The organism is Streptomyces sp. NPDC049627, assembly GCF_044465645.1.
In the GTDB taxonomy this organism is placed as follows: Bacteria; Actinomycetota; Actinomycetes; order Streptomycetales; family Streptomycetaceae; genus Streptomyces.
Window position 1 is genome coordinate 1 of record NZ_JBITLW010000017.1, and the last position, 113,668, is coordinate 113,668.

Sequence of the window (113,668 nt, forward strand, 5' to 3'; positions counted from 1 at the left end):
GGCGTTGACTTTTGGCACGCTGTTGAGTTCTCAAGGAACGGTCGCTTCCTTTGTACTCACCCTCTCGGGCTTTCCTCCGGGCGCTTCCCTTCGGTGTTTCCAACTCTATCAGTGTTTTTCCGTCTCTCTGACCACCGTCTGCAGGCATGCAGAAAGTGACCCCGAGATAGGATCTGACAAGTTGGGTGCTGGCAGGCAAGGACGCTTGGTCGCGTCACTCGGCCCCACGCAGGAGTACGACTGTACACGCGGCCGCAGAGCAGGGGCAAATCGAGATGGGGTATGGTCTAGACCACTTCGCAAGGCGGAGCGGAACCGGCACTTCACGTGACATACGCTGCTGAACAGTGCGCCGTCCGGCACAGGCAGCGACGGCCCATATCGATCTCCACCCCTGGGAGGCTTCCCATGACCACCGTGACGTCCCCGCTGGCAGGACGCGCCGTCGGACTGGCATCCGTACCAGATCCTGTCTTCTCCGGGGCCATGGTCGGCCCGGGCACCGCGATCGACCCCGTGCGTGAGCCCTCCGAGGCTGTGTCGCCCGTTGACGGAGTCATCGTCTCTCTCCATCCGCACGCCTTCGTCGTCGTCGACGAGGAGGGTCATGGTGTGCTCACTCATCTTGGTATCGACACCGTGCAGCTCAACGGCGAGGGCTTCGAGCTGCTCGTGAACAAGGGCGACACCGTGGCGCGCGGCCAGAGCATCGTGCGCTGGAACCCGGCGGCGGTCGAAGAAGCCGGCAAGTCCCCGGTGTGCCCGATCGTGGCGCTCGAGGCCACGGCCGAGGCCCTCTCCGATCTGCGTGATGACGGCGATGTGAAGTCCGGCGACAGTCTCTTCGTCTGGAAGTGACACCGGCGCCGTCCTACGACGGCAAGTAGGGACGACAACCACCGCGGCGGCGGGACCCGCCGCACTATCGGAGACGGGTGAGATGGAGACAACGCTGCGAGGCGTCGGCGTGAGCCACGGTGTGGCGATCGGCGAGGTTCGGCACATGGGAACGGCGGTCCTCGAGCCGCCTGCCAAGCAGATTCCGGCCGAGGATGCGGAGCGTGAACAGGGGCGCGCTCGCAAGGCCGTGGAAGCTGTGGCAGCAGACCTGATGGCACGCGGCAATCTGGCGGGGGGCGAAGCCCAGGCCGTACTCGAGGCCCAGGCGATGATGGCCCAGGACCCCGAGCTGATGGCGGACGTGGACCGCCGTATCGCCGTCGGCAGCACGGCCGAGCGTGCCGTGTACGACGCCTTCGCCGCGTACCGCGAGCTGCTGGCGGGTGCCGGTGAGTACCTTGCCGGCCGTGTGGCCGACCTCGATGACGTGCGGAATCGTATCGTCGCTCGTTTGCTCGGGGTTCCGATGCCGGGTGTCCCGGACAGCGACGAGCCCTATGTCCTGGTCGCGCGGGACCTCGCCCCGGCCGACACGGCGCTGCTGGACCCGGCCCTCGTCCTCGGCTTCGTCACCGAGGAGGGTGGGCCCACCAGCCACAGCGCGATTCTGGCCCGGGCGCTCGGGGTCCCGGCCGTGGTCGCGCTGCCGGGTGCCGGTGAGCTCGCCGAGGGCACGGTCATCGCCGTGGACGGCAGCACCGGTGACATCTTCGTGAACCCCAGCGAAGAGAAGAAGGCCGAGTTGGAAGCGGCTGCCGCCGCGCGCAAGGCCGCGCTCGCGGCGTCCACGGGTCCGGGTGCCACGGCCGACGGCCACAAGGTGCCGTTGCTGGCCAACGTCGGCGGGCCGTCCGACGTGGCGGCCGCAGTCGAGGCGGGTGCTGAGGGCGTCGGTCTGTTCCGCACCGAGTTCCTCTTCCTCGACGACAGCAAGAAGGCGCCGTCGGAGGAGAAGCAGGTCGAGGCCTACCGGCAGGTTCTCGAAGCCTTCCCCGAGGGCCGGGTCGTCGTACGCGTCCTGGACGCGGGTGCGGACAAGCCGCTCGACTTCCTGACGCCGGCCGACGAGCCGAACCCCGCCCTGGGTGTGCGCGGTCTGAGGACGCTGCTGGACCACCCCGAGGTGCTGCGCACGCAGCTGACGGCACTCGCGAAGGCTGCGGAGGGGCTGCCCGTCTACCTCGAGGTCATGGCCCCGATGGTGGCGGACCGCACCGATGCGAAGGCGTTCGCGGACGCGTGCCGTGCGGCCGGGCTGCAGGCGAAGTTCGGAGCGATGGTGGAGATTCCGTCGGCCGCACTGCGGGCGCGTTCGATCCTGCAGGAGGTCGAATTCCTGTCGCTGGGCACGAACGACCTCGCGCAGTACACCTTTGCCGCGGACCGGCAGGTGGGTGCGGTGTCCCGTCTGCAGGATCCATGGCAGCCCGCGCTGCTCGACCTGGTCGCGCTGTCGGCCGAGGCGGCGAAGGCCGAGGGCAAGAGCTGCGGTGTCTGTGGTGAGGCGGCGTCCGACCCGCTGCTGGCATGTGTGCTGACCGGTCTGGGTGTCACCTCCCTGTCCATGGGCTCGGCTTCGATTCCTTATGTCCGCGCGACGCTGGCGAAGTTCACGCTGGCCCAGTGTGAGCGTGCCGCTGCAGCGGCACGGGCGGCGGACAGTGCCGAAGAGGCGCGCAACGCGGCTCAGGCGGTGCTGTCCGGCGAATAGCGGAGCCGGCGGGCTGCGTGGCGATCTTGTGGGGCGCTCCACCTACGGGTGGGGCGCCCCCTTGCGCTCAGTGGTCGTGACCCCGAGTCGCCTCCTCATCGCCGAGATGCGGTGGCACGCAGTAGTCGACGCCCGATTCCGGGCCGATGATGTCTCCGGATTCGATGTCGGTGCAGTAGGCGTCGAAGACCTCGCCTGCCGTGAGAGGTTCCAGACCGTCTGCACGCAGGCGCCATCCGTAGATGCGGTCGGACGTGCCGGGGGCGCTGGTGCGCATGACGAGTCCGCCGGGGCTCTTGGTGGCGAGGCCGAGGGCGAGAACCGTCGTGAACTCCAGGGCTTCCGCCTCGTCGAGGTGTGTGGCGCCCGGGGTGCTTTCGTCGGCGTGCAGGACGGCGACGAGTGTTTCCGGCGTCCCCGTCACGCTGCACACGAGGTGTCGGCTTCCCGGCTGGGCCGTGTCGAGGATCCGGACGAGGAGGCTCGAGGCACGGACGAAGGCCGCGCGGCCGATGTCCTCGCCGCAGGTGGCGCAGGTGCCGAGTCGCGCCAGGAGTGTGGATGCGTACTCCCAGGTGGCTTGTCGGACGGCTTCGTCGACGAGCGCCGGCACGAGCTCTGCCAGGGGCTGCCCCTCGTAGGGGACGGTGGGTCCGGTGCTCGCGAGTTCGGCGGTGAAGCGGGTGCGGCTCGACGGGACGTCGGGGTCGAGGCCCGTTTCCGCGCAGAACTCTGCGTATTCCTGTGGATCGAAGAGAGCGATCGTCGTATGGCTGCCCTGGGAGGCCCGCGTCCTGAGGAGGGCTTCCACCTGTTCCAGATACTTCTTGTGGTCGTCGAAGGTGAAGCTGCGGTAGCACCGCATGGCACGGAAGTCGTGCTCGTCGGTCAGCAGGCCGATCGTGCCGGCGATTTCGCGGCGCAGGACGCGTCGCATCGTCTGGTGGTCGGTGTGCGCCATCTTTCCCCCTGTGCGCAGTCGATCAATGCTCACTCACAGTAACCGGGGGTACTGACAATGGCGTGGGGCTGAGGTCCCTGCGGACCCGAGCAGCCGGTATTCGCGCAGGTCGGACAGGTGGGGTCCGTCGACCGGCCTCGAAGTTCGGCGTCGGTGAAGACTCCGAGGCCGGTGCGCGTCGGTCAGTCGCGCTTGCGGGCGAGTTCCTCGTAGAAGTGCAGCAGGTCGAGGTTGTCGATGGAACCCGGATTGACCGCCTTCTCAAGGGGTGTGCCCTGCAGGAGACGCTTGACCGGGACCTCGATGCGCTTTCCGGTGAGGGTGTGTGGGACGCCGGGGACCTCGATGATCTCGTCGGGGACGTGACGTGGTGAGAGCTGTTCGCGGATGGTCTGTTTGATGCGGTTCAAGAGAGTCTCGTCGAGCACGGCTCCTGGGACCAGGTGCACGAACAAGGGCATCCAGTAGCCGCCGTCGGGCTGCTCGATGCCGATGACGAGGGATTCCTTGATCTCGGGGAGTCGCTCCACGGCTTCGTAGATGTCGGCCGACCCCATGCGGACGCCCTGGCGGTTGAGTGTCGAGTCGGAGCGGCCGTGGATGACGACGGAGCCGCGTGAGGTCACGGTGATCCAGTCGCCGTGGCGCCACACGCCGGGATATGTGTCGAAGTAGCTGTCGTGGTACCGGCTGCCGTCCGGGTCGTTCCAGAAGTAGATCGGCATGGACGGCATGGGGTTGGTGACCACGAGCTCGCCCACCTCGTCGATGAGGGGCTTTCCGCTGGGGTCCCAGGACTGCAGGTCGGTGCCGAGGCTGGGGGCCTGGAGTTCGCCGATGTACACGGGCAGCGTGGGCACGGCTCCCGCGAAGCAGGAGCACACGTCGGTACCGCCGCTGACGGAGGCGATCCAGAGGTCGTCGCGGACCTTGTCGTGCAGCCAGCGGAAGCCGTCGGGTGGCAGCGGTGACCCTGTGGTGGCGACGCATTGCACCTTGGAGAGGTCGAAGTCGCGGGCGGGGCGCACCTCGGCCTTGCGGCAGGCCATGACGTACGCGGCCGAGGTTCCGTAGAGAGTGGCTCCCGTGCGTTCGGCGACTCGCCACTGGGCGCCCGTGTCGGGATAGCCCGGGCTGCCGTCGTAGAGGACGATCGTGGTGCCGGTGAGCAGGCCGGAGACGAGGAAGTTCCACATCATCCAGCCCGTCGAGGTGTACCAGAAGAAACGGTCCTCGGGGCCGAGGTCGCAGTGCAGACCGAGTTGTTTGAGGTGCTCGACGAGGATGCCGCCCTGGGACTGGACGATGGCCTTGGGCAGGCCGGTCGTGCCGGAGGAGTAGAGCACCCAGAGGGGGTGGTCGAAGGGCACTTGCTCGAAGACGGGTTCGATGTCGGCTGCGGTGAGGGCCGACCACTCCAGTGCGCCCTCGGGGGCCTCTGTGCCGAGGAGGGGAATGTGCACTACGGCGCGCAGGGTGGGCAGTTCGTGGCGGAGTTCGGCGACGATGTCGTGGCGGTCGTGCGCCTTGCCGCCGTAGCGGTAGCCGTCGACGGTGAACAGGACGACCGGTTCGACCTGCTGGAATCGGTCGAGGACGCTGCGGGCGCCGAAGTCGGGGGCGCAGGAGGTCCAGACGCCTCCGACGGCGGCCGTGGCGAGGAGGGCGACGACGGCCTGCGGGATGTTCGGGAGGTAGCCGCTGACGCGGTCTCCGGGGCGTACGCCGAGGGCGCGCAGCTCGGCAGCGAGGGAGCCGACCTGGCGGCGCAGCTCGGACCAGGTCACGGGGCGGGGTTCGTGGGATTCGTCGACGTACAGGAGCGCCGGGTCGTCGGCGCGGGTCGCCGCGGCGCGCAGGGCGTGCTCGGCGTAGTTCAGGGTGGCGCCGGGGAACCATTGGGCGCCGGGCATGGCGCGGTCGCCCAGCACGCGCGCGTACGGGGTGGAGAAGCGTACGTCGAACCACTCGGTGACGGCTTTCCAGAAGGTGTCCAGTTCGTCGACCGACCAGCGGTGCAGGGCCGCATATCCGCCCTCGGCGGGGGCACCGTGGTTCTCTGCGGCCCAGGCCTGGAACCTGGTGACTTGCGCCTGCGCGATGCGCTGCGCATCTGGCTGCCAGAGCGGCTGAGGATTCACGGTCGACATTGGGGCGGCTCCTGGACTGTGCGCGTCGTGTGCGTCTTCCACGCACGGCTGGGGTGTGCGCGTGACGCGGATGACACGGACGATGCCATGTGATCGACTTCTGCACCAGGGTGCGCTCCACATAGTCCGTGTCGTGAAGATGTGGTCCCGACACGGGTGAACGGAAGTTGAACGGCACGCGGGCGTGGGGCAGTGAATGGCAGGCTGAGCAGCATGGACGGTCGTGACCTGGTGCGTTCGATAATGGCGGTCGGTTCTGTGGGAGCGGCCCAGGGGTTGCGTACCGTACAAGCGGCGTGGCGCAGGAAGCGCGCCGACGCGGTGGGGCTGCCGCCTCGGGGGGCCGAGCGCGCTCGGGTTCCAGGGACCGTGCAGGAGGTGCAGCCCGGTCCGGGCGGGGGCGTCATACGGTTCGGCCGGTCCGAGTTGCGCGTCATCGTCACCGTGAACGGGGCCGTCTTCTGGGGCTGGGACGGTGCCGCTCCCGAGCCGTCGTACGCGCTCGCGGGCCGCTGTCCCGAACCGGATCCCAGGGCCGTGCTGGAGCCGGACAAGGACGGTGGCTGGCGGGTCGTGGCCGAGCGGGTGACGGTCGTGGTGTCACGGCACGGCGCGGTCGAGGTACAGACTCCGGGTGGTGTGACACTGCGCCGCGATCTGCCGCCGCGTTGGTGGGAGCCGGTCGGCGGTGGGCCGGCACGCTGGATGCAGCGGTCGGAGGTGGCCGCGGACGCACGGTTCTTCGGGCTGGGCGGCCGGGCGTCGGGGCCGCGGCTGAAGGACGGGACGTACAGGCTCTGGAACACCGACCCGGGCCATGCGTTCGGCCCTGACGACGACCCGCTGTACATCACCATGCCGGTACAGCTGGTGGTGGCCGACGCGGCCACGCACCTGGTGTTCCACGACACCTCGTGGGACGGCACGGTGACACTGCGCGAGGGCGAGGAGGGCGCCGGTTCCGGGCATGACCGCGCGGGGACCAGCGAGCTGAGGATGGACGGGGGTCCGCTGCGCTGCTGGGTGATGGTGGGCACTCCCGCGCGCGTGCTGCTCGTCTGGGCCTCCCTCACCGGCGCTGCCGCGCTGCCGCCCACGTGGGCGCTGGGCCATCATCACGCGCGGTGGGGCTTCGGCAGTGAGCAGGAGGTGCGGCGGATCGTTTCGGGTTACCAGGAGCGGGACCTGCCGCTGGACGCGGTCCATCTGGACATCGACCACTACGACGAACATCAGGTGTTCACGGTCGATCAGGAGCGCTTCCCGAAACTGCCGCAGCTGGCAGAGGACTTGCGGCGGGACGGGATCCGCCTGGTGTCGATCGTCGACCCGGCGGTCAAGGCCACGCCGGGCAATTCCGTGTACGACAGCGGGACCGCCGGGGACGTGTTCGTCCGGGACGCCTCGGGGCGACTCTTTCGCGGAGTGGTCTGGCCAGGCGAGGCGGTGTTCCCCGACTTCACGCACGGGCGCGTGCGGCAGTGGTGGGGCGGTCTGTACGAGGAGCGGCTGGGGCAGGGTTTCTCGGGTTTCTGGCATGACATGAACGAGCCGACGTCCTTCGCTGCCTTCGGGGAGTCGACTCTGCCTCGTTCGGCCCGGCATTCTCTGGAAGGGCGGGACGGGGATCATCAGGAGGCGCACAACGTCTACGGCCTGTGCATGGCCATGGCGGGATACGAGGGGCTGCGCGTACTCGTGCCCGGGGAGCGCCCTTTCGTGTTCTCCCGCTCGGGATGGGCCGGCATGCAGCGCTACGGGGGCACCTGGTCCGGTGATGTGGCCACGGGCTGGCCAGGGCTGCGGGCGGCGCTGTCGCTGGTCATGGGCCTCGGGCTGTGCGGGGTGCCCTACTCGGGGCCGGATGTGGGCGGGTTCGATGGGAGTCCTTCGCCGGAGCTGTATCTGCGGTGGTTCCAGTTGGCCGCGTATCTGCCGCTGTTCCGTACGCACGCGAGTCTGCGGGCGGGGCGCAGGGAACCTTGGGAGTTCGGTTCCGAGGTGCTGGAGCACGCGCGCGTGGCGCTCGTCGAGCGCCGGAGGCTGCTTCCGTACTTCGTGACACTGGCACACCTGGCCCGGCGGACAGGGGCACCGTATGTGCGTCCGCTGTGGTGGCCGGCACCTGAGGAGCGCGCTCTGCGCGACTGCGAGGATGCGTTTCTGCTGGGCGATTGTCTGCTGGTGGCTCCGGTACTGGATCCGGGCGCTCAGCGGCGCACGGTGCAGCTGCCGCGAGGGCGCTGGTACGACACGGTGACGGAGCGGGCGTATGAGGGACCGGGGCAGGTGCTCGTCGAGGCGCCCCTGTCCCGGATCCCGGTACTCGCGCGCGCGGGTGCCGTCGTCCCCGTACGTGGGGACGACGGCGGGCTGGAACTGGAGGTGTGGGCGCCCGCCCCGGGACGTACCGGGGGCGGGCTGGTCGTGCCGGATGCGGGTGACGGCTGGGACGAACCGGAGATCGAGCGCTACGTCACCCGTTGGGAGGGCGGAAAGCTGATCGTCGAGCGGGAGCACGAGGACGGCGTGATCACGTCACCCCGTCCGGTGCGTATACGAGGGCTCGGCGAGCGGTGAGCTCAGAGGTAACGGCCCTCGAAGAACGCCCGTACGGCCAGGGTGTGCAGCGGGAAGGCCAGCTCCTCCGGCCTGCGCAGGAGGTGCCAGCCTTCGGTCTCGTCCGTGGCGGCCGACGTCGGCAGACGGTCGGCGGGCCGTTCCGGAAGGAGGCCGAACAGCAGCAGGTGCCCGTCGGGAGAGCTCATGGCGTCGACGAGGCGTACATCGCGGCCGGCCGCGTCGATACCGGTCTCTTCCTTGAGTTCTCGGACGACGGCCTGCCGCCAGTCCTCGCGGTCGTCGATGTAGCCCCCGGGGAGGGCGATGCCTCCGCGCGCGGGGCCGACAGTGCGCGTGATGACGACCAGGGCGGTGCCCTTGGTGTCGTACACGGGCTGCAGCGCGATCGCTACCGGCAGCGGGTTGCGGTAGGCCACGGTGCCGCATGCCGGGCAGGTGCGGGGCCAGCCGGAGACGCCCTCTCCGTAGGGCGCGCCGCAGCTCGAACAGTGGGAGCCTGCTGCGGAGTTGGGGCCGGAGTGCTGAGTTTCGGACACGCGGCGGACTGTATCCGATCAGGGGAAGGGCGTCTTCCGGGGGCCGGTCACTACTGCCGGGCGAGGGATTTCCAGGACACGGGGAAGTCGAAGTAGGTGTCCGGGTAGGGCTCCGGCTTGTAGGTGTAGTGCCACCACTCTTCGGCGAGGTTCACGAATCCGAGGGCTTCAAGGGTGTTCTTGAGCAGCAGCCGGTTGGCACGCTGTTCGCCCTGAATGCGCGGGTCGAGGGTGTGCGAGAGGGTGTCGAAGCAGTCGAAGCCGGTGCCCATGTCGACGGAGTTGTCGGGGAAGCGCTCGCTTCTGGGTGCGTAGCAGGGCACGAGGGGCTCTCCCGGTACGTACGGCCGGGTGGGCTTCGCCGGCAGCCGGACGATCGTCAGATCCATGGTGGAGCCGCGGCTGTGGCCGGATTTCTCCGCGATGTAACCGTCCACGAACAGACGGGTCTTGTCGACGTTCGGGTAGAACTCGTCCTTCATGGCCTGGTCGTCGAGGTCCTCGGCCCAACGCACGAAGTGGTCGACGGCGCGCTGCGGCCGGTAACAGTCGTACACCTTGAGCGTGTAGCCCTGGCGCAGCAATTGCTTCTGGGCTTTGTGGAGCGCTTCGGCTGCGGGCCGGGTCAGGATGCAGAGGGGCTGCCGGTAGCCGTCGATGCGCTCGCCCACGAAGTTGTGCGGGGTGAAGTACCGCATCTCCTGGAGGATGGTTGGATCCATGGTTCTCAGCGCCACGAAGTCCTTGGGCGCTCTGGGCTCGGTCTTCGCCTGGGCGGTGGCGGGAGCTGCGGTCACGGCCAGCAAGGTGGCGAGCGTGGTGACCAGTCCCCGTACCGCGGTGGAGAGTCGTGTCATGTCTCCTGCATCTATCAGGAATGTGTTCCGCCGGGGAAGCGATCGGATGCAGTCCGGTGGTCGGGCCGCCCTGCCGCTTTCCGGTCGCACGTGGCACACTTCTGACATCCCGTCAGATCCTTGCCAGGAGGGGCTATGCCGCGCACGCGTACACCTGTGGTCGCCGGGTGGTTCGCCGGTGACGAGGGCGATTTCCGGCTCCTCGGCACCCGTTGCTCGATCTGCACGTCGGTCTTCTTTCCCCGCGAGGACACTCACTGCCGCAACCCGGGCTGCCCTGGCGGCGACTTGGAGGAGGTGCCGCTCTCACGGCGCGGACGCGTCTGGTCGTACACAGACAGCCGGTACCGGCCTCCGTCACCCTATGTGACCGACCCGGAACTTCCATGGGAGCCGTACACGTTGATCGCTGTGGAGCTGGCAGCCGAGCGCCTCGTGGTGCTCGGGCAGGCGGTTCCCGGGGTCACCGTCGCCGATCTGACGGTGGGCATGGAGGTGGAGGTCGTTCCGGGCGTCCTGCATGAGGACGCGGAGACGACCTGGACGACGTGGCAGTGGCGGCCGACGGGGGTGACGGCATGACGGAAGACGTGGCGGTACTCGGGGTGGGCATGCATCCCTGGGGGAAGTGGGGGCGCAGTTTCGTCGAGTACGGGGCGTTGGCGGCCCGCGCGGCACTTGCCGATGCGGGCCTGGAGTGGCGGGACATCGGGTCGATCGTCGGCGCGGACACCGTGCGGGGCGGTTATCCGGGGTATGTCGCCGGGGCGACGTTCGCAAAGGCGCTCGGCTGGCAGGGCGCACGGGTCACGAGCGTGTACGCGGCGTGCGCGTCCGGGGCGCAGGCCGTCAACACCGCGCGGGCTCAGATACTTTCGGGGCTGGCGGATGCGGTGCTGGTGGTAGGTGCGGATGCGGCACCCAAGGGGTTCTTCCGGCCGGCGGGCGGCGACCGGCCGGACGACCCGGACTGGCTGCGTTTCCGCGTCCTCGGCGCGACCAATCCGGCCTACTTCGGGCTGTACGCGCGCCGCCGGATGGCCGTGCACGGGGACACACCGGAGGACTTCGCCCAGGTCAAGGTGAAGAACGCCGCGATCGGCGCGCTGAATCCCTATGCGCGATACCGCAAACGGGTCACCGCCGACGAGGTCGCCGCGTCCGCCGTGGTCGCCGATCCCCTGCGCCTGCTCGACATCTGCGCGACCTCGGACGGAGGGGCGGCGATCGTGCTGGCCGGCATGGAGTTCGCACGTCGGTACGGCGCCAGGGATCCCGTACGGATCCGGGCAGTGTCGACAGTGACACCCCGTTACCCCACCACCGTCCTGGATCTGCCCGACATGGCGACGGACTCGGCGGTGGCGGTGCAACCGGCGGCCGAGACGTTCCGGGAGTCGATCGCGCACGCGGCCTACGACGAAGCGGGTATCGGTCCGGAGGAGCTCTCCTTCGCTGAGATCTACGACCTGTCCACCGCTCTGGAGTTGCAGTGGTACGAGGATCTGGGGCTGTGCGGCGAAGGAGAGGCCGCGAAGCTGCTGCGGGAGGGCGCGACGACACTGGGCGGACGCATACCCGTGAACGTGAGCGGCGGGCTGGCTTCCTTCGGGGAGGCGGTACCGGCCCAGGCGATCGCCCAGGTCTGCGAGCTCACCTGGCAGTTGAGAGGCGATGCGGGCGACCGGCAGGTCACCGGGGCTCGCGTGGGGATCGCGGCGAACCAGGGGCTGTTCGGGCACGGATCGGCGTTGATCGCGGTGCGGTGATGCGGCGACGGCGTCGGGCATGCGCGCGTGGACGTGCGAGCGACCTCACCGTCGTACAACCTAGGACGGCACGGCGGGTTGCTACGCACTGTGACCAACCCGGAAACCTGCGTGAACGTCTCATGAACTGGGCTCGGGCGTGCTCCGGCGGTCGCCATCATGCTCCCGTGGACTCCTGGACGGATACTCTCCGCTTCGCTTTCCAACCGGTGGTCAACCTGACGACCGGAGGAGTCGCAGGCCTGGAGATACTCGCCCGCCCGGAGACCGGCGACGTCCTGGCCGAGGCCCGCCGCGATCCTGAACTCGACGGGCGGCTCGCCACATTGGCTTTCCGCGCGGCGGCGCGCAAGGAGACGTTGCTGCCTCTGTACGTCAACGTGTTCGCCGGGACCCTTGCCGACCTCGGTGGGCTCACACCGCTGCACGACGCCGTGCGTGCCGCTGGGCGGCTGCCATGGGAGGTGACGATCGACATCGGCCCGCCGTACACGCATGTGCCTCAGCGTGCGTTGCTGGAGGCGATCGGCTCGCTGCGGGACCAGGGGTTCCGGATCAGCGCGGATGGCGTCGGCGACGGGGACGTGCCGCTGCGGCTGCTCACCGACATGGTGCCTGACCTGCTGAAACTCGACGCCTCCATGCTGACGCGCCCGGCTGCGGTGCGAGGCATGCGAACGCTGTGCGATGAGTTGGCAGCCCTGCTGTGTATCGAGGGCGTGGAGACGGAGCTGCAGTGCGCATCCGCCCAGTCGGCCGGTGCGCAGCTGGCTCAGGGGGAGCTGTTCGCTCCACCGGCTCGGCTGCCCGCGGCGGAGGTGTACGTTCCGCCGCGCTCCCCCGGACCCGCGGTGACGCCACGCTCGGGGCCGTCGGTGCTGGAGTTCGTGCGGCCGGCCGCCCTGCTGCCCGCCGCCGCGTCCGCAGGCCAGGTGCGGGCGCTGCTGACCGGCTCGCCGGACGTGTCCGGGGTGCTGCTGGTGGACGCGGGCGGCGTGCCGGTGCGGTCGGTGCACCGCTCGCGCTTCCTGCTGTCCATGTCGGGCCGCTACGGCCATGCCCTGTACGCCGACCGGCCCGCGGCCAAGCTCGGAGATCCGCCGCGCACGGTGGGCGTCGACGCCACCGCGTGGGAGGTACTGGACGTGGTCGCCGTCGGCGGGCGCGACCGCACGTCGGACGATGTGGCCGTGGTCGACCGGTACGGCCGGTGTGTGGGCGTCGTACGGCTCGCCGACCTCGTGCGTGCGCTCGCCGAGACGCGGGTCGAGGAGGCCGCGGGGCTCAATCCCCTGACCCGGCTGCCGGGGTCCGACGCGATCACCGGTGAGGTGGACCGGCGGATCGCGGACGGGCGGATGTTCGCGCTGAGCTGGCTGGACGTGGACGACTTCAAGCAGGTCAACGACGGTGCCGGCTTCGCCGCGGGCGACGAGCTGATCAGGTCGGTCGGACGGGCGCTGCAGCACGCGGCGTCCGGCAGCACCCGAGTGGGTCACATCGGCGGAGACGACTTTCTCGTGCTCGCTGATCCGGAAGGGCTGAGCCCGCTGGCCGCCTCCGTGCTGGACGCGCCCTGGTCCGCCGGCGGGCGTCCCGTCACGCTGTCCCTGGCCACGGTCCTGTGCGAGCCCGGGAGTGTGACGGACCACCGGCAGGCGGCCGCCTGTCTGGCTCCCCTGAAGAAGGCCGCGAAGTCGCTCAACGGGGCGAGCTGGGTGCTGGGCCGCGCGGGGCTGTCCGGGCACGAGGTCCTGCGCGGTGTGGCGGCGGAGCCGGCCCGGGCCGAGTGGGCGGTGGCGGACCCGGGTAAGGGGTGAGACTCTTTTCCTACCAGGTCGGCGGTGCCGAACGGCGTCCGTACGGCCTCAGCACAGCCATGGCCTTGGACCCCTGCCGGGTCCAGCAGGAACTGGCCTCTCCTGCCGGCCTCAGCAGGGCCTCGGTGTCCGTCCTCTACCCGAACGGGCGTGCCACGAGCCGCGTCGGCGACGGTCCGTGACCCGTCGGTGCGCCCCCAACCAGTGGCGTCGGCGACCTTGACGCCCCCTGGACACCGGTGAACACTTCCCGGTGTCGGTCGACATCGCCGTACATTCTCGGCGTATCCACGCACTGCGCCGCGCGGTTCCGCCTGCACCAAGGCGCCTTCCCCCACGGGCGAGTCGGCTGCGACGGCACGCTCGTCACGGACGCCGGGCGGGGCGCGGGACATCCCTGCCCCCGGCTGAAGTCGCCATGGGAAACGCACCCCGCACGGAGAACCGGGGCCGATCGTCCCGGCCAGGGCCTAGGAGCCGCCATGAGCAACGGAGACGTATTTCTCGGTGAGGTCATCGGTACTGCGATTCTGATCCTCTTCGGGGCCGGAGTGGTGGCCGCCGTCGTACTCAACTACTCAAAGGCGAAGGACGCGGGCTGGATCGTCATCACGTTCGGCTGGGGATTCGGCGTGATGGCCGGCGCCTACACCGCCGCGCCGCTGTCCGGAGGGCACCTCAACCCGGCCGTGACGCTCGGGATCGCCATCGACACCGGGGACTGGGACCAGGTCCCGGTCTACATCGCCGGGCAGATGGTCGGCGCGATGCTCGGCGCGGTCCTGTGCTGGCTGGTCTATTTCGCCCAGTTCCAGGCCAACGCCGACGACGACATCGCTCAGCCGACCCTCGGGATCTTCTCCACGGCGCCCGCGATCCGCAATCCCGTGGCGAACCTGATCACCGAGATCATCGCGACCGTCGCGCTGGTTCTGCCGATCCTAGCGTTCGGCCTGACCGAAGGACTGGGCGAGTCCGGCACCGCGATTCTGATCGTCTCGTTCCTGGTGGTCGGCATCGGTCTGTCGCTCGGCGGGCCCACGGGATACGCCATCAACCCGGCCCGTGACCTGGGCCCGCGCATCACCCACGCCTTGCTCCCGATCCCCAACAAGGGCACCTCGGACTGGGGTTACGCGTGGATCCCGGTGGTGGGACCGCTGATCGGCGGGGCACTGTCCGGGCTCATCTTCAACGCAGCCTTCTGAAGGAACCGACGAAGGGGACGTCATGACGGACAAGTTCGTCGCCGCTATCGACCAGGGCACCACCTCCAGCCGCTGCATCATCTTCAACCAGGACGGCGCCATCGTGGCCGTCGACCAGCGTGAGCACCGCCAGATCTTCCCCAAGCCGGGCTGGGTGGAGCACGACGCGACCGAGATCTGGTCCAAGGTGCAGGCGGTGGTCGCCGGTGCGATCGCCAAGGCCGGACTGCGTGCCGACCAGCTCAGCGCACTCGGCATCACCAACCAGCGCGAGACGACCGTCCTGTGGGACCGTGCGACGGGCAAGCCGGTGCACAACGCGATCGTGTGGCAGGACACACGTACCGCGGCGCTGTGCAACCAACTCGGCGGCCCGGACGGGCAGGATCGTTTCCGTGAGCAGACCGGGCTGCCACTGGCCAGCTACTTCTCCGGGCCCAAGGCTGCCTGGCTGCTGGACAACGTGCCGGGCCTCAGGAACCGCGCCGAGAACGGCGAGATCGCCTTCGGCACCATCGACTCCTGGCTGATCTGGAACCTCACCGGCGGCACCGACGGCGGACACCACGTCACCGACGTGACGAACGCCGGACGCACCATGCTGATGAACCTGGAGACCCTCCAGTGGGACTCCTCGATCCTGTCCGCCATGAACGTGCCCGAGGCGGTCCTGCCGGAGATCAGGTCCTCCGCCGAGGTGTACGGGACCGCCGTCGGCCAGCTGTCCGGCGTGCCCGTCGCCTCTGCGCTGGGCGACCAGCAGGCGGCCGTGTTCGGGCAGGCCTGCTACGACGTGGGCACGGCGAAGAACACCTACGGCACGGGCAGCTTCCTGCTGCTCAACACGGGCAACCGGCCGGTGCCGTCGAAGAGCGGACTGCTGACGACCATGGGCTACAAGATCGGCAGCGAGGCGCCCGTGTACTGCCTGGAGGGGGCGATAGCCATAACGGGCGCGCTGGTCCAATGGTTCCGCGACCAGCTCGGCATTATCCGCACCGCCGACGAGATCGAGCCCTTGGCGGCAAGCGTCGAGGACAACGGCGGCGCATACATCGTGCCGGCCTTCTCCGGACTGTTCGCGCCGTACTGGCGTTCCGACGCGCGCGGTGTCATCACCGGACTGACGCGGTACGTCACGAAGGCGCACCTCGCGCGCGCGGTGCTGGAGGCGACGAGCTGGCAGACCCGCGAGGTCGTGGAGGCCATGTACCAGGACTCCGGGGTGCAGATCACGACCCTGAAGGTCGACGGCGGCATGACGAAGAACAACCTGCTCATGCAGCATCAGGCGGACGTGCTCGATGTGCCGGTGATCAGGCCCAAGGTCTCCGAGACGACCTGCCTGGGTGCCGCGTACGCGGCGGGGCTGGCCACCGGGGTGTGGAACGACCTGGACGAGCTCAAGGCGCACTGGGCGAAGGACGCCGAGTGGACGCCCGCCATGCCCGCCGAGGTACGCGACCGCGAGTACCACAACTGGCGCAAGGCGGTGGAGAAGAGCTTCGGCTGGGAAGAGGACGGCGACAACTGACCGTGCCCCCATGAGCCACGGCCCGTACCCCGGTCGGCGGGGGTACGGGCCGTGCGGGTGGGGTGGAAGTCACGGTTGTGCGGTAGGCGTCAGGTGGTCACGGTCTGGCGGCGGTCCGCCTGATAGGCCATCGCGTGCTGGACGACGCCGATCAGGACTTCCTTGACGGACTCACGGTCGCGGGCGTCGCAGAGCAGCAGCGGGACGTCGTCGTCGAGGTCGAGGGCCTGCCGGACGTCTTCCGCCGGGTAGCGGGCCGCTCCCTCGAAACAGTTGACGCCGACGAGGAAGGGTATGGAGCGCCGTTCGAAGTAGTCGACGGCCGCGAAGCAGTCCTCGAGGCGGCGGGTGTCGGCGAGGACGACGGCACCGAGCGCGCCCTCGGAGAGCTCGTCCCACATGAACCAGAACCGCTCCTGGCCGGGCGTGCCGAAGAGGTACAGGACCAGGTCCTCGCGCAGGGTGATACGGCCGAAGTCCATGGCCACGGTGGTGGTGCGCTTGCCCTCGACACCGCTCGTGTCGTCGACCGGGCGTCCGGCCTCGGTGAGCAGTTCCTCGGTGCGCAGCGGCCTGATCTCGCTGACCGCGCCGACGAGGGTGGTCTTGCCCACGCCGAAGCCGCCGGCCACGAGGATCTTGAGCGTGACGGGCTCGACCGGAGGCTTCCCGCGCTCAGAACGCCCGAAGATCATCGATCTCTTCTCCTGCTTGATGGGGGTCGCGCGACGGTGGGCCGTAGCCTCCGCCGCCGGGGGTTTCGATGACGAGTACGTCGCCGGGTGCGACGTCCGTGGAGTCGCTGCCGCCGAGCGCGGTGACCGTGCCGTCCGCGCGTTCCACGCGGTTGGCTCCCAGCGCTCCGGTCGCACCGCCCGCCATGCCGTACGGCGGGACCCTGCGGTGCTGTGACAGCGTGGAGACGGTCATGGGCTCGTGGAACCGGATGCGGCGTACGGCGCCGTCGCCACCGCGCCACCGCCCCGCGCCACCGCTGCCGCGTCGTACGGCGAACTCGTCGAGCTGCACGGGCAGGCGCCACTCCAGCACTTCTGGATCGGTGAGCCGCGAGTTGGTCATGTGGGTCTGGACGACGGGCGCACCGGGGAACCCGTCGCCCGCGCCGGATCCGGAGGCGACGGTCTCGTAGTACTGGTGGCGCTCATTGCCGAAGGTGACGTTGTTCATGGTCCCGGAGCCCTCGGCCTGGACCCCGAGTGCGGCGTAGAGAGCGCCGGTGATCGCCTGGGAGGTCTCCACGTTGCCCGCGACGACCGCTGCCGGGGGTTCGGGCGCCAGCATGGAACCGGGCGGCACGATGATCCGCAGCGGTCGCAGACAGCCGTCGTTGAGCGGGATGTCGCCGGCTACGAGCGTGCGGAAGACGTAGAGCACTGCGGCGTTGACGACCGAGAAGGGGGCGTTGAAGTTCGTGGCCAGCTGCGGGGACGTGCCGGTGAAGTCGACGGTGGCGCTGCGCTTCTCGCGGTCCACGCGCACGCGTACCCGGATGACGGCGCCGGAGTCGGTCTCGTAGGCGTACTCACCGTCGTCGAGGGCGTCGATGACCCGGCGCACCGCTTCCTCGGCGTTGTCCTGGACGTGCTTCATGTACGCCTGGACGACGTCGAGGCCGAAGTTCTCGATCATGCGGGCGACTTCGTCCACGCCCTTCTGATTGGCGGCGATCTGGGCGCGCAGGTCGGCGAGGTTGGTCCTCGGGTTGCGGGAGGGGTAGGGCGCCTCGGTGAGCAGGCGGAGGGTCTCCTCCTCGCGGAAGCGGCCGTTCTCGGCGAGCAGCCAGTTGTCGAAGAGGATTCCCTCTTCTTCGAGCGTGCGGCTGTCGGCGGGCATGGAGCCGGGCGCGATGCCGCCGATCTCGGCGTGGTGGCCGCGTGAGGCGACGTAGAAGAGGATCTCCGGCTCACGCTCCGTGTCCACCGTGCCTCCCGTGCCGAAGACCGGGGTGATCACGGTGACGTCGGGCAGGTGGGTGCCGCCGTGGTAGGGGTCGTTGACGGCGTAGGTGTCGCCGGGGCTCATCCGAGCGCCTCGACGCCGGATGACCTCCTTGACGCTCGTGCCCATCGAGCCCAGGTGGACGGGGATGTGCGGGGCGTTGGCCACCAGGTTCCCGTCCGGGTCGAAGAGCGCGCAGGAGAAGTCCAGACGCTCCTTGATGTTGACGGACTGGGCCGTGGATTCCAGCCGGGCACCCATCTGTTCGGCAATGGACATGAAGAGGTTGTTGAAGACCTCAAGAAGAACCGGGTCGGCTTTCGTGTCGAGATCGGAACTCTGCGTAACCGCCACGCGTTCCATGACCAGATGCCCGTCGTCGGTCGTCGCCGCTTGCCAGCCGTCGTCGACGACGGTCGTCGCACTGGCCTCGGTGATGATCGCCGGGCCGGTGACGGTTTCGCCGGGAGGCAGATCCTCGCGGCGATAAAGGGGTACGTCGCGCCAGGTGCCGCCCGTGTGGAGGCGGACGGTCTCCGGGGCGGCGAGGCGGGCTTCAGGGGCTGCGTCGTAGAGGGCGAGAGCGGAGAGATCGGGGGGTTCGGTGATGCCGGTGGCTTCGACGGAGAGGGCTTCGACGACGATCGGGCGGTCGAGGGTGAAGGAGTACGTGGCGCGATGACGTTCTTCGAAGGCGCGCCTCATGATGTCGGGCTCGGTGAGCTCGACGGTGAGGGTGGTGTCGGTGCCGTCGTAGCGGAGCTGGGCGCGGCGGGTGACGGTGATGCGGTCCTCGGGGATGTCCTCGTCGAGGAGTTCGGCCCGGGCGGCGGCTTGCAGGTCGTCCGCCGTCTTGAGGACGCCGGGCATCGAGGCGGCCTGCAGGGGTGCCTCGACGGACTGTTCGCGCATGGCCGTGGTGTCGGCGAGGCCGATGCCGAGGGCGGAGAGAACACCGGCCATGGGCGGCACGAGGACGGTGCGGATGCCGAGGGAGTCGGCGACCATGCACGCGTGCTGACCGCCGGCGCCGCCGAAGGTGGTGAGGGCGTAGCGGGTGACGTCGTGGCCCTTCTGGACGGAGATCCGCTTCACGGCGTTGGCGATGTTGGCGACCGCGATCTGCAGGTAGCCCTCGGCGACCTGTTCGGGGGTGCGGTCGTCGCCGGTCTGCTCGCGGATCTCGCGCGTGAGCGCGGCGAAGCGGTCACGGACGAGTGCGGCGTCGAGGGGCTGGTCGCCGTCGGGGCCGAACACCCTGGGAAAGTGGGCGGGTTGGATGCGGCCGAGCATGACGTTGGCGTCGGTGACGGCGAGCGGGCCGCCGCCCCGGTAGCAGGCGGGTCCCGGGTCCGCGCCCGCCGAGTCCGGCCCTACGCGGTAGCGGGAGCCGTCGAAGTGGAGGACGGAGCCGCCTCCGGCCGCGACGGTGTGGATGTCCAGCATGGGCGCGCGCAGCCGGACGCCGGCGATCTGCGTGGTGAAGACCCGTTCGTACTCGCCCGCGAAGTGCGAGACGTCGGTGGACGTGCCGCCCATGTCGAAGCCGATGACGCGGTCGAAGCCGGCGATCTGGGACATGCGGGCCATGCCGACGATGCCGCCCGCGGGGCCGGACAGGATGGCGTCCTTGCCGCGGAACTGCCCGGCTTCGGCGAGACCGCCGTTGGACTGCATGAACATCAGCCGTACGCCTTCGAGCTCGTCGGCGACGTGCCGGACGTAGCGGCGCAGCACGGGCGAGAGGTAGGCGTCGACGACGGCGGTGTCCCCGCGCGGGACGAGTTTCATCAGAGGGCTGACCTCGCTGGACAGCGAGATCTGCGGGAAGCCGATGCGGGCGGCGAGCTCGCCGACGGCCTGTTCGTGCGCGGGGTGGAGGTGGCTGTGCATGCAGACCACGGCGACGGCGCGGATGCCGTCGTCGTACGCCTCCTGGAGCGGGCCGGCGAGCGCGTCCAGATCGGGCTCGTGCAGGACGGTGCCGTCGGCGGCGATGCGCTCATCGACCTCGAAGACGCGTTCGTACAGCAGCTCGGGGAGTTCGATCCGGCGGGCGAAGATGCGGGGTCGGTTCTGGTAGGCGATGCGCAGTGCGTCGCGGAAGCCGCGGGTGATGACCAGCAGCGTCCGCTCGCCCTTGCGCTCGAGGAGGGCGTTCGTGGCGACGGTCGTGCCCATGCGGACGGCCTCGATGGAGTCCTGGGAGCCCGCCAGGAGGTCGCGCACGCCCGCCACGGCCGCGTCGGAGTATCGCGCCGGGTTCTCCGACAGAAGCTTGTGCGTCAGCAGCCGGCCGTCCGGGCGTCGCGCGACGATGTCCGTGAACGTGCCGCCTCGGTCGACCCAGAACTGCCAGCCTGTCACGTCACTACCCCGCTTCCGCGCTGCTCACAGCGCCCGCAGGCCGTTGATCACGTCACGCAGAATACTCTCGTCGACCAGCTCCGCAGGTGGTACGGGCCGGTTCACATGGACGAATTCCCCGTCCACGAGGTCCCCGACGAGGACCCGTACGACTCCGATGGGCAGGTCGAGTTCGGCGGAGAGTTCGGCGACGGACTGGGGGGCGTCACGGCACAGATCGACGATGTCCACGTGTTCCGGGGACAGTGTCGAGTCCGCTTCCGGGTCGTCCGCGTGCGGCTCGGCCACGACCACCGCGATCAGGTCGAGGCGGTGCTGGGCCGCACTGGTGGTGCGGCCGCGCGTCATGGCGTACGGGCGGACGACCGGTCCGGCCTCGTCGTCGAACCAGTGGCTTCTTCCCTGACCCTCAGCGCTCATGCCATCCCACTACCCGCCCGAGGGCAGATCGGTGCGCGGAGCGGTGCCCAGATGCACGCCGACCCGCTTGACGAGGAGCGTCATCTCGTACGCGACCTGGCCGACGTCCGAGTCGGCGTTCGAGAGCACCGCGAGGCAGCTGCCGTCACCGGCGGCCGTCACGAACAGGAAGGCGTCGTCGAGCTCGACGACCGTCTGCCGGACACTGCCCGCCTCGAAATGGCGGCCCACACCCTTGGCGAGGCTGTGGAACCCGGACGCGACGGCAGCCAGGTGCTCGCTGTCCTCGCGGGTCAGGTCCTTGGACACCCCCGTCGGCAGGCCGTCGCCGGAGAGGACGACGGCCTTGCGGATGCTGGCGACGCGGTCCACCAGGTCGTCGAGGAGCCAGTTGAGCTCGCCGGCCTGGTTGGTCGCGGTGTGGCCGGTCGCCTTCGGTGCGGTCATCGACCGTCCCCCTTAGTTGTTCCTTGTGGTGCTGTGCCGCTCTGGGCGTCGTCGCCCGCGGCGTTCTCCTGGCGGCCGCGCTGCCAGCCGCGCTGGAGCGAGGCCATTCGGCTGCGTACCTCGCCCGCGTCCCGCTCGGCGAGCTCCGTCCCCTCCTCGGTGCGCCGAGCGGGGCCCTGTTTGAGCTGCGGAGCCAGGCTGGCCTGCCGTACGCGCCGGGGCAGCGGCGCCGTGCCGGATCCGGTCTCCCCCTGCGCGGCAGCCGTGCGCGGGACGGTGTCGTCGGGGCCGCCCGACGCGAGCGCGGGCCGTCGTGTGCGCCTGGGGAGAGCCGCGGGCTCCGGCCGCTCGGCGAGGTCGTTGCCGGTGGGCGAGGTGCCGGCGCGGTCACCGGTCCGGTTCGGGGCGCCGGGCAGGTCGCCGTGGGATCCGGTACCCCGCCGACGGGTCGGCAGCGGAGCGAGGCCGTCCGGCTCCGGGCGGTTCGGGCCTGTGGGGGGCGCCGTGTCCGCCTCCTCTCGCCGGGAGCGCTGCTCCGTGACCGGGCGTCCGTGCGAACTGACCAGCTTGGGTGTCCTGCGGCGGGGCAGCGGGACGGGGGCGCTCATGTCGGCGTCCGGGTCGGCGCGGTCCGGTCCGCGATGGATGCTGGGGACCGCGTGGGCGGCGTCGTGCGGGCCTTTCGCCTCCTTCTCCACCTCGGCGAGGCTGCGACGGGGGCGGAAGAGGCCGCCGCGTTCGCCGTCCTCTTCGTCGAGGGCATCCGGGAAATCGCTGAGGGCATCGAGATCGACGGGGGCCTCCAGCTCGACCGGGCCGTCCAGGAGCGAGGCGGGGAGGCCGGGCACGCGGGCCGGCACCTGGGCGAGGGCGGCGCGGCGCGACTCCTCCAGTTCGGCCTCTTTCGAGGGCGCGGGCCGGTCGAGACGGAATCCGATGCCGTTGGTGTCAGGGACGTCGTCGGTGAGCAGGGTGTCGGGGATGAAGACGACGGCGGTGGTGCCGCCGTACGGCGACGGCTGCAGCGAGACGCGGACGTTCTGCCGCTGGGCCAGCCGGCTGACCACGAACAGACCTAGCCGGTCGGTGTCGGACAGTTCGAACTCGGGCGTCTCGGCGAGTCGGAGGTTGGCGTCCAGCAGGGCGTCGGCCGCCATGCCGAGGCCGCGGTCGTGGATTTCGAGGGTGAAGCCGTTGGCGACCCGTTCGCCCAGGACCTGGACGGCGGTGTGCGGCGGGGAGAACACCGTGGCGTTCTCCAGGAGTTCGGCCACGAGGTGGGTGATGTCCGCGACCGCCGGTCCGGTGACGGCCACCCGGGGCAGCCGACGGACCTCGATGCGCTCGTAGTCCTCGACCTCGGCGACGGCGGCGCGCACGACGTCCATGAGCTGGACGGGCTTGCGCCACTGCCGGGAGGGGGCGGCGCCGGAGAGGATCACCAGGCCCTCGGCGTGCCGCCGCATGCGGGTGGTCAGGTGGTCGAGGCGGAACAGGTCGGCGAGTTCGTCGGTGTCCTCGGTCCGGCGTTCCATGGTGTCGAGGAGGGTGAGCTGCTTGTGGAGGAGGACCTGGCTGCGGCGGGCGAGGTTGACGAAGACCTCGGACACACCGGCGCGCAGTTCGGCCTGCTTGACGGCGGCTTCGACGGCGGCGCGCTGCAGGGTGTTGAGGGCCTGTCCGACTTCGCCGATCTCGTTCTTGTCGTACTCCAGGCGGGGGACCTCGGTCTCCACGTCGACCTGTTCGCCGGCGGAGAGGCGGCGCATCACGCTGGGCAGCCGTACACCGGACGCCTCGTGGGCCTCGAGTCGCAACTGCCGCAGGTCGCGGACGAGTCCGCGGCCGATGCGCACGGACAGGAAGAGCGAGAACAGCAGGGCGAGCAGACCGAGGACACCGGCGATCGCCGCCTTCAGGATGACGCCCATGGCGACGGGGCTGACGCGCTCCTGATAGCGCGCGCCGGCGTCGTCGTTGAGTTTGCTGAGTTCGTCGAGGACGCTGCCGGCGGCGGTGTCCCAGTGCTTGGCGTCGACCGTGCTGGGCTTGCCGGGCTGGGAGGCGATGACGGCCTGTTCGGCGGCGCGCAGCGGAGCGGTGGACGCGTTCTTCCAGAAGCGCTCGTAGCGTTCGCGTTCGGAGGAGGGCAGGTCCGTCAGGCTCATCTCGTACATGAGCGTGCGCTGCGCGATGAGATCGGAGACATGGCGTATCTCGTCCCGCGAGAGCTTCCCGACCACGAGGGCGGAACTGAGCAACGCGTCCTCGCGGGAGAGGAGTTCCCGGGCGCGGGTGACGTTGAGGAGGGCACGGGCCTGCTTGTCCATCGCCACGTTGTCGACGCCGTCGAGGGAGGCCAGGAGGGCGTAGCAGGGGTCCACGAGAAGGTTGTACTGGTTGAGGGCCTCGGCGCGGGTCACCGTGCCGTCCTCGACGCTGCGACGCAGGGGGTTGATGCCGTCGAAGGCGTCCAGTACGGCGGTGAGACGCTCGCTGTCGCCCTGGTCCAACCCGTCGCGGACGTCGGGGTCCTTGGCGTTCTTGCGGATCTCGGCGACGGCTGCGTCGGTGGCCTTCCGGGTGACCCGCAGCGCGGACAGCGCGTCCGAGGCCCGGCGGTCGGAGAGATAGACCAGCGCCTGACGGCGTTCCTGCTGCAGTACGCGGACCGCGTCCTCGGTGGAGTAGCCGATCTTCTCGACGAGGGACGACACCGTGAACAGCTGGGCCACACCTCGCCCCGTGAGTACCGTGGCGAAGCCCCAGATCGCGGTCAGGGACACCAGCGGCACGAGAAGCAGCGCCACCATCTTCCGGCGGATCGACTTCCCGCGAAAGTGCATGGCCTCCCCCAGCTCAAACCCCCATCGATCAGGGGGCACACATGTGCGTCAACAATGGGCGCGAGCCTACTACCGACGCACAAGTAACTCGAAGAGACATCCGGAATCTGAACTTCCGCGCTGGTGGCGAGACATGGGGAGTTGTCCGGCCATTGCGGGAGATTGCCTCCCGCAAACCCTGGGCACCCCGGAGGGCGGATCCGGCCGCATCTCCAGGTCAGTTGGCCGGAACTTTATCCTTCTCGGGAATCTTCGGCACGCGTCGATCGTCCTTCTCTACGGGAGATGGGGGCGGAATGGGCCACAGGAGCCGCATCCCGCCCCTGGGCGGCGTAAAACAGCGCAAGCCGGGCAGCCAACGGGGAGCAAAGTCTTCGGACACGGTGCGGGCGGTCTGCCGGTGGTGGGGAGTGACACGGTGATGGGCACGGCGGAGAGGTGCGACACGACCGAGGAAGGCGCGACGGCGCATGTGACGGCGCGGCGCGGCCCCGAAGCACTGGATCGCGACATTCCCGCGGGCGGACGCGAGGCGACGAGCGGCCGTGCCGACAGGCCGGCCCAAGAGCCGTCGGCCTACCGGCCGTTGTGGGTGACCGAGCCCGCCCGCCGGCGCCGGATGCCGGATCCGGTGCGCACGGCGGCAGTACGGGCGGTACTGATCATCGCGGTGACCCTGATCCAGGCGATGGTCGCCTTTCTGAGCACTCTGGCCGGGTCGTGGCTGGCGTTCCCGATGGTGATCAGCAGCGTGGTCAGCACAGTGGTGGCCACCTGGGGCGCTCTCGACGTCTGGGTGACCCGCCAGGTGTGGAACCAGCGCCATGGCGTGGTCTCGACACCCAGCAGCACAGCGCGCGCCCTGCGACGCGAGCGGCGCCGAGCGCGACGGCAGGCGCGGCAGGCCGAGCGCACGCAGAAGCGAATACGCCGCCGTGGTGGGGCCGGCCAGTTGTCGCACCCCTGAGCCCGATGGAACTCGAGGCGCGGCACAGCCGACGCAACACGAGCCGCTCACCGCAGGGTCGGTTCAACTCGTCGTCGGGGCCGGTCGTTTGAACATCCGGGTTGCCGTGATCTCGCTGCGCACCGCCTCTCCGGCCGAAGTCTGCTGAGGCAGTCCCGGCCGGAGGTGCTCCTCGACGCTGATGTACTTCAGCCCCGCCCTGAGGTCCGCGTCGTTGCGCAGTCGGATGACCAGCGGGAACTCCGCCAGCGCCGTCGTGTCGAACAGGCCGGTGGTGTAGAGGAGTTGGACACCCAGTGCGTCCGACACGGCACGCTGGAGCTCCAGCAGGTAGGTCGCGTTGGCGCGCCCGATCGGGTTGTCCAGGAACAGCGTGCCGGCATGCCGGTGCTTGTCCCGGCCCCGGTCGTTCGACCGCAGGGCGGCCATCGTGCAGTACAGAGCAATGGCCGCCGTGAGCAGCTGTCCACCGGAGAACACGTCGCCCATCTGACCGACGGGCACGCGCTCCGCGCGCAGCACGGCATCCGGCTTGAGGATCTCGACGGCGACGCCCTTCGGCTGGAGCGCGGCGGCAACACCGCGCAGCAGCAGGGACATACCGTCCCGCCGCAGGTCGGAGTTCTTCTTCACCGCCGCCCGGGTCGCCTCGTCGATGACCTCGCCCAGCCGTTCGGTGAGGGTGGCCATGTCGGGCTCCTCGAAGCGGATGCGCAGGAACTCCTGCCCGGACCACTCGCCGAGCCCCTCGGGCAGCCGGGAGAGCCGCTGGGCGGATCGCAGGGTTGCCAGCGCCGACTCGACCAGCCCGCGGAGCCGGTCGACGATCGAGTCGCGGTTGCGCTCCAGTTGCGCCAACTCGTCGGTGAGCACGCGCAGTCGGGGCGCGAAGGCGTCCGCCCACTTCTGCGCGTGCTCCGGCAGCGCGGAGGCGGGCAGTTCGCGGATCTGCTGGCGAGCGGGGGTGCGGACCTGTTCGTACCGCGTGGAGTTGGCGTGTCGTACGAGCACGTCGCTCGCCTCGCGCACGGCTGCCTCGGCGGCGGACAGGTCGGCGGCGCAGCCGCGCAGCGACCGCCGGGCCTCGGCGGCGGACTGCCGGGCCTCCTCCAGGCTGCCGGGGTAGGGCTCCGGCACCTCCTGGTCCTCGTCCGTGGCGTGCTCCCGCAGCAGGTCGCGCAGCATCGCGGCGATCTCGTCGAAGCCGCCGGCCGCGTCCTCGGCGGCGCGGTGCGCTTGGAGGAGTTCCGCGTGGGCTTCGCGGGCCTGGGCCAACGCCTCGGTGCGGGAGGCGAGTTCCGCGGTGGCGGTGCGCAGCAGCGCCTGTGCGTGCTCGGCGTCGCGCGGCTGGAGTTCCTCGGACAGCTCGGTGTGCGCCTCGCCGGCCTCGGGGGCGTGCCGCTCGGCCTCGCCGCGCAGCCGGCCGAGTTGTTCGCTGGCGCTGGACATCCGGGTTTCCAGGAGCTGGACCAGCTCCTCCGCGCGCGCGGCGGCTGCCTGCCGGGAGGGCCCGTCCGAGCCGTCGGGTGACTCAAGCAGTTGCTCGGCCCGGGTACGGACCTTGTTGCTCAGCCGGTCCAGCTCCGCGCGCGCCGCGCTCTCGTCGCTCTCCGCACGGGCCTGTTCTGCGCGCAGGTCGGCGCCGACGCCGACCTTCTCGTACACCTGGGAGGCAGCCCGGTACGCCTCGCGCAGTGCGGGCAGGGACGCCTTGGGGGCGTCCGCGTCGGTGTCCGGCACGTCGTCGGGGGCACCCGCGATCTCCGAGCGCTCGGCGCGCAGCGCGCGTGCCGTGCGGCGGGCGTCGTCGGCGGCGCGCTGGGCGGCGCGGCGGTCCTCGTCGGCGGCGCGGGCACGCTCCAGGCAGACCTGGGCCCGGGCCTCGGACTCCGTGGCCTCGTCGGCGAGTTCGCGCAGCTTGACCTGCCAGCCGGCCCGCTCGCGCAGCCGGAAGGCCAGCCCGGCCAGGGCGTCGGCGGCGCGCCGGGCCTTCTGCGCGGCCTCCTGCCGCTCGTCGCGGACCTGGGCGGCCTCGGCGGCGGCTTCGTCGGCCTCGGCCCGCACGGTCCGTGCCTCGGCCAGCTCGGCCTCGGACTCCTCGGCGAACGCGCGCGCGTCCCGGGCCGCCTGCGCCAGCTCGACCAGCCGGCCGGCCGGGCAGCCGGTACGCCACGAGGCGAGCCGGGCCGCCAGTTCCCGGTCCTTGCCGAGTCGTGCCGCCAGCGTGCGGATCTGCTCGTCCCGCTCGGTCGCCCGCGCGCGCAGTGCCTGCCGCTCCTCGTCGGCGGCGTGCTCGTCGTGCATGGCGGGGTTCGGCGGCACGAGGAAGACGTCGCCGCTCTGGGCATCCGGCGCGGGTGTCGGGGCCAGCAGGGCGGCGGCCGTACCGACGGCGACAGCCGACCGGGGCAGCAGGGCCGCGTCGCTCAGCACCTCGCGCGCCCGCGCGTGTGTGTCCGGGTCGGTGATGATCACACCGTCGACCAGTTCGGGCCGTGCGGCCAGCACGCGCGCGTGGTCGGCCGGGTCGACGGCCTGGGCGAGGTAGCGCCAGCCCGGCAGCGCGGGGATGCCCTGCTCGCCGAGGAACTCCACGGTGGCCAGCACGTCGGGGCCGGGCGGCAGCAGACCGCCGTCACCGAGCGCGCCGAGGATCCGGGAGTCGTCGGCAGCTGCCGTACGCAGCTCGAAGAGATGACGCTCGGCGCCGGAGACGGCGTCGTCGAGCAGTTCGCGCAGCTCGTCGGCGAACCGGTCCAGCTCCTGTGGCGTGAGGGAGCCCTCAGGGGAGGTGCTCGGTGCGAGCGCCTGGGCGTCGTCGCGCGCGGCCGTGCTCCCCTTGCCGTCGTCGCCCGTGCGCGGAGCAGGAACGGACCCGCGTTTCGTGCCGGGCTCCCCGGACAGGCCGAGCAGTTCCGCGAGCCGCTCCTCCGCCGCCAGACTCTCGGCGAGACGGCGCTCGGCCTCGTACGACCGCTCCGCCGCCGCGGCGGCGTCCGCCGCGCGAGCCGCCGTCAGCTCCGCGCGGGACTCGGCCGACGCCGCCTCGCGGGAATGTTCCGAGGCGCGCCGGGAGGCTTCACGGGCGGTGTCCCAGGCGGCGACGGCCGTCTTCTCGGCGTCGCTGGCAGCGAGGGCCGCCCGAGCCGGGTCGGCGTCCGGTGCACTGTCGTCGAGCCAGCCCGCGCGGACGGCCTCGGCGGTCTCCTGCTCGACCTCGGACAAGCGCTGCTTCAGGTGCCCGATCTCGCTGCGGGCGCGCTGCGCCTCGGTGGCGGCCGTGGTGGAGTCCCGGTACGCGGACTCGCTGACCTCCTGGAGGGCGGCGGACCGCTCCTCCTCCTCGTTGGCGAGGGTCTCGGCGCTCTCCGCCGCCGCGTGCAGGGCCCGTACGAGATCGACGGCGGCCTTGGCGCGGGCGGCGAGCGCGGGGGCCGCGTCCCGCTCGGCCTCCCGGATCGCGGCGGCCACGCGCGCGACGCGGTCGGCGGCGGCGCGGTGCCGCAGCACGGCCTCGGCGGCCTGCCAGGCGGAGTGCAGGGTGCGCGCGTCGGCGAGCTCGCGCTTCTGCGCGGCCGCGGACTTCTCGGCCGCCGCCAGCGCCAGCGAGGCGTGCCGGTAGGCGAGTTCGGCCGCGATCAGCGCGCTGCGCTCGCGCGCCGCCTCGGCGTGCGTGACGGCGTACGCGGCGGCGGTGACCCGCTGGGCGAGGTCGCCCGCGCGCACGCGCTCCTGGGCGCCCCGCGCGGACAGCCGCCGGGCCAGGGTCCGGGTCCGCCGCTCGGCACCGGCGTGGATGTCACGCGCGCGTGAGCGTGCCTCGGCGGCCTCGATGATCCGTCCGAGCAGGTCCACGGACCCGGCGGTGAAGTCCCGCTCGGCGATGAGCTCGGCGCGTCGGCCGAGCTTGTTGCCGAAGCCGCTGACCAGGTCGGCGAGTCCGTCGGTGTCGCGCGTGTCGGTCACGGCGCGCAGCAGCAGGTCGGTGAAGTCGGAGTCCTTCTTGACCGCGAAGAGGCCGGCCGCCTCACCCTCGTCGGCGTTCATCTCCCGCTGGTAGCGGAAGAGTTCGGGGTCGAGGCCGAGGTCACCGAGGTGCTCGATCCAGCGGTCGTGGATCTCCTCCCAGTGCACCTCCAGATGCGGATACGCCTTGCCGGCCTCCGTGATGGCGTCCCGGAAGCCCTTCATGGTGCGCCGGCGCCCCTGTGCCCCCGACTGGCCCTCGACGGGCGGCCGTACGGCGGTGGACTCGGCGACGGGCAGGTTGTCCAGGGACAGCCCGGGACCCGGCCGGAAGGAGTACCAGGCCTCGGCGAACTTCCGCGGGTCGTTGGAGACCTGGCGTCCGCGCCATTCACTCACCTTGCCGACCACGACGCACTCGCCGGTGAGCGTGTGCTGCCACTCCAGCGCGACATGCCCGCAGTCGTCGGCGAGCAGGAACTTCCGCAGCACACCGGAGCTGGCGCCGCCGAGGGTGTTGCGGTGGCCCGGCAGCATCACGGAGAAGATCAGCTTGAGCAGGACCGACTTACCGCCGCCGTTCTCCAGGAAGAGCACCCCGGCGGGCGCCGGCCGGCGCGGCGGGCCGACGGGCTCCTCCTCGAAGAACTCCGCCTGCGTCGGCGCGGGGTCGGGCACGGGTTCGCCCACACCGCGCAGGTCAAGCACGGTGTCGGCGTAGCGCGCACCGGCCGGTCCGATGGAGTAGAGGCGGACCCGGGACAGCTCGTACATGGCGGACTCTCGTAAGTCTTCGTCAGATCAGGGACGTTCGGAAGATCAGGGACGGGGTCGGGGCGTCAGGCGGAGTGGAACGGCAGGCCGGCTTCGGCCACCAGCTCCAGGTCGTCCGTGTCCTCGGCGGGCAGCAGGGTCGGCGTGCCGTCGGTGACCGGGACCACGCCCAGCTCCAGCAGTTCGGCCATGGCGGCGCTGCCCGCCATGTCGCGCACCTGGAGCTGGTAGCGGGCGGTCGTCCGGTAGGTGCCGCCGTTGTCGTCGCCCGTGCGCTGCAGGAACCCGGAGTCGGTGAGGAAGGCCACCGCCTTGCCGATGATGCCGGTCGTGGAGCCCGCGAGCCGGCGGGCGTCCTTGGTGGCGCCGGTGGCGCTGCGTCTGACCCAGATCCGCCAGGCGGCCTCCAGCCCGGGCGCGTCCGTGGCGGGGTCGGTGTTCTCCCCCTGTTCGGCCGCCCGCTCCTCCAGCCGGCGGCAGGCCTGCCGTACGAAGGCGTCCACGCCGTTGACCGTGACCCGGCCGATGTAGCCGTCGTCGGCGAGGTCCTCGGGCCGGGGGAACGCCATGGCGGCGACGGCGAGATGGGCCAGCCCGTGCAGGAACCGGTCGCTGCCGTCGGCGGACGTACGGCGCGCGTAGTCGCCCATCCGCACGGCGAACACCGAGTCCTCGGCGGCGGTCACCGCCATCCCCGCGCGCGGGGACACCTCCAGCACGACCAGTCCCAGCCCCGCGGCCACGGCGTCCGCGAGCCGCGCGAACGGGGGGTCCTCGCGATAGCGCCGCAGCAGCTCGGTGTACTCCTGGTCCCGGGCGGGCTGCAGCTTGGGCTGCAGGCCGAAGGCAACGAGCCGGGCCGCGTCGGCGGCGTCCGCGGGGGTGACGGCGGCGGTCGCCGACGGGGCGGGGGCCTCCGCGTCACTCCACTCGACGTGCTCGCTCACGGTTGGTGCTCCTTGCTCTGGTGTTGCTCACTCATGCTGCGCCCTGCCGGTGTTCGCTCATGCTGCTTCCGTCCTGTCGGCGGCCATCCCGGCCGCGTCCAGCAGGGCCGTCCCCACGATCAGGTCGGCCCCGCCGAACTCGGGATCGTCCAGCTCCGTCCCGTCGTCCACGGCGAACAGCAGCTTCTCCTCCCCCTGCCGGTAGGCGGTCCCGACCGGTGGACTGGCCGCGTGAACCGCCAGCAGGGCCACGAGATACGGGAGGTCGGGGTCCTGGCGACGGGCGTCCGCCAGCAGACCGGACAGCCGGCGCGGGGCGTCGGCCGGCAGGTCCAGCAGGTTCATCGCGGCGGCCAGCTGCTCCTCGCTGAACCGGCTGTCGTCCGGTGTGGCGATGAGATCCGGCTCGGGCATCTCGGCCCCCAGGTGTTCCCGCTCCACCGGTGGCGTCAGCAGGAGGTCGACGAGGTCGCCGACCCGGACCGACGCCGGTGTGCGCAACCCGGTCCCGCGCGCGAAGAAGGCATCCGTGACCCGGACCGCCTGCTCCAGCGGCAGGGGCAGCACGGGCGCGACGAGATGCCCGTACAGGTCTATCCCCGACGTCGTCATCGGTGTCGCGAAGGCCTGCCGGTCCTGCTCGGCGCGGAACAGGGGCCCGGCCTCCAGCAGGCGGGGCTGCAGCTGGGTGTGGCGCCGGATGCAGTCCTTGACGATGTCGACGAGCTCGGCCGCGCGGCGCTTGTGCTCCGGGTCCTCGGTCTCGTCCCGTGCCTTGCGGATGTTCGTGAGGATCGCGTTCTCGTGCCGGTACCGGTCGGCGACGTGGTCGAGCGCCTCGGCGATCATGTCCGGTACGGCGTTCAGCCAGTCCACCGCCCGGACGTTGCGCCGGGTCGCCTCCAGTGCCTTGCGGAGGGTCTCGGAGTACTGCACGGTCCGGTAGCGGGCCTGCTCGGCGGCCAGCTGCGCATCGGCGAGGCGGCCGCGGTTGATCAGGACCTCCAGCTTGACCTCGGCGGCGATCTGGGCGCTGGTGACATCGGTGTCGAGGGCGCCGACGAGGACGTTGACCGCCTCGTCCGTCGTCCGCAGGTACACCGTGCCGCCCGGGCCCGGAACCTCCTCGATCAGCTTGAAGTCGTAGTCACGGCGGACATAGCTGCCGTCCTGCGTGAAGGTGCCGTACACGGCCCGGAAGCCGCGGTCCACGCTGCCGACGTTGATCAGGTTCTCCAGGACCCAGCGGGCCACGCGCTCGTGCTCGGCGACGGGACGCCGAGGGGCCTGGGCGGCGATGCGCGGGATGAGCCGGGCGACGATCTGGTCGTGGTCGGCGCCCGTGTCGAAGTCCATGTTGAGCGTGACCAGGTCGATGGCGGCGAGCGCCACCTCCGCCATGCCGTACACCGAGTACTCGCCCGCGAGGTTGGCCTTGCGCGCGTCGAGGTCGTGCAGCGGCGCGGTGCAGGCGAGCGCGCGCAGCCGCCGCGCCAGTCCCTCGTCGGCGGCCGGGCCCGGAGCAGGGCGCGGCCCCGCGCTGAGCTGGGGCGGAACACGGTCCGTCGGTGCGGGTGAAGTCACGGTGCACAGACTAGGTCCTCGGTCTGACAACGACCCAAACGAGCGGGCTCCGCTGGGAGAGCCGAGGAACTGCGGGTTGCGTCTCGGCTGCGGGCCGCATGGGGCTGGTCGCGCAGTTCCCCGCGCCTCTTACGGGGCGCTTGTCACCCGCCGCCTATAGACCTCCACAACCCGCTCAAGCGAGTCCTCGAGGTACACCCGGAGGAGCTTCTCGGCCTCGGCCCTGTCCCCCGCCTCCAAGGCCTGGAGGATCTGCCGGTTGCGGGCCAGGTACGGCTCGTGCAGCCGCTTGGGGTCGTCCACCACGTGGAAGGCGAGCCGCAGCTCGGCGAAGACGCTGCGCATCAGTTCGTCGGTGCGGGCACTCCCGGCCAGGGCGACCAGTTCCCGGTGGAAGTGGATGTTGGCCGTACCCACACCGTTCCAGTCATCCTCGGCAGACGCCCGGCGGCCCTCCTCGACGGCCGCCGCGAGGCCGTCCAGACCGTACGGAGGCTCACCGAGCCCCCGTACGACGGCGCACTCGACGAGTCCGCGCGTCCGGTAGATGTCCTCCACGTCCTCCACGGTCAGGACCCGCACGAACACGCCTCGGTTGAGCTCGTGCACGAGGAGGCGTTCATGGGTGAGCAGCCGGAACGCCTCGCGCAGTGTGTTGCGGGAGACACCGAGCGCGCCACCGATGCTGTCCTCCGACAGCCGGGTGCCGGGCGGGAAGAACCCCTCGGCGATGCGGCTGCGGAGGATGTCCGCGACCCGCTCCGCGGTGCTGGTGCGGCCCAGGAGGGCGCGGTCCTCGGCGAGTGAGGTCAGCTGCTCTGCCATGCCGGAATTCAATCGCAGATGCCAAGAACGAACCAACATGGGTATTGAGGGATCGTTGAACAATCCTCTACGGTACTGCGAACCGGCACGGCTCAATCCACAGCACCCTCCGTCCCCTCTCTGCGAGGTGCCCATGAGCACGACCCCTCCACCGCAGGCCATGACGAACACCCACCCCACGACCGACGAACGCGCCGCCGATGACGGCGCGTTCGGCTGGCTGCGCGCCCTGGGGCCGCGCGGGCGCCGCGCCTTCGCGGGCGCTTTCGGCGGCTATGCCCTGGACTCGTACGACTACTTCACGCTGCCGCTGAGCATGGTGGCGCTGGCCGCGTACTTCGGCCTGGACAGCGGCCAGACCGGCCTGTTCACCACCGTCACGCTCGTGGTCTCCGCGATCGGCGGCGCCCTCGCGGGAGTGCTGGCCGACCGTATGGGCCGGGTCAGGGCGCTGATGATCACGGTGGTCACCTACGCGGTCTTCACCGTCGCCTGCGGCTTCGCGCCCAACTACGAGACGCTGCTGGTCTTCCGCGCCCTCCAGGGCCTCGGCTTCGGCGGCGAGTGGGCGGTCGGCGCGATCCTCGTCGCCGAGTACGCGAGCGCCAGGCACCGGGGGCGCACGCTCGGGGCGATCCAGAGCTCGTGGGCCGTCGGCTGGGCGCTGGCCGCGATCATGTACACGCTGGTCTTCTCGCTCGTCGACGACGACGTGGCGTGGCGCGTGATGTTCTGGACCGGCGCACTGCCCGCGCTGCTCGTCATCTGGATGCGGCGCCGCGTGCACGACGCCCCCGAGGCTGTGGCCGTGCGTGAACAGAGCGCGCAGAAGGGTTCCTTCGCGGCGATCTTCAAGCCCGGCCTGCTGCGTACGACGATCTTCGCCGGGCTGCTCTCCACCGGTGTCCAGGGCGGCTACTACACCCTCGCCACCTGGGTGCCGACCTATCTGAAGACCGAGCGCGAGCTGTCGGTCGTCGGTACCGGCGGCTATCTGACGTTCCTGATCTCGGGCGCCTTCATCGGGTACCTGACCGGCGGTTACCTCACCGACCGGCTGGGCCGGCGGCGCAACATCTGGCTGTTCGCCCTGCTGTCGGCGGTCTGCATCCTGGTGTACGCGAACATCCCGGGCGGCGCCAACACCCTGCTGCTCGTCCTCGGTTTCCCGCTCGGGTTCTGCATGTCGGCGATCTTCAGCGGCTTCGGGTCGTACCTGAGCGAGCTGTACCCGACGGCGGTGCGTGGCACGGGACAGGGCTTCACCTACAACACCGGCCGCGCGGTGGGCGCCGTCTTCCCCACCACGGTCGGCTTCCTGGCCGACAGCTGGGGCGTGGGCGGGGCGCTCGTCTTCGGCGCGATCGGCTACGGCATCGCGGCACTGGCCCTGCTCGGGCTGCCGGAGACGCGCGGGAAGGAGCTGGTGTGAAGCCTACAGAAGACCACCCGCTCACCCTCATGGCCGAAGACCGCCCCCTCATCACGACCGAAGACCGCCCCCTCACCGCCATGACCGAAGACCGCCCGCTCACCCTCGTCGACGAGCACGCGCACGCGTGGAGCCCGAAAACGGCACGCGCCCGCTTCCGGGAGGGCCTCACGGGCCCCACGGCAGGGGTCGCGGCCGGCCACACCCAGGTCAACCTGATCTCGGTGCCCGCCGACTGGGCGTACGACATGCTGCTGTTCTGCCAGCGCAATCCCAAGCCCTGTCCGATCCTGGACGTCACGGACGCCGGTTCCTGGACGACCGTCCTCGCCGACGGCGCGGATCTGCGCACCGATCTGCCCCGCTACCGGGTATGGCGGGACGGCGAGTTGGTGGACGAGCCGACGGACGTGCGCGCGCACTGGCGCGGTGACCTGGTGTCGTTCCTGATCGGCTGCAGCTTCACCTTCGAGTGGACCCTGGCTTCGGCGGGCGTCCCGATCCGCCACATCGAGCAGGGCCGCAATGTGCCGATGTACGTGACCGACCGCCAGTGCCGTCCGGCGGGGCGGTTGCGCGGCCCGATGGTGGTCTCCATGCGCCCGGTGCCGCCGGAGCATCTGGCGGCGGCGCTCCGGGAGACCAGCCTCCTGCCGGCGGTGCACGGCGACCCCGTGCACTGCGGGGACCCGTGGGCGCTGGGCATCGCCGATCTCGGCCGACCCGATTTCGGTGATCCGGTGGACGCCGAGCCGGACGACATCCCGGTGTTCTGGGCCTGCGGAGTCACCCCGCAGGCAGCGGTGATGGCCTCCCGCCCGCCGTTCGCCATCACCCACGCACCGGGCCAGATGTTCCTGACCGACGCCCGCGACGAGCAGTTCCGCATCGGCGCGGTCGCCTGACGGGAGGGGTGGCAAGGCCCCGGCATGAAGGCCCCTGACAAGCCCCGGCACACAGTCCCGTGACAAGCCCCGACGAAGCGTCCCGTGACAAGCCCCGACACCAAGTCCCCGACAAGACCCCGTCCCGAGAGCCTGAAGGACTCATGACCTCGATCGATCTCAACGCCGACCTCGGCGAGGGCTTCGGCCGCTGGCAGCTCACCGACGACGAACGGCTGCTGTCCGTCGTCACCAGCGCCAACGTGGCCTGCGGCTTCCACGCCGGGGACGCGGCCACCATGCGGCGGGTGTGCGAGCAGGCGGCCGAACGCGGGGTGCGGATCGGCGCCCAGGTCTCCTACCGGGACCTGGCGGGGTTCGGGCGGCGCGCGATGGACGTACCGCCCACCGAGCTGGCGGCCGAAGTCGCCTACCAGATCGGCGCCCTGGAGGTCTTCGCGCGGGCGGCGGGCACGCGCGTGTCGTACGTCAAGCCGCACGGCGCGCTCTACAACCGCGTCGTGCACGACGAGGAGCAGGCCGGTGCAGTCGTCGACGGTGTGCTCCTCGCGGACGCCTCCCTGCCCGTGCTCGGCCTGCCCGGCTCGCGGCTGTTGGAGCTGGCCGCCAAGGCCGGTCTCCCGGCCGTCACGGAGGCGTTCGCGGACCGCGCGTACACCGAGCAGGGCACGCTGGTGCCGCGTGGCCACGACGGCGCCGTGGTCGCCGACCCGGAGGCCGTCGTGGAGCGCTCGGTCGGCCTGGCCCGCTCCGGCGTGGTCACCTCCCACTCGGGCTCCCGGGTCGAGGTACGCGCGCGTTCCCTGTGCCTGCACGGGGACACGCCCGGCGCCGTCGAGCTGGCCCGGCGGGTGCGGGCGCGGCTGGAGGAGTCGGGTGTCCGGGTGGAGGCCTTCGTATGAGGGCGCTGCCCGTCGGCGACGACGCCCTGCTCGTCGAGGTGTCCTCGGGGGCGGAGGCCCAGGCGCTGCACGCCGAGTTGCTGAGGCGCCGCGCCGCGGGCTCGCTCTCGGTCCGCGAAATCGTCCCGGCGGCCCGCACGGTGCTGCTCGACGGCCTCGCCGACCCGGCCCGCCTGGCCTCCGAACTGTCCACGTCCGACGTGCCGCCCGCTCCCCCACGCGCGCGTGACGTCGTCGAACTGCCAGTGCGTTACGACGGCCCGGACCTGGCGGAGGTCGCCGCGCACTGGGGCGTCTCCCCGCGCGAGGTGGCCCGCATCCACGCGGACACCGAATTCGGCGTCGCCTTCTGCGGTTTCTCCCCCGGATTCGGCTACCTCACCGGCCTGCCCCCGCGCTACGACGTCCCCCGGCGGGCCACTCCGCGCACGGCCGTACCCGCGGGTGCGGTGGCGCTGGCGGGCCCGTACACGGGCGTGTACCCGCGCTCGTCGCCGGGTGGCTGGCAGCTGATCGGCACCACGGACACCGTCCTGTGGGACCACACGCGCGTGCCGGCCGCGCTCCTGTCGCCGGGCACGCGCGTGCGCTTCGTTCCGGTGGGGAGCTCATGACCGACCGCGCGCTCTCCGTCGTACGCGCCGGGGCGCTCACCACCGTGCAGGACCTCGGCCGCCCCGGCCACGCCCACCTCGGCGTACCCCGCTCGGGTGCGCTGGACGGGCCGGCGGCGGCGCTGGTCAACCGTCTGGTCGGCAACGGCCCCGAGGCCGCGGTGCTGGAGACGACGCTCAACGGCTGTGCGGTGCGGCCTCGTTCGACGGTCACCGTGGCGGTCGGCGGCGCGTCCTGCCGTGTCACGCTGAACGGGCGCCCGGTCGCCTGGGGCGCTCCGGTGCGGGTGCCCGCCGGTGCGCTGGTGGACGTCGGCGCGGCCGTCTCCGGCGTACGCAGCTATGTGGCCGTCGCGGGCGGCATCGCCGTGGAGCCGGTCCTGGGCAGCCGCTCCACGGACCTCCTGTCGGGCCTCGGCCCACCGCCGCTCACGGACGGTGCGGTGCTGCCTCTGGGCCGGCCGACGGGGCTCCACGCGCGCGTGGACGTCGCCCCGCAGCCGGCGCCCCCCGCCGAACTCGTCCTGCGGGTGACGCTGGGCCCGCGCGACGACTGGTTCACGCCGGAGGCGGTGCGCGCCTTCACCTCCCGCGCCTACAGCGTGTCCCCGGCCGGCAACCGCATCGGGCTGCGCACCGAAGGCCCCGCCCTGGAACGGCGCCTCATCCGTGAACTCCCCAGTGAGGGCATGGTGCTGGGCGCGGTCCAGGTCCCGCCCGACGGCCGGCCGGTCGTGTTCCTGGCCGACCATCCGACCACGGGCGGCTACCCGGTGATCGCCGTCGTCCGCGCGGCCGACCTCCCGGCCGCCGCCCAGGCGGTACCGGGCACGCCAGTGCGCTTCGTGGCCGTACGCCGTCGCTGAGGCCCGCCACGCACACGTGAGCCACACATGTGAGCCACACATGTGAGCCACACATGCGCGCACCACACACCGCGCGCGCTACGCCGCCTCCGGTGCGGGCTGCCGCCCCGGAACCGAGCGCAGCCCAGGCCACGCCGGTCCCGGCAGCGCGGCCAGCGCCCTGGACACCTCTTGTGCCGCGCGCAGGTCGAGCCGGCCGCCGGTGCCCCGCGCGCGGTGCCGCATCTCGTCGACGGCCAGGCCCAGCAGCTGCGGCAGCAGGTCGTTGCACCGCCGGATCACCCAGGCGGTACCGGCGGTGGCCAGCCACAGCAGGCTCGCCGACTTGGTGGGCGGCGGGAACTCGGGCTCGGGCGAAGGCGCCGTTTCCGTCGCGATGCCCCGGTGCGCCAGCATCCCGTGGAAGCGCAGGGCGATCTGCCGGTGTCCGCGCTCCCCGGGGTGCAGCCGGTCCGCGCTCCACATCGCGCGGTCCATGATCCAGACGTCGTCGACCGCGTGCAGATGCACCGCCCCGTACCGCTCGGACAGCGTGTGGACCACCGTGTTGACGGCCCGCTGCCGCCGGGCCAGCGGGTTGCCCAGGACCCCCGGCAGGCCCAGCATCGTGCCCGGGTCGGGCAGGCAGGCCGTGAGCACGGCGGCGCCCTGTCGGGTGAACGCCGCGTAGACCCGGTCCAGGCGTTCGGCGATCTTCTCTATGTCGAAGGTGCTGCGCAGCGTGTCGTTGACGCCCACGAGGACGGACGCGACGTCGGGCCGCAGGGCCAGCGCGGCGGGCAACTGGGTCTCTAGCACGTCCCGCGTCTGTGCCCCGCTGACCGCGAGGTTGGTGAACTCGGCGGACGGTTCGGACAGCCCGCCGGCGAGCAGCGCGGCCCAGCCGCGCCACCCGTTCCCGACGGGATCGCCCACCCCCTCGGTCAACGAGTCCCCGAGGGCGACGTAGCGCAGCGGTCTCATGCCGCGCCCTCCGCACGCGCGAAGGGACGCGCCGGCACCGCCGCGTCGTGCGCGGTGAGGAAGGCGTCCACCGCCGTGCCCCAGCCGAAGCACTCCGCACGCGCGCGTGCCGCCTCCCGGCGCTCGCGCTCCGGGCGGTCGAGGAGCATCTCCACGGCGTCCGCGAAGGCGTCCCCGTGGTCCGCCGCGGTCGCCCCGGCGGATCCGATCACCTCCGGCAGCGCGGAGGACGCGCTCGCCACGACGGGCGTGCCGCAGGCCATGGCCTCCAGCGCGGCGAGCCCGAACGTCTCGGCGGGCCCGGGAGCCAGGCACACGTCGGCGGAGGCCTGAAGCGCGCCGAGCAGGCTGCGGTCGGCGACATGCCCGAGGAAGGTCACCGGCAGGTCGCGCTCCTGCGCCCGCTGTTCCAGCCGTGCGCGCAACGGCCCGTTCCCGGCCACCACGAGCACCGCCCGCACGCCGCGCCCGCGCAGCGCCTCCAGGGCGTCCAGCGCGGTGCCGGGCCGCTTCTCCACGGAGAGCCGGGAGCACATCACCAGCAGCGTCTCGTCCGCACGCGCGTGGGTTGCGCGCAGCGCCGCGTCACGCAGGGTGGGACGCCGGTTCATCAGGTCGACGCCCAGCGGAGCCCGTACGACGTTGCGGGCGCCGATCCGCACGAACTCCCGTTCGGCGAACTCGGTGGTGCACACGACCTTCGAGTACGTGTGGGCCGTACGGACGTTGAGGGCGTCGGCGGCGCGCCGGGACAGGTTCTCGGACAGGCCCCAGGTGCGCAGGACGCCGTCGGCGGTCTCGTGGGAGACCATCACGGCGGGCACCCGCGCGCGGCGGGCCCACTTGCCGGTCCACCGCAGGGTCGTGCGGTCGGAGACCTCCAGGCGGTCGGGGGCGAGCTCCTCCAGGAGGGACGCGACGCGACGCTTGTCGACGAGCACGCGGTAGCCGCCGGTGCCGGGCAGCATCGGGCCGGGCAGGGTGATCACCCGGCCCTGCTCGGTGTCGCAGTCGCTGTACTTCTCGCCCGGCACGACCAGGACGGGATCGTGGCCCGCCAGCTTGAAGCCCTTGCCCAGCTCGCGCAGCGCGGTGCGCAGGCCCCCCGAGGCGGGGGCGACGAAGTTCGCGAGCCGGACGATGCGCAGGCCGGTCATGGCGCCGGTCATGCCGCCACCACCGCCCGGCGGGCGGCGAGCACGTCCGCGTAGTGACCGATCAGCTGGTCGCCGATGGCCGCCCAGGTGCGGCCCTCGACCGTGGCGCGTCCTGCGGCCCCGTACGCGGCCCGCAGCGCCGGGTCGGCGGCCAGGGTCTGGACGGCGTCCCGCACAGCGGAGGCGTCGCGCGGCGGCACCAGCAGGCCGGTGCGCCCGTGGTCGACGAGGTCGAGCGGACCGCCCGCGGCGGGCGCGACGACGGGCACACCGCTGGCCATGGCCTCCTGCACGGTCTGGCAGAAGGTCTCGAAGGGGCCGGTGTGCGCGAAGACGTCGAACGAGGCGAAGATCCGGGCGAGGTCGTCCCCGCCGCGGCGGCCGAGGAAGACGGCACCGGGCAGCACCTCGGCGAGCGCGGCCTGGCTGGGCCCGTCGCCGACGATCACGACCTTCACGCCCGGTGTGCCGCACACGCCGGAGAGCAGCTCGATGTGCTTCTCCGGGGCGAGCCGCCCGACGTAGCCGACGATGACCTCGCCGTTCGGGGCGAGTTCACGGCGCAGCGCCTCGTCGCGGAGTTCGGGGCGGAAGCGGGCGGTGTCCACGCCGCGCGCCCACAGCTTGAGCCGGGGAACCCCGTGGGTTTCGAGATCGTTCATGGAAGCACTGGACGGGACGAGAGTGAGGTCGGCGGCGGAGTGGACGGAGCGTATGCGCCGCCAGGCGGCGGCCTCACCGGCGCCCATGTAGGTGCGGGCGTATCCGGCCAGGTCGGTCTGGTAGACGGCGACGGCGGGGATGCCGAGCCGGGCGGCGGCGGCCATGCCGCGGACGCCGAGGACGAAGGGGCTGGCCAGGTGCACGACGTCGGGCTGGTGCTGGATCAGCGCGGCGGCGAGGCGTCGACTGGGGAGCGCGACCCTGACCTGGGGATAGCCGGGGAGCGGGAGGGAGGGGACATGGACGACGGGGCAGGGCGCCAGAGACGCGGCTGCCTTGTTGCCGGGAGCGGGGGCCGGGGCGACGACGAGGGGAGCGTGACCGCGATCGACGAGGTGTCGGGCGGTCTGGAGCGCGCAGTGGGCCACGCCGTTCACATCGGGGGGAAAGGATTCGGTCACGATGACGACACGCATACCGGTGTTGTCGCCGTACCGGACGTGGCCGCGTCAAAGTGGATCTTTCCGAACGACAAACGTCCCATGAGCGTTCCGCTGCGCCCCCGAGCGGGTCAGATCACGTCCATGCGTGCCTGACCCGCAGGTCATCCGGTGTTCACCCGGCGGGCGGATCTCCCCGACCTTCACAGCGTGAGCACACGTCCCGAGCGATGATCAGCCGGCGGTCGTGTCCGCCCGGATGATCAGCGGATCGTCGCGTCCGGCCCCATGATCAGCCGGTCGTCGTGTCCGGCCCGATCCGGCTGCGTACGGCCGTCTGCACCTCGTCCTCCTCCGCCGGGTCGGCGGCGAGGCGGCGCAGCCGCTCGACGACGCGTGTGTCGCCGGTCTCGGCGTGGCGGGCGGCGATCTCGCGGGTGGACTCCTCGCAGTCCCACAGGCACTCGACGGCGAAGCCGGAGGGGAAGGAGGGATCGGTGGCGGCGAGGGCGCGGGCCGTGCGGCCGCGCAGATGGGACGAGGCGGTCTCGCGGTAGATATGGCGCAGGACGGGGGCGGCGCAGGCGATGCCGAGCCGTCCGGTGCCGTCTACGAGGGTCCACAGGGTCGGCGCGTCGGGGCCTTCGCCGCGTACGGCCTCGCGCAGCGCCGCGAGGACGAGGTCCTTGTCCTCGGCTCCGCCGCGACAGGCGAGCATGCGTCCGGCGGCGGCGCCCAGCGGATCGGGCCGTCGGGCCCAGCCGCGGGCGCGGTCGACGGCGGCGACACTGCGCATCCGTTCGAATGCGTCGACGGCGGCCTCCACGACGGCCGGTGAGCCGGTGACCACGGCCGCCTCGATCAGGTCGAGGGCGTCCGGATCATTGCTGTCGGCGAGGTAGCGCAACGCGGTGCAGCGGGCTCCGTCGGTGCCGTCCTTGGCGGCGGCGACGATCTCGGGCCGGTCCTCGGGCCCCGCGACGGCCGTGAGGCATCGCGCGGCGGGCACATGGAGCGCGGCACCGCGCTCCATGCCCTGCTGGGCCCACTCGAAGACCGCCTGCACGCTCCACCCCGGACGGGGCCCGGTTGGTCGCATCTGCCGCTGCCAGCGGTCGAAGCAACCGGCCTCCTGAGCGGCACGCACGCGCGTGGCGATCGATGCGCGCGGATCCTCGGCCCACAGCCGCCACGGCCGTGGCTCAAAAGCATCGCGTACGGCGGCGGCCAGCTCGGCCTCGCCCTCGGGATCGGCCGGGAAGCGGGCCAGCACGGGCGCGGCCAGGGCACGCAGCCCCGCGTCGTCGTCCCGGAGCGCCAGTTCGTCCAGCGCCCAGGCCCAGTTGGAGCCCGTGGCGGCGTACCTGCGCAGCAGTTCGAGCGCGTCCCGCCTGCCGTACGAGGCCAGGTGACCGAGGACGGCCAGAGCCAGCCCGGTGCGCGACTCGTCGGAGTCGAGGGCGTCCTCGACGTCGAAGAGGTGGGCCTCGATCTCGTCCAGCTCGCCGCTCAGGTCGAGGAAGAGACGGGCGTAGTACAGGGAGCGGTTCTCCACCTGCCAGTCGTGGCGGGGATCTCGCAGCACGCAGTGGTTCAGGGCCGCGAGCGCCTCGGCGCGCGGGGCGGTGAGCGCGTGCAGTGTGCCGTCGCCGCGGCCCCGCTGGAGCAGGCCGAGCAGCGTACCGCTGGGCGCTATGACCGGTTCGAACATGGGAAACAGCCTCACATCAAGCGTCGACGCAACCGGGGTTCTTGCTTCACCTGGCCGCGTGACAACACGTCGGGGCGCCCGCCGTTTCCTGCTTGCTGTAGACCATTTTCCTCTGCCTCTCGTCAGTGGCCCTCGCGGACCGCATCACGGCCCGCGCGGTGCGGCAACACCTGCCCAGCCATCGCGTCCGTGAATCACGACGTCATGATGACTCGGCACTTCCATCTGCCGCGACCGAAATTTCGGCGGCCCTGTACCGCCTCCCCCGTTTTCCGTGTTCTAGCTGGTCAGAGCACTCAGGTCAGTGAGCGCCGAACAGTTCGAGCAGTTCCGTCTTGCCGAACATCCGCGCGGTGTCGACAGCCGAGGGAGTACCCGCGGCCGGGTCGGCACCGGCTTCCACAAGAGCCTTGATCACTTCCGTCCCACCCTTGAAGACAGCACCGGCGAGCGGCGTCTGGCCTCGGTCGTTGACCCGGTCCGCCTCGGCACCCCTGGCGAGCAGGGCACGCACCGCGTCGGCGTGGCCGTGGTAGGCCGCGAGCATCACGAGCGAGTCGCCGCGGTCGTTGGTGAGGTTGGCCGGAACACCCGCGTCGACGTACGCCACGAGCGCCTCGGTCTGCCCCTGCCGGGCCAGATCGAAGATCTTGGTCGCCAGCTCCACGACCTCGGGGTCGGGGGCTTCAGTCATCGGCCGGACCGCCTCTCACTACGCACACGGGGACTACTGGGACCTGCGGGGAGCAAGGGTACGGCCGTCGAGCGGTGCTCGGCCGTACGAGTGATTCGCCAGGGTACTGGCTCGCGCCGCACATGACCCGATGCGCCCGCGGCAAAGATCATCGCAGACACGGCCGGACGCACCACCCAAGCTCATCCGGCCAAGGACACTCCGCCACCCGAGGGAAATCCGCCGAATTTCACCCTGTTGCACCTTTTATCGTATGGATACATCCTGTGATCCTGGAAGTACTCACGGTGACTGTCCCCACCAACCAGGAGCACTCACATGATCCTCTCCATCTCAGGCGTCGTCCTGCTCGGCATCGTCGTCTTCATCTTCTTCCGCAAGGACGGACTGAAGGCGTCGCATGCCCTGATCTCGGCTCTGTTCGGCTTCTATCTGGCGAGCACGGCCATCGCCCCGAGCATCAAGGCCGGCGGCGAGAGCCTGGCGAGCCTCCTGGGCGGCATCCAGTTCTGACGCCGCCCCTCCCGCCCGTACGCACCTCCAGGAGACAGCAGTGGCCCGCCGCCCCCTCCCCCGCATCCTGAGCACAGGCAGCGCGCAGATCGCCCGGAGCCGGGATCTGGCCCGGACGCAGTTCGCCCGAAGCCGGGAGCTGGCCCGGACGGCGTCCGACAGCGCCTCTGACGTCCTCCACCCGCTGATCACGATCACCCGCGGGCTGCGCCGGCTGGCCTCGGCCGGGCGGCGCAAGTGGGCCGAAACGCCCAAGGACAGGCGCAGCATGCTGCTGTTCCTGGTGGCCTCGGTGATCCTGGTCGTGGCGCTCGTTCCGTACGGCCCGCTGCTCGCCGTCATCACGCTGATGGCGGCGGCGGCCTGGCAGGGCCGGGACCGCAGACCGTCGGCGCCCGAGGGCCCCGACGAGTCGCAGACGGAACGGCTGAGATCGCTGTACGAGGCACTGGTCCCCTACTTCTCCGCCGCCGAGGACCCGGCACCGCTGTACACCCACGGCGGCGAGTGGGAGAAGGCCTTCCCCGAGTTCGAGTTCGACGGCACGGGACGCGTCAGCAGTCTGCTGATCCGCTACCCGGCCTACTTCACCGACGGCGAGACGGAGTCCCGCGCGCGGATCGAGCACCTGCTGGCCGCCAAGTCCGGCCGTGGCCGCGAGTACCACTTCACCTGGGACGAGGAGGGCAACGAACTCACCGTCACCGTCCTCGCGCCGCTGCCCACCGACATCGCCGCCCAGCGCTTCGTCACGGCCCCCGGCGAGACGGTGCTCGGCTTCACCGACCCCACCCTGGTCCAGCGCACGCTCCCCCTCACCCACGGCGAGGAACAGCGCGACGTGCCGCCGGTCGTCTGGCGCACCGGCATCCGCTCCACCGAACCCCACCTGCTGGTCATGGGCCAGCCCGGCAGCGGCACCTCGACCCTGCTGCGCTCCATCGCCCTGCAGGCCCTGCGGTACGGCGACGTCGTCATCGTCGAGGGCGGCAGCACCGGCGAGTACGCCTGCCTGATCGGGCGCGACGGCGTCCTGGCCGTCGAGTGCGGGCTGGCCGGGGCGCTGGCGAGCCTGGAGTGGGCGGCGACGGAGACCGAACGACGGCTGATCGCCACGAACCGGGCCCGCCAGGCCGGCCGTCCTTCGCCGGACGACACCAAGCGGCCGCTGTGGATCCTCCTGGACCGCCCGACCGCGTTCACCCACCTCGCCGCGGCGGACAACCGCAAGGACCCCCAGTCCCTGCTCCAGGTGCCGCTCCGGCACGGCCGCGCGGTCAACGTCACGGTGGTCGTGGCCGACCAGTGGGACGGCATGGACGCACTGAGCGATGCCGTACGACAGCAGACGCGCGCGCGTGTCGTGCTCGGCCCGGCGACGGCCGAGCAGCTGGAGACGGTCCTCGGCGCTCCCCCGCACACCACCCCGGTCGCCGACGTCCCGCCCGGCCGCGGCTACGCCCGCCTCGGCACGGGCCCCGTTCACCGCCTCCAGGTCCCGGCGACCCCAGACCCGTACGACGACGCGACGAGCGACGCGCACCGGCAGGCGGTACTGGATCTGCTCCCGGAGCGGACGACGCCGGTGGATGCGGAGCCGTTGGCCAAGCTGGAGAAGCTGGCGGAGGAGCCGGAGCCGGAGCCGGTGCCTGCGGAGGCCGTGGTCGCCGAGACCTCATAGCGGTCGGCGGAGCCTGCGGGCAGCCGTGCCGCCGGGGCGGCGACGCTATGCGACGAACGGTCGCACCGACTCCGCGGCCGCCCCGTTCCCCCCGCTCTCCACCAACCGCGCCGCCGCAGCCAACCGCACCGCGGCCTCCTCCGCCACCGCTCCCCCCACGGTGAAGGGCAACCGCACATACCCCTCGAAGGCACCGTCCACCCCGAACCGAGGCCCGGACGGCACCCGAACACCGACCCGCTCCCCGGCCTCCGCGAGCCGCGACCCCGACAGGCCCCCGGTCCGCACCCACAACGTGAGCCCGCCCTTCGGCACCTCGTACTCCCACTCGGGCAGCTCCCGCCGCACGGCCGCGACGAGCGCGTCCCGGTTCTCCCGGGCCTGCCCCCGCCGCAGGTCCACCGCCTGCTCCCAACCCCCCGTACCCAACAGCCAGTTCACGGCCAGCTGCTCCAGCACAGGCGTCCCCAGATCGGCGTACGCGCGCGCGGCCACGAGACTGCGGATCACATCCGGAGCCGCCCGCACCCAGCCGATCCGCATCCCGGCCCAGAAGGCCTTGCTGGCCGACCCGACGGTGATGACCGTCGACCCGGCGGGGTCGAAGGCGCACACCGGTCGCGGCATCTCGAGATCCTCGTCGAGCCACAGCTCGCTCATCGTCTCGTCGGCGACGAGAACCGTCCCCGCCGACCGGGCCGCGTCCACCAGCCGCCGCCGCTGGTCCTCGTCGGCCAGCGCGCCGGTGGGGTTGTGGAAGTCGGCGACGACATAGGCGATCCGGGGGGCGGCCTCCCGCAGCACCTGCCGCCACCGGTCCATGTCCCAGCCCGCCAGCCCCTCGGCCATGGCGACGGGCACGAGCCGGGCGCCCGCCTCGCGCATCAGCTGAAGGATGTTGGCGTACGACGGGGACTCGACCGCGATCCGTTCACCGCGGCCCGCGAACAGATGGCAGATCGCGTCGATCGCGCCCATCGCCCCGGTCGTCACCATGATCTGCTCGGGCATGGTCGGAATCCCGCGCGCCGTGTACCGGTCGGCGATCATCGAGCGCAGTGCGGGCAGCCCGGCCGGATAGTCGCCGTGGGTGTGGGCGTACGGGGGCAGTTCCTCCAGGGCTCCCTGGACGGCGCGGGTCAGCCACGGCTCGGGCGCGGGCAGCGCGGCGCAGCCCAGGTCGATCATCGAGCCGAGCGCCTCGGGCGGCAGCGGCTCCAGGCCGCGTGCGGGCAGCGGGTTCCCCGCGGGTACGGCGGTCCAGCTCCCGGCCCCGCGCCGGGACTCCAGGAACCCCTCGCTGCGCAGTGCCTCGTACGCGGCGGCCACGGTCGTACGGCTCACGGACAGCGCGAGGGCCAGCTCACGCTCGGCGGGCAACCGGGCGGCGACCGGAACTCGGCCCTCCAGCACGAGCAGCCTGATTCCGTCGGCCAGCGCCCGGTACGCGGGCGGGCGCTTGGAGCCGGGGCCGGCAGGGCGGTCCTGCTGGGAGGTGAGGAGCCGGGCGAGCTGCGCGGCACCCACCGCAGAAGTCCACTGCGCCATGATTTCCAGTCCACCTTCCCCGAATTGGCCATGGAGGGCGATGCTTCCCAAGCCACAGGGTGTCATGCGTCAGGCCACTACCACCACCGGGGGGCACATTTTGTCCACGCAGGGGCATGTCATACGACGGCTGTCTCAGCTCTATGCCGGGCTCGCTCTGTACGGCGCGAGCGCGGCGCTCTTCGTCGAGGCAGGCCTGGGCCTGGAGCCCTGGGGCGTGCTGCACCAGGGCCTCGCCGAACGCACCGGCCTGACCATCGGCGTCGTGTCGATCGTCGTCGGCGCGGCGGTGCTGCTCCTGTGGATCCCGCTGCGCCAGCGCCCGGGCCTCGGCACGGTCTCCAACGTCTTCGTCATCGGCCTCGCCATGGACGGCACGCTCGCCCTGGTTCCCCAGGTGCACAGCCTGGCCGTACGGATCCCCCTCCTCCTGGCCGCCATCCTCCTGAACGGCGTGGCCACCGGCCTCTACATCGCCGCCCGCTTCGGGCCGGGCCCCCGGGACGGTCTGATGACCGGCCTGCACGCGCGCACGGGCCGCTCGATCCGCCTGATGCGCACGGCCGTAGAGATCGCGGTCGTCGTGACCGGCTTCGCCCTGGGCGGCACCGTCGGCGTCGGCACCCTCCTCTACGCGGTGTCCATCGGCCCGCTCGCCCAGCTCTTCCTGCGCGTGTTCGCCGTTCCCACGGCATCCGACGGCAGCACGGTCGTTGCCGGCGGGCAACCCCGGCGCGCGATACTGCGACGGTGAGCACCACGCGGATACGCCACCCCTACCTCGACCACCCCGGCCCGATCCCCTTCGCCCATCGGGGCGGAGCGGCGGACGGCCTGGAGAACACCGCGCTGCAGTTCCGGCGCGCGGTCGAACTGGGCTACCGGTACATCGAGACCGACGTCCACGCCACGCGCGACGGCAAGCTGGTCGCCTTCCACGACGCGACCCTGGACCGGGTGACGGACGGGGCGGGCCGCATCGCCGACCTGCCCTGGGCCGACGTGCGGCACGCGCGCGTGGCGGGCCAGGAGCCGGTGCCCCTCTTCGAGGAACTCCTGGAGACCTTCCCCGATGTGCGCTGGAACGTCGATCTCAAGGCGGAGCCGGCGCTCCATCCCTTCCTGGAGCTGATCGAGCGCACGAACGCCTGGGACCGCGTCTGCGTCGGCTCCTTCTCCGAAGCACGCGTCATCCGGGCCCAGCGGCTGGCCGGACCCCGCCTCGCCACCTCGTACGGCACCCGGGGCGTCCTCAATCTGCGGTTGCGCTCGTGGGGTGTGCCGGCCGCGCTGCGCCGCTCGGCGGTCGCCGCCCAGGTTCCCGAGACGCAGTCCGGCATCCAGGTGGTGGACCACCGCTTCGTACGGGCCGCCCACGCGCGCGGGCTGCAGGTGCACGTGTGGACCATCAACGATCCCGATGCGATGCACCGGCTCCTGGATCTGGGAGTCGATGGCATCATGACCGATCACATCGACACGTTGCGCAAGGTCATGGAGGACCGGGGCGTCTGGGTCTGACCCCCGTCCGGGCTCCGCCCTCGCGCGGGATCACCACGGGGAAGCGAGGGCACGGGTGGGCACCGACACCGTGCGGACGGACGCGGCCGACGAGGCCGCCGGACGGCGGCGCGAGCAGCGCGGCTGGTACTTCTACGACTGGGCGTGCTCCGTCTACTCGACGAGCGTGCTCACCGTGTTCCTGGGCCCGTATCTGACCTCGGTCGCCGAGGAGGCGGCGGACGCGGACGGGTTCGTCCATCCCTTGGGCATCCCGGTGCGTGCGGGATCCTTCTTCGCCTACTCGGTGTCCCTGTCGGTGATCGTCGCCGTCCTGGTGATGCCCCTGGTCGGCGCCGCCGCCGACCGCACCGGCCGCAAGAAGCCCCTCCTCGCGGTGGCCGCCTACGTGGGGGCCACGGCCACCACGGCCATGTTCTTCCTCGGCGGCGACCGCTATCTGCTCGGGGGCTTCCTCCTGATCGTCGCGAACGCTGCGCAGTCGGTCGCGATGATGCTCTACAACTCCTACCTGCCGCAGATCGCCCCGCCCGAGGAGCGCGACGCGGTCTCCTCCCGGGGCTGGGCCTTCGGCTATGCGTCCGGTTCGCTGATGCTGATCCTGAACCTGGCCCTGTATCTGGCGCACGACTCCTTCGGCGTCTCGGAGAGCATGGCCGTGCGCATCTGCCTGGCGTCGGCAGGCCTGTGGTGGGGCGCCTTCGCGCTCATCCCGCTCCGGCGGCTGCGCGACCGCCGGTCCACGAGCGACGGGGGCGAGAGGGAACCCACCGCGAAGGAACCCACCGCGAAGGCGTCCACCACGAAGGCACCGAGCGCCATGGGCTTCCGGCAGCTCGCGGCGACCGTCCGCGACATGCGCCGCCACCCGCTGACGCTCGCGTTCCTGCTCGCCTACCTCATCTACAACGACGGCATCCAGACGGTGATCTCCCAGGCGTCGGTCTACGGCTCCGAGGAACTGGGCCTCGGCCAGTCCACCCTCATCGGCGCCGTGCTGCTGGTCCAGGTGCTGGCGGTGGCGGGGGCGCTGGCGATGGGGCGGATGGCCCGGACCTACGGCGCCAAGCGCACGATCCTCGGCTCGCTGGTCGCCTGGACGGTGACCCTGGCCGCCGGGTACTTCCTGCCGGCCGGGGCTCCGGTGTGGTTCTTCGTGCTGGCAGCCGGCATCGGCCTGGTCCTGGGCGGCAGCCAGGCCCTGTCGCGGTCCCTGTTCTCCCATCTCGTCCCGCCGGGCAAGGAGGCCGAATACTTCTCGGCGTACGAGATGAGCGACCGCGGCATGAGCTGGCTGGGGCCCCTTCTGTTCGGGATCACCTACCAGCTGACCGGAAGTTACCGGGACGCAATCATCTCTCTCGTGGCCTTCTTCGTCATCGGATTCGCCCTGCTCGCGAGGGTTCCGGTGCGGCGGGCGATCAGTGACGCGGGCAATCCGGTGCCACCGACGATTTAGCGTTCGGAGCCAAAGGGCGGTAGTGTACGCGTTTGGCCTGCCAGGCGTACCGTTACTGCGCGTCAAAGATGCCGAAACGCTAGGTTACATCTGCTATCAGATGTGACAAACCGGGCGCCGGTGGGTACGACATTGGTCAGCAAGGCTGCGGCTACGACGGCGACGCATCACCCGGAACGGGACACGGAACGGGAATCTTTACCGCCGACCGGACGTTGACCGGATGACGACGACAGCGACACCTGTCCTGTGGGCGACAAGCCCGGGAGGCACGATTCATGAGTGAGCGAGCTCTTCGCGGCACGCGCCTCGTGGTGACCAGCTACGAGACGGACCGCGGCATCGACCTGGCCCCGCGCCAGGCCGTGGAGTACGCATGCGAGAAGGGGCACCGGTTCGAGATGCCCTTCTCGGTCGAGGCGGAGATCCCGCCGGAGTGGGAGTGCAAGGTCTGCGGGGCCCAGGCACTCCTCGTGGATGGCGACGGCCCTGAGGAGAAGAAGGCCAAGCCCGCGCGTACGCATTGGGACATGCTGATGGAGCGGCGTACCCGCGAGGAACTCGAAGAGGTCCTCGAGGAGCGTCTTGCCGTTCTGCGCTCCGGGGCGATGAACATCGCGGTTCACCCCCGGGACAGCCGTAAGTCGGCGTAGTCCCTTGCGAGTCCCTGTGGGGCTCGGCCGGGTTTGACCAGGCAACGCGTATAACCGCGGGCGCCGTGCGTGAGACGTACGGCGCCTGCGGTTTGCTGTGCCCGCAAGGACGGCCCGCAAGAAAAGTGCCCGGCGCTCAGGCAGCGCCGGGCTCTCGCGGTGTCGGCTCGCCGTCAGCCGGTCAGCGGCGGCCTCGGCTCCCGCGGAGCGTCCCCCGGCTCGTCCCTGATGACCTCGCCCTGCACGATCTTTCCGTCGGGGCGATGAATGCGCGCCTGCTGGAAGGCGTCACCGAACGAACCCGACGCCGCCTCGCGCAGCTTGCGCTCGAACGTCCGCTCCGCGTGAGCGCTGAGGGCCTTCTGGAGCGGCGGGATCAGCAGGAGCAGGCCGAGCGCGTCCGAGATCAGTCCCGGCAGCATGATCAGCAGGCCGCCCAGCATCATCAGGCCGTTGCCACCGCCGCTCGTCGGCGCACCGCCGCGCTGCAACGCCTCGTTCAGGGCCTGGAAAGCGCGTCGGCCCGCCCGCTTGATGACCACCGAGCCGAGCATGAGGCCGGCGACCAGCAACAGGAAGACCGTGAGCCCGCCCGCCACGTCCGCGACCACGGTCAGCAGCCAGATCTCCAGCACCAGCCACGCGGCGACACCCAGCGGCAGGAAGGTACGCAGCCGGGAACGCCGGGGCCGGGCGGGATAGGTGGGGGTCGATGCGCCAGTCGTCATGCGTCCAGTGTGCCTGGGCCCGGCTCAGAGCGGGATAAACGGACGGCCGACGCCGTCCGGCGGTCGTAGGCAATGCCTGTGACGACCAAGACGTGGACCGACGGCCATGCGGGCGCCGGACGCGAACCGACAACCATGACGGCTCAGCCCGGACCGCCCAACACAACGGCCGGGCGCGGCCTCACGACCAGGACACCCCGGCCCGGCGAACATGCCGCCCACGCGAACCGACGACCGGGGACGGCTCCACCTGGACCGCCGAACACGACAGCCAGGCGCGGCCTCACAACCAGAACACCCCGACCCGGCCAGCATGCCGCCCGCGCGAGCCGACGACCGGGGACGGCTCGGCCCGTACAGCCGAACACGACAGCCAGGCGCGGCCTCACAACCAGAACACCCCGACCCGGCCAGCATGCCGCCCACGCGAACCGACGACCGGGGACGGCTCGGCCCGTACAGCCGAACACGACAGCCAGGTGCGGCCTCACGGCCAGGACACCCCGGCCCGGCGAACATGCCGCCCGCGCGAACCGACGACCGGGAACGGCTCCACCTGGACCGCCGAACACGACAGCCAGGCGCGGCCTCACAACCCGGCTCGGCCAGCATGCCGCCCACGCGAACCGACGACCGGGAACGGCTCCACCTGGACCGCCGAACACGACAGCCAGGCGCGGCCTCACAACCAGAACACCCCGCCCCGGCCAGCATGCCGCCCACGCGAACCGACGACCGGGGACGGATCGGCATGGGACGACCAGCACGGCAGCGGGGCGCGGACCCTCCAGGGCGGCTCGGTGCGGTCCGACGGCCATGACGGCACGGCGTGGACCAGTAACTGTGTCGGCCGCGCCGCAGGCTACGACTGCGGCCGCCGGTCCGGCGCCGACGGCTTCGCGCGGCCCAGCAGCTTGCCCACCCGCTCCTGCGCCCCCCACGACGTGACCCGCCACAGCGCCTCGACCAGGATGTCGCGGCTCATCTTGGAGTCACCGAGTTCGCGCTCGACGAAGGTGATCGGCACCTCGACGACATGGAAGCCGGCCTTCACCGCCCGGCGGGCGAGGTCGACCTGGAAGCAGTAGCCCTGGGAGGCGACGTCGTCGAGGCCGAGGCCTTCGAGGGTCTCGCGGCGGAAGGCGCGGTAGCCGCCGGTGATGTCGCGCAGGGGCAGGTCCAGGGCGAGACGGGAGTAGAGGCTGCCGCCGCGGGAGATGAACTCGCGGGACTTAGGCCAGTTCACGACCCGGCCGCCGGGCACCCAGCGGGAGCCGAGCACCAGGTCGGCGCCCTTGAGGGCGGTCAGCAGGCGGGGCAGTTCCTCGGGCTGGTGGGAGCCGTCGGCGTCCATCTCGATCAGGACGCCGTAGCCGTGCTCCATGCCCCAGCGGAAGCCCGCGAGGTAGGCGGCGCCGAGGCCCTCCTTGCCCTTGCGGTGCAGGACCTGGACGTGGTCGTCCCCGGCGGCCAGCTCGTCGGCGAACTTGCCGGTGCCGTCGGGGCTGTTGTCGTCGGCCACGAGCACGTGCGCCTCGGGCACCGCCTTGCGGACCCGGCCGACGATGCTCTTGATGTTCTCCGCCTCGTTGTAGGTCGGAATGATCACCAACGCCGTGCCGAGCGGCCCGAACCGCTTCCCCCGGTCCTGTGCCGCGAGGTCCCCGTCGCCGTCGTTCACTGCTGCCCCTTCACATCCGTACGCAGACGTCCACCATAGTGGGCACGGCCTGCGCTGACGCGACAGCACGTTCGTACGGTGGTGTCGATTCCGCAAGAGCTGGGTAAGGCTGGCTGATTTGGGCCCGCTACGCCGCTCGGGCCCTGTACGTCGCTTTCGCAGCCTCTGCGGAAGTTCGCGCCTCCTGCGGATGGGGGCCCGGCGCCCTTCGGGCCGACCTGGGACCCGCTGGCTGCGGGTCGACCGAAAGCCGTTGTCTACTGAGCGCCCGGGCCCCACCCGGGTCACACCTCCCCGATCGGCCGCGACGTTCCGTCGTCGCCGCGCGGGCGCTGAGCCTGGCTCCCAGTGGCGGTGCCCCGGTGCGGCACACCGTCCCTGACCCAGCGGCGTTGCGACGGGTTCCCGGAAGTTCCGCGGTTCCCCGGTCGGGCGTCCGGTGGTGGACTCGGCCGAACCTATCGGCCCCGGGCCTTGGCCTGTCAATAGCCGTTTGACCTGCGGGTCTTCACCCAATGCGCTGGTCAGCGCGGAGGATGCGCAGGTCGCGCGCCGGGGTCGCGCGAAGGGATCCCATGCGCGCCACCCCGGTAGATCACTCGCCCGGCCGTACGAAGACCGTTCGTCCGCCCACCACCGTGCGCAGGCAGAGCGGGAGGTCGCGGCCCGGGGTCAGATCGGGCAGGCCGGGGGTGCCGGAACGGGGGTCGGTGGACCAGCGCGCGACCCGGTCGTCGGGCGCCTGGACCACCAGTTCGTCGGTGCGCCACACGGCGTAGTCGGCGGGCGCGCCGGGCACGAGGACGCCCGCATCGTCGCGTCCGATCGCCCGCCAGCCGCCCCGCGTGTGTGCCGTGAACGCGGCGCGTACGGAGACGCGGTGCTCGGGGGTGCGGTGGAAGGCAGCGGCGCGCACCGTGCCCCAGGGGTCGAGGGGCGTGACCGGGCTGTCGGAGCCGAAGGCGAGCGGGACGCCGGCCCGCAGCAGCGCGGCGAAGGGGTTGAGGGTGCGGGCCCGTTCGGCGCCCAGGCGCTGGGCGTACATGCCGTCCTCGCCGCCCCACAGCGCGTCGAACGCGGGCTGCACGGAGGCGGTCAGGCCGAGCTCGGCGAAGGCGGCGACGGTCTCCGGGGTGAGCATCTCGGCGTGCTCGACGCGGTGGCGGGCGGCGCGGATGCGGGCGAGGCCGAGCTTCTCGGCGGCGGCGCGCACGCCCTCCACGACGGCGGTCACGGCGGCGTCGCCGATCGCGTGGAAGCCCGCCTGCAGGCCTGCTTCGGTGCAGGCGGTCACGTGGGCGGCGACTTCAGTGGCGTCCAGGTAGGCGGTTCCCGTGTGTCCGGAGTCGGCGTACGGCTGGTGCAGACAGGCGGTGTGCGAGCCGAGGGCGCCGTCGACGAAGAGGTCTCCGGCCGCGCCGAGCGCGCCCAGTTCCCGCGCCTTGGCGATCCCCTGCTCGGCCTGCTCGGCCCAGTAGCCGACGACCCGTGGGCCCGGCTCCTCGGCGGCGAGCCGCAGCAGTGCGGTGAAGTCGTCCTCGGAGGAGATGTCCGGCCCGCCGCACTCGTGAACGGTGCCGATGCCGAGGGAGGCGGCGTGGGCGAGGGCGGCGCGCTGGGCCTCGGCGCGCTGGGCGGGCGTGACCGCGTCCAGTGCGGTGGCGCGTACGGCGTGGTGGGCATCGCCGACGAGCGGGGCGTCGACCGCGCCGGGGTCACCCGGCGTCATGTCCAGCAGGGCCGTCGTGACGACCGCGGAGTGGACGTCGATGCGGGAGAGGTACAGGGGGCGGCCGCCGGTGGCCTCGTCGAGCTCGGCGCGCGTCGGCGGACGGCCGCCGGGCCAGCGCGAGGCGTCCCAGCCGTGGCCGAGCAGGACCCGGTCGTGCGGGCGGGCGGCGGCGAAGTCCCGCACGAGGGCGAGGGCCGCCTCCAGAGAGGCCGCACCCGACAGATCGAGCCCGGTCAGCGCGAGCCCCGTGGCGGTGGTGTGCACATGGGCGTCGGTGAACGCGGGGGTGACCAGGGCACCGTCCAGATCGACGACCTCGTCCACCCCGTCCGCGAAGGCGTCGGCGGCCCCTTCGGATCCGACCCAGGCAACCTGCCCGCGCTCGACGACCATCGCGGTGGCGAACGGATCGGCGGGGCTGTGCACCTCTCCGCGTCGGAGAAGAACGGTCTTCGGCTGGGCGGTGGACTCACTCATGGGGACAGTCTCGCGCCTGACTCCGACACCTGTGGACAGGGGGTCGCTGCAACGCCGCCAAAAGGGCGCGGGGAACTGCGCGACCAACCACCGAATCCGCAGCCGACGAACGACCGGCACCCCAATGGCGCTTGGTCAGACCCGCGGCGGCCGCGCCTCATAAGGCGTGGACAACACCACCGTCGTCCGAGTCGAAACCCCCGCCAGCGACCGCACCCGGGCCAACAGCTCCTCCAGCTCGTGCGGCGTGGCCACCCGGACCTTGAGGATGTAGTTCTCGTCGCCCGCCACACTGTGACAGGCCTCGATCTCGGGCACACCGGCCAACCGCTCCGCGATGTCATCAGGAGCGCTGGGATCAAACGGCTTCACGGAGATGAACGCGGTCATCGGCAGCCCCACGGCCTCGGGATCCACGACCGCGGCATACCCACGGATGACCCCCCGCTGCTCCAGCCGCCGCACCCGCTGGTGCACGGCGGACGTGGACAGGCCGGTGGCCTTGCCCAGGTCGGTGTAACTCATCCGCCCGTCCTTGACGAGCAGCTGCACGATCTGCCGGTCCAGCTCCTCCATGGCGAAGAACCTACAGTGCGCTTGATCTCCTCGGATACCTGAGCAGCCCAGGTCATACCCGGTTTGTGATCTGGCCGCGGGAACTCTGTGCGCCACCTGAGGGACAGAGCGGCGGCGCCAGGCACCTGCGGGCGGCATGTGACGAACGCCACAGGCCTCGAACAGGCTCCGTGATGTGCCCGTGATTAGCGCCGAGATCGGGCGGGAAGTGCTTGCTGTGGTCGAGGCCGCAGCGCCTTCACGGCCCAGCCCGAGGGGGAGAATCCCATGCAGAGTCTTAAGCGCCCTGGTCGTACCGCGCCCAAGCGCCTTCAGCCGGTTGTCGAGCCCGCTCCGGAGGGCGTCGAACCCGACGACTTCGACGACGAGCTCGACGCCTACGACACCTTCGAGATGTACCGGGTCATCTGCCCGGACTGCGCGCAGCCCATCGCCCTGCTGGCGGACGAAGAGGTCCTGCCGGAGCACGCGCTGTGCGCCTCGCCGTGGAACCCGTTCGGGCTCACGGTCTGCGCCGGTACGGGCCGCAGGGCCTCCGACGCGCGTTCCGCCGACGAGTCGGCCGAGCCCCAGGAGCAGGACACCGCCCTGCTGTTGACGCTCCCTCAGGGTCTCGACTGGCGGACGCAGCCCTTCTCGCACGTCGGTGGCCCGGGTTCGCGCCCCATCAGGGTCCCCGTGATGCGCCGCGACGCCGCCTGAGCGCACTCCGCACCGGCCGCGTCGCTCAATCCCAGTAGCTGCCCTGCACCATGGCTCGCAGGCTGCCGTGGTGCAGGATCAGTGTGTCCGGGTCCGCCGGGACGGCGACTTCACCGAAGTGCACCTGGCGGTAGGCGATCCGCAGCATGACGACGGCGTGCCGCAGGGCGGCGTACAGCGTGTAGAAGTCCATGTCACGCGGGGTGTGGCCGGTGAGCTCGGCATAGCGTGCCTCGATCCGGTCGCGGCGCAGGAAGTCCGGGAGTCCGCGCTGCCCGAAGGCGACCGTCAGGTCCTGGAAGAAGCGGTGCAGATAGACGGTCCAGCCGAGGTCGACCTCGCGCGGGGCCAGTGCCGCCATCTCCCAGTCGAGGACGGCCGCGGGTTCGAAACCGTCGTAGACGACGTTTCCGAGGCGCGCGTCGCCCCAGTTGAGCACCGGCGTGCCCGGATCTCGGGGCCAGAGCTCCTCCAGGCGGTCGAACGCGTCCTCGATCAGCGGTGAACGGGCGAGTCCGTCAACCACCCATGCGTAGTAGGCGCGTTGGGCGGCGACATGCCTCCGCAGCGCGTCCCCGTCACCGGGCAGGGTGAGGAAGTGGGCCTCCTGCGCCGGGACTTGGTCGTGCAGCCGGGCCAGCAGCCCGATGGTGGCCGCCTCCAGGTGAGCGCGCTCGGCGTCGCCCGCCGCGTGCAGCCAGTTGCCCTCGTAGGTGTACGGCATGACGTCCGGCGGCACGCGCCCCTCGACGCGCTCCATGACGAAGAAGGGCGCCCCCAGGGGGCCGGGGTCCTCCTCCAGCCACTGCACCTTCGGCACGGGGAGGTCGGAGCGGTCGGCGACCAGGCGCATCGTGCGGTACTGCCGGGGCATGTCGTACTCCGGGAACACCGTGTACGCCGCCGGATCCGCCGCGAGCCGCAGCGCGCAGGCGCGGACGGGCGCTTGAGGGTGCTCGATGTCGAAGAGCAGGGTTTCGCTGGACATGCCGTTCGAGGTGGGGACGCTGACGCCGGCGGCCTTGGCGCCGGGCAGCCGGGTGTCGAGCCAGTCGGTGAGGCGGCGGGCGAGTTCGTCCGGGTCGCGCGTCGTCGTACGGGGTCGAGGTGCCGCGGTCATGGGGCCGACTCCCTCCGTGTCGCCAAGCCTTCTCTGCGCCGGCGGCGCCATGACCTCATGGCGCTACCGAGCCGAAGTCCGTGAACCCGCTCGGGTCGTGCCGCCCGAACGAACCGTGCTCGAAGATGCCGTGGCCGACCCGGCCGTCCAGCCGGAAGCGGGCGGCGTGGTCGGTGACTCCGTACGCGGCGAGGGGATGGGCGGCGGGGTCGGAGAGGTCGTAGGTACGACGGTCGCGCCAGCCGCGCCCCTGCCAGGTGCCGTGCTGCCAGTCGTCGGCGGGCGGGTAGCCGGCGCCGACGGCGAGCGGGGACGACGTGAGGATCTCCACCTCCAGTTCCTGGGGCTTGCGCGCGTCGCCGAGGTGGATGAGGGCGCGTTCGGGGTGGCGGGTGCCCGAGCGGTAGGTGATCTCGGCCTGGGGCCACCCGAGTTGGCGATCGCGTTCGCCCGGGCGGACCATCGTCGCGTCGCTCAGCGAGCGGTATCCGTCCGCGTCCTCCTGCACGATCACCATCAGGAACCGGTCCTCGAAGCGCACCGGACACCAGATCCAGTGGAAGCCCTCGGTCGGGTGCTCCTCGGCGAACCGCCCGCCCTCCTCCCCCGGTATGGGGCGCACCCCCCAGCTGCGGTCGCGGGTACCGGTCCACTCGGCCGGGGTGACGCGGAACTCCCGGCCACCCGCGCGCACGACCCCCGCCACGCCGCCCGCCTGGACGAAGCGCCGCCCTTCGAGGCTGAGCCGGCCGCCGCGGCGCTGAACGTGATGGGGCTCCCAGAGGGCGGGGAAGCCGGCGGTCCAGGTGATGTCGTACGACAACGCGTCGTCGTCGCAGATCAGCCGGAGCCGTCGCAGCGGCTCCCCCACCTCGATCCGCAACGACCCGACGGCCAGGCGCATCCGGTCCTCGCCGAGCGCGTCCGACGCCCGCACCGCGTACAGCGTGTCCCCGGTCCTGAGGGTCGCGTACGCGTCGATCACCCCGACGTTGGGGTACACCCCGAGGCCCAGGATCAGCAGGGCACGCCCCTGGTGGTCGAGGACGTGGAAGATGCAGCGGTCGTAGGCGTTCCGGTCGCTGGTTGCGACGTACTTCATGGACAGCGGCACCTGGTGCACCGGGTACTCGTCCAGCGGTACGGGACGGTCGTCGTCGGCCACGGCAAGCCTCCCTGGAGACGGCTGGGCTGACGGTACGTCAGACAGTGTCGGGTGACCAGAGAGGGGGCCGGACGTCCGTGAACTCACGCCCGATTCCCGTGGGCGGTGACTTGTCCCCCTGGCTCCGCGTTGCCCTGGTATGCCCCCCACCTATTCAGCGACCGGGTCGCAGCGCCGCATCTTCGTTCCGCGGCCGGCAGGGACGGTTCCGCCTGCGCCCGCGCAGCAGTCGGATCCCCCGATCTACCGCGATCTGATGCGTATGTGGGCCGACCGCGGCCGCACCCTGCCCGGGCGCCATGACCCGGAATGGATCGAGCTCACGGCGCCGCAGGTCAGGCGTGGTCAGTTCAGCGTCCTTCGGGACCTGCCAGGTGACGGGCGATGACCATCCGCTGAATCTGGTTGGTGCCCTCGACGATCTGCAGGACCTTGGCCTCGCGCATGTACCGCTCGGCCGGGAAGTCCGCGGTGTAGCCGTATCCGCCGAGGATCTGGACGGCGTCGGTGGTGACCCGCATCGCGGTGTCGGTGCAGTGCAGCTTGGCCATGGCCGCCTGCTTGGCGAACGGCCGGCCGGCGTCGCGCAGCCGCGCGGCCGCCAGGTACAGCGCACGGCCCGCCTCGATCTGGGTCGCCATGTCGGCGAGCATGAAGCGCAGGCCCTGGAAGTCGGCGATCGGCTTGCCGAACTGCCGGCGCTCGGTCGCGTACGCCACCGCCTCGTCCAGCGCCGCCTGGGCGACGCCGATCGCGCACGCCGCGATGCCGAGCCGCCCGGAGTCGAGCGCGGACAGGGCGATCGCGAAGCCCTGGCCCTCCTCGCCGATGCGCCGGTCGTCACCGACGCGGACGCCGTCGAAGTGGACCTGGGCCGTGGGCGAGCCCTTCATGCCCATCTTCTTCTCGGGCGCCGCCGCACTCAGCCCCTCCGCGTCGCCCGGCACCAGGAAGGCGGTGATCCCGCGCGGCCCTTCCTCACCGGTGCGTGCCATGACCGTGTAGAAGTCGGCGATACCGCCGTGCGTGATCCAGGCCTTGGTCCCGGTGATGACCCAGTCGTCGCCGTCGCGCACCGCCTTGGTGCGCAGCGAGGCCGCGTCCGATCCCGACGCCGGCTCGGAGAGGCAGTACGCGCCGAGCAGCCCGCCGCCGAGCATCGCGGGCAGGTGCTCGACCTGCTGCTCCTTGGTGCCGTAGCTGGCGAGGGCGTACGAGGCGAGGGTGTGCACGCTGACGCCGAGGCCGACGGTGAGGCGGGCCGCGGCGAGCTCCTCGAGGACCTGGAGGTAGACCTCGTACGGCTGGTCGCCGCCGCCGTACTCGGCGTCGTACGGCAGGCCGAGCAGCCCGGATTCGGAGAGCAGGGTGAAGACCTCGCGCGGGAAGCGTCCGGCGTCCTCCTCCTCGGCCGCCTTCGGGGCGATCTCGCGCTGCGCGATGTCGCGGACGAGCGAGATCAGATCCCGGGCCTCGTCCGTGGGCAGTTGACGGTCCACCGGCTGCGGGGCGCGGTCGGGCATGGCGACGCTCTCCTCCCTTTCGGGAACGTCGGCGGTCGCACGCCTTGGGTGGGGCGGCTCCGCCTGGTCTCTCGGGATGCCGTCAGGTGCTCCGCTCCCGGGTTGCGGAAGCTGCTGACCAGCGGCTCTGCGGTGAGTATGCCCGATCGGGGACATCGAGTCACCAGTTAACGACCGCTTACTTCAAGAAGTATCCAGCGACACACCCGGCTGGTCCGCGCGGCGGTGAAATTGGTCCGAACCATTGACGTACTGGTCTAGTCCTCCTACTTTGACGGAGCGCTTCTCGTCATCGCGTTCATGCCAATCGGCGCACGCTCCCCTCTCCCCCACGGAGGAGACCTCCCGATGCACACTTCGCACCACCCCCGCACCCGGCTGAGGACCCTCGTGTCCGCCGCCTGCGCGGCCGTCCTCGGCGCCGGACTGCTCGCCGGCGCGGGCACCGCCACCGCCGAACCCGCCACCTCGCCCCGGCTCGCCGCCGGCTCCAAGGTCGTCGGGTACTTCACGGAATGGGGCACCTACGACCGCAAGTACTACGTCAAGAACATCGAGACATCGGGCTCGGCCGCCAAACTCACCCACATCAACTACGCCTTCGGCAACGTCACCGGCGGCAAGTGCGCGATGGGCGACTCCTACGCGGCGACCGAGCGCACCTACACCGCGGCCGAGTCCGTGGACGGCGTCGCCGACACCTGGGACCAGCCGCTGCGCGGAAACTTCAACCAGCTGCGCGAACTGAAGAAGAAGCACCCCGGCCTGAAGGTTCTGTGGTCCTTCGGCGGCTGGACCTGGTCGAGCGGCTTCGGCGAGGCCGCGCGGAACCCGGCCGCGTTCGCCAAGTCCTGCTACGACCTGGTCGAGAACTCCAAGTGGGCCGACGTCTTCGACGGCATCGACATCGACTGGGAGTACCCGAACGCCTGCGGCGCCACGTGTGACACCAGCGGGCGGGAGTCCTTCAAGAACCTGATGGCCGCGGTGCGCGCCAAGTTCGGCTCCGGCAACCTGGTCACCGCGGCGATCACGGCCGACGCCACGAGCGGCGGCAAGATCGACGCGGCGAACTACGCGGGCGCGGCGCAGTACGTCAACTGGTACAACCCGATGACGTACGACTTCTTCGGCGCCTGGGACGCGACCGGCCCGACGGCCCCGCACTCGGCGCTCAACTCCTACCCCGGCATCCCGAAGGCCGGCTTCCACACCTCGGCGACCATCGCCAAGCTCAAGGGCCTCGGCATCCCGTCGTCCAAGCTGCTGCTCGGCATCGGCTTCTACGGCAGGGGCTGGACCGGCGTCACCCAGTCGGCACCCGGCGGCACGGCGACCGGCCCGGCGGCGGGGACGTACGAGCAGGGCATCGAGGACTACAAGGTGCTCAAGTCGAAGTGCCCGGCGACCGGCACCGTGGGCGGGACCGCGTACGCCAAGTGCGGCAACAACTGGTGGAGCTACGACACCCCCGCGACCGTCGCGACCAAGATGACGTACAAGAACCAGCAGGGCCTGGGCGGCACCTTCTTCTGGGAACTGAGCGGTGACACCGCGGGCGGCGAGCTGATCAAGGCGATCAACTAGCCCGGTTCACAGGGGACTTGGGGCGGGGGACCACGAGCCTCCGCCCCAAGGTCCTGTCGCGTCGGGCGTCGGGTCAGCCGCCGCGGCGGGCGGGCTCCGGGGTCGGGTAGGCGGGGTCCATCTCCTCGACGGCGCGCATGGCGCCGCCCAGCATCTTCACCAGCAGCTCGCGCATCTGGTCGCGGGAGAGCTCGGGACGGTCGATCCAGTCGAGGGCGGCGCCCTCGACACTGCACACCCAGGCGAGCAGGCCCATGCGGGCCAGCGGGGCGATGTCCGTGCGGCCGTACGCCCCCTCGGCGATGGTCGCCACGATCGCCTCCCGCACGCCGTCCCGGATGGCGTGCACCTCGGTGTCGAAACCGACGCCGCCGCTGACGATGGTGCGGTAGGCGGCCTGGTTGTGCTCGGCGTAGCGCAGATAGCTGTCGATGGTGCGGTGGACCCGGTCCACCGGCTCCAGCTCGATGCCGCTCGCCGCGTAGGTGACCAGGTCGGCGACGGAGTCCTGGATGATCGCCAGGTAGTAGCCGCGCTTGGACTGGAAGTAGTAGTAGATGAGCCCCTTGGCGACATGGGCCTGCCGGGCGATGTCGTCCATGGAGAGCGCGTCGTACGACGTGTCGGCGAACAGCTTGCGCCCGATGGTGATGAGCTCGGCACGACGCGCCACCGAACGCTCGGTGCTGCGGGCCCGGGGACGGGCCACGTCGCGCTGTTGACTGATATTCAATTTCGACCCTGTTATCCAACGGGCGGCGGGACATCCGCAGTATGGCAGACCTTCACCAGCTGCTCGTTCGAGTCTGATCGACTCTGAGGGGACCGCTGGACAACAGGGTCGGCATATGTCCGACAAGGGGGCCGGTGTGTGTCAGGTCACAAAAGACCGAGCTGTGTCACGAGCATCGCGACGACCACGACGAGGGTCCAGCCCATGACGTGCTCGACGATCTTCGGGCCGTCGTCGTCCTTGGGGCCACCGGTGCGGACACGGGCGACCGTGGCTGAGTGCGTGGTCATATGCCCACCTTGCCACCGGGAGCGGCCGGCGCGGCGGAGACGTTGCTCACCTCACAGCACCCCCACCGCGGCGAGCGCCGCGCGCCGGCGCGGTGTCGGACACGCCGGGAAGTAGAGGTAACAGACACCGCCGGTGCCGGAGACGACCTTGCCACTGGCGTTGTAGCGCTTGGTCCGCAGCCAGATGTTCTCGAATTCGCGCCGGTTGTAGACGCGTCGCACGGCCTCGTTGCTCGGCGAGAACGGGTCGTTGGCGATCACGTCGCCGGTGGCGGTGAACCCGATGACGGTCATCAGATGCCCGGCGGTGCCGTACCCGGCCCCGGTCAGCTCCCCCTTCAGGAACGACTGGGACGTTATGGCCGGGATGCCGGCCGCGATCAGCGTCTCCAGGTCGGTGAGTGAGCCGAGCCGGGTGACCACGCCCCGGAGGTCATCGAAGGTGGCCGCGTAGGCCGCGTTGAACGGCCAGTTGCCGCACCCCTCGTACTGGTAGTCGAAGGTGAACCGGGCCGCGTGGCAGACCTGCGGGTCGGCGTACGACGGGTCGACCCAGGCCAGCTGCTCCGGGGTGAGCCCGCGGCCCCAGTACTCGACGATCATCTGCGAGGAGGTGGGGCTGCACCACGCCTCGCCGCCGTTGTCGTACTCCGGGTACTGGCCCGCGTGGATCTCCTGCGAGTAGCGCGGGACGATCAGCTCGTGGGCCACTCCGGGGGTGGAGGCCGGGACGGTGAAGCGGTCGGGGACGTCGGAGCCCATCGCGCCGACCCGCCAGACCTTGGGGGTGAGCTGCGTGCCGGGCGTGCGGTACAGGGTCAGCCGCAGCCGGTACGAGGTGAGGCGCAGCCCGGTGGCCGGCTCGTCGATCGCGAAGGTGTCCGTCCAGATGCTGCTCTTGCCGTCGCTCTGGTCGTCGACCGAGGTCCGCCTGATGTCCTGGTCGCCGGCCGCCCAGCGGCCCATCACGTACCAGGGGGTGGCGGTGCCGTCGGAGTAGGTGCCCGTCAGCTCGATCTGGAGCCAGGTGCCGTCGGGGGTGTGGGCGTTCCAGGACGCGATGGCCTCGGTCGCGGGGACGGGGAGCCGGTGGACGGGGGACGTCCAGGTCGCGTACTCCCAGCGGGCGGTCCTGCCGGTGTGCGGGTCGGTGTAGTCGGTGGTGCCGGCGGGCGAGGCGATCACGATGCCGGGGCGGGCACCGGCCACGGCACGGGTCCCCTGGGCGGTGCCGCCGCGCCAGTCGGTGTACGTGGTCCAGGCGCGGTTGTCGACGGTGCGGGCCGGGGTCGGGGCGGGGGCCACGGCATCGGGGGCCGGATCCGCGCCGGTGTCGGCGAGGGCCGGGCCCGCGCTGCCGGCGACGGCTGCGGCGACCGCGACGGCCAGGACGGTTCTGCGGGACGGCTGTTCGGCTCTGCTCATGGGCGGAAGACCCCCAGGTGTCCGAGTCGGGCAGGTCCGGTGCACGGCTGTCCGCCAACTATGGCCGCAGGCGGGAGCGTCTGCCAGCACTTCGGAGCCTGACGCGCCCACGAATATTGGTGTCGACCACTGGCATGACCTGGGGCGACCGTCCGCCCCGAAGCGCTACGAGGGGGTGGACGAGCGAGCGGGGTCTCGGCGTACGGCTCTGCCACGACGTACGCCGAGACGGTTGACGGCTCCTCAGACGAGGTCCATGGCCGCGACCTCGTCGGGGCGGCCGTAGCTGACCGGGCCGTGGAAGCGGCGGCGGGCGGTGGCGAACCACCACACCGTGGCCACGGCCAGGACGACGGCCAGCGCGACCGGCGCGTAGTTGAAGGAGTCGGCGGTGATCGGCGAGGCCTGCGGCAGCATGAAAAGGACGCTGCTGAGCAGGATCCAGGTCACCGCGACGACCCCGACCGGCCGTCCCCAGCGGCCCAGGTGCCAGGGCCCCGGCTGGAAGTCGTCGCCCAGCCGCAGCCTGAGCAGGATCGGGACGGCGTAGGCGAGGAAGAGCCCTACGACATTGACGCTGACGATGGCGGTGAACGCCGTGTGCGACCACCAGCCGGGCAGCACGAGCGCCAGCGAGCAGGCGACCGCGAGCCACACGGCCTTGACGGGGGTGCGTGTGCGGGGCGAGACCGAGTGCCACCAGCGGGAGCCGGGCATCGCCCCGTCCCGGGAGAAGGCGAAGATCTGCCGGGTGTTGCTGGTCAGATTGGCGAGACCGCAGAAGAGCATGGCGCCGATCACGATCAACAGCAGCACCTTCGCGGTGCCGACTCCGAGCCCGTCGATCAGGATCTGCACGGGCGGTGCGTCGGCGTTCGCCACCCGGTCGTAGTCACGAATGCTGTAGACCAATGCGAGCATCAGCAGCAGCCCCGCGATCGCCGAGTATCCGATCGCCCGTGTGATCCCCTTCGGCGCGTTGACCGTCGCCCGGACCGTTTCCTCGGACATGTGGAAGCTGCCGTCGAAGCCGGTGAAGGTCCAGCTCGTGACCAGCAGGCCGAGCATGCCGCCGTAAAGGCCGCTCGTGAAACCCGTGTTGTTCGCGAAATGCGTGACAAAGGAAGCCGACTGGTGACGCTCGGGCATGATGATCAGCGCGCTCACGATCACCACGAGTCCGCTCAGCAGCCACCACACGGAGATCCGGTTGAGTACGGCGACCAGCTGCACCGTGTAGGTGTTGGCGAGCCCCTGCGCCACGATGATCAGGGCCGTGATCAGCACCGTCCGGTGAGGGGTCGGCTCGTACGAGGGCCACTGCAGGGCGATGAAGGCCTGTACGAAGGTCCCGGCGGCGTACCCGGTGGCGGCCGTGCCACCGACCTGCCCCACGAAGTTCAGCCAGCCGGTGTACCAGGACCAGGCGCCCTTGTGCCGCTTGGCGAGCTTTCCGGCGGAGAAGTACAGCGCGCCGCTCGTCGGATAGGCCGAGGCGACTTCCGCCATCGCTGCTCCCACGAAGAGCACCATGACGGAGACGCCGATCCAGCCGAAGACGAGAATACTCGGACCGCCCGCGTTCAGACCGAATCCGAATCCCGAGAAGATACCCGAGATGATATTGATGATGGTGAATGAGATGGCGAAATTGTCGAACGCCTGAAAACGACGCGTGAGTTTTCTCGGATAACCCATCGCGTGCAGGGTCGCGTCGTCGTCGAGTTCGACCGGAACCGCTCCCCCGTGCGCTCGGGCGCGGGAAGCCGATATCCGTTCTGACACGGTCGGACCTTTCTCTCGGTGGGGGGTTGCGGTGCGTCAGGCGGTCGGCACGGGCAGACCGCAGGCGCGGCGCGCCCGGGACAGCTGCTCGGCCGGGTCGCCGAAGACGCACCAGGGCATACGGGAGGCGTACGGCCCCATGGCCGCGAAGACGGCGCGGGCCTCCTCCTCCCGTCGGCCCATGACCAGGGCGTGTGCGAGGTAGGCCAGGTCGAGGACGGGGGTGAACCGGTACTCGGCCACCGCGGGCAGCCAGTTCTCGTGGATCACCAGGGCGGTCGAGCGCCACTGCGGCTGCTCCCAGACCCGGTCGGCGAGGAGTTGGGTCGGGTCGTAGCACTCGACCAGGGAGACCAGGGGCAGCAGGCGCAGGGGCGAGTCGGCGGGCGCGCGCTGGCCGAGGAAGGCGGCGACGTCCCAGGCCGCGGTCACGGAGCCGCCGTGCCGGGGGAAGAAGCAGGCCAGGAAGCGGTGGTGGGCCTCGCGGTGCCAGGGGTCGAGGGAGAGGATGTGCGCGAACAGCCGCCATGGCCCGGGCGGCGCCGTGAGCAGCCCGCGCGGCGCCGGGTCGCGCAGCCGGTGCAGCCGCGCCATCGCCAGCTTCGCCACCCAGGGCGTGGGATCGGCGGGGTCGGCCGACGCGGCCCGGTCGCAGGCGGCCAGCGCTATGCGCTCCAGCGCCTCGGTGCGCGGGTCGCGGGCGTCGGCCGCGCGCAGCGCCCGCAGCACGGCGACCCGCGCCCACAGGAGTGCCGCCTCGGGGCCGGGCTCCTCGGCCAGCCAGCGCTCGACGAGGTCGGAGTCGGCGGCCTCCGAGGCGAGCACGAGGGAGCGATGGGCGCGCAGGCCGAAGTCACCGCGGGTTTCGGCCAAGGCGTCGCGGGCGCTCAGACATCGGCCGGCCCGGACATCGACGCATACGCTCGCGAGCGCACGGTCGTCGGCCGCTGGATGCCACACATACTGCCCTTCGAATAACCCCGCGGCCATCTGTCCCAGCCCATCCCCGTTACGGCACCTCACAGTTGCACACCAAGCACCTTACTCACCGCAGGACTCAACCGGAACGCACATTTCGCGGCGACGGCCGGAGTTTTTCGGTGGCATTGCGGGTAACCGTCGGACACCTCCGTCTAGTTCAAAGCGATACCTTTTCTCATCTCACCCCGGACTCCCACCCCGGCAACCGCTTTATCCCTCTACTAGAATGTTCCAACGAAATATGCCCATCGCTGCTCCACCCCGGGAAAAACGATTCACGACCTCGCCACCCGGCTCCGCCGGCTCCCCCCGTCCTGCGGCCCGGTCCGCCTGATCGGGGTCGACGGGCACGCCGGCTCCGGAAAGTCCACGTTCGCCGGGCAGTTGGCCCGGGCCCTGGGCGACGCCCCGGTGCTCCACCTCGACGACATCGCCAGCCATGACGAGCTGTTCGAGTGGACCGATCGCCTGCTGGCCCAGGTGATCGAACCGCTCGCCCAGGGCCTGACCGCCCACTACACCCCCTACGACTGGCGGACCCGCGGCTTCGGACCACCCCTGCCCGTGCCGCCCGCCCCCGTGATCGTCGTCGAGGGCGTCGGCGCCGGCCGCCGTGCGCTGCGCCCGTATCTCGCCCAGCTGCTGTGGATGGAACTGCCGCACGAGGAGTCCTGGACGCGCGGCCGCTCGCGGGACGGGGCGGAGCAGCGGGACTTCTGGGACGGGTGGGTCAGGGCGGAGCTGAAGCACTTCGCCGACGACCCGTCCCGGCCGTTCGCCGACCTTCTGATTCGGCAGTGCGAGAAGGGGTATGAGGTGCTCACCGGGCCTGCCGGGACGATTGGACCGGACCAGCCGCTCACATAGCGTGACGACTCATCCGCAATGTGCTGACCTTGTGAAGACCCTTGCGCGAGAAGTTCCCGGAGTGCTTCAACTCGGCTTGACCCGGGGGCCGTACAGGTCTTACGTTCTGAATGTGCGGCCGATCGAGGTCGCCCCATACGCGAAGCCCCCGGTTGTTCCCCCGTGATCGGGGGCTTCGTTCTGCCCTCACACTCTCCCTCCGGGCGCCGAGAGCCGTCATTTGCTCACCCTCGGTCACCGAGCCCGTGCGCCCGATCCGCTCCCACCTCGCCAAACGGCCGGTGCGGCACCCTGGGGCGGGCCATGCTCTCGCAGGTACGATGCCCTCGGTGCGACCTACGGACGGCTGCTCTGCGCACTGTTGCAACTCCGGTCCGCGGTACGGCGGTTCGAACAAGGCGGCCCCGGGCGACGGCCCGGCGGTCAACCGACGGGGGCACGGTTTGTGGGGGACGTGATGGACTTCGGCATGCAGGGCCCCGAGGCCCCGGCCGACCTCGCCTGGCTGCGAGGTGTGGATGCCTACACGATGGGGGCCTATCCACAGGCGGAGGAGGAGTTCCGCACCGCGGTGCGGATCGATCCCGGGATGGCCGACGGCTGGCTCGGCCTGCACGCGCTGCGCATCGACACGACGACCGCGCTGCTGCGGATGTTCCGGCACCGGGACCGGTTCGGGGAACAGCGGGCCCGGCACCGCCGTACCCTCAACTCCTGGTACTGGCTGGGCTGGTGGGTGCAGCCGGTCCTGGAGAGCCCGCGGGACCTGCTGTTGGCCCACGCCTCGCACTGGCTGGACGGCCGGCACGTGCCGGAGCTGGACCGGGCGCTGGCCGGGCTCCCGCCCGTGGACACCGACCATCAGGTCCGCTTCCTGCACGCCTGCCGCGCCTATCTGGTCAAGGACTGGGAGCAGTTGGTCCGGCACACCGATCCCCTGATCGACGACCCGATGCTCGGTATCGAGGCGGGTCTGTTCGGCGGCATGGCGCGGGTACGGCTGGAGATGTACGGGCAGGCCGAGCCGCTGCTCTCGGCCGCGCTGATGCGGTGCCGCAGCGAGCAGCCGCAGCGCAAGGAGCTGCGGTACTGGCTGGCCCGGGCGCACGAGGGCACGGGCCGGTCCGCGGCCGCCTTACCGCTCTACCGTGCCGTGCACCGCGTCGACCCCGCCTTCATGGACACCTCCGCCCGGCTCGCGGCGATCGCCGAGGGCGACGGGTACGACGACACCGACGACTTCGCGGCGATCACCCTGACCGGGATCGGGCAGGACGCGGGGGACGGCCCCGACGGGCTGGATCCGCTCTTCGGCACCGAGGGCCGGGACCTCAGGCTGCCCGACGCCGACCTGCCGCCGACCGGTCCGCTGCCGTCGGTGCTCGATCCGGCGGTGCGCGAGAAGACGGCCGTGCCGTCGCAGCCGCTGCCCGCGGGGCCCACCGACCCCGAGTTGCTCGAAGAGGCGCTTGCCGAACTGGAGCGCATGGTGGGGCTCGAACCCGTCAAGCGGCAGGTCAAGGCGCTGTCCGCCCAGCTGAACATGGCCCGGCTGCGCGCCGGGCAGGGTCTGCCGGTCCAGCCGCCCAAACGGCACTTCGTCTTCTCCGGCCCCTCCGGCACCGGCAAGACCACGGTCGCCCGCATCCTCGGGCGCGTGTTCTACGCCCTCGGGCTCCTCGGCGGCGACCATCTCGTGGAAGCCCAGCGGGCCGACCTCGTCGGCGAGTACCTGGGCCAGACGGCCGTGAAGGCCAACGAACTCATCGACTCCGCGCTCGGCGGCGTCCTGTTCGTGGACGAGGCCTACTCGCTCTCCAACTCCGGCTACGGCAAGGGCGACGCGTACGGCGACGAGGCGCTGCAGGTGCTGCTGAAGCGGGCCGAGGACAACCGGGACCACCTGGTGGTGATCCTCGCCGGCTATCCGGAGGGCATGGACCGGCTGCTGGCCGCCAACCCCGGGCTGTCGTCCCGCTTCACCACTCGGGTGGACTTCCCGTCGTACCGGCCCCTTGAGCTCACCTCGATCGGCGAGGTGCTCGCCGCGGAGAACGGGGACGTGTGGGACGAGGAGGCGCTGGACGAGTTGCGGTCGATCGCCGGGCACGTGGTCGATCAGGGGTGGATCGACGAGCTGGGCAACGGGCGGTTCCTGCGGACGCTGTACGAGAAGAGCTGCGCTTATCGGGATCTGCGGCTGTCGACGTACCCGGGGGCACTGACGAGGGACGACTTGTCGACACTTCGGCTGCCGGATCTGATGCAGGCCTATGGGGAAGTGCTGTCGGGGCGGGGGCCGCAGGACCCGTCGGCCATGTGAGCACCGACGTCTGGGCTGGCGCGGGATGGGGACGCTCGCCCGCGCTTGCGGGGTGCCGCCTGCGCCCACCCGTGCCGCCCCAGCGGCACGACTGCCCGCAGGCGGCGCGTGTCAGCCCGCCATCGCCTCCTCCGGCTCCCCGCTGCCCAGCCGCGGCCCCGTCACCCGCACCTCCGGCAGGTCCCGGTGTGCCGGGTCCCGTACCTCGCCGACCAGGAGTTCCAGTACGTCCTCCAGCGCGACGAGGCCGAGGACCTTGCCGGAAGTGTCGGCCACCTGAGCCAAATGCGTCGCGGCGCGGCGCATCACCGTCAGGGCGTCGTCGAGGGGGAGTTCGGAGCGGAGGGTCGTCATCGGGTGCCAGAGGTGCTGCGGCACGGCCCGTTCCGACTCCTCCAGGTCCAGTACGTCCTTGACGTGCAGGTAGCCCATGAAGGCGCCGGTCTCCGCCGCCACCGGGAAGCGGGAGTACCCGGTGCGGGCGGTGAGCGCGACGATCTGGCCGGGGGTGACCGACGGGCTGACCGTGACCAGGGACTCGCGCTTCAGCAACACGTCCGTCACCGGACGCGAGCCCAGTTCCAGCGCGTCCTCCAAACGTTCCTGCTCCTCGGGATCGAGCAGGCCCGCCTGGCCGGAGTCCTCGACGAGCCGGTTGAGCTGCTCGCTGGTGAACACCGCCTCGATCTCGTCCTTCGGCTCGACGCGGAACAGCCGCAGGATGGCCTGCGCGACCGCACCCAGGGCCACGGTGATCGGCCTGCAGAAGCGGGCGAACCAGACCAGGCCGGGGCTGAGCCACAGCGCGGCCTTCTCGGGCGCCGCCATCGCCAGGTTCTTCGGCACCATCTCGCCGATGACCAGGTGGAAGAAGACCACCGCGGCGAGCGCGATGACGTAGGTGAGCGGGTGGATCATGCCTTCCGGAAGATGGATCCACTCGAACAGCGGCTCCAGCAGATGCGCCACCGTCGGCTCGGCCACCGCGCCGAGCGTCAGCGAGCAGACGGTGATGCCGAACTGGGCCGCCGCCATCATCTGCGGCAGCCGCTCCAGGCCGTACAGCACCTGCCGGGCACGGGCGGTGCCCAGCGGTTCGATCTGACTGCGGCGGACCGACACGAGGGCGAACTCGGCGCCGACGAAGAAACCGTTGGCGAGCACGAGCAGCGCGGCGAAGAGGAGTTGGAGCACGCTCATCGGGCGACCTCCACCACGGCACCGGTCCGCACCAGCCGGACCCGCTCGGCCCGGTAGTGGCCGACCCGGCGCACCGACAGCCGCCAGCCCGGCAGTTCCGCCTTGTCGCCGACGGCCGGGATGCGCCCGAGCAGGTCGGCGACGAGTCCGGCGACGGTCTCGTACGGCCCCTCGGGCACATCGAGCCCTATGCGCTGGAGGATGTCGACCCGGCAGCTGCCGTCGGCGTCCCAGGCGGGGCGGCCGTCCTCCGGCGGGGCGGCGGCGAGTTCGGGCAGGTCCTGGCCGTCGTGTTCGTCGCGGACCTCGCCGACGATCTCCTCGACGATGTCCTCCAGCGTGACCACGCCGGCCGTGCCGCCGTACTCGTCGACGACGACCGCGATGGGCTGCTCGCTGCGCAGCTGGGCGAGGAGGGGCTGGACCGGCAGGGTCTCGGGGACGAGCAGCGCCGGGCGGGCGATGCGGCCGACCGGGGTGCGCAGCCGGTCACTCGAACGGATCGCCAGCGCGTCCTTCAGATGGACCATGCCGACGATCTCGTCGATCTTCTCCCGGTAGACCGGGAAGCGGGACAGACCCGTGGCGCGGGTCAGATTGACCACGTCCTCGGCCGTCGCCGACGACTGCAGCGCGCTGACCTTCACGCGCGGGGTCATCACGTGCTGCGCGGTCAGTTCGGCGAGCGACAGCGTCCGTACGAAGAGGTCCGCGGTGTCCTGCTCCAGGGCGCCGGCCTGTGCGGAGTGCCGGGCCAGGGAGACGAGTTCGTCGGGGGTGCGGGCGGAGGCCAGCTCCTCGGTGGGCTCGATGCCCAGGGCGCGGACGAGGCGGTTGGCGACGGAGTTCAGCGCGGCGATCACCGGGCGGAACAGGCGCGCGAAGACGTGCTGCGGGCCGGCGACGAAGCGCGCGACCTGCATCGGCCGGGACACCGCCCAGTTCTTCGGCACGAGCTCGCCGATCACCATCTGCACGGCCGAGGCCAGCAGCATGCCGACGATCACGGCCACACCGGACACCGCGCCCTCGGGGACACCGATCGCGGCGAAGGGGCCGCCCAGCAGCTCGGCGAGCGCCGGTTCGGCGAGCATGCCGACGACGAGGGAGGTGATGGTGATGCCGAGCTGGGTGCCGGAGAGCTGGAAGGACAGCTCCTTGAGCGACTCGGCGACCCTACGGGCCCTTCGGTCGCCCTCCGCGGCGGCCTTCTCGGCGTCCGTCGCCTCGACGGTGACCAGCCCGAACTCGGCGGCCACGAAGAAGCCGTTGGCGAGGATGAGGAGGAACGCGGCTGCCAGAAGCAGCAAGGGGATGCTCATGACGCGGCCGCCCCGGTATGTCGGGAGGGGGCGGCGCAGGTACTACAGGACGATCCGTCCATCGCTGGAGGGAATCACTCCTCGGGTAGCAGGGACCTCTGAAGAACCGGTCGGAACGTCAGCGGCGGAGGCGCCACACAAACGCCTCCGCCAACAGATTAATCAAGACATGGGGATTTACGGCAGGGTGAACGCCCCCGAGTCAGTCCGCACGGTCGCCGGGCTCCTTGACGGAGCGCGCCTCGGCGAGGGCCCGCAGGGCGCGTGCGTCGGCGAGGGCGCGCTGCTTGGCGATGCCGGGCTGGATGCCGAGCGCGGGCAGGCTGGTGCCGTCGCTGAGGTTGAGGAACACCCAGGGATCACCCGGGCGGAGGGTCACCTGGACGATCTCGGCCCAGTCGAGACGGCGCCTGCTGGCGATGTTCACCACGCTGACGCCGGACTCGTCGGCAACGACCCTGACGCGGGCCAGCATGGCCAGCACGCCGAACATCAGCGCGCCGGTGAGGATGAAGCTGAGGCGCTCGCCCGGGCCGAGCTTCTCCAGCAGCAGCGCGATCGCCGTGATGACGACGAAGATCGCGACGCCGGCGGTGAGCAGGACGGCCCGGGTGCGGCCCGGCCGGAACGTGACGGGCAGGGCGGGCAGTTCGGAGGACATCGGTGTACGGCCCCTCGGATCAGAGGCGGCAGGCGTGGATGGCCGTGGTCAGGATGGCCCGGGCGCCGATGTCGTACAGGTCGTCCATGATCCGCTGGGCTTCCTTGGCCGGGACCATCGCGCGGACGGCGACCCAGCCCTCGTTGTGCAGCGGCGAGACGGTCGGGGACTCGAGGCCCGGCGTGAGGGCGACGGCCTTCTCCAGCTGCTCGACGCGGCAGTCGTAGTCCATCATCACGTAGGTCCGCGCGACCAGGACGCCCTGGAGGCGGCGCAGGAACTGCTGCACCTTGGGCTCCTCGCCGTCCGCGCCGGTCTGACGGATGACGACGGCCTCGGACTTCATGATCGGCTCGCCGACGACCTCCAGGCCGGCGTTGCGCAGCGAGGTGCCGGTCTCGACGACGTCCGCGATGACCTGGGCGACACCGAGCTGGATGGCGGTCTCGACGGCGCCGTCGAGGTGGACGACGGAGGCGTCGATGCCGTGGTCGGCGAGGTGCTTGGCGACGATGCCCTCGTAGGAGGTGGCGATCGTCTTGCCCTTCAGGTCCGCCAGGTCGTCGCCGACGGTGCCCGGCTTGGTGGCGAAGCGGAAGGTGGAGCGGGCGAAGCCGAGCGGCAGGATCTCCTCGGCGTCGGCGTCGGAGTCGATCAGCAGGTCACGGCCGGTGATGCCGATGTCGAGCTGGCCGGAGGCGACGTAGAGGGCGATGTCGCGGGGGCGCAGGTAGAAGAACTCGACGTCGTTCTCGGGGTCGACGATCCGCAGTTCCTTGGACTCGCGGCGCTGCTGGTAGCCGGCCTCATGCAGCATCTCCGCCGCAGGGCCGGACAGTGAACCCTTGTTGGGGACGGCGATGCGCAGCATGAGGTCGGCTTCCTTCGTTCGCTCTTACGGTGTGCGGGTTTCTTGCGGCTCTGGGGGCTCAGGTGCTCAGAGATGGGCGTAGACGTCGTCCAGGGAGATCCCGCGGGCGACCATCATCACCTGGACGTGGTACAGCAGCTGCGAGATCTCCTCGGCGGCCGCCTCCTTGCCCTCGTACTCGGCGGCCATCCAGACCTCTGCGGCCTCCTCGACGACCTTCTTGCCGATGGCATGGACACCCTTGCCGACGAGTTCGGCGGTGCGGGAGGTGGCGGGGTCGCCGTTTGCGGCCTTGTGCTGGAGCTCGGTGAAGAGCTCCTCGAACGTCTTCTTGGACATGGTGACGCTCAGCCTATGCCACATACCCGTTTCGTCAGTGCCAGGGTTCAGATACTGAGCGGAGCGTCGCCGCCGTGGCCACGGCCGCCGTCACCGCCTCGTGCCCCTTGTCCTCGTTGGAGCCCTCCAGGCCCGCCCGGTCCAGGGCCTGCTCCTCGGTGTCGCAGGTCAGCACGCCGAAGCCGACCGGCACGCCGGTCTCGACCGACACCTGGGTGAGGCCCTGGGTCACGCCCTGGCACACGAAGTCGAAGTGGGGGGTGCCGCCGCGGATGACGACGCCGAGGGCGACGATCGCGTCGTAGCCGCGGCCCGCGAGGACCTTGGCGACCACCGGGAGTTCCCAGCTGCCGGGGACCCGGAGCAGGGTCGGCTCGTCGATCCCCAGGTCGTGCAGGGCGCGCAGGGCGCCGTCCACCAGACCGTCCATCACCTTCTCGTGCCACTGCGCAGCGATGACCGCGACCCGCAGGTCGCCCACATTGCGTACGGACAGTTCCGGTGCGCCCTTGCCGCTCACGTTCTCAGGTCTCCTCGGTGTGTGCTGTTACTGGTTGGTGCAGGTGGCCAGGGAGGCCACGGGGGCCGCGTCCAGCCAGGGCAGGTCGTGTCCCATCCGGTCGCGCTTGGTGCGCAGGTACCGGAGGTTGTGCTCGCCCGCCTGTACGGGCATCGGCTCCCGCTCGGTGACCTCGATGCCGTGGGCGAGAAGCGCGTCGGACTTGTCGGGGTTGTTGGTCAGCAGGCGCACGCTGCGCACGCCGAGGTCGGCGAGTATCTGCGCGCCGGCGCCGTAGTCGCGGGCGTCGGCGGGCAGACCGAGTTCGAGGTTGGCGTCGAGGGTGTCGCGGCCGCGCTCCTGGAGTTCGTAGGCGCGCAGCTTGGACATCAGGCCGATGCCCCGGCCCTCGTGTCCGCGCAGGTAGACCACCACTCCCCTGCCCTCGGCCTGGATGCGCTCCAGGGACGCCTCCAGCTGGGGGCCGCAGTCGCAGCGCTGGGAGTGGAAGACGTCGCCGGTGAGGCATTCCGAGTGGACGCGGACCAGCACGTCCTCGCCGTCGCCGATCTCGCCGTGGACGAGGGCGACATGCTCGACGCCGTCGACGGTGGAGCGGTAGCCGAACGCGGTGAAGGTTCCGTGGGCGGTGGGCAGGTGGACCTCGGCCTCGCGGCGGACGGTCGGTTCGGCGGTGGCCTCGGAGAGGGCCGGTGCCTGCTCGGCCGACTTCTGTTCGCCCGCCTCCTGCCCGGCCGGCTGTCGCAGTTCGGTCCTGCGGCGGTAGGCGATCAGGTCCTCGATGGAGATGATCGTCAGGCCGTGCTTGCGGGCGAACGGGATCAGCTCGGGCAGCCGGAGCATCTCGCCGTCCTCACCGGCGATCTCGACGATCGCGGCGACCGGGCGCAGCCCCGCGAGCCGGGCGAGGTCGACGGCGGCCTCGGTGTGGCCGTCGCGGACGAGGACACCGCCGGGCCGGGCGCGCAGCGGGAAGATGTGGCCCGGCCGGACGAGGTCCGACGGCTCGGCCCTGCCGCCGGCGAGGAGCTGCAGTGTGGTCGCCCGGTCGGAGGCCGAGATGCCCGTGGTGACCCCGTGCGCGGCGGAGGCGTCCACGGAGACGGTGAAGGCCGTCTTCATCGACTCGGTGTTGTCGCCGACCATCTGCGGCAGCTCCAGCCGGTCCAGCTCCTCGCCCTCCATGGGGGCGCAGATCAGGCCGCGGCACTCGCTCATCATGAAGGCGACGATCTCGGGGGTGACCTTCTCGGCGGCGATGACGAGGTCGCCCTCGTTCTCGCGGTCCTCGTCGTCGACGACCACGATCGGTCGGCCCGCCGCGATGTCGGCGATGGCCTGCTCGATCGGGTCGAGCGTGAGGTCCTCGAGGCCGTCGGTGCTGTACAGGATCGGTGCCGCGGTCATGCCGGCGCTCCTTCCAGGACGGGCCGCGCGTCCTTGCGGGAGCGCAGCCACCAGTCGCGCATGCCCCACAGGACGAGTGCGCCGTAGATGACGTAGACGAAGCCGGAGAAGGCGTAGCCGTTGGCGAAGTTGAGGGGCACGCCGACCAGGTCGACGAGCAGCCAGGCGAACCAGAACTCGACCATGCCGCGCGCCTGGGCGTACATGGCGACGATGGTGCCGACGAAGATGTAGGCGTCCGGCCAGGGGTCCCAGGACAGGGACGGCTGGGCCTTGAAGAGCAGGGCGACCCCGACCGTGCCTGCGGCAGCCACGCCGATCATCGCCGCCCGCTCGGTCCAAGTGGCGAACCTCGGGGCGATGTGGCCGTCCTCCGCCTGCCCCTTGTTGCGGTTCCACTGCCACCAGCCGTACAGGGCGACGGCCATGACGACGACCTGCTTGCCGGCGCTGCCAGTCAGGTGGCCGAAGAAGGCACCGAAGAGGATCAGGCCGGAGAGGAACTGCACCGGCCAGGTCCACAGGGAGCGGCGCCAGCCGAGGGCGAGGGTAATCAGGCCGAGGATGTTACCGATCATGTCCGACCAGAGGATGTGCTGGTCGAGGACGGTGAAGGCCTCGGAGTTCAGCCCGTTCACCGTGCGGCCCCCTGACTGCCCATCAGCCGCTCGACGTACTTGGCGATGACGTCGACCTCGAGGTTGACCGGGTCGCCGGGCTGCTTGTGGCCGAGCGTGGTCAGGTCGAGGGTGGTGGGGATGAGGCTGACGGTGAAGAAGTCGGGCCCGGCGTCCACGACGGTGAGGCTGATGCCGTCGACGGTGATGGAGCCCTTCTCGACGACGTACCGCGAGAGGTCCGCGGGGAGCGAGATCTTGACGATCTCCCAGTTCTCGGACGGCTTGCGCTCCAGTACCTGACCGGTGCCGTCGACGTGGCCCTGCACGATGTGCCCGCCGAGGCGCTCGCCCACGGCCATGGGGCGTTCGAGGTTGACGCGGGAGCCGACGGTGAGGACGCCCAGGCTGGAGCGGTTGAGGGTCTCGGCCATCACGTCGGCGGTGAACTCTGCGCCCTCATGTTCGACCACCGTGAGGCAGACGCCGTTGACGGCGATGGAGTCTCCGTGCTTCGCGCCCTCGGTGACGACAGGGCCACGCACGCGGAAGCGACAGGCGTCGTCGAGGGTCTCGACGGCGGTGATCTCGCCCAGCTCTTCGACGATTCCGGTGAACACTTCCCGGGTCCTCCTGCCTCATTCGGGCACGGACTCCGGGGCTGTCGATGACGACAGAATGTACGAGCAGGGACACCGGGGGCGACGCCGGACAGAGTTCGCCTCATCGACGAACCGGTACGGCGGCGCGCACGAATGCCCGCCCGCCGCGCACTGCCTCCCATCCGGACTTTAACCGTCGGTCCAGGAATTTCACCTGGTCAACCGGCCGCTGGAGGCGACCGGGTCGCGGACTGTAACCGCCGGTTCGGACTTTCACCGACCCCGGAGTGCGCTGCTTCTGGTACACGGCCAGTGTGCCACGCCTGATCGGCGTCCATGCGGGTGACTGCTGTGGGGTGCCTCACAGGCTGTGTGGCTGGATTTCTTTGATCCGCGAGGGATCCCCGATTGGTCCATACCTATTGACGCACTGGTCTAGTCCTTCCTAGAGTCGGCCCAACTTCCCTGGACAGGCACGACGTTGTGGGTCGGCGCAGACGGCCCGGCGGCGGTGACGACGGCCCTTGCCCGCCGCCGGGTCCACCAGCTCACCCCGATCGCGGTTCTGGCAGGGTGAGGGGCATGACGACCGCGACCGCCGACGAGTTCGAGACGCACCGCTCCCGGTTGTTCGGCCTGGCCTATCGCATGCTGGGCTCCGCCGAGGAGGCCGAGGACACCGTCCAGGACGCGTATCTGCGCTTCAGCGGCGCCGACCGCGGTGCGATCGAGCACCCGGCGGCCTGGCTCGCCAAGGTCGTCACCAACCTCTGCCTGACCCGGCTGACCTCCGCCCGGGCCCGCCGCGAGCGGTATGTCGGCCCCTGGCTGCCGGAGCCCGTGGTCACCTCGGACGGCGCACTCGGGCCCCTGGAGTCCGCCGAGCAGCGGGACGCCGTGTCCATGGCGATGCTGGTGCTGCTGGAGCGGCTCACTCCGACCGAGCGGGCCGTGTACGTGCTGCGGGAGGCGTTCGCGTACGGCCACCGGGAGATCGCGGAGGTGCTCGATCTGACCGAGGCCAACTGCCGGCAGCTGTACCGGCGGGCGGTTCAGCACGTGGGTGAGCCGCGGTCGCGGTTCGAGCCGGCTCCCGAGCGGCAGGAGGAGCTCGTCGCGTCCTTCGTCGCCGCGGCGCGGGACGGTGATCTGGCCCGGCTGGAGAAGCTGCTGGCGGCCGACGTGGTCTGGTCGAGCGACGGCGGGGGCAAGGTCTCGGCGGCCCGGCGGCCGGTCGAGGGCCGGGAGAAGGTGTCGCGTTTCCTGGTGGGCCTCGTCGAGCGGTTCATGGAGGGCGTGCGCTTCACCGCGGCCGAGGTCAACGGCGAGCCGGGGGTGGCCGCATGGGCAGGCGACACGCTCCTCGGGGTGGTCGCGCTCGAACTGAGCGACGGCCTCGTCGTGCACGCCCGAGCCGTGGTGAACCCGGACAAACTGGCGTTCGCGGGCCGTCAGCTGGCCGGGGCGTAGAAGACGCCTGAGGCCGGCTGTCACATTTCGCACCTGCTGTTCGGTCCCAGCTGACGAGGGGCGCTCCACCCGGGGGCGCCCGGCGTCCGAAGGGACTGAAACGACATGACCACGATCCTGGTGACCGGCGGCACCGGAACGCTCGGCCGGCTCGTCACCGAGCGGCTGCGCGCGGACGGGCACGAGGTGCGGGTGCTCAGCCGTCACACCCAGCCGTGCGCCGTCGACCTGCGCAAGGGCGGCCCGGGTCTGGACGCGGCGCTGGAGGGCGTGGAGACGATCGTGCACTGCGCGTCCTCGCCGGGCGGTGGTGACGAGGAGGCGGCGGGGCATCTGATCGCGGCGGCGCGCACGGCGGGCGTACGGCACCTCGTGTACATCTCGATCGTCGGCGTCGACCGGGTGCCGTTCGGCTACTACAAGAGCAAGCTCGCCGTGGAGAAGCTGATCGAGGCGTCGGGGCTGGGCTGGACCGTGCTGCGGGCGACGCAGTTCCACGACCTGGTGGTGCGGGTGCTCGGGATCCTGGCCAAGTCGCCGGTCATGCTGCTGCCGGCCCGGGTGAAGGACCAGCCGGTCGAGGTGGCGGAGGTCGCGGACCGGCTCGCCGAACTGGCCCTGGACACCCCGGCCGGGAGGGTCGAGGACATGGGCGGCCCGGAGGTGCGGACGTTCGACTCGCTGGCCCGCGCGTATCTCCGGGCGACGGGCCGCAGGCGGCTCGTGGTGAGCGTCCCGTTGTGGGGGAAGGCCTACGGCGGCTTCCGCGCGGGGGGGCATCTGACGCCGGGGCGTGCGGTGGGGAAGGGGACGTTCGAGGACTATCTGGGGCGGGGGTTCGGGGGTGTGCGGGGCGTCTGACCGCGGGGCTTGATTTCCTCGCCCCCGCCGCCCAACCGCCGGACGGGCTGGATGGTGCGGGCCGGCATTGAGAGGTGGCCGACCCCTCCGGACGGGCTGAAATGCCGCGACCGGCGTCGAGAGGTGACACCCCCACCCACCGGCTGGGTGAGGGATTGAGGACGGCCCCGGTCGGCCCGGCCGCTCGGTTCAGCGGTCCTGTGGTGCGAACAGTTCGTCCTGCGCGGCATCACGTGCCGTGAGCAGCGCCCCGCGCAGGACGGCGTCGCCGCCCAGGCTGCTGGGGCGAACCACGGTCGCCAACGGCGACATCCGCCGGACCCGCTCCTGCACCCGCCGGGCGAGCGCCTCGCCGCCGGCCTGTCCGACCTCGCCGCCGAGGACCACACAGCCGGGGTCGAGGATGGCGACGACGGAGGCGGCACCTATGGCGAGGCGATCGGCGAGGGCGTCGAGGAAGCGGGAGGCGGACTCGGGGTCATGGGGCAGGCGCGCCACCGCGTCCCTGACCAGCCCCGCAGCCGACGGCTCGTCCGCGGCGCCGCCCTCGACGGTCAACCCGTACGCCCGCGCCAGCTCCACGATCGCCGCCGCCCCCGCCAGCGAGTGGAATCCCCCCTCGCAGTCCACCGCCGACGGCAGCCCCGTCGTCCCCGGCACCGGCAGGAACCCGATCTCGCCGGTCCCGCCGGAGGCCCCGCGGCGCAGCGCCCCGTCGAGGACGACGGCCGCCCCCGTGCCGTGGCCGAGCCACAGCAGCACGAAGGTGTCCCGGTCCCGGGCCGCCCCGTCGCGCTGTTCGGCGAGGGCGGCGAGGTTGGTCTCGTTCTCGACGCTGACGCGGGCTTCGGGCAGCCGTTCCTGCAGGGCCGCCACCAGGCGGCGGTGCCACGCGGGCAGCCCCGTGGAGTTGCGCAGCTCACCGCTCGCCGGGTCGATCAGGCCGGGCGCGCCGATGCCCACCGTATGGAGCCGGTCGGCCCCCGCCTCCTTCGCGACCCGTTCCACCAGCGCCACCGCCTGCTCCACCGCGGGCCCCGTCCCCGTGTCGCCGCCGATCGGCACGGACGCCTTGGCGAGCACCTTCCCGACCAGATCGGACACCACCACGGAGACGCCTTCGGTGCGGACGTCCAGCGCCGCCAGATGGGCGCGGTCGACGACGATGCCGTACAGCTTGGCGTTCGGCCCGCGCCGCTGCGCCCCGGCCTCGCCGACGACCGCGATCAGACCGGCGGCGGTGAGGCGTTCGACGAGGTCGGCGACCGACGGGCGGGACAGGCCGGTCAGCTGCTTCAACTGCCCTGCCGTCAGCGGGCCTTCCCGCTGCAGCAGGCGCAGGGCGAGCCGGTCGTTGATGGCCCGGGCGGTGCTCGGGGATGCGGGCATGCCGGGATCCTCCCACGGCTGGTTTATCCGCTATCTATCAGGCAGGGTTCCTGATAGTTTACGACGCGACCACAGGCGGGGGAACCGACAAGGACCGGGAACAGGGAGGGGCCGCACAATGAGCGCAGTGGTCTACGAGCAGCGCGAGGTGAGGCGGGCCCGGTACGCCGTGGCCGCCGTCTTCGCCGCGCACGGCGCTGTCACCGGCTCGTTCGCGACGCGCGTGCCGTGGATCCAGGACCACGCCGGGGTCGGCGCCGGCCAACTGGGGCTGGCGCTCGCCTTCCCCGCGCTCGGAGCCTCCGTCGCCATGCCGCTCGCGGGCCGTATCACCCACCGGTTCGGCGCCCGGAACGCACTGCGCGGACTGATCGCCCTGTGGACGATCGCGCTCACGCTCCCCTCTCTCGCCCCGAACCTGCTGACGCTCTGTCTGGCCCTGTTCACGTTCGGCGCCACGGCCGGCATGGCGGACGTGGCGATGAACGCGCTCGGCGTCGAGGTCGAGAACCGCCTGGGCCGGTCGATCATGTCCGGCCTGCACGGCATGTGGAGCGTGGGCACCGTGACCGGCTCGCTCGGCGGCACGCTCGCGGCCCATCTGGGCGCGGACGCCCGTCTGCACCACGCGCTGGCGGCCGCGGTCCTGACCGTGCTGGGCGTGGCCGCGTGCTCCTGGGTGCTCGACCTCCAGCCGACCGAGGACGAGGAGCCGCCGCCCCGGTTCGCGCTGCCACCCCGGTCGGCGCTGCTCATCGGCGCGGTCGGGTTCTGCGCGGTGTTCGCCGAGGGCGCGAGCCTGGACTGGTCGGCGGTCTATCTGCGCGACCAGCTGGACACCTCCGCCGGCCTCGCGGCCGCGTGCACGACCGGCTTCACGCTCACGATGGCCCTCGCCCGACTCGTCGGCGACAAGGTGGTAGACCGGTACGGCGCCGTCCGGACCGTCCGGTTCGGCGGAGTCCTGGCCGCCCTCGGCGGCCTGCTGATCATCGTCGCGGGACATCCGGCCGTGGCGATGACGGGCTTCGCACTGCTCGGTCTGGGCATCGCCGTGGTCGTCCCGCTGTGCTTCGCGGCGGCGGGCCGCAGCGGCTCCAACCCCTCGCTGGCCATCGCGGGCGTCGCGACGATCACGTACACCTCGGGGCTGATCGCCCCGAGCGCGATCGGCGGGCTCGCCCAGGCCACGAGCCTGATGGTGTCCTTCTGCCTGGTCACCGTGCTGGCCTCCGGGCTCGCCGTCTTCGCGGGCGTCCTGCGCACCGCCGACCGCGACCGCCCGAAGATCAGCCGGCCGGACGCAGCAGTTCCCGACCCACGGCCCTGAAGCCGTCGCTCCACGGCGCCGGCCGCAGCGTCCCGGCGTCCAGCCGGACCAGCACCCGGCTGCCGTGGGCGTACGTCACCGCACCGTCCGCCGAGCAGAACCGGAAGCCGTAGGTGAGCCCGGTGGTGCCGAGCCGGTCCAGCCAGAGGTGGACGGCGTAGGTGCCCGGTGCGGTGACCGGCGCCTCGTAGCTGATGCGCAGTTCCTTGACCGCGTTGCAGGCGTCACCCGCGGCGACCCAGTCCCCGGCGAAGCGGACGCCGTGCTCCTGCCACAGCTCGGTCCAGGCCCGCTCGACCATGAGCGGGTAGCGGGCGTTGTGGAGCAGCCCGAGCGCGTCGAGGTCGTCGAAGTGGACGGTGACGGGGATCAGCCGGCCGTACGACACGGCGGGTGCGAGCGAGGCTTCGGCGGTCACGGGTGGGACTCCTGGAACGGTTGAACTACGGACCACCATCCTAAGCGGTCGCTCACCCCGCCTGATCACTCGGCAGCGAGGGTCAGCGCGCCAAGTCGTAGGCGTACGACGCCGTGAAGGTGCCGGGCTCCCCCTTGCACCCGTCGGACTCCCCCGGCAGCTTCACCCACAGGTAGGCGTCGATCCGCGCCTCCCCCGTGCTGAGCGTCGGCGCCCGGCCCAGCTTGCGGCCGGCCGGATCGCACCACTGCCCGTCGGCCGGGGCCCCGGCGCCGTTGCGGCTGGTGTCGATGACGGCGCCCAGGCTCGCCGGGCCGCCGAGAGCCGCCAGGACCTGTCGGTCGTAGGCGATCTCGTCGGCCGTGGTGTGGAAGTTGGAGACGTTGCTGAAGACGCCGTCGGAGGACGCGGTCGAGGCGGCGCCCGCCTGCCGCAGCCACTCCGCCTGCTGTCCGGGCGCGTGCCAGCCGGAGTGCCCGGCGTCGTAGTAGACGCGCGCCCTGGGGTTCGCGGCCTTGAAGGCGCGGCCCGCGCGGGCCAGCGAGGCGAAGCGGTCGGCGCGTTCACGCGCGGAGAGGCATTCGGACTGGGCGATGGAGTCGGGCTCCAGGACGACGATGACGTCGCCGGAGCCCAGCCCGGCGGCGAACCGGTCGATCCAGGCGTCGTAGGCGTCGAGGTCGGGCGCCCCGCCCTGCGAGGGCCCGCCGCAGTCGCGGTCCGGGACGGCGTAGGGCACGACGACCGGCACCCGGCCGAGCGCCGCCCCGCCCGACGTCACGGCGCGGACCCGCGCGGTGATGGTGTCGGGCGTGAAGTCGGCGAACCACACCGCGGCCGGCTGGGCGGCGATGCGGGACTCTATGACGGCGTGGCGCGGGTCGCCGGCGTTCTCGCGGACCCAGTCGAGCACCTGGGAGTCTGGGTGGCGGTAGAGGCGGGCGGACACCACGGTCTGCTGCTGCTTCCTCTCGGCCCTCGTCGGCGAGGGCCTGGGTTTCGCCTTCTTCTTCGGGGTGGGAGAGGGCGTGGGCGAAGGGGACTTCGTGGCCGGCGGGGAGGGCGAGGGCACGAGCGGCAGGGTCTCCAGGCCCGGCGAGCGCGTCACCTCGGGCGGCCTGGCCTCGTCGGAGCCCCGTCCGTCGCCGAGCGCGGACATCATGCCGGTCGCGCTGCCGACGGCGACCACGACCGAGGCCGCCACGACCATGGCATGGCGCCGGGCCGCCTTCCTGCGCGCGGACCTGCGTGCGGCCAGTCGCTGGGCACGTAAGCCTGCCACGGTCCTGCTCCCCCCTCCCCCACGGCGGGCCATCCCCCGTACCGGGCGCGTTCCCCCGTTCTGGGGAAGCGCCGGGCCCGCCGACACTGCCGTCAGCCTAAAGCTGGGACTCTGCCCCCATGGCGCAATGCGAACAATTCACCACAGCCGTGGACGCGGTCGTCTCCCGTATGCGCGCCCTGGACGCGGCCCTGCCCGAACGCGACGGAGTCGCCGTCTTCAACCGCGTCTACCTCACCGTCACGGAGGCGGTCGACCGGCACATCGACGGCGGCCGGTTCCCGGACGCGGGGGCGGCGATCACGCTGGACGTGCGGTTCGCGGAGCGGTATCTCACGGCGGTGGAGAGGGCCGAGGACGAGCGGCGCCCGCCCGCCTGCTGGCGGCCCCTGTTCCAGATGCGCCGGCATCCCGGCGTACGACCGCTGCAGTTCGCGCTCGCGGGCATCAATGCGCACATCGGGCACGATCTGGCGCTCTCCGTGGTGGACGCCTGTCGTAGCCTCGGCTGCGAACCCGCCGAGCTGGAGGACGAGTTCGATCGGGTGGGTGATCTCCTCGTCTCGCTGGAGGAGCGCATCCGCGAAGATCTGATGCCGGGTCCCGACCTGCTCCAGATCGCCGACCCGCTCACCCATCTGCTCGGTTCCTGGAGCCTGGAGCGGGCCCGCGACGCGACCTGGACGGCGGCACGGGCGCTGTGGGCGCTGCGCCGACTGCCGGACGTCGCCGAGGAGTTCACCGAGCGGCTGGACGCGGCGGTGGGGCTCGCGGGACGCATGCTGCTCACGCCGCTGCCGGACTGAGCCCGGTCCGACTGGCACTTCGCCCTGCTCGCAGTACGTTGGCCGGTGGGGGCACACGATCGCGAAGGAGCACGCAGTCATGGCCATCCGTCTCGGACTCGGTCTTCCCCAGCTCCGGCAGTACGACCTCGCCAAGGACGTGACGGACGTGGCCCGTACCGCCGAGCAGATCGGCTACGACAGCCTGTGGGTGTACGAGCGGTTGCTGGTCCCGGAGTCCCCGTCCCAGGGCCTGTACGGCATCCCCGGCCTGCCCTGGCCGGACCACTACCGCGGCATGGCCCACTCGCTGGTCACGCTGACCCTCGCCGCGGCGGTCACCGAACGGACACGGCTGGGCACCGGCATCGTGGTCGCGCCGCTGCACGGGCCCGCCCAGCTCGCCAAGGCCCTGGCCACGCTGGACGCGGCGAGCGGCGGACGGGTGATCGCGGGGCTGGGCCCGGGCTGGTCGACCGACGAGTTCGCCGCCGCCGGCGTACGGCCCTTCGAGGAGCGCGGTCGGACGCTGGACGAGGTGATCGACGTCTGCCGGGCGGTGTGGGGCCCGGACCCGGTGTCGTACGACGGCCGGATCACGAAGATCGACGCGGCCGTGGTCGGCCCCAAGCCGGTGCGGCCGATCCCGATCCTGGTGGCCGCGGCGGGCAGGAAGGCGCTGACGCGGGTCGTGGACCACGGCGACGGCTGGATCCCGGTCGCCATGGGCGCGCAGGCGTACGCCGACGGCTGGCAGCGGCTCCAGGACATCGCCGCCGAGCGCGGCCGGACCCAGCCGATCGAGCGGGTGCCGCGGGTGAACGCCCTGTACTCGGCCAAGGCGCACGACGGGGCCGATCGGCAGCCCTACCAGGGCAACGCCGAGCAGATCGTGGAGGACCTCGCGGCCCTCGCCGAGGTCGGCATGGACGAGGTCCTGCTCGACCTGCAGACCACTCCGCGCGACGCCGGGGAGCTCAAGGACGTCGCGGCGGAGGTGTACGAGAAGGCACGGGCCGCCGGGCTGTGACGGCCTCTCGGGGGCTGAGTCCTGCTCAGTCCTCGGGCAGCTCCACCGGCGCGATCTCGTCGTAGACGTCACCCGGACCCGGGTTGGTCGCGTCGGTCTCGCCGCCGAAGTGGTGCATGACGCCCCAGACCGCGTTCAGCGCCGTCTGGATCGCGCCCTCGGCCCAGCCGGCCGTCCAGGAGATGTCGTCGCCGGCGAGGAAGATGCCCCGCTTGTCCTCGGGCAGCCGGTCCTGCATGAAGTGGGTGAACAGGCGGCGCTGGTAACGGTAGTGGCCGGGCAGGTTCGCCTTGAACGCGCCCATGAAGTAGGGCTCGTTCTCCCAGGAGACGGTCACCGGGTTGCCGATGATGTGCTTCCTGATGTCGACCTTCGGGTAGATCTCGCCGAGCGACTTCAGCATGACCTCCATCCGCTCGTTCGCGGACAGCGGCAGCCACTTCAGGCTGTCGTCGCACCAGGTGTACGACAGGCAGATGACGGCGGGCCTGTCCGGGCCGTCGTCCAGGAGGTAGGTGCCGCGCGTCATCCGGTCGGTAAGGGTCATCGACATGACGTCCCGGCCGGTCTCCTCGTCCTTGTCCAGCCAGAAGGGCCGGTCGACCGGGACGAAGAGCTTCGAGGACTCCATGTAGTGGGTGCGCTCGATGGCCGTCCAGTGGTCGATCGGGAAGAGCGAGTCGTCGCAGGCGATCTTCGACAGCAGCATCCACGACTGGGCGGTGAAGATCGCCGCCTTGTAGGTGCGGATGTCGCCGTCCGCGTCCGTCACGGTGATCTGGTTGCCCGCGGTGCGGTGCAGCCGGGTCACGGCCGGCCGAGGGGCCCCGTTCTCGTGCAGCTTCGCCAGCGAGGTCCCGTACGCCCAGTGGACGATCTTCTCCGGCTCGCGCTCCCAGAGCCTGAGCGGCAGCTGCTGGGAGCCGCCGACGATGCCGCGGTGGTGGTCGTCGGCCTCGGTGTAGACGACGCGCAGGATCTCCAGGATGGAGTTCGGGAAGTCGGTGTCCCAGCCGCCGGTGCCGAAGCCGACCTGGCCGAAGATCTCACGGTGCCGGAAGGACTTGAAGGCCTCGGAGTCGGAGAGGAAGCCGTAGAAGGTCTGGTTGTCGAGCTTCTCGACGAGCTTGGACCAGATCTCACGGATGCGCGGCACGTCACGCTCGCGCATGGCCTGGTTCATGTCGGAGAAGTCGGCGCCCTCGTCGAGGCACTTGTTCCAGGCCGCGGCGACGTCACGGTAGACCTGCGGCAGGTCGTCGATCGTCTCGGCGTAGTGCGACTCGCCCTTGAGGTCGACGACGGTCGAAGGCGTCGCCTCGGCAAGGGGGTTGGGGAAGGGCCGGGTCTCCAGGCCCACCAGGTCGATGTAGTGCTGGAGGGCGGTGGAGGAGGGCGGGAAGCGCATCGCGCCCATCTCGGCGGTCAGGCCCTCGGTGTTGGGCCCGTCGAAGCCGACGGTTCGCAGGCGCCCGCCGATCTGGTCGGCCTCGTACACGACGGGCTTGAGGCCCATCTTCATCAGCTCGTACGCAGCCACGATGCCGGAGAGCCCGCCGCCGATGACCGCGACCTCGGTGCCGTGCTCGGTCGCGGGTATCTGGCCGAGCCCCGCCGGGTGGGCCAGGAAGTCGTCGTACGCGTACGGGAAGTCCGGGCCGAACATGGTGATCGGCGGCTGCTGCTCGTCGGCGTGCTGGACGGCGGTGGGCACCGTGGACGTCATGGGGTACGGACTCCTTGCGACTGCGACAAAGAAGGCGGGGGGAGGCTCAGGGGGTTCAGACCAGGGACCCGTACAGACCGGGGCGGCGGTCCTGCAGATACGGGTTCTCCTCGCGGGAGGCGGCGAGGAAGGCGGGGTCGACGTCGGCGAGGAGCAGCTCCTCACCGCGGCCGGCGCGGGCGCGGGCCACCCCGTCGGGACCGGCGAGGGTGGAGAGGCCGACGAACTCGAACTCCCCTTCCTGGCCGACCCGGTTGACGTACGCGACGTACATCTGGTTCTCGAAGGCCCGCACCGGGATCATCGACTCGGCGACGAACTGGAACGGGTGCATCTGCGCGGTCGGCACGACCAGCAGATCGGTGCCCGCGAGTGCATGGGCGCGGACGTTCTCCGGGAACTCGACGTCGTAGCAGATCAGGATGCCGACCCGGAGGCCGCCGATCTCGGCCTGGACGACCTGCTGGTCCCCCGGCGCGAAGTGGTCCCGCTCGAAGCAGCCGAAGAGGTGGGTCTTGCGGTAGCCGGCGAGACGGTCGCCGTCGGCGGAGATCAGCTGGGCGGAGTTGAAGACGGTGTCTCCGGCCCGCTCCGGGTAGCCGTACACGATCGCGAGGCCGTGCCGGGAGGCGATGTCGGCGATCGCGTCCGCGGAGTCCCCGTCGGCGGGCTCGGCGAGGCGGGCGATGCCGTCGCCGATCGCGTACCCGGTCAGGAACATCTCCGGCGTCACCAGCAGCCCGGCACCCGCGGCGGCGGCCCGGCCCGCGGCCTCGTCGAGGACCTTGAGGTTCTCGACGGTCGAGCCGGGGCGGCCGGAGCTCTGGAGGAGAGCGGTGCGCATGCGTGATCCTCACCGGGCGGAAGGGTGGTTGGAGGGGCCATGTAGAAGGTACGGGCGGCTGACCAGGGCGGACAAGCAGGAGCCGTTGCGTGCCGGTGAGCGGTTTGTTGCGTCGGTCATGGGTCGGGCGGCGATTCGTTGCGCGCCGTCGGACGGAGGTCCCGTCCTCCTCGCAGCGGAGGGGGGCACGGATGTCCCCGCCGTACGGCGGAGGCGGGGTCCCGTCCTCGGTGCGATGTGGCCGGGGCACGCGGCCACGACAGTGGTGACTGTCCGGTTGACCTGCGGAAAGGACCGCCATGAACCGCCGTACCAGGACCGTCGTGCTGTGCTGTGCGCTGCTGCTGCTCACCGCCGGAACGGTCGGCCCCGCCGCCACAGCGACGGACGGGCCGCAGCAGCGCGAAGCCGCCGCGCTCACCGGCTCCGCCAAGCTGTACCGCTCGGCCGGGGACGACATCACGTTCTCGTTCGACGCGCATCTGGCGGCGAAGGACACCGACGACCCGACGAAGGCCACCGGCACCTTCGAGTTCAGCCACTACCGGGACGACTTCGGCGCCTGGGCCAGGGCCGAGGTCGACTGCCTGGTCACCGGCGGCCAGGTGGCCGTCGTCTCCGGCGTCATCACCGACTCCGACCTGCCGGGCGCCGAGGGCAAGCGGGTCGGCGTCACCGTCCACGACCTCGGCCGCCATGACCGGCTCGGCTACAGCTGGGCCGCGACGGGCCGTCCCGGCGCCGGTCAGGAGCCGCCCAAGTGCGTGAGCTCCGCCCCCTTCGAGAAGGTCAGGAAGGGGACGGGCGACTTCACGGTCGTGCCGTGGCGTCCCGAGCTCTGAGCAGCAGCGCGGTCACCAGGTAGGGCGCCGCGAGCAGCGCGAACACGGTGCCGTGCGCGGCCGCTGCGCCGAGGACGGCGTAGCCGCCGTACACGGCGACCGTGGCCAGCTCGGTGCCCAGCCCGGCGACCGAGGTGAGCGTGGCCCGGCCGGTGTCCTCGATGCGGTGCTGGAGCCGGGCGTCGGCGAGGACGGTCGCCAGCTGGAAGCCGCCGAAGGCGAGGGCCACCAGTCCGAGACCGGCCGGTGTGCCGGACAGGGCGCCCGCGGCCAGGGCGAGCGCGGCGGCCGCGAGCAGCCACGCCAGTCCACCGGTGCCGAGACGTTCGGCCGGACCGGCCAGCAGGCCGCCGGCCGTGGCTCCCGTCCAGATCCCCAGGAGCAGATACGGCACCAGTGCGTCGGGCACACCGGTCTCCCGCACCAGCAGCGGGGTGTACTCGTCGAGCGCGCCCCATACGGCGCCGACGGCGGGCACGAGCAGGACCGCGCCCCGCAGCGAGCGGTCACCGCGGGCGGCGGCGAGTCCGGACCGCAGGGTCGCCGCCCAGTTCTCGCCCTCGCCCGCGGAGCCCCGGTTCTCCGGGAAGCGGGCGCCCATCGCCGCCGTCGCGAGGCAGGCCAGCACGCTGGCCGCGCCCACGGCCGGGTAGCCGCCGAACGCGAACACCGGTCCGGCGACGGCCATCGCCGCCATCACGCCCACCAGGCCCGCCGCCCGGGCCCGGCCCATGACACGCGCGTACTGCCCGGCCGCGCCGAGCCGGTCCAACTCGTCGTAGACCAGGGCCTCCAGCGCACCGGAACCGAGGGCGCCACGCGCGCCCCACAGGACGAACCCGAGCGCGAAGGCCCAGTACGACGGGACCAGCACCCACAGTGCGAAGCCCACGGCGGTGAGCAGCGGGCCGAGCCACAGCAGCAGCCGGCGCGAGACGGCGTCGGCCCAGGCGCCGGAGGGAACCTCCAGCAGGACGCCGGTGATCGACCACAGGGCGAACAGCGAGGAGATCTGCCAGAGCGACAGTCCGGTGTCGGTGAAGAGCAGCGCGTACACCGGGTAGAGCAGGACGAAGTCGTCCAGGAACATGTAGCCGTACAGCGTGGCCGCGAGGCGCCGGACGCCGGTGGCGGGCACGCGTGCAGGTGAGAGTGTCATGAGGCCTTCCCGTAGGGGCGGTTCGGACGCCGGAGGTACGGCATCCGAGGCGGCCCTCGGGAGGCACGGCTGGTGGATCAATGTCGCCAGGTCATGGCACCGATGGTAGGCGGACCGGGCTCGGCTGTGCAGGGATTATCCGGGGCCGTCCGCCCTGGCGCCCTCCGCCGGGAGGAGGCGCGGCTCCGCCGAGCGGCGACGGACATCGGCCCGGCGGAGGAGGCCGGCGCCCGTGCCGCCGCGCAAGACTGCGAGCGCAAGCCCGACCCGCCTGCCGAAGGGGCCCCGCATGGACGCCACCGACATCCCCGCACTGCCGTACGTCGACGAGCACACGACGGTCGTCGCGTCCGACGCCGACACCGTGTGGCGGGAGCTGGCCACCCTGATGGACCGCACCTTCTCCCGCGGACGATCCATGGGCATCGTGCGCTGGCTCGGCTGCGCCGATCGCACGCCCTCCGGACCCCGCCCGCTGGCCGAGGGCTCGACACTGCGCGGCTTCCGGGTGGCGGTGGCGGACCCCGGCCGAGAGCTGGCTCTGATCGGCCGCCACCGCTTCTCGTCGTACGCCTTGGTGTTCCGCTTGGACGAGGCAGGCCCGGGCCAGACCCGGATACGGGCCGAGACCCGGGCCAGGTTTCCCGGCCCGACGGGGGCCGTCTACCGACAGCTCGTCATCGGCACGGGCGGCCACGCAATAGCCGTACGGCGCATGCTGAAGGCGCTGCGTGGACGCGCCCTATAGGGGCGCGGGGCTGCGTTGAATGTGCGGCTACCGCCGCGCGGGCGCGACCAGCCCCCACACACACCCGCAGACGACGACTACGTGGGCGACCCGGAAGAAAACCGCCGCAGCAACGGCGACAACACCAGCACCGACTTGGTCCGCTCCACGAACGGCTCCCCCGCGATCCGCTCCAGCACCCGCTCGAAGTGACGCATGTCGGACGCGAAGACCTGCACGACCGCATCCGCGTCCCCGGTGACGGTGGACGCGGCGACGACCTCCTGATAGCGCTCCAGCCCCCGCCGAATGGTCTCGGGAGAGGTGTTGTGCCGGCAGTAGATCTCGACGAACCCCTCGGTCTCCCAGCCGAGGGCCGACGGGTCCACCCGGACGGTGAAGCCGGTGATGGCCCCGGTGGCGCGCAGCCGGTCCACGCGCCGCTTCACGGCGGGCGCGGACAGGCCGACGAGCTGCCCGATGTCCGCGTAGGAGCGGCGGGCGTCCTCGGCGAGGGCGTGCACGATGCGTTCGTCGAGATCGTTCAGCACTGCGGGTGGTTCACTTCACTTCTGACACGGCGAGACGGGAACGGCGATAGCCGTACAGGAAGTAGAACACGAGACCGGCGGCCATCCAGCACCCGAAGACGACCCAGGTGACGGTGTCGAGGCTGAACATGTTGTACGCGCAGAACAGGAAGCCCAGCACCGGCAGCACCGGCCCGAACGGCACCCTGAACGTGCGCTCGAGCTCCGGCCGCTTGTAACGCAGCACGATGACGGCGATGTTGACCAGCGCGAAGGCGAACAGCGTGCCGATGCTGGTGGCGTCGACGAGCTTGCCCAGCGGGATGAGGGCGGCGAGCGCACCGCAGAACAGGGACACGATCACCGTGTTGAGACGGGGTGCGCCGGTCTTGGGGTGGACCTTGCCGAGCGCCTTGGGCACGAGGCCGTCGCGGGACATCGCGAAGAGGATGCGGGTCTGGCCGTAGAGCACGGTGAGGACGACGCTGGCGATGGAGATGACCGCGCCGAGGGCGAGCATGGTGCCCCAGAAGGTCTGGCCGCTGACGTCGTTCATGATCGCGGCGAGGGAGGCCTCGGAACCCTCGAACTTCTTCCAGTTCCAGGCACCGACGGCGACACCCGCGACGAGCACGTACAGCGCGGTCACGATGATCAGCGACAGCATGATCGCCCGCGGCAGGTCCTTCTTGGGGTCCTTCGCCTCCTCACCGGCGGTGGAGGCGGCGTCGAAGCCGATGTAGGAAAAGAAGAGCGTGGCGCCCGCGGCGCTGACGCCCGCCATGCCGAGCGGCATGAAGTCGGCGTAGTTGCCGGACTTGAAGCCCATGAAGCCGATCGCGCAGAACAGCACCAGGGCGACGATCTTCACCGCGACCATGATGGTGTTGGCGCGGGCGGACTCCCTGACTCCCCCGAGCAGGAACACCATCGCCAGCAGGACGACGATCAGGGCGGGCAGGTTGATGATGCCGCCCTCGCCGGGCGCCGAGGACACCACGGCCGGGATGGTGACGCCTATGGTCCCGTCGAGCAGCTCGTTGAGGTACTCGCCCCAGCCGACGGCGACGGCGGCCACCGACACGCCGTACTCCAGGACCAGACACCAGCCGCAGACCCAGGCGACCAGCTCACCCATCGTTGCGTACGCATACGAGTACGAGGAGCCGGCGACCGGGATGCTGCCCGCCAGCTCGGCGTACGACAGGGCCGAGAACAGCGCCGTGAGACCGGCGATCACGAAGGCCAGGGTGACCGCGGGGCCGGCCTCCGGGACGGCGTCGCCGAGGACGACGAAGATGCCGGTGCCGAGGGTGGCGCCGATGCTGATCATGGTGAGCTGCCACAGGCCCAGGGAGCGCCGCAGCGACCCTCCCTCGCCCTGGCCACCCTCTGCGACCAGGTGTTCCACGGGCTTGCGACGCATCAGGCGCGCACCGACACCCGGGGACGGTGCGGCTGTGCGGTCTCTGTTCTGCGGGGGTGCGCCTTGGTCGAGCACGCGCTGACTCCTTCGTCGCTGCCTCTCAGGGCGGCGGGGACCGGCGGCACCCTGCGACAGCAGGAACCCACCGAGCGGGGTCCCCGCCACGCTATGTACGAGGCGACAGCCTATGAGGAGCGGCGTTGCCGTTGTAATGCAGCAACCTTGCGCGTGCCCGCAAGATCATTGCGTTCATCGGGGCTGGGTGGGTGTTCGTTGCAGGGCGGCTTTCGACCGTTGCGTACGGGCAGGTCAGCGAAGGTCCTTGACGAGGAACGTGCAGGGATCGACGCACTCGCGGATCGCACCGTCGACGTCCTCGTACGCGTACCGGTCCTGATAGTCGATCAGGGACCGATAACCGAGCCGGGCATAGAGGGCGGCCGCGCGCGGGTTGTCCATCGCCACGCCGATACCGGCTTCCGCCAGGCCCCGCTCCCGGCCCAGGTTCTCGGCTGCCCGGATCAGTTCGCTGCCGATACCTCGCGAGCGGAGTTCCTCGGGCCAGACGGCCAGCCCGCCGATCTCAGGACATTCGGGCCGTACATCCCGCACCTCGGGAGCGGCGCAGCCGATCCAGCGCATCTCGGTGTGCCCCACCGGCCGCCCGTCCAGCCAGGCGACGAGATATGTGCACTCTCCCGCCTCCTGGCGCGCGAATCGCCGGGCGTGGAACGAGGTCCTGCCGGGCGATCCCATGTGCCGGTCCAGCAGCGCGACATCCGGGGCCGTACAGACGGTGATCTCCATGCTCCGACCGTAGACCCCGGGCATGCGAAACGGCCCCCGAATTTCCCGGCAGGCGGGTCGACGGGGGCCGCAGGCAAGGGCGTTGAGCCATCAGCTCCAGCTGGCGTGCAGCGGCTTGCCCTCCGCGTAGCCGGCCGCGCTCTGGATGCCGACGACGGCCTTCTCGGCGAACTCCTCGAGCGAGCCCGCACCCGCGTAGGTGCAGGACGACCGCACTCCCGCGATGATCGAGTCGATCAGGTCCTCGACGCCCGGCCGGGCCGGGTCCAGGAACATGCGGGAGGTGGAGATGCCCTCCTCGAACAGCGCCTTGCGGGCGCGGTCGTACGACGACTCCTCGGACGTGCGGTTGCGCACGGCACGCGCGGAGGCCATGCCGAAGGACTCCTTGTACAGGCGGCCGTTGGCGTCCTGCTGGAGGTCGCCCGGCGACTCGTAGGTGCCCGCGAACCAGGACCCGACCATCACGTTGGACGCCCCGGCGGCCAGCGCCATGGCGACGTCGCGCGGGTGCCGGACACCGCCGTCGGCCCACACGTGCTTGCCGTACTTCTTGGCCTCGGCGGCGCACTCCAGCACGGCGGAGAACTGCGGCCGGCCCACGCCGGTCATCATGCGGGTGGTGCACATGGCGCCCGGTCCGACACCGACTTTGATGATGTCGGCACCGGCCTCGACGAGGTCCCGGACCCCCTCGGCGGCGACGATGTTGCCGGCGACGATCGGCACCTGCGGGTCGAGCGCCCGCACCGTCCTGATCGCGGCGATCATCGACTCCTGGTGGCCGTGCGCCGTGTCGATGACCAGGGTGTCGACGCCCGCGTCGAGCAGCTGCTTGGCCTTGCCCGAGACATCGCCGTTGATGCCGACGGCGGCGGCGATGCGCAGCTTGCCGTTCGCGTCGACGGCCGGCGTGTACAGCGTGGCGCGCAGGGCGCCCTTGCGGGTGAGGATGCCCGCGAGACGGCCGTCGGAGTCGACGGCCGGGGCGTAGCGCCGGTTGTGGTGGTCGAGGGTGTTGAAGGCCTCGCGCGGGTCGAGGCCGGCGTCGAGGAGCAGCAGGTCCCGGGACATGACCACTTCGAGCTGGGTGAAGCGGTCCACGCCGGACAGGTCGGAGTCGGTGACCACGCCGATCGGCTTGAAGTCCTCGTCGACGACCACACCGGCGTTGTGCGCGCGCTTGGGCAGCAGGGCCAGCGCGTCGGCGACGGTCTGGTGCGGGGCCAGCACGATCGGCGTGTCGAGGACGAGGTGGCGGCTCTTCACCCAGGAGATGACGTCCGTGACGACGTCGATCGGGATGTCCTGCGGGATGACCACCAGGCCGCCGCGCCGGGCCATGGTCTCGGCCATACGGCGGCCGGCGATGGCGGTCATGTTGGCGACGACCAGCGGGATCGTGGTGCCCGTGCCGTCCGGGGAGCTGAGGTCCACGCCCTGCCGCGAGCCGACCGCACTGCGGCTCGGGACCATGAAGACGTCGTCGTACGTCAGGTCGTACGCGGGCTGGATGTCATTGAGGAAACGCACGTGCTGCACATCCCAGTCGATCAGAGGTGGCCCCGGGACAGGTCAGCCAGGGGTAAGAGCACGTACTTCATTGTCCCATGCCGACCGGCGCGCACTGCACGGTCGCTTCATACGAGCAGGTCAGAGGGCCCTTAGGAGGATCCTCCGAGAGCAAGCATCACCGTGAGCGACGGCGCCCGGTTCACGGCCGCGGAGAACACCTCCTGGGCGATCTCCCACTCCTCCGGCCGCACCTTCGCGTACGGCTGCCAGTTCCGTACGACGACCAGGAGGCCGTCCGCGGCCTCGGCGGGCCAGACGGAGGGGTCGGAGAGGCTGTCGGCGAGGGCGTCCCAGTTGCGGCCGAACCAGTCGGGCAGCTCCAGGGTCTGGACGCAGCGGTCCATCAGGGCCGCCTTGTCCGTGACCCCGTCGAGATCCAGCGTGACCACGAGTTCCGTCATCTCGGTACCGCCCAGGTCGTAGTGATCGTCGATGTACGAGGGGACGGCACGGGCGGCCGCCCCCCTGACGTCCTGTCAGTGTCCGTCCGGGTCAGCCCTGTTGAGGGCGGGCTTCGGCGTCGGCCCCGCCGTCATCAGCACGTCCGCCGCCGAGGTGTCCGTCACCAGGCTGGTGACGAGCCCCGAGCGCAGCACCGCGTCGATCGCGGCCGCCTTGCGTGCGCCGCCCGCGATCGCGACGACCTCGGGGATACGGCGGAGCTGGTCGGCCTTGACCGTGATGCACCGCTCCCCCAGGTCCCGCCCGACCCGGCGCCCCTCGGCGTCGAAGAGGTGCGCGGACATCTCGGCGGCGACACCGAGCGAGGCGTAGTGCGCGCGCTCCTCGTCGCTGAGCATGTCGTGCACCGTCGAGATGCCGGGCTCCCAGGAGCCGATGGAGACGCAGGCGACCGTGACCTTGTCGAAGTACTCGAAGGCGCGGGCGATCCCGGTCTGGTGGCGCAGCGCCGCCGCGGTGGCCGCGTCCGGCAGCAGCATCGGCGCGTAGATGGGGTGGGCGTCGCCGCCGGAGACCTGGGCGGCACGCCGCACCGCCTCCACCGAACCGCGCTCGGCGGTCCCGGCGTCGTACACGCCCGTCAGCTGCACCACCGTGCAGGGCGGCAGCCGGTCGAGGGCGGCCGCCATGTGGATGGTGGACCGGCCCCACGCCAATCCCAGCACATCCCCCTCGTTCACCAGCTCGCCGAGCAGGTCGGCGGCCACTTCTCCCAGGTTCTCGGGGTCGGGCGTCTCCTCGGCCTCGGCCGGCGACTCGACCACGACGGCATGCCTGAGGCCGTACCGGGCGCGCAGCGCGTCCGAGCGCTCGGCGTCCAGCTCGGCCGGCACACGGATCTCGATCCGTACGAGATCCCGTTCGAGAGCGGTCTCCAGGACCCGGGCCACCTTGAAGCGGCTGACGCCGAACTCCTCCGCGATCTGGATCTTGGATTTGCCCTCGAGGTAGAAGCGGCGGGCCATGGCCGCCGCCTGCACCAGCTCAGCGGGTCCCATCCGCATGGCTGACCGGCCCGCCGACATACCCGACACGGCGATCTCCTCACTGCTGTTCACACTCTGGATTCGCCGTTCATCCTTGCAGATCCGGCGCTCTTGATCCGCCCTGATGGGCGCCGTTCACGTTGTCTTGGCTCAGTGGTCGCATGCCCAGGCTGCGGTCTTCGTGGCCGCCTCCGCCTGAGCACGCAGCGCGCGGACCGCTTCGGCCGGGTCCTCGGCCCCGTACACCGCCGAACCGGCGACGAAGACATCGGCGCCGGCCTCGGCACACTGCTCGATGGTCGAGGCGGCGACTCCACCGTCCACCTGGAGCCACAGCTGCAGGCCGTGCTTGCTGATCAACTCGCGAGTGCGGCGGATCTTCGGAAGCATGATGTCGAGAAACGCCTGACCACCGAAGCCCGGCTCGACCGTCATGATCAGCAGCATGTCGAGTTCGGGGAGGAGATCCTCGTACGGCTCGATGGGTGTCGCGGGCTTGAGCGCCATGGAGGCACGGGCGCCCTTGGCCCGGATCTCCCGGGCCAGCCGCACGGGGGCCGCGGCGGCCTCGACATGGAAGGTGACGGAGGAGGCCCCCGCTTCGACGTACTGGGGCGCCCACCGATCGGGGGCCTCGATCATCAGATGGCAGTCCAGCGGGGTGTCCGTCGCACGGGCGAGGGACTCTACGACCGGCACGCCGAGCGTGAGGTTCGGGACGAAATGGTTGTCCATGACGTCGACGTGGAGCCAGTCGGCTCCTTCGACCGCCTTCGCCTCGTCCGCGAGGCGGGCGAAGTCGGCGGACAGGATGCTGGGGTTGATCTGCGCGGCCATGACCCAAGACTGCCATGTCCGGGCACGAATGTTCGCGCCGGTACAGACCTAAGCCGTTCATCGGATGTTGTGTCCGGTTCGCGCGTGCCATGCTGGGCGGCCGATCGGCACCACCTACGCCTGCGGGGGTCGCCATGAGGCATCTCGAAGCCTGGAAGAAGGCAGCCATCGGGTTGGTGTGCGGGCGCCGTTCCAAATGGCTGATCGTGATCCTGTGGTTGCTGGTGCTGGTCGTCGCCGCACCCCTCGGCACAAGACTGAACGACGCCCAGGACAACGACGCCCAGTCATGGCTGCCGGGCTCCGCCGAGTCCACCCAGGTCCTGGACATCTCCGAGGAGTTCAGGCCGGAACAGATCCCCGCGGTCGTCGTGTACGCGCGTGAGAGCGGCCTGACCGCGCAGGACCGCGCGCAGATCACCGAGGACGTGGCTCAGCTCAAAGAGCTGCGCGACCACGGCATCCGGGGCGCAGAGACCCGGGGACCGGACTTCGACCGGCGGACCGACCCGCGCGCGGCCCAGATCTACGTGCCGATCACGATGGACGCGAAGGGCTGGGAGCGCATCGCACCCGCCGTCGACTCCATCCGGGACTCCGTCGGGCAGGGCGACGACGGGCTCGCCGTGCACATCACGGGACCGGGCGGCACGTCCGCCGACTTCGCCGAGGCCTTCGAGGGCATCGACTCGACGCTGCTGTTCTCGGCGATGACCGTCGTCATCGTCATGCTGCTCCTCACCTACCGCAGCCCCACCCTCCTCCTGGTCCCGCTGCTCGCCGTGGTCGCCGCCCTGTTCACCGCGCAGGCCCTGATCTACTTGCTGGCCGAGTACGGGGGCCTGACGGTGAACGGACAGAGCGCGGGCATCCTGACGGTCCTTGTCTTCGGCGCGGGCACGGACTACGCGCTGCTGCTCGTCGCCCGCTACCGGGAGGAACTGCGCCGCCACACGGACCGGCACGAGGCGATGCAGCTGGCCATGAACCGGGCGGGACCGGCGGTCGTCGCCTCCGGCTCGACGGTCGTCCTGAGCATGCTGGTGCTGCTGGTCGCCGAGATGAACTCGACGCGCGGCCTGGGCCCGGTGGCGGCCATCGGCGTCGCGGTCGGGCTGCTGGCCATGCTCACGCTGTTCCCGGCGCTGCTGCTGGTCTTCGGCCGGTGGATCTTCTGGCCGGCGATCCCGCACCACGGGTCCGCGGATCCGACCGAGCGCGGTGTCTGGGCCCGCATGGGCCGTCGTATCGCCCGCCGCCCGCGCCTCGTCTGGAGTGTCACGGCGATGGCGCTCGCCTTGCTGTCGCTCGGCCTGTTCCAGCTGCGGGCCGCGGGCATCGCCAACGCGGACGCCTTCACCGGCAAACCGGATTCGATCGTCGGGCAGGAGGTTTCGGCGCGCTACTTCCCGGCGGGCACCGGCGATCCGCTCGTGATCGTGTCCAACACCGCGCAGGCCGAGCAGGTGGGCCGCACGGTCGCCGCGGACCGCGGTGTCGTGCCGGAGAGCATCGGCGTACCGCCCGGGACCGCGCCCGAGCATGAGGGGCAGGTGCTGTTCGAGGCGACCATGCGCGACCCCGCCGACAGCGCGGCGGCGAAGGACACCGTGGAGCGGGTGCGCGACGCCGTGCACGCCGTGGACGGCGCCGACGCGCAGGTGGGCGGGGGCACGGCCGCTCTGCTGGACATGGACGCCGCCCAGACCCACGACAACTACCTGGTCATCCCGCTCGTCCTCGTGGTCGTCCTGCTGGTGCTCGGCGTCCTGCTGCGCGCCATGGTCGCGCCCTTGCTGCTGATCGGGACCGTGATGCTCTCCCTGGCCACCGCGCTGGGCGTCAGCGCCCTCGCCTTCCGGCACCTCTTCGACTACGCGGGCGAGGACGTGGCCTTCCCGCTGTTCGTCTTCGTGTTCCTGGTGGCGCTGGGCATCGACTACAACATCTTCCTGACCACCCGCGTCCGCGAAGAGGCGATCCGTCAGGGCACCCGGCCCGGTGTGGTGACGGGCCTCGCCGCGACCGGCGCGGTGATCACTTCGGCGGGCCTGGTCCTGGCGGGCACGTTCGCCGCCCTCGGCACACTGCCGATGGTGGGCTTCGCGGAGATCGGCTTCGCGGTCGCGCTGGGTGTCCTGCTGGACACGTTCGTCGTGCGGTCCGTGCTGGTCACCGCCCTCTTCCTCGATGTGGGGAAGAAGGTGTGGTGGCCGCACCGGCTGGCCCACCGGGACGGCATGGGCCACGCCGAGTACGAGGCCGGGCGAGGCGCGGTGGTCAGCCGCTCCTCCGAATGAGCGCCAGATACATGGCGTCGGTCCCGTGCAGATGCGGCCACAGCTGGACGTCGGGCCCCTCGCCCAGGTCCGGTACGCCCGGCAGCAGGGGCCGGGCGTCGATCAGCTCGGCGTCGGGGCGCTGCTTGAGCACGTCGTCGACCACGGCCCGGGTCTCCGCGAGGTGCGGCGAGCAGGTGGCGTAGCCGACGACCCCACCGACCCGCACGGAGTCGAGCGCCGTCCGCAACAGCGCCCGCTGCAGCGGCGCGAACCCGTCCAGGTCCTCGGGGCGGCGCCGCCATCGCGCCTCGGGCCGCCGCCGCAGGGCACCGAGCCCGGTGCACGGCACGTCCATCAGCACCCGGTCGAAGCTGTCGGGCCGCCACGGCGGCCGCGTCCCGTCGGCGGCGATGACCTGGTACGGCCCCGGATTGCCCGCCAGCGCCTTGGCCACGAGCCCCGCCCGATGCGGCTGCTTCTCCGACGCGAGCAACGTGGCCCCCCGCTCGGCGGCGAGCGCACCGAGGAGAGCGGCCTTGCCGCCGGGCCCGGCACACCCGTCCAGCCACCTCTCGTCCGGCCCGTCGAGCGGAGCGTTGGCGAGGGCGATCGCGACCAGTTGGCTCCCCTCGTCCTGCACACCCGCACGCCCGTCCCGTACGGCCTCGATCGCCCCGGGCTCGCCACCCTCGGCGAGCCGCACGGCATACGGCGACCAGCGCCCGGCCACCGCGGACTCCTCACCGAGCAGTTCCTCGGTCGTGGCCCGCCCGGGCCGCGCGACCAGCGTCACTTCGGGCCGCTCGTTGTCGGCCTCCAGCAACCGCTCGATCCCGGCCCGCCCACCACCGAGCGAGTCCCACAGCGCCGAGACGACCCACCGCGGATGCGAGTGCACGACGGCGAGATGGTCCTCGGGATCCTCGTCGTACGCCGGCGCGACCCGCTGGATCCACCCGCCGAGATCGTCCTGCGCGACCTTCCGCAGCACGGCGTTGACGAACTTGGCCCGCCCGTCACCGAGCACGACACGAGCGAGCTCGACGGACGCGGACACCGCGGCATGCGTCGGGATCCTCGTCCCGAGCAGCTGATGCACGCCGAGGCTCAGCACATCGAGCACCGGCGGATCGACCTCACGCAGCGGCCGGTCCACACAAGCGGCGATCACGGCGTCATACGTCCCCTGCCGCCGCAGCGTCCCGTACACCAGCTCGGTCGCGAGCGCGGCGTCCCGCCCGTCGAAGTCGCCCTTCTCCCGCGCCTTCCTGAGCAGCGGCGGCAGAACGAGGTTGGCGTACGCGTCCCGCTCGTCCACGGCACGCAGCGCCTCGAAGGCGAGGATGCGGACGGGGTCCTTCTGGGGCCGTCGGTAGGGCTTGCCGGGCTTGCGGGGCCGACGGGAGGTGTCGCTCACGAAAAAGGTGCTCCGGATTGCTGGATGAGATATGCACACAGCGTACGTCGCACAGGGCACCCGGTGCGCAGAGCGGTCCGGCGATCAGGCACCCAGAACCTCACCGTCGGCAATCCTCACGCCCCGCGCCCAATCGGCCGCCCGCATCGGCTTCTTGCCCTGAGCCTGCACCCACAGCAACTCGACGGCGTACGACCCGGTCCCGACGTACACATTGTTCTTCCCGACCGAGAGGGCACCGGGCGCGAGATCGTCCCGCCCGGGCACCGGCTGCACCTGGATGAGCTTGAGCCGCTCACCGCGGAAGGTGGTCCAGGCGCCAGGGGCGGGGGTGCACCCGCGCACGACACGGTCGACGCGCAGGGAGGGCGCGGTCCAGTCGATGTGGGCGTCCTCGACGTTGACCTTGGGGGCGAGGGTGACCCCTTCGGACGGCTGCGGAACGGCCTTCAGCGTGCCGTCCTCGATCCCGTCCATGGTCGCGGCCAGCAGCCCGGCCCCCGCGAAGGCGAGCCGGGTCAGCAGGTCGCCGCTGGTGTCGGTGGCCCGGACCTCCTCGGTGACGGTGCCGTAGACGGGCCCGGAGTCGAGCCCCTCCTCGATGAGGAAGGTGGAGGCCCCGGTGATCTCGTCACCGGCCATGATGGCGTGCTGGACGGGGGCGGCCCCGCGCCAGGCGGGCAGCAGCGAGAAGTGCAGGTTGACCCAGCCGTGGGCCGGAATGTCGAGGGCGACGCGCGGCAGCAGGGCGCCGTAGGCGACGACGGGACAGCAGTCGGGCGCGATCTCCCTGAGCCGCTCGAGGAACTCGGGGTCCCGCGGCCTGGCGGGCTTGAGCACCTCGATCCCGGCCTCCTCGGCCCGCTCGGCCACCGGACTCGCCACCAGCCTGCGCCCACGCCCGGCCGGCGCGTCGGGCCGCGTGACGACGGCGGCCACCTCATGCCGCCCGGAGGCGATCAGAGCGTCCAGAGCGGGAACGGCGACCTCGGGGGTACCGGCGAAGACAAGCTTCATGGGTGGGTTCGGGCCTCTCGGGCGGGGGTTGTTGCGGGCAGCGCACAAGTTTATGTGGCCGCGGTCCCGGGGCGCGCGTTCAGTGCGTGCGCGGGCGGGGCGCACACCGCCGAGGCCACGAACGACAGCAAGCCATGCCCATGAACGGAGAGCCGCGGCGACGAGCACTTCAAGGCGCGCACCCTCACACAGGGAGCGTAGGCATATGCCCACACGCCCCCATTGCGTGACCCGCGGAGCGATCCCGCGTTGGTCAAGAAAGAGTTGACCACAACGGGCCGCACCCGCCGTATCCGCGGCCCTCTCCTTTTCAACGCCGGTTCGAGAGGCTTGTTCATGGCCGACCACGCAACCCACGACGCCCAGGCTCGGGCCAGCCTGCACTTGCTGGTGCGGGACATCGAGCGGGTCCGCCGGCAGGTGGACGCACTGCGCACGCTCACCGCGCAACTGGGCAACGTCTACCGCCCGCGCCGCTCCGGTCCCTCCACGGGCTTCGTCGTCTACGGACGCGCCCCCGCCCCGACGGTCCGTCTCGCCCAGGAGCTGCGGGACAGTGTCGAGACCCTGGTCACGGCAGCCGTGGACTTCGACCGCTCACTCGGCTTCTCCTGGGACGCGGTCGGTTCCGCCCTCGGCGTCACCAAGCAGGCGGTCCACCGCCGCTACGGCTCCCGCCGCGCCGCGGCCCAGGCGGCAGCCGAGACCGAGCGTACGACCGAACCCTCGGGGTCCCGTGCGGTCAACGTCACCACCGCCATCCCCACGGTTCCGACGGTCCCCGCGGCCCGCTCCATGCCGACACAGCCGACGGCAGGCAGCCCCGGCCTCCGCGACGAGGCCAGGCCCACGGCCTTCCCCGGCCCTCGCAACGGCTGACACCCCATCACTCTGCCCTCCCGGAGCGCACCCGGGAGGGCAGAGCCATGCGTCCGGCAACCAGCAACCAGCAACCAGCAACCAGCAACCAGCAACCAGCAACCAGCAACCAGCTCACCCAATATCAGGCGGATCAACCCGAACCCGCACCCGCGCCTCGGCCTCCCCGCTTCCGCTTCCGCCCCCGCCCCCGGCCCCGCGAGCCACCCGCGCCGCCTGCGCAGCCTTCAACGCGGACGCCAGCGCGGCCCCGCGCCCCGGGGGTACCCGGATCAATGCCCGGTCCCAGTGCTCGCCAGGCGGCGGCGCTCCCGTCCGCCGCGGCCGCCCCACCGGAGTGACAGGCAACGGCACGGGCCCCAACACCTCTGCCTCCGGCGGCAGTTCGACCGTACGGAGGAACTCGACGACCGCTTCGCCCGGCCCGGCCACGGAGGCCATCCGGGACACCGGCGGAAACCCGAGCTCGGCCCGCTCGGCCAGCTCGCGCACCGCGTGCCCGACGGGATCCCACCGCACGAGCGCCTGCACGGGCCGCAGTGTGGGCTCGGCGACGACGACCACCGTCCCCCCGGCACCCTGCGGCCGTACCAGCGAGGCAGCCGCGATCCAGCGTCGCAGCGCGTCCTCGCCTGCCCGCAGATCGGGCCGCCCCAGCATGGCCCAGCCGTCCAGCAGCAGGGCCGCCGCATACCCGCCCTCGGCGACGGGCTCCGCCCCCGGTGTGCTCACGACCAGCGAGGGCGTCCCCGGCACGGTGTCCAGCACATGCTCGCGCCCGGAGGTCCGCACCGGAACCGCGGGGAAGGCCCGCCCCAACTCCTCGGCGGTCCGCCGCGCCCCCACCACCTGAGCACGCAGACGGAACCCACCGCACTCCGGACAGTGCCACGCACCCTCCTCACGCCCGCACCACCCGCACCGCAGATCGGCCCCGGAGCCCTGCGCCTCCAGCGGCCCGGAGCAGTGCCGGCACCGAGCGGGCGCCCGGCAGTTGGCACAGGCCATGCGTGGCACATATCCGCGCCGAGGCACCTGCACGAGCACCGGCCCGTGCCGCAGCCCTTCGCGCACCGCCTGCCAGGCAAGCGTGGGCAACCGGGCGGCCCGAGCGGCCTCGTCCCGCGCGAGGTCCCCGTCCCCCACGGTCCGTACGAGCGGAGCCGCGCCCCGCACCTGCTCCCGCCCGGCGACCAGGGGCCGGGCCCATCCGCTCTCCACGAGCTGGGCGGCCTCGACGGTGCAGCTCCAACTCCCCAGCAGAAAGCCGCACTTGTCCTGCGCGGCACGCAGCAGGAGCACTTCGCGCGCATGGGGCTGCGGGGCATGCTGCTCACTGTGGCTGTCGTCGCCGTCGTCCCAGAGAGCGACGAGCCCGAGATCCTGCACGGGCGCGAACATGGCGGCCCTGGTCCCCACGACCGCCCGCACGGCTCCGCGCCGCACCGCGAGCCACTCGCGGTACCGCTTCTCCGGCCCGGCGTCGGCGGTCAGCACCGCATGCCGGCCCTCTCCCATGAGCGAGGTCAGGGCAGCGTCGACCCGCGCGACAGCTCTCCCGTCCGGCAGCACGACGAGTGCTCCCCGTCCGGAGGCCAGCGTCGCCACGACGGCCCGTGCCAGTTCGTCACTCCACTCGGGCCCGGGCAGCGCGTTCCACACGGCCCGCGGCGCACCCCCGGAAGCCAGTGCCGCCAGAAAAGCGGGCCCCTGCTCATACCTCCCCCAGGACCCCGCCTCAGGCGCACCAGGCCTCGGCAACAGCTCCGGCGAGGGCCTCTGCTCGGCCCGGGCGCTCCGCGGCGGCACGGCCAGTTGCAGCACATCGGCAAGCCCTCCGGCGTACCGGTCGGCAACGGCCCGCGCGAGCCCCAACAGCTCCTCGCTCAGGACCGGCTCGGGCGACACGACCTGCGCGAGCGCCGCCAAGGGCCCGGAGTAGTCCGACTCCGCCACCCGCTCGACAAGGAAGCCGTCGATGAGCCCCCCGCCCTCACGCCGCCCCTCCCGCACCCGATGCCGCCCGGCCCCGAACCGCACCCGCACCCGCACCCCGGGCTGCGCGTCGGCGTCGAGTTCCTCGGGCACGGCGTAGTCGAAGTACCGGTCAAGGTGCAGCACACCCTTGTCGACCAGCACCCGCGCCACGGGCAGTTCCTTGGCCAGCGCGGCCCCCCGCCACGTCCGCGGCTTGGCCTTGGGCACCTTGGCCTTGCGCACGCTCTCCCGAATGAGCGCAAGCTGCTCGGGCGGCGCCCCCTCGGCCCCACCACCCGTCTGCCCGTTCTCGCTGCTCACGCTTGCATTCTTACCAAACGGCACTGACAACCGACGCCGCCCGAGTCCCCTACGGCGACGGCACGCGCCCCGCCGGGGACCGGCAAACGCCGAGGCCCGGCCCCCCCGAAGGGTGACCGGGCCTCGCCAAAAGCCGTCTGACCGAGCCTTACAGCCCCACAGCCTTCCGCAGAGCCTCCACTCGATCCGTCCGCTCCCAGGTGAAGTCGGGCAGCTCACGGCCGAAGTGGCCGTACGCGGCGGTCTGGGCGTAGATCGGGCGGAGCAGGTCCAGGTCGCGGATGATCGCGGCCGGACGGAGGTCGAAGACCTCGTCGATGGCCTTCTCGATCTTCTCGGTGTCGACCTTGGCCGTGCCGAAGGTCTCGATGAACAGACCCACCGGCTCGGCCTTGCCGATCGCGTACGCCACCTGCACCTCGCAGCGCGAGGCCAGACCCGCCGCGACCACGTTCTTGGCGACCCAGCGCATCGCGTACGCCGCCGAACGGTCCACCTTGGACGGGTCCTTGCCGGAGAACGCACCGCCGCCGTGACGGGCCATGCCGCCGTACGTGTCGATGATGATCTTCCGGCCGGTCAGACCCGCGTCACCCATGGGGCCACCGATCTCGAAACGGCCCGTGGGGTTGACCAGCAGCCGGTAGCCGTCGGTGTCCAGCTTGATGCCGTCGTCGAGGAGCGCCTTCAGCTCCGGCTCGACCACGAACTCCCGGATGTCGGGCGCCAGGAGGGAGTCCAGGTCGATGTCGGAGGCGTGCTGCGAGGAGACGACCACGGTGTCCAGGCGGACCGCCTTGTCGCCGTCGTACTCGATGGTGACCTGCGTCTTGCCGTCCGGGCGCAGGTAGGGGATCGTGCCGTTCTTGCGGACCTCGGACAGGCGCTTCGACAGACGGTGCGCCAGGAAGATCGGCAGCGGCATCAGCGTCGGCGTCTCGTCCGAGGCGTAGCCGAACATCAGGCCCTGGTCGCCGGCGCCCTGACGGTCCAGCTCGTCCTCGTCGCCCTCGACCCGGGACTCGTACGCCGTGTCCACGCCCTGTGCGATGTCCGGCGACTGCGCGCCGATCGAGACCGAGACACCGCAGGAGGCGCCGTCGAAGCCCTTCTTCGAGGAGTCGTAGCCGATCTCGAGGATCTTGTTGCGGACCAGCGTCGCGATGTCCGCGTACGTCTTGGTCGTGACCTCTCCGGCCACGTGCACCAGACCGGTCGTGATCAGGGTCTCGACGGCGACCCGAGAGCTCGGGTCCTCACGCAGGAGCGCGTCGAGGATGGTGTCGCTGATCTGGTCAGCGATCTTGTCGGGGTGACCTTCGGTCACGGACTCCGAGGTGAACAGGCGACGGGACACAACGCTCCCTGTGGTTGCAGCGGCTGCTGGCTGATCATTGGCGGACGGGACGGGGGCTGCGCCCGGCGTCGTCCGGGGACAGTTTATCTGTCGTGCTCGGTCACGGACCCCCTGTCTCGCCTCTCGGGAGCGCTGTGACCTGCGGCACGGGCATTCTGCCCAATACCGCACGCCCTTGGCCAGGGCCGCCACACCCGAATCGAGCGAGGCCCGGGAGAAAGCCGCAGCGCATCAAACTTCACACCAGTCGCCGCGTCACCAGGTCCCACACGATTTCGGCCAGAGCCTCCTTGGGCCCGTGCGGTACCGGTGTCTCACTGCCGTCGGCGCCCAGGACGACGGCCTCGTTCTCCTCGGAACCGAACGTCTTGCGCTCGCCCACCTCGTTCACCACGAGGAGGTCGCACCCCTTGCGCTCCAGCTTCTTGCGGCCGTTGGTCAGGACGTCGTCCGTCTCGGCGGCGAAGCCGACGATCACCTGGCCGGAGCGGGCGCGGTCGGCCGAGATCTCCGCGAGGATGTCCGGATTCCGCACCAGAACGATGGGCTCCGGATCCTGGTCGTCCTTCTTCTTGATCTTCCCGGTGGCGTATGTCGCCGGGCGGAAGTCCGCGACCGCCGCCGCCATCACCACGGCGTCGGCGTCCGCGGTCGCCTTGAGGACCGCCTCCCGCAGCTGCACGGCCGTGCCGACCTGCACGACGTCCACGCCTGCCGGGTCGGGCAGCCCGGTGTTCGCCGCGATCAGAGTGACGCGGGCACCCCGTGCGGCGGCGGTGCGGGCGAGGGCGTATCCCTGCTTGCCGGAGGAGCGGTTGCCGAGGAACCGGACCGGATCGAGGGGCTCGCGCGTACCGCCGGCGCTGACGACGACGTGCCGGCCCTTGAGGTCGGGCTCGGTGACGCCCCGGGCGAGGACCCGGTGACAGACCTCGAAGATCTCGGCCGGGTCGGGCAGCCGGCCCTTGCCGGTGTCGACGCCGGTGAGACGGCCGACGGCGGGCTCGATGACGACCGCGCCACGGCGTCGCAGCGTCGCCACGTTCTCCTGCGTGGCCGGGTGCTCCCACATCTCGGTGTGCATGGCGGGGGCGAAGACCACCGGACAGCGGGCGGTGAGCAGGGTGTTGGTCAGCAGGTCGTCGGCGAGGCCGTGGGCGGCCTTGGCGAGGGTGTCTGCCGTGGCCGGGGCGACGATCACCAGGTCGGCCCGCTGGCCGATGCGGACGTGCGGGACCTCGTGGACGTCGTCCCAGACCTCCGTCGAGACGGGGTTGCCGGACAGGGCGGACCAGGTGGCGGCGCCGACGAAGTGCAGCGCGGAGGCCGTCGGGACGACGCGGACGTCATGGCCCGACTCCGTCAGCCGTCGCAGCAGCTCACAGGCCTTGTAGGCGGCGATGCCGCCGCTGACCCCCAGAACGACCTTCGGCTTGTCCACCGTCTCTCCCCGGACTCGGCAACGTACGACTCCACTACACACCACAGGCCCGGCAGCCGCGCTGCCGGGCCTGTGGAAAAGTCAGCCGCAGGCTGTAAATCCTACTTACTGCGCCGGGCCCTCGACGGCCTCGGACGTCAGCAGACCCGCGTTGATCTCGCGCAGGGCGATCGAGAGCGGCTTCTCGTGGACGTGGGTGTCCACCAGCGGACCGACGTACTCGAGGAGGCCCTCGCCGAGCTGCGAGTAGTACGCGTTGATCTGGCGGGCCCGCTTGGCCGCGTAGATCACGAGGCTGTACTTCGAGTCGGTGGCCTCGAGGAGCTCGTCGATCGGCGGGTTGATGATGCCCTCGGGCGCGGAGATGGAAGAGGACACGCTCTACCTTCCGATGGATGGGAAAGATTCAGTGTGAATGATCAAGCTTGAGCGAAATGATCAAACTTGGACGATCAGTCACGATCACACAACGTCCATCAAGGCTAGCAGCTCGCGCGCCACGTCCTCGACGGAGGTATTGACCAAGGTCACATCGAACTCGGGCTCGGCCGCCAGCTCGATCTTCGCCGCGTCCAGGCGACGCTCGATCACCTCGGGCGGCTCGGTGCCACGTCCGGTGAGTCTGCGCACGAGCTCCTCCCAGGAGGGAGGAGCCAGGAACACCAGCTGGGCGTCCGCCATGGACTCACGGACCTGCCGGGCGCCCTGGAGGTCGATCTCCAGGAGCACGGGCTCGCCCGCCTCCAGCCGCTCCAGCACGGCCGCACGCGGCGTGCCGTAGCGGTTGCCGGCGAACTCGGCCCACTCCAGCAGCTCGCCGTTGGCGATCAGCTTGTCCATCTCGTCGTCGGTGACGAAGAAGTAGTGGACTCCGTGCCGCTCGCCGGGACGGGGCTTGCGGGTCGTCGCCGACACCGAGAGCCAGACCTCGGGGTGTTCCTTGCGCATATGGGCGACGACCGTGCTCTTGCCGACCCCGGAGGGGCCGGAGAGCACGGTCAGCCGCGGACGTTCACTCATGCAGCGATTATTCCAGCAATCCCGGAGTGCCCGGGACTCCCGGTCCGACAAGCCCCGGACTCAGGAGCCGGTGCTGCCGAACTCACGCTCCAGGGAAGCGATCTGGTTGGAACCGAGGCCGCGCACACGGCGGCTCTCGGAGATGCCGAGTCGCTCCATGATCTGCTTGGCGCGGACCTTGCCCACGCCCGGCAGGGACTCGAGCAGGGCGGAGACCTTCATCTTGCCGATGACGTCGTTCTCCTGACCCTGCTTGATGACCTCGTGCAGGGAGGCGCCGGAGTGCTTGAGTCGATTCTTGACCTCGGCCCGCTCCCGGCGAGCCGCGGCGGCCTTTTCGAGCGCGGCTGCGCGCTGTTCAGGGGTAAGGGGCGGAAGAGCCACGCCTACGTCACCTCGGATGTCGAACTGTCGGATACGGACCGGTGAGGAACCTAGTCGCCCCACACCTGGGGAGCCACGAGCAACACGCTTGCCCGTTCACTCTGCGTCGGAGACTAGCGGGCAAGTCCGCCAGAGTCAGCGAGAACAGCGGAAAAGTCCTGGTCAGCCTCCGTCAGGCCGGACATTTAGGACATAATGCCCTGGATTTGAGGATGTATTCAGACTCAAGTCGGCCCCGAGCCACTCATCGGAGGTCTGGCACGACCACCTCGAACGCCCTTGACGGCGGTCAGTTACCCGACACGGCGGCCCGGACCTCGTCGGCGAAGCGTGACGCGGCCTCACGCAGAGCGACGACGTCGGGTCCGTGCCGCAGGACACCCCGGCTGACGTTCGGTACGACATTGCGCACCGCGGCGCCGAAGACCCGGGGAAGATCGGCCGGCGTGGCCCCCTGGGCACCGATGCCGGGCGCGAGGAGCGGACCGTTGATGTCGAGGTCGTACGTCGACAGATCGCCGAGCGTGGCGCCGACGACCGCCCCGAAGGAGCCCAGCGGCTCCTCCCCCGCGTTCTCGACGGCCAGGTGCGCCAGCATCGTCGCACCGACGGTGCGGCCGTCGGCGCGGATCGCGTGCTGGACCTCGCCGCCCTCCGGGTTGGAGGTCAGCGCGAGCACGAACAGGCCGGTGCCGTTCTCGCGGGCCAGCGCGACGGCCGGTGAGAGAGAGCCGTAGCCGAGGTACGGCGAGACGGTCAGCGCATCCGAGAAGAGCGGGGAGTCCTTGCGGAGGAAGGACTCGGCGTACGCGGTCATGGTCGATCCGATGTCGCCGCGCTTGGCGTCCATCACGACCAGCGCACCGGCCGCCCGCGCCTCCTCGACCGACTTCTCCAGGACGGCGACACCACGCGACCCGAAGCGCTCGAAGAACGCGCTCTGCGGCTTGAGCACGGCGATCCGGTCCGCCATCGCCTCGACGACGGTGCGGCTGAACCGCTCCAGGCCCGTCACGTCGTCGTTCAGGCCCCACTCGGCGAGCAGGGACGCGTGCGGGTCGATGCCGACGCACAGCGGGCCACGCTCGTCCATGGCCCGGCGAAGACGTGCTCCAAAGGGTTCCAGAGGGCTCATGCGGTCTTCCCTGCCTTCCTGACATCGGCGCCGACCGCGTCGGCGAGGGTGGCGTACGGGCTGGTGGCCAGGCGGGCGGCGAGGCCCTTGTGGATGGCACGACCCCAGAAGGGACCCTCGTAGATGAAGGCGCTGTAGCCCTGGACCAGCGTGGCGCCTGCCAGGATCCGCTGCCAGGCGTCCTCGGCGTTCTCGATGCCGCCGACCCCCACAAGGGTGATCCGGTCGCCCACACGCGCGTACAGGCGCCGCAGCACCTCCAGGGAGCGCGCCTTCAGGGGCGCGCCGGAGAGACCGCCGGTCTCCTTGACCAAGGAGGGTTCGGATTTCAAACCGAGTCCCTCCCGCGCGATGGTGGTGTTCGTGGCGATGATCCCGTCCAGGCCGAGTTCCACGGCCAGGTCGGCGACCGCGTCGACGTCCTCGTCGGCGAGGTCGGGCGCGATCTTCACCAGGAGCGGGACACGGCGATGCGCGACCGTACGGTCGGCAGCCTCGCGCACGGCGGTCAGCAGCGGGCGCAGCGCCTCGGTGGCTTGCAGGTTGCGCAGGCCGGGCGTGTTCGGCGAGGAGACATTGACCACCAGGTAGTCGGCGTACGGCGCCAGCCGCTCCGTCGACTTCACGTAGTCGCCGACGGCCTCCTCCTCCGGGACGACCTTGGTCTTGCCGATGTTGACGCCCACGACGGTCTTGAAGACGGGCGTACGGGACGCCAAGCGGGCGGCGACGGCCAGCGAGCCCTCGTTGTTGAAGCCCATGCGGTTGATCAGCGCCCGGTCCTTCACGAGCCGGAACAGCCGCTTCTTGGGGTTGCCCGGCTGTGCCTCCCCGGTGACCGTGCCGATCTCGACGTGGTCGAAGCCCAGCATCGACATCCCGTCGACGGCGATGGCGTTCTTGTCGAAGCCGGCGGCGAGCCCGAAGGGGCCGTGCATGCGCAGCCCGAAGGCCTCGGTGCGCAGTTCCTTGTAGCGGGGCGCGAGGGCCGCGGCGACGAACGTGCGCAGCACGGGGATGCGGACGGCGAGGCGGATCCAGCGGAAGGCCAGGTAGTGGGCCTGCTCAGGGTCCATCCGTTTGAAAACCAGACGGAAGAAAATCTTGTACATGTCGGTGTCCTCTTGAAGTCTCAGGTGACCTCATGAAGAGGGGGACACCGTTTCCGGTGTCCCCCTCAGGGCTGCTAGTCGCGGGCCGCGGTCAGGTGTTCCGCGTGTTCCTGGAGCGAACGGACTCCCACATCACCGTGGTTGAGGGCGTCGATGCCCTGGACGGCGGCGGCGAGCGCCTGAACCGTCGTCAGGCACGGGACCGACCGGGCCACGGCCGCCGTACGGATGTCGTAGCCGTCGAGGCGGCCACCCGTGCCGTACGGGGTGTTGACGATGAGGTCGACCTCGCCGTCGTGGATCAGCTGGACGATGGTCTTCTCGCCGTTCGGGCCCGTGCCCTCGGACTGCTTGCGCACGACGGTGGCGTTGATGCCGTTGCGCTTGAGGACCTCGGCCGTGCCGGAGGTGGCGAGCAACTCGAAGCCGTGGGCGACGAGTTCGCGCGCCGGGAAGATCATCGAGCGCTTGTCGCGGTTGGCGACCGAGATGAAGGCGCGGCCCTTGGTGGGCAGCGGGCCGTAGGCGCCGGCCTGCGACTTGGCGTACGCCGTGCCGAAGACCGAGTCGATGCCCATGACCTCGCCCGTGGAGCGCATCTCCGGGCCGAGGACCGTGTCGACGCCGCGGCCGTGGATGTCGCGGAAGCGCGACCACGGCATGACGGCCTCCTTGACGGAGATCGGCGCGTCGAGCGGGAGCTCGCCGCCGTCGCCGTTCGCCGGGAGCAGTCCTTCGGCGCGCAGTTCGGCG

Annotated in this window: 98 protein-coding genes and 1 riboswitch (1 of these 99 cut by a window edge); of the genes, 34 read left to right on the forward strand and 64 right to left on the reverse strand. The window is 71.2% G+C overall.

Annotation, left to right across the window (positions count from 1 at the left end; translation table 11 throughout):
• Positions 1-408: 408 nt before the first annotated feature.
• Both ACIBU0_RS37160 and ptsP read left to right on the forward strand, forming a co-directional pair.
• Complete coding sequence (locus ACIBU0_RS37160) at positions 409-858, forward strand: PTS glucose transporter subunit IIA (RefSeq protein ID WP_398827574.1); 450 nt, start codon at positions 409-411, stop codon at positions 856-858.
• An 82-nt stretch (positions 859-940) separates the two neighbouring features.
• Positions 941-2,611: a phosphoenolpyruvate--protein phosphotransferase gene (gene ptsP, locus ACIBU0_RS37165; RefSeq protein ID WP_398827576.1), complete on the forward strand. Its 1,671-nt coding sequence runs from the start codon at positions 941-943 to the stop codon at positions 2,609-2,611.
• Between the two features lie 67 nt (positions 2,612-2,678).
• Here ptsP and ACIBU0_RS37170 read toward each other — a convergent pair whose 3' ends face one another.
• Positions 2,679-3,572 carry a hypothetical protein gene (locus ACIBU0_RS37170; protein ID WP_398827578.1) on the reverse strand — a complete coding sequence of 298 codons (894 nt, stop codon included), beginning with the start codon at positions 3,570-3,572 and terminating at the stop codon, positions 2,679-2,681.
• A gap of 182 nt (positions 3,573-3,754) precedes the next feature.
• Positions 3,755-5,722 carry an acetoacetate--CoA ligase gene (locus ACIBU0_RS37175; RefSeq protein ID WP_398827580.1) on the reverse strand — a complete coding sequence of 656 codons (1,968 nt, stop codon included), beginning with the start codon at positions 5,720-5,722 and terminating at the stop codon, positions 3,755-3,757.
• A 213-nt stretch (positions 5,723-5,935) separates the two neighbouring features.
• Between ACIBU0_RS37175 and ACIBU0_RS37180 the strand changes: the two genes are divergently transcribed.
• A complete protein-coding gene (locus tag ACIBU0_RS37180) occupies positions 5,936-8,302 on the forward strand; it encodes a TIM-barrel domain-containing protein (RefSeq protein WP_398827582.1) in 2,367 nt (788 codons plus the stop codon).
• A 2-nt stretch (positions 8,303-8,304) separates the two neighbouring features.
• Here the strand turns inward: ACIBU0_RS37180 and ACIBU0_RS37185 are convergent, their stop codons facing one another.
• Together ACIBU0_RS37185 and ACIBU0_RS37190 are read right to left on the reverse strand one after the other, a co-directional pair.
• Positions 8,305-8,841 carry an NUDIX domain-containing protein gene (locus tag ACIBU0_RS37185; protein ID WP_398827584.1) on the reverse strand — a complete coding sequence of 179 codons (537 nt, stop codon included), beginning with the start codon at positions 8,839-8,841 and terminating at the stop codon, positions 8,305-8,307.
• A gap of 50 nt (positions 8,842-8,891) precedes the next feature.
• Entirely contained in the window at positions 8,892-9,698 is an 807-nt protein-coding gene (locus ACIBU0_RS37190; protein WP_398827586.1) for a M15 family metallopeptidase, read from the reverse strand.
• A 156-nt stretch (positions 9,699-9,854) separates the two neighbouring features.
• On the opposite strand from ACIBU0_RS37190, the gene ACIBU0_RS37195 reads away from it, so the two are divergent.
• The 6 genes from ACIBU0_RS37195 to glpK all read left to right on the forward strand — a co-directional run bounded on the left by ACIBU0_RS37195 (position 9,855) and on the right by glpK (position 16,029).
• Positions 9,855-10,280, forward strand: a complete 426-nt coding sequence (locus ACIBU0_RS37195) for a Zn-ribbon domain-containing OB-fold protein (protein WP_398827985.1) — start codon at positions 9,855-9,857, stop codon at positions 10,278-10,280.
• A complete protein-coding gene (locus tag ACIBU0_RS37200; RefSeq protein ID WP_398827588.1) occupies positions 10,277-11,467 on the forward strand; it encodes a lipid-transfer protein in 1,191 nt (396 codons plus the stop codon). Before ACIBU0_RS37195 ends, ACIBU0_RS37200 begins: the two co-directional genes overlap by 4 nt.
• A 167-nt stretch (positions 11,468-11,634) precedes the next feature.
• A complete protein-coding gene (locus tag ACIBU0_RS37205; RefSeq protein ID WP_398827590.1) occupies positions 11,635-13,287 on the forward strand; it encodes an EAL domain-containing protein in 1,653 nt (550 codons plus the stop codon).
• Entirely contained in the window at positions 13,284-13,469 is a 186-nt protein-coding gene (locus ACIBU0_RS37210; RefSeq protein ID WP_398827592.1) for a hypothetical protein, read from the forward strand. Before ACIBU0_RS37205 ends, ACIBU0_RS37210 begins: the two co-directional genes overlap by 4 nt.
• A 300-nt stretch (positions 13,470-13,769) precedes the next feature.
• The gene (locus tag ACIBU0_RS37215; RefSeq protein WP_398827594.1) at positions 13,770-14,495 is read left to right on the forward strand and encodes an MIP/aquaporin family protein; all 726 of its coding nucleotides are present in this window, start codon (positions 13,770-13,772) and stop codon (positions 14,493-14,495) included.
• 22 nt (positions 14,496-14,517) lie between these two features.
• Positions 14,518-16,029 (forward strand): glycerol kinase GlpK, encoded by a 1,512-nt coding sequence (gene glpK, locus ACIBU0_RS37220; RefSeq protein WP_398827596.1) that lies wholly within the window; start codon positions 14,518-14,520, stop codon positions 16,027-16,029.
• A gap of 89 nt (positions 16,030-16,118) precedes the next feature.
• Here the strand turns inward: glpK and ACIBU0_RS37225 are convergent, their stop codons facing one another.
• Genes ACIBU0_RS37225 through ACIBU0_RS37245 form a run of 5 tightly spaced genes read right to left on the reverse strand, consistent with a single transcriptional unit; the run spans position 16,119 to position 24,068 of the window.
• Positions 16,119-16,724, reverse strand: coding sequence for a GTP-binding protein (locus ACIBU0_RS37225; protein WP_398827598.1), 606 nt, complete (start codon positions 16,722-16,724; stop codon positions 16,119-16,121).
• Positions 16,705-20,355 carry a hydantoinase B/oxoprolinase family protein gene (locus tag ACIBU0_RS37230; RefSeq protein ID WP_398827600.1) on the reverse strand — a complete coding sequence of 1,217 codons (3,651 nt, stop codon included), beginning with the start codon at positions 20,353-20,355 and terminating at the stop codon, positions 16,705-16,707. The genes ACIBU0_RS37225 and ACIBU0_RS37230 overlap by 20 nt, the downstream gene beginning before the upstream one ends.
• Positions 20,356-20,379: 24 nt before the next feature.
• Complete coding sequence (locus ACIBU0_RS37235) at positions 20,380-20,775, reverse strand: DUF742 domain-containing protein (protein WP_031486155.1); 396 nt, start codon at positions 20,773-20,775, stop codon at positions 20,380-20,382.
• A gap of 9 nt (positions 20,776-20,784) precedes the next feature.
• Entirely contained in the window at positions 20,785-21,222 is a 438-nt protein-coding gene (locus ACIBU0_RS37240; RefSeq protein WP_398827602.1) for a roadblock/LC7 domain-containing protein, read from the reverse strand.
• On the reverse strand, positions 21,219-24,068 hold the full coding sequence (locus ACIBU0_RS37245; RefSeq protein ID WP_398827604.1) for a nitrate- and nitrite sensing domain-containing protein: 2,850 nt from the start codon (positions 24,066-24,068) through the stop codon (positions 21,219-21,221). Before ACIBU0_RS37245 ends, ACIBU0_RS37240 begins: the two co-directional genes overlap by 4 nt.
• Before the next feature lie 421 nt (positions 24,069-24,489).
• Between ACIBU0_RS37245 and ACIBU0_RS37250 the strand changes: the two genes are divergently transcribed.
• The gene (locus tag ACIBU0_RS37250; protein WP_398827606.1) at positions 24,490-25,035 is read left to right on the forward strand and encodes a hypothetical protein; all 546 of its coding nucleotides are present in this window, start codon (positions 24,490-24,492) and stop codon (positions 25,033-25,035) included.
• A 63-nt stretch (positions 25,036-25,098) separates the two neighbouring features.
• Here the strand turns inward: ACIBU0_RS37250 and ACIBU0_RS37255 are convergent, their stop codons facing one another.
• From ACIBU0_RS37255 to ACIBU0_RS37270, 4 genes are all read right to left on the reverse strand, one after another.
• A complete protein-coding gene (locus tag ACIBU0_RS37255) occupies positions 25,099-29,775 on the reverse strand; it encodes a hypothetical protein (RefSeq protein ID WP_398827608.1) in 4,677 nt (1,558 codons plus the stop codon).
• 65 nt (positions 29,776-29,840) lie between these two features.
• Positions 29,841-30,722 carry a hypothetical protein gene (locus tag ACIBU0_RS37260; RefSeq protein ID WP_398827610.1) on the reverse strand — a complete coding sequence of 294 codons (882 nt, stop codon included), beginning with the start codon at positions 30,720-30,722 and terminating at the stop codon, positions 29,841-29,843.
• 57 nt (positions 30,723-30,779) lie between these two features.
• Entirely contained in the window at positions 30,780-32,306 is a 1,527-nt protein-coding gene (locus tag ACIBU0_RS37265) for a hypothetical protein (protein ID WP_398827611.1), read from the reverse strand.
• Positions 32,307-32,435: 129 nt separating this feature from the next.
• A complete protein-coding gene (locus ACIBU0_RS37270; protein ID WP_398827613.1) occupies positions 32,436-33,131 on the reverse strand; it encodes a GntR family transcriptional regulator in 696 nt (231 codons plus the stop codon).
• Between the two features lie 133 nt (positions 33,132-33,264).
• Here ACIBU0_RS37270 and ACIBU0_RS37275 point away from each other — a divergent pair, with 133 nt between their 5' ends.
• From ACIBU0_RS37275 to ACIBU0_RS37295, 5 genes are all read left to right on the forward strand, one after another.
• On the forward strand, positions 33,265-34,563 hold the full coding sequence (locus tag ACIBU0_RS37275; RefSeq protein WP_398827615.1) for an MFS transporter: 1,299 nt from the start codon (positions 33,265-33,267) through the stop codon (positions 34,561-34,563).
• A gap of 29 nt (positions 34,564-34,592) precedes the next feature.
• Positions 34,593-35,468, forward strand: coding sequence for a putative hydro-lyase (locus ACIBU0_RS37280; RefSeq protein WP_398827987.1), 876 nt, complete (start codon positions 34,593-34,595; stop codon positions 35,466-35,468).
• 143 nt (positions 35,469-35,611) lie between these two features.
• The gene (locus ACIBU0_RS37285) at positions 35,612-36,370 is read left to right on the forward strand and encodes a LamB/YcsF family protein (RefSeq protein WP_398827617.1); all 759 of its coding nucleotides are present in this window, start codon (positions 35,612-35,614) and stop codon (positions 36,368-36,370) included.
• Positions 36,367-36,984, forward strand: a complete 618-nt coding sequence (locus tag ACIBU0_RS37290; RefSeq protein WP_398827619.1) for an allophanate hydrolase subunit 1 — start codon at positions 36,367-36,369, stop codon at positions 36,982-36,984. Before ACIBU0_RS37285 ends, ACIBU0_RS37290 begins: the two co-directional genes overlap by 4 nt.
• Positions 36,981-37,850 carry a biotin-dependent carboxyltransferase family protein gene (locus tag ACIBU0_RS37295; RefSeq protein WP_398827621.1) on the forward strand — a complete coding sequence of 290 codons (870 nt, stop codon included), beginning with the start codon at positions 36,981-36,983 and terminating at the stop codon, positions 37,848-37,850. Before ACIBU0_RS37290 ends, ACIBU0_RS37295 begins: the two co-directional genes overlap by 4 nt.
• A gap of 78 nt (positions 37,851-37,928) precedes the next feature.
• On the opposite strand, the gene ACIBU0_RS37300 is transcribed toward ACIBU0_RS37295, so the two are convergent.
• The 5 genes from ACIBU0_RS37300 to ACIBU0_RS37320 all read right to left on the reverse strand — a co-directional run bounded on the left by ACIBU0_RS37300 (position 37,929) and on the right by ACIBU0_RS37320 (position 43,478).
• Positions 37,929-38,813, reverse strand: a complete 885-nt coding sequence (locus tag ACIBU0_RS37300; protein ID WP_398827623.1) for an SGNH/GDSL hydrolase family protein — start codon at positions 38,811-38,813, stop codon at positions 37,929-37,931.
• On the reverse strand, positions 38,810-39,970 hold the full coding sequence (locus ACIBU0_RS37305) for a glycosyltransferase (RefSeq protein ID WP_398827989.1): 1,161 nt from the start codon (positions 39,968-39,970) through the stop codon (positions 38,810-38,812). The genes ACIBU0_RS37300 and ACIBU0_RS37305 overlap by 4 nt, the downstream gene beginning before the upstream one ends.
• An 8-nt stretch (positions 39,971-39,978) precedes the next feature.
• On the reverse strand, positions 39,979-41,109 hold the full coding sequence (locus tag ACIBU0_RS37310; protein ID WP_398827625.1) for a glycosyltransferase family 4 protein: 1,131 nt from the start codon (positions 41,107-41,109) through the stop codon (positions 39,979-39,981).
• A 256-nt stretch (positions 41,110-41,365) separates the two neighbouring features.
• A complete protein-coding gene (locus ACIBU0_RS37315; RefSeq protein ID WP_398827627.1) occupies positions 41,366-42,784 on the reverse strand; it encodes a HEAT repeat domain-containing protein in 1,419 nt (472 codons plus the stop codon).
• Positions 42,785-43,085: 301 nt separating this feature from the next.
• Positions 43,086-43,478, reverse strand: coding sequence for an ankyrin repeat domain-containing protein (locus ACIBU0_RS37320; protein WP_398827629.1), 393 nt, complete (start codon positions 43,476-43,478; stop codon positions 43,086-43,088).
• A 318-nt stretch (positions 43,479-43,796) separates the two neighbouring features.
• On the opposite strand from ACIBU0_RS37320, the gene ACIBU0_RS37325 reads away from it, so the two are divergent.
• Together ACIBU0_RS37325 and ACIBU0_RS37330 are read left to right on the forward strand one after the other, a co-directional pair.
• On the forward strand, positions 43,797-43,991 hold the full coding sequence (locus ACIBU0_RS37325; protein ID WP_004002760.1) for a hypothetical protein: 195 nt from the start codon (positions 43,797-43,799) through the stop codon (positions 43,989-43,991).
• Between the two features lie 40 nt (positions 43,992-44,031).
• Positions 44,032-45,672 carry a hypothetical protein gene (locus ACIBU0_RS37330; protein WP_398827631.1) on the forward strand — a complete coding sequence of 547 codons (1,641 nt, stop codon included), beginning with the start codon at positions 44,032-44,034 and terminating at the stop codon, positions 45,670-45,672.
• Between the two features lie 45 nt (positions 45,673-45,717).
• Here the strand turns inward: ACIBU0_RS37330 and ACIBU0_RS37335 are convergent, their stop codons facing one another.
• Positions 45,718-47,220: a PLP-dependent aminotransferase family protein gene (locus ACIBU0_RS37335; protein WP_398827633.1), complete on the reverse strand. Its 1,503-nt coding sequence runs from the start codon at positions 47,218-47,220 to the stop codon at positions 45,718-45,720.
• A 64-nt stretch (positions 47,221-47,284) separates the two neighbouring features.
• Here ACIBU0_RS37335 and ACIBU0_RS37340 point away from each other — a divergent pair, with 64 nt between their 5' ends.
• The 4 genes from ACIBU0_RS37340 to ACIBU0_RS37355 all read left to right on the forward strand — a co-directional run bounded on the left by ACIBU0_RS37340 (position 47,285) and on the right by ACIBU0_RS37355 (position 50,853).
• The gene (locus tag ACIBU0_RS37340) at positions 47,285-47,974 is read left to right on the forward strand and encodes a YitT family protein (RefSeq protein ID WP_398827635.1); all 690 of its coding nucleotides are present in this window, start codon (positions 47,285-47,287) and stop codon (positions 47,972-47,974) included.
• Positions 47,971-48,741 carry a glycerophosphodiester phosphodiesterase gene (locus tag ACIBU0_RS37345; protein ID WP_398827637.1) on the forward strand — a complete coding sequence of 257 codons (771 nt, stop codon included), beginning with the start codon at positions 47,971-47,973 and terminating at the stop codon, positions 48,739-48,741. The genes ACIBU0_RS37340 and ACIBU0_RS37345 overlap by 4 nt, the downstream gene beginning before the upstream one ends.
• A gap of 55 nt (positions 48,742-48,796) precedes the next feature.
• Positions 48,797-50,200 carry an MFS transporter gene (locus tag ACIBU0_RS37350; protein WP_398827639.1) on the forward strand — a complete coding sequence of 468 codons (1,404 nt, stop codon included), beginning with the start codon at positions 48,797-48,799 and terminating at the stop codon, positions 50,198-50,200.
• A 278-nt stretch (positions 50,201-50,478) separates the two neighbouring features.
• A complete protein-coding gene (locus ACIBU0_RS37355) occupies positions 50,479-50,853 on the forward strand; it encodes an RNA polymerase-binding protein RbpA (RefSeq protein ID WP_003977404.1) in 375 nt (124 codons plus the stop codon).
• A 173-nt stretch (positions 50,854-51,026) separates the two neighbouring features.
• On the opposite strand, the gene fxsA is transcribed toward ACIBU0_RS37355, so the two are convergent.
• From fxsA to ACIBU0_RS37375, 4 genes are all read right to left on the reverse strand, one after another.
• Positions 51,027-51,581 (reverse strand): FxsA family membrane protein, encoded by a 555-nt coding sequence (gene fxsA, locus ACIBU0_RS37360; protein ID WP_398827641.1) that lies wholly within the window; start codon positions 51,579-51,581, stop codon positions 51,027-51,029.
• 862 nt (positions 51,582-52,443) lie between these two features.
• Entirely contained in the window at positions 52,444-53,262 is an 819-nt protein-coding gene (locus tag ACIBU0_RS37365) for a polyprenol monophosphomannose synthase (protein WP_398827643.1), read from the reverse strand.
• Between the two features lie 595 nt (positions 53,263-53,857).
• Entirely contained in the window at positions 53,858-55,471 is a 1,614-nt protein-coding gene (locus ACIBU0_RS37370) for an amidohydrolase (protein WP_398827645.1), read from the reverse strand.
• Positions 55,472-55,606: 135 nt separating this feature from the next.
• The gene (locus tag ACIBU0_RS37375) at positions 55,607-56,047 is read right to left on the reverse strand and encodes an Lrp/AsnC family transcriptional regulator (RefSeq protein ID WP_398827647.1); all 441 of its coding nucleotides are present in this window, start codon (positions 56,045-56,047) and stop codon (positions 55,607-55,609) included.
• Positions 56,048-56,314: 267 nt separating this feature from the next.
• Between ACIBU0_RS37375 and ACIBU0_RS37380 the strand changes: the two genes are divergently transcribed.
• Positions 56,315-56,749, forward strand: a complete 435-nt coding sequence (locus tag ACIBU0_RS37380; protein ID WP_398827649.1) for a hypothetical protein — start codon at positions 56,315-56,317, stop codon at positions 56,747-56,749.
• Positions 56,750-56,774: 25 nt separating this feature from the next.
• Here the strand turns inward: ACIBU0_RS37380 and ACIBU0_RS37385 are convergent, their stop codons facing one another.
• From ACIBU0_RS37385 to ACIBU0_RS37395, 3 genes are all read right to left on the reverse strand, one after another.
• On the reverse strand, positions 56,775-57,869 hold the full coding sequence (locus ACIBU0_RS37385) for a phosphotransferase family protein (protein ID WP_398827651.1): 1,095 nt from the start codon (positions 57,867-57,869) through the stop codon (positions 56,775-56,777).
• 55 nt (positions 57,870-57,924) lie between these two features.
• On the reverse strand, positions 57,925-58,971 hold the full coding sequence (locus tag ACIBU0_RS37390; RefSeq protein ID WP_398827990.1) for a hypothetical protein: 1,047 nt from the start codon (positions 58,969-58,971) through the stop codon (positions 57,925-57,927).
• A gap of 413 nt (positions 58,972-59,384) precedes the next feature.
• Complete coding sequence (locus tag ACIBU0_RS37395; RefSeq protein ID WP_398827653.1) at positions 59,385-60,557, reverse strand: acyl-CoA dehydrogenase; 1,173 nt, start codon at positions 60,555-60,557, stop codon at positions 59,385-59,387.
• Between the two features lie 348 nt (positions 60,558-60,905).
• On the opposite strand from ACIBU0_RS37395, the gene ACIBU0_RS37400 reads away from it, so the two are divergent.
• Positions 60,906-62,144 carry a glycoside hydrolase family 18 protein gene (locus tag ACIBU0_RS37400; RefSeq protein ID WP_398827655.1) on the forward strand — a complete coding sequence of 413 codons (1,239 nt, stop codon included), beginning with the start codon at positions 60,906-60,908 and terminating at the stop codon, positions 62,142-62,144.
• A 73-nt stretch (positions 62,145-62,217) separates the two neighbouring features.
• Here ACIBU0_RS37400 and ACIBU0_RS37405 read toward each other — a convergent pair whose 3' ends face one another.
• From ACIBU0_RS37405 to ACIBU0_RS37425, 5 genes are all read right to left on the reverse strand, one after another.
• Positions 62,218-62,877 carry a TetR/AcrR family transcriptional regulator gene (locus ACIBU0_RS37405; protein WP_398827657.1) on the reverse strand — a complete coding sequence of 220 codons (660 nt, stop codon included), beginning with the start codon at positions 62,875-62,877 and terminating at the stop codon, positions 62,218-62,220.
• A gap of 146 nt (positions 62,878-63,023) precedes the next feature.
• Positions 63,024-63,167 carry an SCO1431 family membrane protein gene (locus tag ACIBU0_RS37410; RefSeq protein ID WP_398827659.1) on the reverse strand — a complete coding sequence of 48 codons (144 nt, stop codon included), beginning with the start codon at positions 63,165-63,167 and terminating at the stop codon, positions 63,024-63,026.
• Between the two features lie 51 nt (positions 63,168-63,218).
• Positions 63,219-64,592: a peptidase C39 family protein gene (locus ACIBU0_RS37415; RefSeq protein WP_398827661.1), complete on the reverse strand. Its 1,374-nt coding sequence runs from the start codon at positions 64,590-64,592 to the stop codon at positions 63,219-63,221.
• A 243-nt stretch (positions 64,593-64,835) separates the two neighbouring features.
• Positions 64,836-66,377, reverse strand: a complete 1,542-nt coding sequence (locus tag ACIBU0_RS37420) for an amino acid permease (protein ID WP_398827663.1) — start codon at positions 66,375-66,377, stop codon at positions 64,836-64,838.
• 36 nt (positions 66,378-66,413) lie between these two features.
• Positions 66,414-67,367 (reverse strand): hypothetical protein, encoded by a 954-nt coding sequence (locus ACIBU0_RS37425; protein WP_398827665.1) that lies wholly within the window; start codon positions 67,365-67,367, stop codon positions 66,414-66,416.
• Positions 67,368-67,631: 264 nt separating this feature from the next.
• Here ACIBU0_RS37425 and ACIBU0_RS37430 point away from each other — a divergent pair, with 264 nt between their 5' ends.
• Both ACIBU0_RS37430 and ACIBU0_RS37435 read left to right on the forward strand, forming a co-directional pair.
• On the forward strand, positions 67,632-68,225 hold the full coding sequence (locus ACIBU0_RS37430) for a uridine kinase (protein ID WP_398827992.1): 594 nt from the start codon (positions 67,632-67,634) through the stop codon (positions 68,223-68,225).
• Between the two features lie 457 nt (positions 68,226-68,682).
• Entirely contained in the window at positions 68,683-70,548 is a 1,866-nt protein-coding gene (locus ACIBU0_RS37435) for an AAA family ATPase (protein ID WP_398827667.1), read from the forward strand.
• 111 nt (positions 70,549-70,659) lie between these two features.
• On the opposite strand, the gene ACIBU0_RS37440 is transcribed toward ACIBU0_RS37435, so the two are convergent.
• From ACIBU0_RS37440 to ACIBU0_RS37480, 9 genes are all read right to left on the reverse strand, one after another.
• The gene (locus ACIBU0_RS37440; RefSeq protein WP_398827669.1) at positions 70,660-71,748 is read right to left on the reverse strand and encodes a hemolysin family protein; all 1,089 of its coding nucleotides are present in this window, start codon (positions 71,746-71,748) and stop codon (positions 70,660-70,662) included.
• Positions 71,745-73,070, reverse strand: coding sequence for a hemolysin family protein (locus tag ACIBU0_RS37445; RefSeq protein ID WP_398827671.1), 1,326 nt, complete (start codon positions 73,068-73,070; stop codon positions 71,745-71,747). The genes ACIBU0_RS37440 and ACIBU0_RS37445 overlap by 4 nt, the downstream gene beginning before the upstream one ends.
• Positions 73,071-73,272: 202 nt before the next feature.
• Positions 73,273-73,731, reverse strand: a complete 459-nt coding sequence (locus ACIBU0_RS37450) for a PH domain-containing protein (RefSeq protein WP_398827673.1) — start codon at positions 73,729-73,731, stop codon at positions 73,273-73,275.
• A 19-nt stretch (positions 73,732-73,750) separates the two neighbouring features.
• Entirely contained in the window at positions 73,751-74,602 is an 852-nt protein-coding gene (gene hisG, locus ACIBU0_RS37455; RefSeq protein WP_398827675.1) for an ATP phosphoribosyltransferase, read from the reverse strand.
• Positions 74,603-74,668: 66 nt separating this feature from the next.
• A complete protein-coding gene (locus ACIBU0_RS37460) occupies positions 74,669-74,941 on the reverse strand; it encodes a phosphoribosyl-ATP diphosphatase (protein ID WP_031486114.1) in 273 nt (90 codons plus the stop codon).
• A gap of 34 nt (positions 74,942-74,975) precedes the next feature.
• The gene (ribH, locus tag ACIBU0_RS37465; protein ID WP_398827677.1) at positions 74,976-75,461 is read right to left on the reverse strand and encodes a 6,7-dimethyl-8-ribityllumazine synthase; all 486 of its coding nucleotides are present in this window, start codon (positions 75,459-75,461) and stop codon (positions 74,976-74,978) included.
• 27 nt (positions 75,462-75,488) lie between these two features.
• Complete coding sequence (ribA, locus tag ACIBU0_RS37470) at positions 75,489-76,868, reverse strand: GTP cyclohydrolase II (RefSeq protein ID WP_398827679.1); 1,380 nt, start codon at positions 76,866-76,868, stop codon at positions 75,489-75,491.
• Positions 76,865-77,506 (reverse strand): nicotinamide riboside transporter PnuC, encoded by a 642-nt coding sequence (locus tag ACIBU0_RS37475; protein WP_398827681.1) that lies wholly within the window; start codon positions 77,504-77,506, stop codon positions 76,865-76,867. The genes ribA and ACIBU0_RS37475 overlap by 4 nt, the downstream gene beginning before the upstream one ends.
• Positions 77,503-78,105, reverse strand: a complete 603-nt coding sequence (locus ACIBU0_RS37480) for a riboflavin synthase (RefSeq protein WP_398827683.1) — start codon at positions 78,103-78,105, stop codon at positions 77,503-77,505. The genes ACIBU0_RS37475 and ACIBU0_RS37480 overlap by 4 nt, the downstream gene beginning before the upstream one ends.
• A 146-nt stretch (positions 78,106-78,251) precedes the next feature.
• Positions 78,252-78,382: riboswitch (FMN riboswitch) on the reverse strand.
• 287 nt (positions 78,383-78,669) lie between these two features.
• Here ACIBU0_RS37480 and ACIBU0_RS37485 point away from each other — a divergent pair.
• Together ACIBU0_RS37485 and ACIBU0_RS37490 are read left to right on the forward strand one after the other, a co-directional pair.
• Complete coding sequence (locus ACIBU0_RS37485) at positions 78,670-79,557, forward strand: RNA polymerase sigma-70 factor (RefSeq protein WP_398827685.1); 888 nt, start codon at positions 78,670-78,672, stop codon at positions 79,555-79,557.
• A gap of 105 nt (positions 79,558-79,662) precedes the next feature.
• On the forward strand, positions 79,663-80,418 hold the full coding sequence (locus ACIBU0_RS37490) for an SDR family oxidoreductase (protein WP_398827687.1): 756 nt from the start codon (positions 79,663-79,665) through the stop codon (positions 80,416-80,418).
• A 189-nt stretch (positions 80,419-80,607) separates the two neighbouring features.
• On the opposite strand, the gene ACIBU0_RS37495 is transcribed toward ACIBU0_RS37490, so the two are convergent.
• Complete coding sequence (locus ACIBU0_RS37495; RefSeq protein ID WP_398827689.1) at positions 80,608-81,807, reverse strand: ROK family transcriptional regulator; 1,200 nt, start codon at positions 81,805-81,807, stop codon at positions 80,608-80,610.
• A gap of 118 nt (positions 81,808-81,925) precedes the next feature.
• On the opposite strand from ACIBU0_RS37495, the gene ACIBU0_RS37500 reads away from it, so the two are divergent.
• Positions 81,926-83,137, forward strand: a complete 1,212-nt coding sequence (locus tag ACIBU0_RS37500) for an MFS transporter (RefSeq protein WP_398827691.1) — start codon at positions 81,926-81,928, stop codon at positions 83,135-83,137.
• On the opposite strand, the gene ACIBU0_RS37505 is transcribed toward ACIBU0_RS37500, so the two are convergent.
• Positions 83,097-83,555: an acyl-CoA thioesterase gene (locus ACIBU0_RS37505; RefSeq protein ID WP_398827693.1), complete on the reverse strand. Its 459-nt coding sequence runs from the start codon at positions 83,553-83,555 to the stop codon at positions 83,097-83,099. The two genes, ACIBU0_RS37500 and ACIBU0_RS37505, sit on opposite strands and share 41 nt — an antisense overlap.
• An 82-nt stretch (positions 83,556-83,637) precedes the next feature.
• Positions 83,638-84,765 (reverse strand): glycoside hydrolase family 6 protein, encoded by a 1,128-nt coding sequence (locus ACIBU0_RS37510; RefSeq protein WP_398827994.1) that lies wholly within the window; start codon positions 84,763-84,765, stop codon positions 83,638-83,640.
• A 191-nt stretch (positions 84,766-84,956) separates the two neighbouring features.
• Between ACIBU0_RS37510 and ACIBU0_RS37515 the strand changes: the two genes are divergently transcribed.
• Positions 84,957-85,643, forward strand: coding sequence for a DUF5995 family protein (locus ACIBU0_RS37515; RefSeq protein WP_398827695.1), 687 nt, complete (start codon positions 84,957-84,959; stop codon positions 85,641-85,643).
• A gap of 79 nt (positions 85,644-85,722) precedes the next feature.
• Positions 85,723-86,652 carry an LLM class F420-dependent oxidoreductase gene (locus ACIBU0_RS37520; protein ID WP_398827697.1) on the forward strand — a complete coding sequence of 310 codons (930 nt, stop codon included), beginning with the start codon at positions 85,723-85,725 and terminating at the stop codon, positions 86,650-86,652.
• 25 nt (positions 86,653-86,677) lie between these two features.
• On the opposite strand, the gene ACIBU0_RS37525 is transcribed toward ACIBU0_RS37520, so the two are convergent.
• Positions 86,678-88,378, reverse strand: a complete 1,701-nt coding sequence (locus ACIBU0_RS37525) for a flavin monoamine oxidase family protein (protein WP_398827699.1) — start codon at positions 88,376-88,378, stop codon at positions 86,678-86,680.
• 55 nt (positions 88,379-88,433) lie between these two features.
• The gene (locus ACIBU0_RS37530; protein WP_398827701.1) at positions 88,434-89,222 is read right to left on the reverse strand and encodes a carbon-nitrogen hydrolase family protein; all 789 of its coding nucleotides are present in this window, start codon (positions 89,220-89,222) and stop codon (positions 88,434-88,436) included.
• Positions 89,223-89,521: 299 nt separating this feature from the next.
• On the opposite strand from ACIBU0_RS37530, the gene ACIBU0_RS37535 reads away from it, so the two are divergent.
• Positions 89,522-90,064, forward strand: coding sequence for a Repetin (locus tag ACIBU0_RS37535; RefSeq protein ID WP_398827703.1), 543 nt, complete (start codon positions 89,522-89,524; stop codon positions 90,062-90,064).
• On the opposite strand, the gene ACIBU0_RS37540 is transcribed toward ACIBU0_RS37535, so the two are convergent.
• Positions 90,033-91,223 carry an MFS transporter gene (locus ACIBU0_RS37540; protein WP_398827705.1) on the reverse strand — a complete coding sequence of 397 codons (1,191 nt, stop codon included), beginning with the start codon at positions 91,221-91,223 and terminating at the stop codon, positions 90,033-90,035. The genes ACIBU0_RS37535 and ACIBU0_RS37540 overlap by 32 nt on opposite strands.
• 289 nt (positions 91,224-91,512) lie before the next feature.
• Here ACIBU0_RS37540 and ACIBU0_RS37545 point away from each other — a divergent pair, with 289 nt between their 5' ends.
• A complete protein-coding gene (locus ACIBU0_RS37545) occupies positions 91,513-91,971 on the forward strand; it encodes a hypothetical protein (RefSeq protein WP_398827707.1) in 459 nt (152 codons plus the stop codon).
• 77 nt (positions 91,972-92,048) lie between these two features.
• Here ACIBU0_RS37545 and ACIBU0_RS37550 read toward each other — a convergent pair whose 3' ends face one another.
• The 7 genes from ACIBU0_RS37550 to rpe all read right to left on the reverse strand — a co-directional run bounded on the left by ACIBU0_RS37550 (position 92,049) and on the right by rpe (position 98,573).
• Entirely contained in the window at positions 92,049-92,501 is a 453-nt protein-coding gene (locus tag ACIBU0_RS37550; RefSeq protein WP_062713983.1) for an Lrp/AsnC family transcriptional regulator, read from the reverse strand.
• 10 nt (positions 92,502-92,511) lie between these two features.
• Positions 92,512-93,981: an amino acid permease gene (locus tag ACIBU0_RS37555; protein WP_398827709.1), complete on the reverse strand. Its 1,470-nt coding sequence runs from the start codon at positions 93,979-93,981 to the stop codon at positions 92,512-92,514.
• Between the two features lie 234 nt (positions 93,982-94,215).
• A complete protein-coding gene (locus ACIBU0_RS37560) occupies positions 94,216-94,713 on the reverse strand; it encodes a GNAT family N-acetyltransferase (RefSeq protein ID WP_398827711.1) in 498 nt (165 codons plus the stop codon).
• A 90-nt stretch (positions 94,714-94,803) separates the two neighbouring features.
• Entirely contained in the window at positions 94,804-96,246 is a 1,443-nt protein-coding gene (locus ACIBU0_RS37565) for a GuaB1 family IMP dehydrogenase-related protein (RefSeq protein WP_398827713.1), read from the reverse strand.
• A gap of 131 nt (positions 96,247-96,377) precedes the next feature.
• Positions 96,378-96,689, reverse strand: a complete 312-nt coding sequence (locus ACIBU0_RS37570) for a barstar family protein (RefSeq protein WP_398827715.1) — start codon at positions 96,687-96,689, stop codon at positions 96,378-96,380.
• A 75-nt stretch (positions 96,690-96,764) separates the two neighbouring features.
• Positions 96,765-97,808 carry a sugar-binding transcriptional regulator gene (locus tag ACIBU0_RS37575; protein ID WP_398827717.1) on the reverse strand — a complete coding sequence of 348 codons (1,044 nt, stop codon included), beginning with the start codon at positions 97,806-97,808 and terminating at the stop codon, positions 96,765-96,767.
• Positions 97,809-97,886: 78 nt separating this feature from the next.
• On the reverse strand, positions 97,887-98,573 hold the full coding sequence (gene rpe / locus ACIBU0_RS37580; RefSeq protein WP_398827719.1) for a ribulose-phosphate 3-epimerase: 687 nt from the start codon (positions 98,571-98,573) through the stop codon (positions 97,887-97,889).
• A 134-nt stretch (positions 98,574-98,707) separates the two neighbouring features.
• Between rpe and ACIBU0_RS37585 the strand changes: the two genes are divergently transcribed.
• Entirely contained in the window at positions 98,708-100,873 is a 2,166-nt protein-coding gene (locus tag ACIBU0_RS37585; RefSeq protein ID WP_398827721.1) for an MMPL family transporter, read from the forward strand.
• Here the strand turns inward: ACIBU0_RS37585 and ACIBU0_RS37590 are convergent.
• Together ACIBU0_RS37590 and fmt are read right to left on the reverse strand one after the other, a co-directional pair.
• Positions 100,854-102,272, reverse strand: coding sequence for an RsmB/NOP family class I SAM-dependent RNA methyltransferase (locus tag ACIBU0_RS37590; RefSeq protein ID WP_398827723.1), 1,419 nt, complete (start codon positions 102,270-102,272; stop codon positions 100,854-100,856). The genes ACIBU0_RS37585 and ACIBU0_RS37590 overlap by 20 nt on opposite strands.
• 84 nt (positions 102,273-102,356) lie before the next feature.
• Positions 102,357-103,289, reverse strand: a complete 933-nt coding sequence (gene fmt, locus ACIBU0_RS37595) for a methionyl-tRNA formyltransferase (protein WP_398827725.1) — start codon at positions 103,287-103,289, stop codon at positions 102,357-102,359.
• Between the two features lie 336 nt (positions 103,290-103,625).
• On the opposite strand from fmt, the gene ACIBU0_RS37600 reads away from it, so the two are divergent.
• Positions 103,626-104,168 (forward strand): hypothetical protein, encoded by a 543-nt coding sequence (locus ACIBU0_RS37600; protein ID WP_398827727.1) that lies wholly within the window; start codon positions 103,626-103,628, stop codon positions 104,166-104,168.
• A gap of 114 nt (positions 104,169-104,282) precedes the next feature.
• On the opposite strand, the gene ACIBU0_RS37605 is transcribed toward ACIBU0_RS37600, so the two are convergent.
• The 9 genes from ACIBU0_RS37605 to carB form a co-directional block, all read right to left on the reverse strand.
• A complete protein-coding gene (locus ACIBU0_RS37605) occupies positions 104,283-106,466 on the reverse strand; it encodes a primosomal protein N' (RefSeq protein WP_398827729.1) in 2,184 nt (727 codons plus the stop codon).
• A gap of 148 nt (positions 106,467-106,614) precedes the next feature.
• Entirely contained in the window at positions 106,615-107,823 is a 1,209-nt protein-coding gene (metK, locus tag ACIBU0_RS37610; RefSeq protein WP_398827731.1) for a methionine adenosyltransferase, read from the reverse strand.
• 238 nt (positions 107,824-108,061) lie between these two features.
• Positions 108,062-109,264 carry a bifunctional phosphopantothenoylcysteine decarboxylase/phosphopantothenate--cysteine ligase CoaBC gene (gene coaBC, locus ACIBU0_RS37615; RefSeq protein ID WP_398827733.1) on the reverse strand — a complete coding sequence of 401 codons (1,203 nt, stop codon included), beginning with the start codon at positions 109,262-109,264 and terminating at the stop codon, positions 108,062-108,064.
• 105 nt (positions 109,265-109,369) lie between these two features.
• The gene (gene rpoZ / locus ACIBU0_RS37620) at positions 109,370-109,642 is read right to left on the reverse strand and encodes a DNA-directed RNA polymerase subunit omega (protein WP_003988945.1); all 273 of its coding nucleotides are present in this window, start codon (positions 109,640-109,642) and stop codon (positions 109,370-109,372) included.
• An 84-nt stretch (positions 109,643-109,726) separates the two neighbouring features.
• On the reverse strand, positions 109,727-110,284 hold the full coding sequence (gmk, locus tag ACIBU0_RS37625; RefSeq protein WP_398827735.1) for a guanylate kinase: 558 nt from the start codon (positions 110,282-110,284) through the stop codon (positions 109,727-109,729).
• 60 nt (positions 110,285-110,344) lie between these two features.
• Positions 110,345-110,668, reverse strand: a complete 324-nt coding sequence (locus tag ACIBU0_RS37630) for an integration host factor (RefSeq protein ID WP_003977346.1) — start codon at positions 110,666-110,668, stop codon at positions 110,345-110,347.
• Between the two features lie 289 nt (positions 110,669-110,957).
• The gene (pyrF, locus tag ACIBU0_RS37635; protein ID WP_398827737.1) at positions 110,958-111,803 is read right to left on the reverse strand and encodes an orotidine-5'-phosphate decarboxylase; all 846 of its coding nucleotides are present in this window, start codon (positions 111,801-111,803) and stop codon (positions 110,958-110,960) included.
• The gene (locus ACIBU0_RS37640) at positions 111,800-112,915 is read right to left on the reverse strand and encodes a quinone-dependent dihydroorotate dehydrogenase (protein ID WP_398827739.1); all 1,116 of its coding nucleotides are present in this window, start codon (positions 112,913-112,915) and stop codon (positions 111,800-111,802) included. The genes pyrF and ACIBU0_RS37640 overlap by 4 nt, the downstream gene beginning before the upstream one ends.
• A 74-nt stretch (positions 112,916-112,989) precedes the next feature.
• On the reverse strand, positions 112,990-113,668 hold the 3' end of the coding sequence (carB, locus tag ACIBU0_RS37645) for a carbamoyl-phosphate synthase large subunit (protein WP_398827741.1). Its footprint extends 2,630 nt past the window's final position; only the last 679 of its 3,309 coding nucleotides appear in the window; its start codon lies beyond the right edge, outside the window; the stop codon is at positions 112,990-112,992.

Excerpts from the sequence above, each read along its gene's own strand:
- ACIBU0_RS37530 (WP_398827701.1), bottom strand. The coding sequence starts at position 89,222 with ATGCGCACCGCTCTCCTCCAGAGCTCCGGCCGCCCCGGCTCGACCGTC.
- ACIBU0_RS37315 (WP_398827627.1), bottom strand. The coding sequence starts at position 42,784 with ATGTTCGAACCGGTCATAGCGCCCAGCGGTACGCTGCTCGGCCTGCTC.
- ACIBU0_RS37445 (WP_398827671.1), bottom strand. The coding sequence starts at position 73,070 with ATGAGCATCCCCTTGCTGCTTCTGGCAGCCGCGTTCCTCCTCATCCTC.
- ACIBU0_RS37520 (WP_398827697.1), top strand. The coding sequence starts at position 85,723 with ATGGCCATCCGTCTCGGACTCGGTCTTCCCCAGCTCCGGCAGTACGAC.
- ACIBU0_RS37335 (WP_398827633.1), bottom strand. The coding sequence starts at position 47,220 with ATGGCGCAGTGGACTTCTGCGGTGGGTGCCGCGCAGCTCGCCCGGCTC.
- ACIBU0_RS37415 (WP_398827661.1), bottom strand. The coding sequence starts at position 64,592 with ATGAGCAGAGCCGAACAGCCGTCCCGCAGAACCGTCCTGGCCGTCGCG.
- ACIBU0_RS37490 (WP_398827687.1), top strand. The coding sequence starts at position 79,663 with ATGACCACGATCCTGGTGACCGGCGGCACCGGAACGCTCGGCCGGCTC.
- rpe (WP_398827719.1), bottom strand. The coding sequence starts at position 98,573 with ATGGCCGCGCAGATCAACCCCAGCATCCTGTCCGCCGACTTCGCCCGC.
- ACIBU0_RS37295 (WP_398827621.1), top strand. The coding sequence starts at position 36,981 with ATGACCGACCGCGCGCTCTCCGTCGTACGCGCCGGGGCGCTCACCACC.
- ACIBU0_RS37500 (WP_398827691.1), top strand. The coding sequence starts at position 81,926 with ATGAGCGCAGTGGTCTACGAGCAGCGCGAGGTGAGGCGGGCCCGGTAC.
- ACIBU0_RS37570 (WP_398827715.1), bottom strand. The coding sequence starts at position 96,689 with ATGACGGAACTCGTGGTCACGCTGGATCTCGACGGGGTCACGGACAAG.
- ACIBU0_RS37525 (WP_398827699.1), bottom strand. The coding sequence starts at position 88,378 with ATGACGTCCACGGTGCCCACCGCCGTCCAGCACGCCGACGAGCAGCAG.
- ACIBU0_RS37435 (WP_398827667.1), top strand. The coding sequence starts at position 68,683 with ATGGACTTCGGCATGCAGGGCCCCGAGGCCCCGGCCGACCTCGCCTGG.
- ACIBU0_RS37535 (WP_398827703.1), top strand. The coding sequence starts at position 89,522 with ATGAACCGCCGTACCAGGACCGTCGTGCTGTGCTGTGCGCTGCTGCTG.
- ACIBU0_RS37255 (WP_398827608.1), bottom strand. The coding sequence starts at position 29,775 with ATGTACGAGCTGTCCCGGGTCCGCCTCTACTCCATCGGACCGGCCGGT.
- ACIBU0_RS37395 (WP_398827653.1), bottom strand. The coding sequence starts at position 60,557 with ATGCCCGACCGCGCCCCGCAGCCGGTGGACCGTCAACTGCCCACGGAC.
- ribA (WP_398827679.1), bottom strand. The coding sequence starts at position 76,868 with ATGACCGCGGCACCGATCCTGTACAGCACCGACGGCCTCGAGGACCTC.
- ACIBU0_RS37510 (WP_398827994.1), bottom strand. The coding sequence starts at position 84,765 with ATGGTCGTGGCGGCCTCGGTCGTGGTCGCCGTCGGCAGCGCGACCGGC.
- ACIBU0_RS37340 (WP_398827635.1), top strand. The coding sequence starts at position 47,285 with ATGCGTCAGGCCACTACCACCACCGGGGGGCACATTTTGTCCACGCAG.
- gmk (WP_398827735.1), bottom strand. The coding sequence starts at position 110,284 with ATGAGTGAACGTCCGCGGCTGACCGTGCTCTCCGGCCCCTCCGGGGTC.
- ACIBU0_RS37450 (WP_398827673.1), bottom strand. The coding sequence starts at position 73,731 with ATGTCCTCCGAACTGCCCGCCCTGCCCGTCACGTTCCGGCCGGGCCGC.
- ACIBU0_RS37380 (WP_398827649.1), top strand. The coding sequence starts at position 56,315 with ATGCAGAGTCTTAAGCGCCCTGGTCGTACCGCGCCCAAGCGCCTTCAG.
- ACIBU0_RS37170 (WP_398827578.1), bottom strand. The coding sequence starts at position 3,572 with ATGGCGCACACCGACCACCAGACGATGCGACGCGTCCTGCGCCGCGAA.
- ACIBU0_RS37280 (WP_398827987.1), top strand. The coding sequence starts at position 34,593 with ATGGCCGAAGACCGCCCCCTCATCACGACCGAAGACCGCCCCCTCACC.
- ACIBU0_RS37640 (WP_398827739.1), bottom strand. The coding sequence starts at position 112,915 with ATGTACAAGATTTTCTTCCGTCTGGTTTTCAAACGGATGGACCCTGAG.
- pyrF (WP_398827737.1), bottom strand. The coding sequence starts at position 111,803 with ATGAGCCCTCTGGAACCCTTTGGAGCACGTCTTCGCCGGGCCATGGAC.
- ACIBU0_RS37225 (WP_398827598.1), bottom strand. The coding sequence starts at position 16,724 with ATGATCTTCGGGCGTTCTGAGCGCGGGAAGCCTCCGGTCGAGCCCGTC.
- ACIBU0_RS37175 (WP_398827580.1), bottom strand. The coding sequence starts at position 5,722 with ATGTCGACCGTGAATCCTCAGCCGCTCTGGCAGCCAGATGCGCAGCGC.
- ACIBU0_RS37440 (WP_398827669.1), bottom strand. The coding sequence starts at position 71,748 with ATGAGCGTGCTCCAACTCCTCTTCGCCGCGCTGCTCGTGCTCGCCAAC.
- ACIBU0_RS37370 (WP_398827645.1), bottom strand. The coding sequence starts at position 55,471 with ATGAGTGAGTCCACCGCCCAGCCGAAGACCGTTCTTCTCCGACGCGGA.
- ACIBU0_RS37460 (WP_031486114.1), bottom strand. The coding sequence starts at position 74,941 with ATGTCCAAGAAGACGTTCGAGGAGCTCTTCACCGAGCTCCAGCACAAG.
- ACIBU0_RS37240 (WP_398827602.1), bottom strand. The coding sequence starts at position 21,222 with ATGACCGCACCGAAGGCGACCGGCCACACCGCGACCAACCAGGCCGGC.
- ACIBU0_RS37160 (WP_398827574.1), top strand. The coding sequence starts at position 409 with ATGACCACCGTGACGTCCCCGCTGGCAGGACGCGCCGTCGGACTGGCA.
- ACIBU0_RS37495 (WP_398827689.1), bottom strand. The coding sequence starts at position 81,807 with ATGCCCGCATCCCCGAGCACCGCCCGGGCCATCAACGACCGGCTCGCC.
- ACIBU0_RS37245 (WP_398827604.1), bottom strand. The coding sequence starts at position 24,068 with ATGCACTTTCGCGGGAAGTCGATCCGCCGGAAGATGGTGGCGCTGCTT.
- ACIBU0_RS37600 (WP_398827727.1), top strand. The coding sequence starts at position 103,626 with ATGGCCGACCACGCAACCCACGACGCCCAGGCTCGGGCCAGCCTGCAC.
- ACIBU0_RS37235 (WP_031486155.1), bottom strand. The coding sequence starts at position 20,775 with ATGAGCGCTGAGGGTCAGGGAAGAAGCCACTGGTTCGACGACGAGGCC.
- ACIBU0_RS37190 (WP_398827586.1), bottom strand. The coding sequence starts at position 9,698 with ATGACACGACTCTCCACCGCGGTACGGGGACTGGTCACCACGCTCGCC.
- ACIBU0_RS37485 (WP_398827685.1), top strand. The coding sequence starts at position 78,670 with ATGACGACCGCGACCGCCGACGAGTTCGAGACGCACCGCTCCCGGTTG.
- ACIBU0_RS37540 (WP_398827705.1), bottom strand. The coding sequence starts at position 91,223 with ATGACACTCTCACCTGCACGCGTGCCCGCCACCGGCGTCCGGCGCCTC.
- ACIBU0_RS37270 (WP_398827613.1), bottom strand. The coding sequence starts at position 33,131 with ATGGCAGAGCAGCTGACCTCACTCGCCGAGGACCGCGCCCTCCTGGGC.
- fmt (WP_398827725.1), bottom strand. The coding sequence starts at position 103,289 with ATGAAGCTTGTCTTCGCCGGTACCCCCGAGGTCGCCGTTCCCGCTCTG.
- ptsP (WP_398827576.1), top strand. The coding sequence starts at position 941 with ATGGAGACAACGCTGCGAGGCGTCGGCGTGAGCCACGGTGTGGCGATC.
- glpK (WP_398827596.1), top strand. The coding sequence starts at position 14,518 with ATGACGGACAAGTTCGTCGCCGCTATCGACCAGGGCACCACCTCCAGC.
- ACIBU0_RS37585 (WP_398827721.1), top strand. The coding sequence starts at position 98,708 with ATGAGGCATCTCGAAGCCTGGAAGAAGGCAGCCATCGGGTTGGTGTGC.
- ACIBU0_RS37385 (WP_398827651.1), bottom strand. The coding sequence starts at position 57,869 with ATGACCGCGGCACCTCGACCCCGTACGACGACGCGCGACCCGGACGAA.
- ACIBU0_RS37310 (WP_398827625.1), bottom strand. The coding sequence starts at position 41,109 with ATGCGTGTCGTCATCGTGACCGAATCCTTTCCCCCCGATGTGAACGGC.
- hisG (WP_398827675.1), bottom strand. The coding sequence starts at position 74,602 with ATGCTGCGCATCGCCGTCCCCAACAAGGGTTCACTGTCCGGCCCTGCG.
- ACIBU0_RS37410 (WP_398827659.1), bottom strand. The coding sequence starts at position 63,167 with ATGACCACGCACTCAGCCACGGTCGCCCGTGTCCGCACCGGTGGCCCC.
- ACIBU0_RS37305 (WP_398827989.1), bottom strand. The coding sequence starts at position 39,970 with ATGACCGGCCTGCGCATCGTCCGGCTCGCGAACTTCGTCGCCCCCGCC.
- ACIBU0_RS37515 (WP_398827695.1), top strand. The coding sequence starts at position 84,957 with ATGGCGCAATGCGAACAATTCACCACAGCCGTGGACGCGGTCGTCTCC.
- ACIBU0_RS37425 (WP_398827665.1), bottom strand. The coding sequence starts at position 67,367 with ATGGCCGCGGGGTTATTCGAAGGGCAGTATGTGTGGCATCCAGCGGCC.
- ACIBU0_RS37400 (WP_398827655.1), top strand. The coding sequence starts at position 60,906 with ATGCACACTTCGCACCACCCCCGCACCCGGCTGAGGACCCTCGTGTCC.
- ACIBU0_RS37300 (WP_398827623.1), bottom strand. The coding sequence starts at position 38,813 with ATGAGACCGCTGCGCTACGTCGCCCTCGGGGACTCGTTGACCGAGGGG.
- ACIBU0_RS37285 (WP_398827617.1), top strand. The coding sequence starts at position 35,612 with ATGACCTCGATCGATCTCAACGCCGACCTCGGCGAGGGCTTCGGCCGC.
- fxsA (WP_398827641.1), bottom strand. The coding sequence starts at position 51,581 with ATGACGACTGGCGCATCGACCCCCACCTATCCCGCCCGGCCCCGGCGT.
- ACIBU0_RS37355 (WP_003977404.1), top strand. The coding sequence starts at position 50,479 with ATGAGTGAGCGAGCTCTTCGCGGCACGCGCCTCGTGGTGACCAGCTAC.
- ACIBU0_RS37180 (WP_398827582.1), top strand. The coding sequence starts at position 5,936 with ATGGACGGTCGTGACCTGGTGCGTTCGATAATGGCGGTCGGTTCTGTG.
- ACIBU0_RS37325 (WP_004002760.1), top strand. The coding sequence starts at position 43,797 with ATGATCCTCTCCATCTCAGGCGTCGTCCTGCTCGGCATCGTCGTCTTC.
- ACIBU0_RS37290 (WP_398827619.1), top strand. The coding sequence starts at position 36,367 with ATGAGGGCGCTGCCCGTCGGCGACGACGCCCTGCTCGTCGAGGTGTCC.
- ACIBU0_RS37545 (WP_398827707.1), top strand. The coding sequence starts at position 91,513 with ATGGACGCCACCGACATCCCCGCACTGCCGTACGTCGACGAGCACACG.
- ACIBU0_RS37250 (WP_398827606.1), top strand. The coding sequence starts at position 24,490 with ATGGGCACGGCGGAGAGGTGCGACACGACCGAGGAAGGCGCGACGGCG.
- ACIBU0_RS37320 (WP_398827629.1), bottom strand. The coding sequence starts at position 43,478 with ATGACTGAAGCCCCCGACCCCGAGGTCGTGGAGCTGGCGACCAAGATC.
- ACIBU0_RS37375 (WP_398827647.1), bottom strand. The coding sequence starts at position 56,047 with ATGGAGGAGCTGGACCGGCAGATCGTGCAGCTGCTCGTCAAGGACGGG.
- ACIBU0_RS37560 (WP_398827711.1), bottom strand. The coding sequence starts at position 94,713 with ATGGAGATCACCGTCTGTACGGCCCCGGATGTCGCGCTGCTGGACCGG.
- ACIBU0_RS37215 (WP_398827594.1), top strand. The coding sequence starts at position 13,770 with ATGAGCAACGGAGACGTATTTCTCGGTGAGGTCATCGGTACTGCGATT.
- ACIBU0_RS37275 (WP_398827615.1), top strand. The coding sequence starts at position 33,265 with ATGAGCACGACCCCTCCACCGCAGGCCATGACGAACACCCACCCCACG.
- ACIBU0_RS37200 (WP_398827588.1), top strand. The coding sequence starts at position 10,277 with ATGACGGAAGACGTGGCGGTACTCGGGGTGGGCATGCATCCCTGGGGG.
- ACIBU0_RS37390 (WP_398827990.1), bottom strand. The coding sequence starts at position 58,971 with ATGAAGTACGTCGCAACCAGCGACCGGAACGCCTACGACCGCTGCATC.